This is a genomic window from Pseudomonas sp. Irchel 3E13, from assembly GCF_900187455.1.
GTDB lineage: Bacteria > Pseudomonadota > Gammaproteobacteria > Pseudomonadales > Pseudomonadaceae > Aquipseudomonas.
This window is the reverse complement of record NZ_FYDX01000005.1, coordinates 384,717-469,668: the sequence shown is the minus strand read 5'-3', so window position 1 is coordinate 469,668 and position 84,952 is coordinate 384,717. Positions and strand designations below refer to the sequence as shown.

General features: G+C 62.5%; 61 protein-coding genes. 29 read left to right on the top strand and 32 right to left on the bottom strand.

Features of this window, described 5'->3' with window-relative positions:
* The first annotated feature begins 392 nt into the window (after window positions 1-392).
* A complete protein-coding gene (locus tag CKW37_RS32395) occupies window positions 393-575 on the top strand; it encodes a hypothetical protein (RefSeq protein ID WP_143501972.1) in 183 nt (60 codons plus the stop codon).
* 746 nt (window positions 576-1,321) lie between these two features.
* Complete coding sequence (locus CKW37_RS32390) at window positions 1,322-2,317, top strand: hypothetical protein (RefSeq protein WP_143501970.1); 996 nt, start codon at window positions 1,322-1,324, stop codon at window positions 2,315-2,317.
* Between the two features lie 62 nt (window positions 2,318-2,379).
* Here the strand turns inward: CKW37_RS32390 and CKW37_RS11020 are convergent, their stop codons facing one another.
* Complete coding sequence (locus tag CKW37_RS11020) at window positions 2,380-4,035, bottom strand: hypothetical protein (RefSeq protein ID WP_143501968.1); 1,656 nt, start codon at window positions 4,033-4,035, stop codon at window positions 2,380-2,382.
* Between the two features lie 294 nt (window positions 4,036-4,329).
* Here CKW37_RS11020 and CKW37_RS11015 point away from each other — a divergent pair, with 294 nt between their 5' ends.
* Window positions 4,330-5,880, top strand: coding sequence for an EAL domain-containing protein (locus CKW37_RS11015; RefSeq protein ID WP_159985252.1), 1,551 nt, complete (start codon window positions 4,330-4,332; stop codon window positions 5,878-5,880).
* A 66-nt stretch (window positions 5,881-5,946) separates the two neighbouring features.
* Here CKW37_RS11015 and CKW37_RS11010 read toward each other — a convergent pair whose 3' ends face one another.
* The gene (locus CKW37_RS11010; protein WP_095155714.1) at window positions 5,947-7,542 is read right to left on the bottom strand and encodes a recombinase family protein; all 1,596 of its coding nucleotides are present in this window, start codon (window positions 7,540-7,542) and stop codon (window positions 5,947-5,949) included.
* Window positions 7,543-7,598: 56 nt separating this feature from the next.
* Between CKW37_RS11010 and CKW37_RS11005 the strand changes: the two genes are divergently transcribed.
* Window positions 7,599-9,086 (top strand): ATP-binding protein, encoded by a 1,488-nt coding sequence (locus CKW37_RS11005; RefSeq protein WP_095155713.1) that lies wholly within the window; start codon window positions 7,599-7,601, stop codon window positions 9,084-9,086.
* A gap of 39 nt (window positions 9,087-9,125) precedes the next feature.
* Here the strand turns inward: CKW37_RS11005 and CKW37_RS11000 are convergent, their stop codons facing one another.
* A complete protein-coding gene (locus CKW37_RS11000; RefSeq protein ID WP_095155712.1) occupies window positions 9,126-9,470 on the bottom strand; it encodes a YggL family protein in 345 nt (114 codons plus the stop codon).
* A gap of 214 nt (window positions 9,471-9,684) precedes the next feature.
* Between CKW37_RS11000 and dacB the strand changes: the two genes are divergently transcribed.
* Window positions 9,685-11,133, top strand: a complete 1,449-nt coding sequence (gene dacB, locus CKW37_RS10995; RefSeq protein ID WP_095155711.1) for a D-alanyl-D-alanine carboxypeptidase/D-alanyl-D-alanine-endopeptidase — start codon at window positions 9,685-9,687, stop codon at window positions 11,131-11,133.
* A gap of 11 nt (window positions 11,134-11,144) precedes the next feature.
* On the opposite strand, the gene CKW37_RS10990 is transcribed toward dacB, so the two are convergent.
* Together CKW37_RS10990 and rlmKL are read right to left on the bottom strand one after the other, a co-directional pair.
* Window positions 11,145-13,535, bottom strand: coding sequence for a diguanylate cyclase (locus CKW37_RS10990; protein WP_095155730.1), 2,391 nt, complete (start codon window positions 13,533-13,535; stop codon window positions 11,145-11,147).
* Window positions 13,536-13,633: 98 nt separating this feature from the next.
* A complete protein-coding gene (gene rlmKL / locus CKW37_RS10985) occupies window positions 13,634-15,826 on the bottom strand; it encodes a bifunctional 23S rRNA (guanine(2069)-N(7))-methyltransferase RlmK/23S rRNA (guanine(2445)-N(2))-methyltransferase RlmL (RefSeq protein WP_095155710.1) in 2,193 nt (730 codons plus the stop codon).
* A 537-nt stretch (window positions 15,827-16,363) separates the two neighbouring features.
* Between rlmKL and rmf the strand changes: the two genes are divergently transcribed.
* On the top strand, window positions 16,364-16,579 hold the full coding sequence (rmf, locus tag CKW37_RS10980; RefSeq protein ID WP_010223328.1) for a ribosome modulation factor: 216 nt from the start codon (window positions 16,364-16,366) through the stop codon (window positions 16,577-16,579).
* Between the two features lie 93 nt (window positions 16,580-16,672).
* Here the strand turns inward: rmf and CKW37_RS10975 are convergent, their stop codons facing one another.
* Window positions 16,673-17,698 (bottom strand): quinone-dependent dihydroorotate dehydrogenase, encoded by a 1,026-nt coding sequence (locus tag CKW37_RS10975; protein WP_095155709.1) that lies wholly within the window; start codon window positions 17,696-17,698, stop codon window positions 16,673-16,675.
* Window positions 17,699-17,854: 156 nt separating this feature from the next.
* Here CKW37_RS10975 and CKW37_RS10970 point away from each other — a divergent pair, with 156 nt between their 5' ends.
* The 5 genes from CKW37_RS10970 to cobA all read left to right on the top strand — a co-directional run bounded on the left by CKW37_RS10970 (window position 17,855) and on the right by cobA (window position 23,503).
* Entirely contained in the window at window positions 17,855-19,066 is a 1,212-nt protein-coding gene (locus CKW37_RS10970) for a CmpA/NrtA family ABC transporter substrate-binding protein (RefSeq protein WP_095155708.1), read from the top strand.
* Between the two features lie 13 nt (window positions 19,067-19,079).
* Complete coding sequence (locus CKW37_RS10965; protein ID WP_095155707.1) at window positions 19,080-19,655, top strand: ANTAR domain-containing response regulator; 576 nt, start codon at window positions 19,080-19,082, stop codon at window positions 19,653-19,655.
* Window positions 19,656-19,839: 184 nt separating this feature from the next.
* Window positions 19,840-21,051 (top strand): NarK/NasA family nitrate transporter, encoded by a 1,212-nt coding sequence (locus tag CKW37_RS10960; protein WP_095155706.1) that lies wholly within the window; start codon window positions 19,840-19,842, stop codon window positions 21,049-21,051.
* A gap of 9 nt (window positions 21,052-21,060) precedes the next feature.
* Window positions 21,061-22,731, top strand: a complete 1,671-nt coding sequence (locus CKW37_RS10955) for a bifunctional protein-serine/threonine kinase/phosphatase (RefSeq protein WP_095155705.1) — start codon at window positions 21,061-21,063, stop codon at window positions 22,729-22,731.
* A 28-nt stretch (window positions 22,732-22,759) separates the two neighbouring features.
* Window positions 22,760-23,503 carry a uroporphyrinogen-III C-methyltransferase gene (cobA, locus tag CKW37_RS10950; RefSeq protein WP_095155704.1) on the top strand — a complete coding sequence of 248 codons (744 nt, stop codon included), beginning with the start codon at window positions 22,760-22,762 and terminating at the stop codon, window positions 23,501-23,503.
* Between the two features lie 66 nt (window positions 23,504-23,569).
* Here cobA and CKW37_RS10945 read toward each other — a convergent pair whose 3' ends face one another.
* The 9 genes from CKW37_RS10945 to ppsA all read right to left on the bottom strand — a co-directional run bounded on the left by CKW37_RS10945 (window position 23,570) and on the right by ppsA (window position 32,097).
* Window positions 23,570-24,607, bottom strand: a complete 1,038-nt coding sequence (locus CKW37_RS10945; RefSeq protein WP_095155703.1) for an OmpA family protein — start codon at window positions 24,605-24,607, stop codon at window positions 23,570-23,572.
* A 108-nt stretch (window positions 24,608-24,715) separates the two neighbouring features.
* Window positions 24,716-25,306, bottom strand: coding sequence for an RNA polymerase sigma factor SigX (gene sigX / locus CKW37_RS10940; protein WP_175653824.1), 591 nt, complete (start codon window positions 25,304-25,306; stop codon window positions 24,716-24,718).
* Between the two features lie 88 nt (window positions 25,307-25,394).
* The gene (locus CKW37_RS10935) at window positions 25,395-26,219 is read right to left on the bottom strand and encodes a mechanosensitive ion channel domain-containing protein (protein ID WP_095155701.1); all 825 of its coding nucleotides are present in this window, start codon (window positions 26,217-26,219) and stop codon (window positions 25,395-25,397) included.
* 2 nt (window positions 26,220-26,221) lie between these two features.
* Window positions 26,222-26,470 (bottom strand): CrfX protein, encoded by a 249-nt coding sequence (locus tag CKW37_RS10930; RefSeq protein ID WP_095155700.1) that lies wholly within the window; start codon window positions 26,468-26,470, stop codon window positions 26,222-26,224.
* Window positions 26,471-26,571: 101 nt separating this feature from the next.
* A complete protein-coding gene (locus CKW37_RS10925) occupies window positions 26,572-27,567 on the bottom strand; it encodes a zinc transporter ZntB (protein WP_095155699.1) in 996 nt (331 codons plus the stop codon).
* A 28-nt stretch (window positions 27,568-27,595) separates the two neighbouring features.
* The gene (gene rraA / locus CKW37_RS10920) at window positions 27,596-28,084 is read right to left on the bottom strand and encodes a ribonuclease E activity regulator RraA (protein ID WP_095155698.1); all 489 of its coding nucleotides are present in this window, start codon (window positions 28,082-28,084) and stop codon (window positions 27,596-27,598) included.
* 183 nt (window positions 28,085-28,267) lie between these two features.
* Window positions 28,268-28,567 (bottom strand): Rieske (2Fe-2S) protein, encoded by a 300-nt coding sequence (locus CKW37_RS10915; protein WP_095155697.1) that lies wholly within the window; start codon window positions 28,565-28,567, stop codon window positions 28,268-28,270.
* 52 nt (window positions 28,568-28,619) lie between these two features.
* A complete protein-coding gene (locus CKW37_RS10910) occupies window positions 28,620-29,612 on the bottom strand; it encodes an alpha/beta fold hydrolase (RefSeq protein WP_095155696.1) in 993 nt (330 codons plus the stop codon).
* Between the two features lie 109 nt (window positions 29,613-29,721).
* On the bottom strand, window positions 29,722-32,097 hold the full coding sequence (gene ppsA, locus CKW37_RS10905; protein ID WP_095155695.1) for a phosphoenolpyruvate synthase: 2,376 nt from the start codon (window positions 32,095-32,097) through the stop codon (window positions 29,722-29,724).
* A 176-nt stretch (window positions 32,098-32,273) separates the two neighbouring features.
* Here ppsA and CKW37_RS10895 point away from each other — a divergent pair, with 176 nt between their 5' ends.
* A complete protein-coding gene (locus tag CKW37_RS10895; RefSeq protein WP_095155729.1) occupies window positions 32,274-33,092 on the top strand; it encodes a pyruvate, water dikinase regulatory protein in 819 nt (272 codons plus the stop codon).
* A gap of 145 nt (window positions 33,093-33,237) precedes the next feature.
* Here CKW37_RS10895 and CKW37_RS10890 read toward each other — a convergent pair whose 3' ends face one another.
* Window positions 33,238-38,103, bottom strand: coding sequence for an NAD-glutamate dehydrogenase (locus CKW37_RS10890; RefSeq protein WP_095155694.1), 4,866 nt, complete (start codon window positions 38,101-38,103; stop codon window positions 33,238-33,240).
* A gap of 341 nt (window positions 38,104-38,444) precedes the next feature.
* Here CKW37_RS10890 and CKW37_RS10885 point away from each other — a divergent pair, with 341 nt between their 5' ends.
* From CKW37_RS10885 to CKW37_RS10840, 10 genes are all read left to right on the top strand, one after another.
* On the top strand, window positions 38,445-38,795 hold the full coding sequence (locus CKW37_RS10885) for a hypothetical protein (protein WP_095155693.1): 351 nt from the start codon (window positions 38,445-38,447) through the stop codon (window positions 38,793-38,795).
* Between the two features lie 161 nt (window positions 38,796-38,956).
* Window positions 38,957-39,916 carry a MoxR family ATPase gene (locus CKW37_RS10880; protein ID WP_095155692.1) on the top strand — a complete coding sequence of 320 codons (960 nt, stop codon included), beginning with the start codon at window positions 38,957-38,959 and terminating at the stop codon, window positions 39,914-39,916.
* Window positions 39,917-39,920: 4 nt separating this feature from the next.
* Window positions 39,921-40,865 carry a DUF58 domain-containing protein gene (locus CKW37_RS10875; protein WP_095155691.1) on the top strand — a complete coding sequence of 315 codons (945 nt, stop codon included), beginning with the start codon at window positions 39,921-39,923 and terminating at the stop codon, window positions 40,863-40,865.
* Window positions 40,862-41,356 (top strand): DUF4381 domain-containing protein, encoded by a 495-nt coding sequence (locus CKW37_RS10870; RefSeq protein ID WP_095155690.1) that lies wholly within the window; start codon window positions 40,862-40,864, stop codon window positions 41,354-41,356. The genes CKW37_RS10875 and CKW37_RS10870 overlap by 4 nt, the downstream gene beginning before the upstream one ends.
* Window positions 41,349-42,437, top strand: coding sequence for a VWA domain-containing protein (locus CKW37_RS10865; RefSeq protein ID WP_095155689.1), 1,089 nt, complete (start codon window positions 41,349-41,351; stop codon window positions 42,435-42,437). The genes CKW37_RS10870 and CKW37_RS10865 overlap by 8 nt, the downstream gene beginning before the upstream one ends.
* Complete coding sequence (locus CKW37_RS10860; protein WP_095155688.1) at window positions 42,434-44,158, top strand: VWA domain-containing protein; 1,725 nt, start codon at window positions 42,434-42,436, stop codon at window positions 44,156-44,158. The genes CKW37_RS10865 and CKW37_RS10860 overlap by 4 nt, the downstream gene beginning before the upstream one ends.
* Complete coding sequence (locus tag CKW37_RS10855; RefSeq protein ID WP_095155687.1) at window positions 44,155-45,774, top strand: BatD family protein; 1,620 nt, start codon at window positions 44,155-44,157, stop codon at window positions 45,772-45,774. The genes CKW37_RS10860 and CKW37_RS10855 overlap by 4 nt, the downstream gene beginning before the upstream one ends.
* 149 nt (window positions 45,775-45,923) lie before the next feature.
* Window positions 45,924-47,165 (top strand): exonuclease SbcCD subunit D C-terminal domain-containing protein, encoded by a 1,242-nt coding sequence (locus CKW37_RS10850; RefSeq protein ID WP_095155686.1) that lies wholly within the window; start codon window positions 45,924-45,926, stop codon window positions 47,163-47,165.
* Complete coding sequence (locus tag CKW37_RS10845) at window positions 47,162-50,809, top strand: AAA family ATPase (protein ID WP_095155685.1); 3,648 nt, start codon at window positions 47,162-47,164, stop codon at window positions 50,807-50,809. The genes CKW37_RS10850 and CKW37_RS10845 overlap by 4 nt, the downstream gene beginning before the upstream one ends.
* A complete protein-coding gene (locus CKW37_RS10840) occupies window positions 50,806-51,393 on the top strand; it encodes a glutathione S-transferase (RefSeq protein WP_095155684.1) in 588 nt (195 codons plus the stop codon). Before CKW37_RS10845 ends, CKW37_RS10840 begins: the two co-directional genes overlap by 4 nt.
* Before the next feature lie 148 nt (window positions 51,394-51,541).
* Here CKW37_RS10840 and CKW37_RS10835 read toward each other — a convergent pair whose 3' ends face one another.
* The 11 genes from CKW37_RS10835 to CKW37_RS10785 form a co-directional block, all read right to left on the bottom strand.
* Complete coding sequence (locus tag CKW37_RS10835; protein WP_095155683.1) at window positions 51,542-51,721, bottom strand: hypothetical protein; 180 nt, start codon at window positions 51,719-51,721, stop codon at window positions 51,542-51,544.
* A gap of 121 nt (window positions 51,722-51,842) precedes the next feature.
* The gene (locus CKW37_RS10830) at window positions 51,843-52,961 is read right to left on the bottom strand and encodes a lactonase family protein (protein WP_256587725.1); all 1,119 of its coding nucleotides are present in this window, start codon (window positions 52,959-52,961) and stop codon (window positions 51,843-51,845) included.
* The gene (locus tag CKW37_RS10825) at window positions 52,930-53,241 is read right to left on the bottom strand and encodes a DUF5629 family protein (RefSeq protein ID WP_095155682.1); all 312 of its coding nucleotides are present in this window, start codon (window positions 53,239-53,241) and stop codon (window positions 52,930-52,932) included. The genes CKW37_RS10830 and CKW37_RS10825 overlap by 32 nt, the downstream gene beginning before the upstream one ends.
* A gap of 99 nt (window positions 53,242-53,340) precedes the next feature.
* On the bottom strand, window positions 53,341-55,716 hold the full coding sequence (locus CKW37_RS10820) for an RND family transporter (RefSeq protein WP_095155727.1): 2,376 nt from the start codon (window positions 55,714-55,716) through the stop codon (window positions 53,341-53,343).
* A 20-nt stretch (window positions 55,717-55,736) separates the two neighbouring features.
* Complete coding sequence (locus CKW37_RS10815) at window positions 55,737-56,783, bottom strand: YCF48-related protein (protein WP_095155681.1); 1,047 nt, start codon at window positions 56,781-56,783, stop codon at window positions 55,737-55,739.
* A 241-nt stretch (window positions 56,784-57,024) separates the two neighbouring features.
* Complete coding sequence (pepN, locus tag CKW37_RS10810; protein ID WP_095155680.1) at window positions 57,025-59,682, bottom strand: aminopeptidase N; 2,658 nt, start codon at window positions 59,680-59,682, stop codon at window positions 57,025-57,027.
* A gap of 13 nt (window positions 59,683-59,695) precedes the next feature.
* The gene (locus CKW37_RS10805; RefSeq protein ID WP_095155679.1) at window positions 59,696-60,526 is read right to left on the bottom strand and encodes a DUF2797 domain-containing protein; all 831 of its coding nucleotides are present in this window, start codon (window positions 60,524-60,526) and stop codon (window positions 59,696-59,698) included.
* Window positions 60,523-60,783: a YeaC family protein gene (locus CKW37_RS10800; RefSeq protein ID WP_095155678.1), complete on the bottom strand. Its 261-nt coding sequence runs from the start codon at window positions 60,781-60,783 to the stop codon at window positions 60,523-60,525. Before CKW37_RS10800 ends, CKW37_RS10805 begins: the two co-directional genes overlap by 4 nt.
* 13 nt (window positions 60,784-60,796) lie before the next feature.
* Complete coding sequence (locus CKW37_RS10795; protein WP_095155677.1) at window positions 60,797-61,687, bottom strand: rhomboid family intramembrane serine protease; 891 nt, start codon at window positions 61,685-61,687, stop codon at window positions 60,797-60,799.
* Window positions 61,684-62,655 (bottom strand): metallophosphoesterase, encoded by a 972-nt coding sequence (locus CKW37_RS10790; RefSeq protein WP_095155676.1) that lies wholly within the window; start codon window positions 62,653-62,655, stop codon window positions 61,684-61,686. The genes CKW37_RS10795 and CKW37_RS10790 overlap by 4 nt, the downstream gene beginning before the upstream one ends.
* Window positions 62,655-63,545, bottom strand: coding sequence for an NAD(+) kinase (locus CKW37_RS10785; protein WP_095155675.1), 891 nt, complete (start codon window positions 63,543-63,545; stop codon window positions 62,655-62,657). Before CKW37_RS10785 ends, CKW37_RS10790 begins: the two co-directional genes overlap by 1 nt.
* 102 nt (window positions 63,546-63,647) lie before the next feature.
* On the opposite strand from CKW37_RS10785, the gene CKW37_RS10780 reads away from it, so the two are divergent.
* A complete protein-coding gene (locus tag CKW37_RS10780; RefSeq protein ID WP_095155674.1) occupies window positions 63,648-64,610 on the top strand; it encodes a DUF1853 family protein in 963 nt (320 codons plus the stop codon).
* 105 nt (window positions 64,611-64,715) lie between these two features.
* Window positions 64,716-65,264 carry a cytochrome b gene (locus CKW37_RS10775; RefSeq protein WP_095155673.1) on the top strand — a complete coding sequence of 183 codons (549 nt, stop codon included), beginning with the start codon at window positions 64,716-64,718 and terminating at the stop codon, window positions 65,262-65,264.
* Here the strand turns inward: CKW37_RS10775 and CKW37_RS10770 are convergent.
* Together CKW37_RS10770 and CKW37_RS10765 are read right to left on the bottom strand one after the other, a co-directional pair.
* Window positions 65,261-66,151 (bottom strand): 1-aminocyclopropane-1-carboxylate deaminase/D-cysteine desulfhydrase, encoded by an 891-nt coding sequence (locus tag CKW37_RS10770; protein ID WP_095155672.1) that lies wholly within the window; start codon window positions 66,149-66,151, stop codon window positions 65,261-65,263. The genes CKW37_RS10775 and CKW37_RS10770 overlap by 4 nt on opposite strands.
* 290 nt (window positions 66,152-66,441) lie before the next feature.
* The gene (locus tag CKW37_RS10765) at window positions 66,442-68,478 is read right to left on the bottom strand and encodes an NADPH-dependent 2,4-dienoyl-CoA reductase (protein WP_095155671.1); all 2,037 of its coding nucleotides are present in this window, start codon (window positions 68,476-68,478) and stop codon (window positions 66,442-66,444) included.
* 191 nt (window positions 68,479-68,669) lie between these two features.
* Between CKW37_RS10765 and CKW37_RS10760 the strand changes: the two genes are divergently transcribed.
* Both CKW37_RS10760 and CKW37_RS10755 read left to right on the top strand, forming a co-directional pair.
* Entirely contained in the window at window positions 68,670-69,788 is a 1,119-nt protein-coding gene (locus tag CKW37_RS10760) for a carbon-nitrogen hydrolase family protein (RefSeq protein WP_095155670.1), read from the top strand.
* Between the two features lie 4 nt (window positions 69,789-69,792).
* Window positions 69,793-70,845, top strand: coding sequence for an AraC family transcriptional regulator (locus CKW37_RS10755; RefSeq protein ID WP_095155669.1), 1,053 nt, complete (start codon window positions 69,793-69,795; stop codon window positions 70,843-70,845).
* Window positions 70,846-71,695: 850 nt separating this feature from the next.
* On the opposite strand, the gene CKW37_RS10750 is transcribed toward CKW37_RS10755, so the two are convergent.
* The gene (locus CKW37_RS10750; RefSeq protein WP_095155668.1) at window positions 71,696-72,592 is read right to left on the bottom strand and encodes a DUF2242 domain-containing protein; all 897 of its coding nucleotides are present in this window, start codon (window positions 72,590-72,592) and stop codon (window positions 71,696-71,698) included.
* A 194-nt stretch (window positions 72,593-72,786) separates the two neighbouring features.
* Here CKW37_RS10750 and CKW37_RS10745 point away from each other — a divergent pair, with 194 nt between their 5' ends.
* The 3 genes from CKW37_RS10745 (at window position 72,787) to CKW37_RS10735 (ending at window position 79,796) form a co-directional block, all read left to right on the top strand.
* On the top strand, window positions 72,787-74,451 hold the full coding sequence (locus CKW37_RS10745) for a cyclic peptide export ABC transporter (protein WP_095155667.1): 1,665 nt from the start codon (window positions 72,787-72,789) through the stop codon (window positions 74,449-74,451).
* 75 nt (window positions 74,452-74,526) lie between these two features.
* Entirely contained in the window at window positions 74,527-77,007 is a 2,481-nt protein-coding gene (locus CKW37_RS10740; RefSeq protein WP_095155666.1) for a TonB-dependent siderophore receptor, read from the top strand.
* A gap of 326 nt (window positions 77,008-77,333) precedes the next feature.
* On the top strand, window positions 77,334-79,796 hold the full coding sequence (locus CKW37_RS10735; RefSeq protein ID WP_095155665.1) for a TonB-dependent siderophore receptor: 2,463 nt from the start codon (window positions 77,334-77,336) through the stop codon (window positions 79,794-79,796).
* A gap of 452 nt (window positions 79,797-80,248) precedes the next feature.
* Here the strand turns inward: CKW37_RS10735 and CKW37_RS10730 are convergent, their stop codons facing one another.
* Together CKW37_RS10730 and CKW37_RS10725 are read right to left on the bottom strand one after the other, a co-directional pair.
* Complete coding sequence (locus tag CKW37_RS10730) at window positions 80,249-84,376, bottom strand: non-ribosomal peptide synthetase (protein ID WP_095155664.1); 4,128 nt, start codon at window positions 84,374-84,376, stop codon at window positions 80,249-80,251.
* A 13-nt stretch (window positions 84,377-84,389) separates the two neighbouring features.
* Window positions 84,390-84,952, bottom strand: a 563-nt coding sequence (locus tag CKW37_RS10725; protein WP_143501976.1) for a phosphopantetheine-binding protein, incomplete at its 5' end; no start/stop codon positions are given.

Below are 84,952 nucleotides of genomic sequence, written 5' to 3'. Positions count from 1 at the left end.
GGAGAACCGGTCGAAAAAGCTCTCCGTACATGATTTTTCGGTCACTTTTCGTCCAATAACGCTGTAGGTGCCTGGAAAATTGCAACTTGCCGCGGCTGCACGACAAGTTGATCGGAGCATCCTTAACGGTGGGCAAGGCGTGTATCTGGACATACGACAGCGGCCAGGGTTTTCCAGTATTCAGGCCCAGCATTCCGGCGAAGTGCGAAAGAATAGCAGCGTGGGGCTGGTGCAAGTCTATTTGGTTCGTGATGGCCTGGACGATTTGAAAAACCCTGAATGGTTTTATAAAAAGCACTCCTATCTAACGGGGAAGGGATATAGCTACACAACATTTAAATAAATTTGCTTTTAATTATACAAAAGCTACGATAGTGAAAAAGGCATATACAATGAAACAAATTATTATAGCAGTATTGGCTGTGAGCGCTTTCGCCACCTCGGGAGCATTTGCTGAAAGTAATGGGAGCGGAAACCCCAACAATGCAGGTGGTAGCGATGTAAAAATAACCAAGCCTCCTTATTTTGTTTGGAAAGACGGGAGGTTGGTCAAAAACCCACAAGCTCAGAATTAACAAATCTCGATAAGAATTTTAGTTTAAAAGCGCCTCCTTCATAGATAGAGGCGCTTTTCTATTTGCGTGATACAATTTAATTATACGCAAATACTCTAATTATGAAAAATTCCAAGCTGCTTTATCCACTATCTCTGCTGATCCTTATAACTCAGGCTCACGCAGATGGCGGGAGTGGGTCAAACTCATCTGCAACCTGTTCTGGTGTAGTTGCTTGCCCAGCCGGTCAAACTGGCGAAATATCGTTCACGTATCGACTGGCATACTATGACAGAATAAACTGCCCAAGCATAACCAGTGAGGTTCAGAGCAGGCTCCGAAGTGGGCAGACTGACGAGGATGTTAGGTATTATCTTCATAAGCAGACTGGTTATTATGGCGAGAACATAACTATATCAAGAGGTTGTGTTGAGTCTGGTCCAACTTATCAATCGACGAACACAGAAACTCAAAACCTAAACTGTCCATTGACCCACCCAAGTGGCGTTTGGACTCAAAGTCGCACCTACCAATTATGGTCGGATGGTAGCCATAGAGATGTTTCGAACTGGAGTGACTTAACAAATACGTGCACCATAATTTCCGTTGGTAGGGAGGCTGAAACACAAAGCCTAACCTGCCCAGCATCACTGCCTAATGGCATCTGGACTCAGACAAGAACCTTCGACTTATGGTCAGACGGCACAAAGACAAACTTCACACCTTGGAGCGACACAGCAAACACCTGTGCAGCAGCTCTACAGAGCATGCAAAGTGAATATAGGATTGTTAGCTGCGCAATTGGTGAAATAGGGTCAGTTCGAGAGAAGCAAACATATGAAGCCTGGACTGATGGTTCAATGAGGAACTATTCCGGCTGGGTGGAGGTTTCCAGCACTTGTAAGCCTGTCCCTACTCAAACAACTGAAACCAAAGATGGCGTTCAAGAAGAAACGTGCGACTCGTATAATGGAACTACCCAAGGAACCTATTCAGGAACGGTCTATAAATACGGCACCTACACGACAACATACAGCGCCACTGCAAAAATAACAGATACTAAATTTGAGATCACATCCATAGACTTCACGTCCTGCGTTGCACAGATTACCGATATTATGCAAGAGATTGATGAGGTAGCATGTCCAGTTGGACAAATCGGAACAATTCAGCGCTATAGAGTGAAAGCACAAAATTCGTTGGGGCAAGCCAGTTATCCATACGGGGCAGAGTGGATGGTTAGCAATAATAACTGTGCTTCAACCCAAGCGGACACTCAGCCTGCTGCTAATGCGGACGCTATACCTGATGGACTATTAAGCAATATCTCTGTTACATCATCCAGCTTGCAAAATGGAGAAGAATTCTCGAAATATCTCAATAGCCTTTCTGCGACGAACTGGGCGACAAGTGAGCGCCACAAATTGATAGTAAATGTAGATGACCTGAGCAGCGGTAAGTATAGCGCCAGCAAAATTGGATCAGCTATTTCTAAATTTCAGTCTGTGGTTGGCGCTGGGAATTCTTATATTGAAATAGCCCTGCCCAAGACGATTGATAGGTATGTCGGTCATGGCGGCATAACTGCTAAGGCGGTAGAAGAAAAAACAGTAATATTGAAGGGTGTATCTTTTGATGGAGGGAATGCAACATTGAGGTATGTGGAGCTTGGCAACAAAATAATAGAAAAGCCTCAGCCAAAAGAAATTGTGATAAATGTAATTCCGAAGAGCCTTGGCTTAAATGGCGTTTTTTCCAATTGATATGCTATCCTGATATTGTCATATTTGACTTTAATTATTTATCGCCACCTCCGGGTGGCTTTTTATGGCCTGATAATTTTGCGTCTTATTTCCTTTGCTGGCGGTATGTCAAGAAGCTCATTATCATACAACTCCAACTCAGCGAGTTGAGTATCCACCTGTGCCTCTGCCTTCTTGGTAAAGCGACTATCCTCGGACTTATCATTCTCACGAACTCTCTCATAAGCCTTTCTTGCACGCTCCAAGCATTTCTCTTGAATGTCCTTGCGTCGAGCGGCGAAAGTCTCTTCAAGCCAGTTGGTAATCCCATCAATCAACTCTGACATATTGCTTCTGAATAATTTCAATTCAGCTTTTATCTTGGAGTGATCTGCTTCTGCTTTGGCTTGGTCAGCACGCATCTTTGAAATAGCCCCTTCATAATTTTCAGCTTTTCTTCGATACGCCTCTGCAAACTCTCTTTCTTCTGCTGTGGCTTGTTCTGCCAGCCTATGACGCTCTATAGCGTTCTCTGCTGCTGCTTCGGCCTTGATACGGTTTTGCTGTGCAAGCTGGGCCTTCTGCTCGGCTATCGCCTTTCGCTCCTGGGCGAGCGTGTAAAGGTTGAAGGCACGTTCGGATTTTGGCTTTTTTGCTTCTGCGTTGATATATCGAAGCATCTTCATGTGCCCCTCTGTTTTTTCGTGTTTCTTGGCTCGATATGGTGTTTCCTTCAACAGCGTATTGTTGGTGTAGGCGTAAAACATGTCTTGCAAATACCCGAACAGTAACTGTGACTCCAGAAAATCAGGTTTTTCGTCAATAGGATTTGTTCCTGGACGATACTTTGTCAAATAAGCATTAACCCTCTTTATCTGTGTGTCTCGCAAATCATAGAGCCCAGTCTTACTGTTTTTAGTGGATATAAAAATATGCGGATGGTCGCTATGCTCCGTCAGGTCGGCATCTTCATCACCATGCAATACAACGAAATGAATCGGATATTCCGGGAAAATATTCTTGTAGAAATTCTTTATTAGATCAATGCGTTTTTCTGGATCTAAATTTCTCACCTCATTCATGGCCGGAAATTTAAAAAATGCCTCTTGAATAACGGCCTGATTTTTCTTGATTAGCGGTTTTGGGCCACGCTCTATCTCGTTGTGGCATTCGAGAAACTGCCTTGCTGTATCGAGCTTCTGACTTTTGCGCTTTATGTCGAACTGATCAAGGTCGGATAAGAGCTGTTCAGTATCTGCGATGCCTTGAATATTAAGGATGTTTTGAAAAGCTAAAATACTGCCCTCGGCGGTTTCGTTTTTACTGGCATTTTTGACTTTGTTTTTGAGCTTTGTGCGTGCTTCCAATAATTCGGTTCTGTCGTTTTTAGCCAGTGTTGGCGCTTCCGCTTCATTGGTTATTTTCGCAAGAAGAGATTCCCTTTGCTCTTTCGGATAGTCGTTTAATTTTATCGTGCCAGTATCTGGCAACCAGATTAGATTTAAATGGGATTGTTCATCGAACCATTCCAGCTTCTTGGGCTGGCTTGCGGGAATGCGCAGAGAGTGGCGCAGGCTCTTGAACAACTGACGGCGACCGCCATGTCCATTTGTTGATTTTTTCTTGATTTCATTCGTGTAGTTCAAGGTTTTGAAAATCATCGAAGTTATTTTTCTATCATTCATTTTATCCTCATATTGAATATTATATTGGTGCGGCTTTGCTTTTGCTTCTGCCATTCCGGCGAGGAACCCGTGCTTACTACCGCAAGCGAAGCGTCTTAACGAAGTTAAGTGTGGTGGTAAGCCCAACGGGTTAAAAGGAGCCACACTTCAATATTAGCATTTGGATCAATGCTTTTGCTCTTAGCCGGATTTGTCCGGCTGGCCCTGACTTGTCAGGGCTGCTTTGGGCGCTGGATTTGTCCAGCGCCGCCACGCATAGCGTGATGGCGGAAAAATGCTTGTAGCGGCGCTATGCAACCCCACACAGATGTGGCATAAGACGGAAATAGGGATTCACTGGTGATGCGCATGAAAAAGCTTGAAAAAAGTATTCTGTGCTATTTGACTGGATGCATGACGATTGGGGTGCTGTTTTCGTTTGGCGTATCGCAGTTTCTATGGTTGGTTAGTGCGGATAATAGAATAGATTCCTATGCTAACGTTGTCCTCAACCATGCCGAGATGGTCGCAGGAAACCTGACGACTGCACTTGATGAGCTAAACACTACACCTCACGAGTCTTGCGGGCCGTCTGACCTGGATGCTTTAAAGAGAGTTACTTATGAATATCGTTTTGTAAAAGATGCTGGGCGGATAGAAAATAAAGCTATTAACTGCTCTGCTATGTGGGGGGTAATTCCAGATTTTCGATTGACTGGAGAAAGTAGAGTCACCCAAAACAATGTTCAACTTTGGGGAGGCGTTTCAAGCTATTTTCCCAGCGCTGTAAAAATTGACATTTCGGCAAAAGGTAATTCATTCGTTGTTACATCACCCACCGCATTTGCACCGTTTGAATCGCCACCAGTAGAGTTAAGTTCATCTGTTGTGTCTCGTGACGGCAAAACCATCATGCGCACATTCGGCGAATTTCATCAAGGCAATATGCTAACCAGCGCATTCGCAAAATTGTGTTCTGAAAAATATGACATATGTGTTGTTTCGAATATTGATGCGAATATTTTTACGACTAATAAGCCTGGCCTTCTCTTATTCATCGCTCTGATTGGTTGTTCTTTGGGTCTATTAGCTTTTTATGCTGCCCACCAATACCGTAGGGTCAGAGACTCACTTTCCCATCGTTTGAAATACGCCATTAAAAACGGGACAATATCAACTGCATATCAACCGATTGTTCATGGCATGACTGGTAAGGTCTCGGGTTTCGAGGTTTTGGCCCGTTGGCATGATAAAAAATTCGGATCAGTCCCCCCAAACGTCTTCATTGAAAAAGCAGAGGATCTTGGCCTGCAAGAAAAGCTGAATAAGCTCATTGTTAACAAAGCGCTGGAAGAGTGTTCGAAAGGCTTGGCCTGCAACCCCGAAGTATATTTGAGCTTTAACATTGAAACCAAAGATCTTCTGGGAGGCGGTCTTGTTCGGCACATATCAGATACAGCAAGAAAACACGGAATTTTAGCAGGTCAGATTGCAATCGAGATGCTCGAAGGTGCAACGGCTGACATTAGCAAAATTGAAGGGCGGATTGAATCTCTTAGAGCGTATGGCCATAAAGTATTGATTGATGATTTTGGCTCAGGCTACTCAAGTCTATCTTATCTGGCCAGGCTAAATGTTGACGTTATAAAAATTGACAAGTCATTCTCGCAAGCTGCTGGGACAGGCTCTCCGGCGGAAATAGTGCTGCAAAAGATCTATGAAATAGCAAAAGCAATGAATGCGCAGATAGTCTTTGAGGGCGTGGAGACGGAAGCACAAAAAATAGCAATTCTTGAATTTTGCCCTGATGCACTTATTCAAGGGTGGTTGTTTAGTAAGGCATTACCAATCACTGAGCTTATTGAGAGGGTCAAATCACAGACTGCTCGGGGCAAGGCAATGAATTTTGCCCACGACTGATGTTCATCATATAGCCCTAAAAGGTGCCCAATCTCTGATTGGGTGCGTTTTAGGGCTGATGGCGATTTAGAGTCGGACCTTATTTTCGGCGGTGTATCCGTCCGGTGTAACATTGATACGGTCAATGTGATTCCCTGAAAGATAAATATCTATAATAAAAAATTTCTTCTTTAATGGCGTTATGGAAAGTCTAACCGCTTGACTGGCGAGAAAATTGTTAATTTTAATTCGTCCGCTTTCAGTCAGCAGCAGCTTGTAAATATCCATCACGCTAATTGCTGACTTGGTTGCAAGGTGCATTGAACTGATTCTAAGGCCGACTTCATGCTGTTTAGCTTTGAGCTGGTCTAACTCCTCACTGACTTCCTCAATCCTACTCAAAACGTATTTTTGGGCCGTTTCTGAGGCTTTTTCAAGAATGGCAAAACTACTTGCCAACGCTTGTTCTTTTTGAATGAGAAGCCCCGTCAATTCTTCATGCTCTTTTTCGAGAGCTTTAATGTCGCTGGACTTGGCAATTATCTGATGGAATGGGATCAGGTTCTGATAGGCAAGAAATATCTCCTCAATCCTGGCATAACGGTATCGAACACCTTTTCCCGGCTCGGCATAGGAACAACGCCCAGCCAATGAGGCTGAACACACTAAATCAACATACTGACTTTTTTGTGCGTGATAACGGAATCCTGAACCACAAGCGCAAAAGACCAAGCCCCGAAGGATATTTTTAAATTCAGCAGCCTTCCGCCCTGCAAGTTTTGGATCTTGACGCTGACTTAGCTTTGCACCAATCCTATGGAAGTCTGATTCACTGATTACAGCGGGATAGTAATTCTTAATCTCTTTTTTAATCTGAACTGGCTTTCCTAAATCATCCCATTCCATGGCGATGAATGAGCCATAAATTGCAGGTTGGCGAAGAACCTTGCCTATAATGCTTTCGGTGTATTTTTTTGAAAAATTTAGCTTGTTAAGTTCTTGGGCGGTAGTTCTCGCACCCATTTCAAAACAAAGCTCTGTCGCTCGCTTGACGGCCTCTGCGTGCTCGTTCAACACAAACTCACCATCAACATAACTAATCCAGAACGGGCATCGTTTCGTGATAATTTGGCCGTTTTCACCCTTCAATAAATTTCTTTCCTTGGCATCGGAGACACGATCTGATTTTGAACGACTCTCATCATTAGCCCGTTCAAGGATGTTTTGGATCAGACTTATATCGGCGCTGCTATCGGTTTTGCGTCGAGAGTAAAGACGATTATCGAAAAGTGTGTAAATGGCGCAGTCGGCCTGGATGATGGATATGATGAGTTCAAGGGCATCATATCCGCCCATCCGGCTGATTCGGTCGAAGGATTCGACCAGTAGCAGAGCGTTGGGCTGGATCTCCTTGGCCTTGATCCTCTCTACGAACCGGGCCAACTGGCCGGATTTCAGGTTTTTGCCCTTAAAGGCGGAGACACCAAGGTCTTCATACCGCTCAACCTGTCGAGCCTGTGGGTATTGCTCGAAAAAGCGATTGAGCTGATCGATCTGCCTCATCTCACTGAATCCAAGTTTTTGGGCCTTGGATGAAAAGCGGATGTAGCTGTAAACGTTGATCCTGTCGTCGCCTTGGAAGACCTCTGAAAAGGCCCGAGGTAAAGGGGTTACGGTGGTCATGTGTGCGTTGATCCTTAGCCGATGAGGAATGGTAGCATTTTCTACTAAAACCTCTGATGATTGCCCTGATCGGCATGCTCGAACTGGCGCTCAAGCGCCCCGACGGGCAGCCCATGGATCGCCCGGCCATCGAAGTCGCCTACCATTCGGCGCGGGACCTGCTGTCGCTGATCGGCGATATCCTCGACATCGCCCGCATCGAATCCGGGCACCTGAACCTCAGCCCCGAACGGGCCGACCCGGCGGAGCTGGTGCAGTCCACCACCCAGGTCTTCGAAGGGATGGCGCGGCAGAAAGGCCTGGAACTGACCCTCGCCATCTCCCGCACCGCGCACCGCGACGTACTGCTCGACCCCATGCGCTTCAGGCAGATCCTCTCGAACCTGGTCAGCAACGCCATCAAGTTCACCACCTGGGGCCAGGTCAAGATCGACTTGGCCATCTCCAACCTGCCCACCACGGGCGACGCCAACCGCGACGACCTGCAACTGGAACTGTCGGTCTGCGACACCGGTGTCGGCATCGCCCTGGACGACCAGCAGCGGCTGTTCCAGCCGTTCGCCCAGATAGAACCCGACAGCTCGCAAGCACGGAGCGGCAGCGGCCTGGGCCTGGTCATCAGCCGCAGCCTGTGCGAGATGATGGGCGGCAAGCTGAGCCTGTTCAGCAAGCCCGGCGAAGGCACGGAAATCCGCGTCAGCCTGCCGCTGCGCAGCCTGCCGGAATGCCGCGAGCCCAAGCCCCAGGAGCTGGCGCCGCCGATGCCCGCTGCCGGCCTCAACGTGCTGGTGATCGACGACCACCCGGCCAACCTGCTGCTGGTGGCACAGCAACTGGAATTCCTAGGCGTGCAATACACCTGCGTCGACAACGGCGCTCAGGGCCTGGCAATGTGCGAGTCGGCTCACTACGACGTATTCATCGTCGACTGCAACATGCCACATATGGACGGCTACCAGTTCACCCGCGCGGTACGTGCGCAGGAACAGCAACAAGGCAGGACGCCCTCGACGATTCTCGGCTACACCGCCAACGCCCAGCCGGAAGTCCGCGAGCGCTGCGAACAGGCCGGGATGAGCGACTGCCTGCTCAAACCCATCGGCTTGCACACCCTTGGCCAGCGCCTCGCCAGCGTGTCAACGCAGCCAGCAGCCACCAGCCCTCCCGCGTTGTTTGATCTCAAGGGCCTCGAACCGATCATCGGCGACTGTCCCGCAGAACTGCGCCGTCTCTTGGAAACGCTGCTGCGCAGCAGCCCGGAAGACCAGCAACGGCTGCAGGAAATCGACACCCATGGCGACCCGCTACCGTTGCAGAATATCGCCCACCAGATTCTCGGGGTGGCACGCATCGTCCAGGCCGAAGCGCTGATGCTGGCCTGTGAAAAGCTTGAGGAAGTCTGTGAGCGGTTCGCACCGGAGCCGGTGCTGAGGCGCCGCAAGCGGCAAGTGCTGTATCAGATGAGACGGGTCGACGAGACCCTGCGGCAAACTCTGGCGAGCCTGCCAGAATCGACGGACGTCGATCAGGAAGGAAAAGACTGAAACGAACGCGGCAGCCACCAGGGCTGCCGCATTTGCTTGTCAGGCGACCGGGTGGACCGGTTTTTCCGGGTACCAGGCGTCCAGCAGCGGGCTGATTTCGATCTTGGTCAGCTCGCCACGGCCTTTCAGCCAGGCTTCAACGGTAGCGCGCTGCTCTTCGGTAGCCGAGCCACGCTTGGCCGAGCAGACCAGACCGAAGTCATCACCGCCGACATAGTCCAGACCGTTGGCATCCATAGCCTCTGTCAGGAAGGCGTCGAGGAAGGCGTCGATGGCTTCATCGCTCAGGTCTTCCTTGAATTCCAGGTTCAGTTCGAAACCCAGCTCCTGGAATTCATCCACACAGAGTTTTTTGCGCAGACGGCGGGAACGGTTGGTAGCCATGAAACAATCCTCTTGAGTATTAACGCGCGGCACTTTAACAGCTTCGCCCGTGCACTGCCCGATAAAACCCGACAATCCGCCACACGGACGCGCATTCGCGGCGCACGCGGCCGCAGGCTTGGGGCATAATGCGCGCTATCATTTTTTCATGCCGGGGCCATCATCCTGTTCAGCCCCGTTTTTTTCACCCCTCGCCCGCAGGGTTTCAGTGCTTATGACCCCATCCCTTCGCTCGCTGTTGTTCGCCGGTCTGCTCCTGCCACTCGCGCTGCCGGCCCATGCCGTCCCCGTCAGTAACACGCTGCCGCCCAAGGTCCAGCAAGCCCTCAAGAGCAACAAACTCCAGGATTCAGCCCTCTCGCTGGTGATGCTGCCGCTCAACGGCCCGGGCACCCCGACCATTTTCAACGCCGACGTCTCGGTCAACCCGGCCTCCACCATGAAGCTGGTGACCACCTACGCCGCCCTGGAAATGCTCGGCCCCACCTACCAGTGGAAAACCGAGTTCTACAGCGACGGCCCGCTGAGCAACGGTGTGCTCAACGGCAACCTGTACCTCAAGGGCGGTGGCGACCCCAAGCTGAACATGGAAAAGCTCTGGCTGCTGATGCGTGACCTGCGCGCCAATGGCGTGCAGACCATCACCGGCGACCTGGTGCTGGACCGCAGCCACTTCATCCAGCCGCAACTGCCGCAGTTCAACGACGATGGCGGCGATGAGAACAAGCCGTTCCTGGTCAAGCCCGACTCGCTGCTGGTCAATCTCAAGGCCTTGCGCTTCGTCGCCCGCAATGACGGTGGCCGAGTACTGGTCTCGGTCGAGCCGCCGATTGCCAGCATCCGCATCGACAACCAGGTCAAGGCCCTGCCGAGCAAGCAGTGCACCGGCGAAGTCCGCTACAACCCGGTGGTCCAGGCCGACGGCGTGACGGTAACGGTCACCGGCCAGCTGGGCGAAGGCTGCAACTCGCAGACCTACCTCTCGCTGCTCGATCACCCGACCTACGCCGCCGGCGCCGTACGGGCGATCTGGAACGAACTGGGCGGCACCATCCAGGGCCGCGACCGCGTCGAGGACGTGCCGAAAAGCGCACGCCTGCTGGCCCGCGCTTTCTCCCCTGATCTGGTGGAGATCATTCGCGACATCAACAAGTACAGCAACAACACCATGGCCCAGCAGTTGTTCCTGAGCCTTGGCGCGCGCTTCCGTACCGATGCCGACGGCGACGACGCCCGCGCCGCGCAGCGAGTCGTGCGCCAGTGGCTGGCGAAGAAAGGCATCACCGCTTCGCACCTGGTAATGGAGAACGGCTCCGGCCTGTCCCGTGCCGAACGGGTCAGCGCGCGGGAAATGGCCACGCTGCTGCAAGCCGCCTGGAAAAGTCCGTACGCCGCCGAGTTCATCAGCTCGTTGCCGCTGACCGGCATGGACGGCACCATGCGCAAGCGCCTCAAGCGCACCGCCATGGCTGGCGAAGCACACATCAAGACCGGCACCCTGAACACCGTGCGTGCCATCTCCGGCTTCAGCCGCGACAGCAACGGCACCACCTGGGCAGTCACGGCGATCCTCAACGATCCACGTCCGTGGGGCGCTTCAGCGGTGCTCGACCAGATCCTGCTGGACCTTTACAAGCAGCCGAAAGTGGCCGGCACCGAGTAAATACGCCGGGGTCAGAACTGTTCGGCTTCGACCCTGTCGCGGCCGCCCTGCTTGGCCAGGTAGACCCCGGAATCGGCACGCAGCAACAAGGCATCGGCGCCCTCACCGGGGCGCCAGCCCGCCACACCGAAGCTGGCGGTGACCCGGCCGACGCCGTCCACCGGCACGCTGCGCAGCCCCTGCCACAACTCCAGCGCCAGTGAGTGCGCCTGGGCGGCATTGCTGCCCGGGCAGAGCACCATGAACTCCTCCCCTCCCAGCCGACAGAACACGTCGGTACGCCGCAAACGGTGGCTGATGCGCTGACACAGGTTTTGCAGCACGTGATCGCCGATGGCATGGCCGTACTGGTCGTTGATGTGCTTGAAGTTGTCGATATCCAGCATGATCACCGCCAGGTCCTGGCCACCGCGCTGGGCCCGCTCCAGCTCGGTCTTCAGGCGTTCCTGGAAGTAGCGGCGGTTGTGGATGCCGGTCAGCGAGTCGGTGACCGACAACGCGCGCAGTTCTTCCTCGACCCGCTTCAGGTCGGAGATATCCGTGAGGTAGCCGTGCCACAAGGTGCCACCATCCGGCAGCGACTCCGGCGTCGCCTCACCGCGAACCCAGCGCAGTCCGGCCTTGGGCAACTGCACCCGGTACTCCTCGCGCCAAGGCGTCAGTTGCTCGGCGGATTCGCGAATGGAATCACGGACCCTGCCCAGGTCATCCGGGTGGACGCGCTCGAACACCGCAGTGGCGTCCTGACGCAGCAGCATCAGGTCGACTTCATAGATATCGCGCAAGCCTTCGCTGGCGTAACTGAAGCAGGAGCTGCCATCAGGATCGAGACGGAACTGGTAGATCCCGCCGGGAACCTGCGCGGTGAGGTTTTCCAGCAACTTGTCCCGAGCCTCGAGGGCTTCGTGCACGCGCTTGCGCTCGGTGATATCGATGCAGATCGCAAGATGGCCAACCCACAACCCGTATTCGTCCAGCACTGCGGTCACCAGCATGTTCGCCGACAAGTGCGTGCCGTCCTTGCGTCGCAACGTCCACTCGCCGGGTTCTTCGTCGATGTCCGGGACACTGTCCACCAGCATCGCCTGGCTGCTGCTGATCTCGCGTCCGAAGCGCAGGCTCATCAACCGCGCGCGCTCCTGCACCTCCTGCGGCAACAGCAGGTGTTCCAGGGTCAGTTTGCCCACCGCCTCTTCGCTGCTGTAGCCAAGCATGCGCTCGGCGCCGGCATTGAAGGTGCTGATCTGTCCATGCAGGTCAGTGGCGATGATCGCCACCTGGGTCGCGGCCTCCAGCACGCTGCGCAACTGGTTGTGGGTATTGCGCAGGCTCTCTTCGCTGATACGCAGTTCTGCGGTGCGCTGCTCCACCAGGGTCAGGGCGCGCTGGCGCTGACTGAACAGGCTGAACAACAGGGCGCTGAGCAACAGGCTCAACAAACCGCCGAGAAACGCCACCGCCGTGGCCGACGAGCGATCGCCGTCGAGGAACACCTTGCTGGGAAACATGTTGAGTTGGTAGGAACGGTCGCCCAGGTGCAGCACCTGGCGCATCTCCAGCGGCGAGTCGCCCACGGTATTGCCCGACTGGAACAACGCCTCGGGCTCACCCTCGGCGGAGAGGTCGAGGATCCGCACCACCAGGTTGTCGTCCTCGGCGCTGGGCAAGCCGTCGGCCATCAACTGGCGCATGCTCAGCACCGCCATTACATAACCCTTTGGCGCGGGGTCGGGCTGTTGCGGTGCGAACACCGGCGCCACCATGAGCATGCCGCGGGCGTAGGCCGGATCGACGCCAATCAGGTCGTACGGCGCCGACACCGCGATCGATCCGGGCGTCGAGGCGCGGATCAAGGCGTCGCGACGCACCGACTGCGACAGCAGGTCGAAACCCAAGGGCGGCGGCAGTTGGCTGAGGGTCTGACTGAACAGCACCGGGTAATACACCGGACGCACCTGAGAGGGTTGCAGCACGCCGCCCTCACCGAGTTCGCGGATGCTGAAATCGCGGCCGAGCAGCTCCCGGGTCTGCCGCTCGAAATCGGCGCGCTGCGCCTGGCTGACCCGCGGTGCCCAGGAATAGGCCTGGGAGCGGTGCAGCAAAGGCCTCACGTAACCGTCGAATTCGTCGCGGGTGATTTCCTGGGCGTAGACGAAGAAACGCCGCAGGCTGTCGAGGCGTTGCGTCTGGTCTTGCAGGCGCTCTTCGATGCGGCTGAAGCGTTCATTGGCGAGGAGTTCGAAGCGTTGCGCCAGTTGCTGCTGGTAGAGCTGCCAGGCGGCCAGCGCGAGCATGGCGGTCAACAGGCCGCCGACCACCAGCGCCACCACGGCGACCAGCCACGCGGACACCTCTTCGCTGATGAAGCCGAGCATCTTCGGGCGCAGGGTTGGGATCGACATGGTCATGACTCACAACATCGGCCCACGACGGCACTCAGGGCTCTCTTCAATAATAGCCAGTAGCCACGATCTTGAGAGTCCCGAATGCGTCATTTACTTCACCGTGCCTGGATGCGCCAGGCGCGGTGGATCTTGGTGTTGCGGGCGAAGTCTGGATCGATGGTCTGGGCGCTGATTTCCTCGATCGCGTAGCGCTCCTGCAGGTGCTCATCGAGCTGGAACTTGCGGAAGTTGTTCGAGAAGTACAGCACGCCGCCCGGCGCCAGGCGGGCTACCGCCAGGTCGAGCAGTTCGACGTGGTCACGCTGCACGTCGAACACTCCTTCCATGCGCTTGGAGTTGGAGAAGGTCGGCGGGTCGATGAAGATCAGGTCGTATTGCTCACGGTTGGCTTGCAGCCAGGCCATGACATCGCCCTGCTCCAGACGGTTCTTGTCCGAGTAGCCATTGAGCGACAGGTTGCGCCGTGCCCAGTCCAGGTAGGTTTTCGACAGGTCGACGCTGGTGGTGCTGCGCGCGCCGCCCTTGGCCGCGTGCACGCTGGCAGTAGCGGTGTAGCAGAACAGGTTGAGGAAGCGCTTGCCCGCAGCTTCGCGCTGGATACGCATGCGCATCGGACGGTGGTCGAGGAACAGACCGGTGTCCAGGTAGTCGGTGAGGTTCACCAGCAGTTTGACGCCGCCTTCACTGACCTCGGTGAACTGACCCTGGGTGTTCTGCCGTTCGTACTGGCGGGTGCCGCTCTGACGCTCGCGGCGCTTGAGGATCACCTTGCTCTGGTCAACGCCGAGGGTCTGCGGGATTGCCGCCAGCGCGTCGAACAGACGGGCCTGGGCCTTTTCCGGATCGACCGAACGCGGCGCGGCGTATTCCTGCACGTGGACCCAGCCCTGGTACAGGTCGACCGCCAGCGAGTACTCGGGCATGTCGGCGTCGTAGACGCGGTAGCAGGTGATGTGTTCGCGACGCGCCCACTTGCCCAGTTGCTTGAGGTTCTTCTGCAGGCGGTTGGCGAACATCTGCCCGCCTTCGCTCAGGCGTGCGGTCTCATTCGCCGGAGCCACCGCCGGACGCTCTTCATCCGGGTTGCGCTCGGCCGAACGGCGCTCGCCGGTCACGAACTGGTCGGGCTCGACCTTGATCAGCAGCAGCTTGCACGGCAAGGCGCCGTTCCAGAAGGCGTATTGCTTGTGGCTGCGGATGCCCATGCGCTTGCCCAGGTCCGGCGCGCCGGTGAACACCGCCGCTTCCCAGCCAAGGCAAGCCTGGCGCAGACGCTCGCCGAGGTTCTGGTAGAGGTAGAGCAGGCTGGCTTCGTCGCCCAGGCGTTCGCCGTAAGGCGGGTTGCTGATCACCAGGCCTTTCTGGTTCTGGTCCGGGCGCGGCTCGAAGGTGCCGACTTCGCCCTGGTAGATCTTCACCCAGTCGCTCAGGCCGGCGCGCTCGACGTTGTTGCGGCCCGGCTGGATCAGGCGCGGGTCGGCTTCGTAGCCGCGAATCCACAGCGGTGGACGGGCCAGACCGGCTTCGGCGCGGGCCTTGGCTTCGTCATGCACCTTGCGCCACAGCGCCGGGACGTGACCGAGCCAGGAGGTGAAGCCCCAGCGCTCGCGCTTGAGGTTGGGGGCGATATCCGCGGCGATCATCGCCGCTTCCACCAGGAACGTACCGACACCGCACATCGGGTCAGCCAGCGCGCCGCCTTCGGCAGCGATCCGCGGCCAGCCGGCGCGGATCAGTACCGCGGCGGCGAGGTTTTCCTTGAGCGGCGCGGCACCCTGCTGCAGGCGGTAACCGCGCTGGTGCAGGCTGTGGCCGGACAGGTCGAGGGAGAGGATCGCTTCACCGCGCTCAAGGCGCAGGTGGACGCGCAGATCGGGGTTGAGCTTGTCGATCGACGGCCGCTCGCCCTGGGCGTTGCGCAGTTTGTCGACGATGGCGTCCTTGACCTTCAAGGCGCCGAAGTGGGTGTTGTCGATGCCCGAGCCATGACCGCTGAACTCCACGGCCAGGGTGCCGGCGGCGTCCAGGTGCTCTTGCCAGTCCACTTCGTTGACACCGTCGTACAGGTCGTCGGCGTTCTTCATGTTGAAGCGCTTGAGCACCAGCAGGACGCGGTTGGCCAGGCGCGACCAGACGCACAGGCGGTAGGCGGTTTCCATGTCGGCCGAGCCGCGCAGCGCCGAGGTGTGCTCGCGCACATCTTCAAGGCCCAGGCCGCGTGCTTCATCGGCGAGCAGGCCTTCAAGGCCTTTGGGACAGGTAAGGTAAAGTTCGAAACGGTCCGACATGAGTCATCCAGCCTTGGGCATAGTGAAGGAGCGAGCGCATCGCCCTTCGAAGTTTGATCGGGCGCCTTCGGCAAGCACCCGAGTGGCACGCGTTGACGTACCGGGCCACCCGGCGAGCCCTTCTTGCGGAAGGCAAAAAGGCTTTGATCGCCGGGCAGAATGAAAAATTCGATGGCAAAAGGTTACAAAAGTGACCCTTCGTCGTTTTTACCCACCGGTGACGAGAATGGTTCCCGACGGTGGCAATTTGATCTACAGGTCAGGCAAACCCTGATGATAGCTGGCTTTGCCCCAACTCCCGCCTTGAATCAATTTTTTACTTATCCTCTCACCCATGGAAAAGTTACGTGCTTATGACAAATTGTTCGTTCACACGTCCATCCCCATTGGTTAGAACTCAACTCAGGTTGTCACCGCAACGGGACAACACTTCAAGCTCGCCACGCCGGCAGCGAGCGCAAAACCGGCAGAAAGAATCTGCCCGACCTCACACGAGGTCGACGGGACATTACAGTCAACAAATGAGGGCAGTACCCTATGAGAAGACTTAAGCGTGATCCGTTGGAAAGAGCATTTTCACGTGGCTACCAATACGGGGTCACCGGCAAATCCCGCGAGCTTTGCCCCTTTACCCTACCGTCCGTACGCCAGGCATGGATCAATGGCTGGCGTGAGGGACGAGGTGACAACTGGGATGGCATGACCGGCACCGCAGGTATCCATAGACTCAACGAACTTCACGCCGTTGGCTGAACGAGGAGCTGAACCGAGTTACCATGCGCGCCCCATCCGGGCGGCGGGCTGAGGCCCAGGGGCCCCTTGACGGGGCCCTTTTTTATGCCCGCTTCAGCGCCCCGGCATCGCGGCGATGGCGTCCACGGCCTCGCGAATCAGCGCCGGTCCCTTGTAGATGAAACCCGAATAGATCTGCACCAGGCTCGCACCCGCCGCGATCTTCTCCGCGGCATGACGGCCTTCGGTAATCCCACCCGCAGCAATGATCGGCATCTTGCCCGCCAGTTCACCGGCCAGCACCTGGACCGTGTGGGTGCTCTTGTCCCGCACCGGCGCGCCCGACAGGCCGCCCGCCTCGTCCGCATGCTGCAGACCTTCGACGCCTTCACGGCTGAGGGTGGTGTTGGTCGCGATTACCGCGTCCATGCCCGACTCCAGCAGGGCCGACGCCACCAGTGCGGTTTCTTCGTCAGTCATGTCCGGGGCGATCTTGATCGCCAGCGGCACACGCTTGCCATGGGTCAAGGCCAATTCTTCACGGCGCACAGCCAAAGCATCCAGCAACTGCTTGAGCGAATCGCCGAACTGCAGACTGCGCAGACCCGGGGTGTTGGGCGAGCTGACATTGACGGTGACGTAGCTGGAATGGTTGTAGACCTTGTCCAGGCAGATCAGGTAGTCGTCTACCGCGCGCTCGACCGGGGTGTCGAAGTTCTTGCCGATATTGATGCCGAGCACGCCGCGGTAATTGGACGCACGCACGCGGTTGAGCAGGTTGTCCACGCCGAGGTTGTTGAAGCCCATGCGGTTGATGATCGCCTCGGCCTCGGGCAGGCGGAACAGCCGTGGTTTCGGGTTGCCCGGTTGCGGACGCGGGGTCACGGTACCGATCTCGACGAAACCGAAGCCCAGTTGACCGAAGCCGTCGATGGCCGCGCCGTTCTTGTCCAGCCCCGCCGCCAGACCCACCGGGTTGGCGAACTCCAGGCCCAGGACCTTTACCGGCAAGCGCGCCGGCGCCTTGGTCAACAGCCCGTTGAGGCCCAGACGGCCACCGGCACCGATCAGGTCCAGCGACAGGTCGTGGGAGGTTTCCGGGGACAGTTTGAACAACAGCTGGCGGGCCAGGTTATACATGGGCGGGCTTGGCTCAAGGTGTGGAGAGGCGGCGATTATAGCCAGCCCCGGGTTGCGGCGACAGGGCCTTGGCATATGCGTTGCTTGACTCCACCCACAGGGCCGCCGCGCAACCCGCGCCGGCCGCCGCTTTATCTGCCGGGCGATCCCACCGCGATGAATGACATTCCCTCCTCCCCCCTGGCCTGGCTGCATGGCAGCGACGCCCCGGAAAAGACCAGCCTGAATATCGGCTTCATGGCCCTGAGCGACTGCGCTTCGCTGGTGGTCGCCGCGACCCAGGGCTTCGCCCAGCCCCACGGCCTGACCTTGAACCTCAAACGCCAAAGTTCCTGGGCCGGCCTGCGCGACGGCCTGCTCAGTGGCGAACTGGATGCCGCGCACTGCCTGTATGGCCTGACCTACGCCGTGCACCTGGGCATTGGCGGTGTCGGCGCCACACCGATGGCGGTGCTGATGGGCCTGAACCACAACGGCCAGAGCATCAACCTGTCGCCCGCCCTGCAAGCGCAAGGCGTGGGCAATCCCGAGGCACTCGAACGCCGCGTGCACCAAAGTCAGGCAAAACTCACCTTCGCGCAGACGTTTCCCACCGGCACGCACGCCATGTGGCTGTATTACTGGCTCGCCAGCCAGGGCATTCATCCATTGCATGACGTCAACAGCGTGGTAGTCCCGCCGGCGCAAATGCTCACCCACCTGCGCGCCGGGCGCATCGACGGTTTCTGCGTCGGCGAGCCGTGGTCGGCCAATGCGGTGAACCAGGGCATGGGCTTCACCCTGGCGACCAGCCAGTCGATCTGGCCCGATCACCCGGAAAAAGTCCTCGGCACCACCCGCGCGTTCGTCGAGCAGTACCCCAACACCGCGCGGGCGCTGGTGTCGTCGATCCTCGCGGCGAGCCGCTTTATCGAAGAAAGCCCGGAAAACCGCCACGCCACCGCGCAATTACTGAGCGCCGACAACTACCTCGACACCCCGCTGAGCGATATCGAACCGCGCATGCAGGGCGACTACGCGGACGGCCTCGGCAACAATTGGCACGACGCCCACGGCCTGAGCCTGCACAACAATGGCCTGGCCAACTTCCCGTACCTGTCCGACGCCATGTGGTTCATGACCCAGTTCCGCCGCTGGGGCCTGCTGCGCGAAGACCCGGACTACCTCGGCGTCGCCAGCCAAGTGCAGCAACTGAGCCTGTACCGTGATGCCGCCGCCAGCATGGGTGTCGAGTGTCCGTCGGCGTCGATGCGCAGCAGCCAGTTGATCGATGGAACGGTCTGGGACGGCTCCGACCCACGGGGCTATGCCCACGGATTCCGCCTGCACGCCCTGGCCGACCAGCCAGCGGCGCAGGCCGGTCGCTGAGAGGGCCGCCCAGATGCTGCGAATCCTGTTGATCGATGACACCGAAAAGAAAGTCGGCCGGCTCAAGGCCGCCCTTGTCGAAGCCGGCTTCGAGGTCATCGAAGAATCCGGCCTGACCATTGACCTGCCGGCACGCGTCGAAACGGTGCGGCCGGACGTGATCCTGATCGATACCGAGTCACCGGGGCGTGACGTCATGGACCAGGTGGTGCTGGTCAGCCGCGACCTGCCGCGGCCGATCGTGATGTTCACCGACGAGCACGACCCGAGCGTGATGCGCCAGGCGATCCAGGCTGGGGTCAGCGCCTACATCGTCGAAGGCATCCACGCCCGCCGCCTGCAGCCGATTCTCGACGTGGCCATGGCCCGCTTCGAGAGCGACCAGGCGCTCAAGGCCCAGCTTCACGCCCGCGACCAGCAACTGGCCGAGCGCAAACGCATCGAGCTGGCCAAAGGGCTGCTGATGAAAATGAAGGACTGCAACGAGGAAGAGGCCTACACCCTGATGCGGCGCCAAGCCATGAGCAAACAGCAGAAGCTGATTCAGGTGGCGGAGCAGATCATTGCGATGAATGACTTGCTGGGTTGACCTGTGGGCCTTGGGGTCCGCAGATCAACCCAAGCAGAAGAAACTGGCCCACCTCTTGCTTTGATCCACCCCGGTAGCCAACGGCGGTTGCCCCCAAACATTCGACAAAGACGTCGCTCTCCCCCTCGCCCCCAACGCGAGCCGGGAAGCGGCGTTTTTTTGTTTCAGCCCCGTGAGGTGTCCCATGAATACAAGCTTCTGGAAATCCGGGCATGTCCCGACCCTGTTTGCCGCGTTCCTGTATTTCGACCTGAGCTTCATGGTCTGGTACCTGCTCGGACCGCTGGCGGTGCAGATTGCCGCCGACCTGCAATTGACCACGCAACAGCGCGGGCTGATGGTCGCCACGCCGATTCTCGCCGGTGCAGTGTTGCGCTTCGTCATGGGCGTGCTGGTGGATCGCCTGTCGCCGAAGACCGCCGGGCTGATCGGCCAGGTGATCGTCATCGTCGCGCTGTTCTGCGCCTGGAAGCTGGGCATCCACAGCTACGGCGACGCCCTGCTGCTCGGGGTGTTCCTCGGGGTTGCCGGGGCCTCTTTCGCGGTGTCGCTGCCGCTGGCTTCGCAGTGGTATCCGCCACAGCACCAGGGCAAGGCCATGGGCATTGCCGGCGCGGGCAACTCCGGCACCGTGTTCGCCGCACTGCTGGCGCCGGTGCTGGCCGCCAGCTTCGGCTGGAACAACGTGTTCGGCTTCGCCGTGTTGCCACTGCTGTTGACCCTGGTGCTGTTCGCCCTGCTGGCGCGCAACGCTCCGCAACGGCCCAAGCCCAAGGCCGTGGCCGATTACCTCAAGGCCCTCGGCGACCGCGACAGCTGGTGGTTCATGTTCTTCTACAGCGTGACCTTCGGCGGCTTCATCGGCCTGGCCAGCGCCCTGCCCGGCTATTTCAACGACCAGTACGGGCTCGACCCGGTCAAGGCCGGTTACTACACCGCTGCCTGCGTCTTCGCCGGCAGCCTGATGCGCCCGCTGGGCGGCGCGCTGGCCGACCGTTTCGGCGGCATTCGCACCCTGCTGGCGATGTACAGCGTGGCGGCTGTCTGCATCGCGGCGGTGGGTTTCAACCTGCCCAGCTCGGTGGCGGCGCTGGCGTTGTTCGTTTCCGCCATGCTCGGTCTCGGTGCCGGCAACGGCGCGGTGTTCCAACTGGTGCCGCAGCGCTTCCGCCAGGAAATCGGCGTGATGACCGGGCTGATCGGCATGGCCGGCGGCATCGGCGGCTTCCTGCTGGCGGCGGGCCTGGGGACCATCAAGCAGTACAGCGGTGACTATCAGTTGGGCCTGTGGCTGTTCGCCAGCCTCGGCGTACTGGCGTGGTTCGGCCTGCATGGCGTGAAACGCCGCTGGCGCACCACCTGGGGCTCGGCCGCCGTCACCGCGGCGCGGGTCTGAGCCGAGGCCATGGCCCTGCAACTGAGCATCGCCCAGGCCAGCGCCAGCGGTCCGCGAGAGGAAAACCAGGACGCCACGCGACTGGTCACCCCCGCGGCAGAGCTGGCCGCCAGCAAGGGCTACCTGTTCGCCCTCGCCGACGGTGTCAGCCAGTGCGCCGACGGCGGGCTGGCGGCCCGGGCCAGCCTGCAATCGCTGGCGCTGGACTACTACGCCACGCCGCCCACCTGGGGCGTGGCACAAGCGCTGGACCGCCTGCTGCTGGCGCAGAACCGCTGGCTGCGCGCCAACGGTGGCGGCCAGCCACTGCTGACCACCCTGAGTGCGCTGGTGCTGCGCGGCCAGCGTTTCACCCTCGCCCATGTCGGCGACTGCCGGGTCTACCGCTGGCACGCCGACCACTTGCAGCGCATCAGCCAGGACCATGTCTGGGACCAGCCAGGCATGCAGCACGTGCTCAAGCGCGCGCTGGGACTGGATGAGCACCTGCTGGTGGACTACCTGGAAGGCGAACTGCGCTGCCACGAAAGTTTCGTGATGCTGAGCGACGGAGTCTGGAGCACGCTCAACGAACAGCAGATCGGCGCAGTGCTGCGTGAAGCAACTGACCTGGAGGAAGCCTGCAACACGCTGGTGCGCATGGCCCACCTGGCCGGCAGCCAGGACAACGCCAGCGCTGTGCTGGTGCGAGTTGAACAACTCGGCGCAAACAGCCTCGGCGACACCCTGGCGCAGTTGCAGCAATGGCCGCTGCCGCCCGCTTTACGCCCTGGCCAGACATTCGAAGGCTGGCAGGTGGAATGTGTGCTCGGCCGAAGCCGGCAGTCGCTGCTGTATAGGGTTCGCGACCGCCAGCAGCAACCCTGGCTACTCAAGACCCTGCCCGCCAACCGCGACCAGGATGTCGCGGCCCAGCAAGGCTTGTTGATGGAGGAATGGTTTCTGCGCCGGGTCGCCGGGCGCAGCTTTCCCGAGGTACACCCCGGCAGCCAGCGCCAGCACCTGTATTACCTGATGCGCGAATACCCCGGCCTGACTCTGGCGCAGCACGTCGAACAACAGGGGTTACTGGCCCTGCCGCAGTGGCTGGACATCGCCCGGCAAACCCTGCGCGCGGTGGGCATGCTGCACCGGCGCAATATTCTTCACCGCGACATCAAGCCGGAGAACCTGCACCTGGGCAATGACGGCCAGGTGCGCCTGCTGGATTTCGGTCTCGCATACTGCCCGGGGCTCTCCGAAGACGGTGCCCACGACCTGCCCGGAACCCCTTCATTCATAGCCCCGGAAGCTTTTCAGGGACACGGCCCCACCGTGCAGCAGGATCTCTATGCGGTAGGCGTGACCCTGTTTTACCTGCTCACCGGCCACTATCCCTACGGCGAGATCGAAGCCTTCCAGCACCCGCGTTTCGGCACACCGGCCAGCGCCGCACGGCTGCGCCCGGACCTGCCGGACTGGCTGGAGCGCAGCCTGGCGCAGGCGCTGAACAGCGACCCTCGGCAACGCTTCGAAACCGCCGAGCAATGGCTATTGCTGCTCGAACAAGGCGAACACCAACCCCAGGCCCTGCGCCCACGTCCGTTGCTGGAGCGCGAGCCGCTGAAAGTCTGGCGCGGCCTGGCGCTGCTGTCGTTGCTGCTCAACCTGATACTGCTGATCAGCCTGCTAAAGGCCTGACAACCCCTGACCTGACGAGGAACTGCTCATGAACGCAAAAATCTGGCTGGTGGGTGCCGGCCCCGGCGACCCGGAGTTGCTGACCCTCAAGGCCGTGCGTGCGCTGCGCGAGGCCGAGGTGGTCATGCTCGATGATCTGGTCAACCCGACAATCCTCGAGCACTGCCCGCAGGCGCGGGTGATCCGGGTCGGCAAACGCGGCGGCTGCCGCTCCACGCCGCAAGCGTTCATCCAGCGCCTGATGCTGCGTCACGCCCGCCAAGGGCGCTGCGTGGTCAGGCTCAAGGGTGGCGATCCCTGCGTCTTCGGTCGGGGCGGCGAAGAAGCCGCATGGCTGCAGGCCCGCGGTGTCGAGGTGGAACTGGTGAATGGCATTACCGCCGGTCTGGCTGGCGCAACCCACTGCGGTATTCCGCTGACCCTGCGCGGGGTCAGTCGCGGCGTTACGCTGGTGACCGCCCACACTCAGGACGACAGCAGCCTGAACTGGCAGGCACTGGCGCAAAGCGGCATGACCCTGGTGGTGTACATGGGCGTGGCCCGGCTGATCGATATCCAGCAAGGGCTGTTGGCGGGTGGTATGAGCAAGGAGACGCCGGTGGCGATGATCGAAAACGCTTCGCTACCGCAGCAACGGGAATGCCGCAGCCAGCTTCAGTGCATGGCAGTAGATGCCGCGGCCTTCGAGCTCAAGAGCCCGGCGATACTGGTCATCGGCGAGGTCGTGAGTGGCGCGATCGCCAGCCTGGAACTGGAGCGCGAGGCGGGCTGAGGGGGTAAATCGCAGGCAAAGAAAAGCCCGGCCTGAGCCGGGCTTTTCAGTAGTGCGTCAGACCAATTACTTGGCTTGAGCTTCTACTTGAGCTTCAACGCGACGGTTGACAGCGCGACCAGCTTCGGTGGCGTTGTCAGCTACCGGACGGGACTCACCGTAGCCAACCGATTGAACGCGGCTCGACTCAACACCGTACTGACCGGTCAGAACCTGCTTGACGGCGCTAGCGCGACGCTCGGACAGTTTCTGGTTGTAAGCGTCAGGACCGACGGAGTCAGTGTGACCTTCAACAGTGGTGGTGGTCGACGGGTACTGCTTCATGAAGTCAGCCAGGTTCTTGATGTCGCCGTAGCTGTTTGGCTTGACGACCGACTTGTCGAAGTCGAACTTGACGTCCAGCTCAACGCGAACGACTTCGGCAACAGCCGGGCAGCCATCAGCGTCAACGGTAACGTTGGCTGGGGTGTCAGGGCACTTGTCGACGTTGTCGCAAACGCCGTCGTTGTCGCTGTCGGAGCAGACGTCAGCAACTGGAGCAGGTGCTGGAGCAGCGGCTGGCTTGGAGCCGCCACCGAAGTTCAGGCCGATACCAACGCTTGGCGCCCACTCGGTGTCGCCTTGGTCGATGTTGTACTGAGCTTCAACACCAGCACGGGCGTAGAAGTTGTCGGTGAAGTACAGCTTGGCACCAGCGCCCAGGTTGGCGAAGGTGGAGCCGTTACGGCCACCGCGACCGGTCTGGCCGATGCTCTGGTCAGAGAAACCAGCGGATACGTATGGACGCACCAGGTCGCCTGGGTTGTTGAAGTGGTACAGAGCATCCAGGGCGGTGTTCGAACCCTTGATGTTCTTGCCATCTTCGCCACGGGCGTTATGAACTTCGTCATAGCCCAGACGCAGTTCAACGTCGTCGGTCAGGAAGTAACCGATCGAACCACCGAACAGGTTGCCGTCGTTTTTGAAGTCGCGCTGGCTGTCGAAGTATTCTTTCTTGTAGAAGCCTTCGACCTCGACCGCGCCTTGGCCTTGTGCCAGAGCGCCGAGCGAAGTTGCGGCAACAAGAGAACCAATGGCCAAGCCCAAGGTGTTTTTCAATTTCATCCGTTAAATCCCCATCTGGTGATAGTTAAGCAGTCCCACAACTCAGGGGGACAACTCGTCGGCAAGTCTAGCAGAACTCGCCAAACCGTTAGAGAATTTTCCGACAGACTAAGTTTCAACCTGCCCGGAAAATTTCTCTCGTAGCTTGTCCAGCGCACGCTTGTAGCGCATTTTCGTCGCGCTCAAGCCCATATGCATGATGTCGGCAATTTCCTGAAATTCGAGTTCTGCGACAAATCGTAGCACCAGAATTTCACGGTCAATGGGATTCACGTGAATCAACCATCTGTCCAGTCCGCCCTTCTCTTCTGGCTTCGGAGACTTCTCTTCAGAGGCCTCTTCAACCGGATCCAGACTCAAGGCATCCATCAACCGACGCTTACGCCGCTCCTTGCGATACTGGGTAATGCACTCGTTATAGGTAATGCTGTAGAGCCAGGTCTTGAACTTCGATTTACCTTCGAAGTTCTTCAAACCGTAGAGCACCTTCAGCATCACCTCCTGACAGACATCGTCGGCATCGCGATCGTTCCCGAGATAACGTGCACAGACGTTAAAAAGGGTTCGCTGATAGCGCCGCATGAGCTCTTCATAGGCGCGGGTAACATGAAATAGTTCCTCATGCGAACGCGCCACAAGCTCCTCATCGGTGAGCTCGCGGGGGTCGTAACGCATGGGCAACGAGTGGACTTTATTCAAAAAAAATCAGGCCGACAGTCAGGTATTCGTCGCCGCCAGCCCGGACGGGGCCATTTTGCGGCGGCATACAGTAGCAGGATTTGCCCGGTCAGCGGCTATTGACCCGCTGTTCCAGCAGCGTGCGGTTGGACAGCGAAACCAGCTCGCCGTCATCCGTCAGCACGACTGTCTTGACCGTCCCGATCTCTTCGATCTGCCCTTCGACGTCTCCAATCTGCACCTGCTGGCCCACCTGATAGAGCTCGCGCACGTAGATGCCGGCAAGAATCTGCCCGGCAATTTCACGGCTGCCCAGGCCCATTGCCAGCGCAACGGCCAGACCAACGGTAATCAGACCGATGACGATCACGTGGTTGAGCAGGTCGGTTTTCACTTCGAGCTGGCTGATGGCCACCGAAATGCTGATGACGATCACCAGGCCCTGGGCGATGCGCCCAACGCCCGTGGCGTACTCCAGGCCGATGCCTTCGGCGGCGCCACGCACCAGACCGTTGACCACCTGAGCCAGCAGTACGCCGACCAGCAGCACCAGCGCCCCGCCAAAGACTTTTGGCAGGTACAGGGCAAGCATGTCCAGGGTCGCCGAGACGCGCTCAAGGCCCAGGGACTCGGCAGCCGAGACCAGGAACACCAGCAGGATGAACCAATAGACGATCTTGCCGATCAGGGTCGAAATCGGCACCTGGATACCGACCCGGCTGAGCATCTTGGTCAGGCCGGTGCCGCCCATCAGGCGATCGAGGCCAATTTTGGCAAGCAGTTTGGACAGCAGGGTGTCGAGCAGCTTGGCGACAACGAAGCCAAGCAGAACGACAACCAGCGCGCCAAACAGATTCGGGATGAAGTTCGCGACTTTGGTCCACAACGCGGTCATCGCGGTGACCAGGCTCTGGGTCCAGAGATCAAGTTCCATATTCAATCGGCCTTATCAGCTTTACGGACGGAAGCGGTGCGGCGAACCGGCGCAACGTGCGCCGAGCCATTATTGATGGCGATCATCAGCGCCTGGCTCCAGCGGCCAAGCAGGCTGAACAGATCGCCGGCGCCGACCTGACGGTTGGCGGTTTTCAGGACACGCCCGAGGCAGGCATCGTCATCGCGGTCCTGACCGGACGGCGACGCGTTGAGCATGTCTCGCAGGGATTGTTCAAACGGATCGTGCATGGGCACCTCGCGCAATGTCAGTCAAAGACGAGACGCTCGTCCCATGGGTCACATGAACAATTCGTACAGAGGTCAGGGAGGAAATCGACACGTCAGCGCTCTCAGACCCAACGCAGGCGGCGGAACAGCCACCATTGGCCCAAGGCCAGCCCCAGCACCAGAAAACTGGCGAACAGGAAGCCATAGGGGCTCTCGGAGCCGGGAATGCCGCCAACGTTGATGCCCAGCAGCCCGGTGACGAAGCTCATGGGCAGGAAGATGCAGGTAATGATGCCGAAACGGTACATGGTGCGGTTCATCCGCTCGCTCAAGCGCCGGTCCTCGCTCTCCAGCACCAGCGCCACCCGCTCGCGGGTCAGCTCCAGCTCTTCCAGATAGCGGGTCAGGCTGTTGTTGAGCTCGTTCCAGTAGTCGGCGTCGTCTTCGACGAACCACGGCCACTTGTTGCGCGCCAGTTGCGCGTAGATTTCCCGCTGCGGCGCGAGGAACCGGCGCAAGCCTGCGGCGCGGCGGCGCATCTGCTGCAGGTCGCCATGTTCCGGGGCATAGCGGTCGTCGGCCTCGAGCTTTTCTTCCTCGATATCGACCTGTTCGGAAAGGTCGGACACCACCGCCTGCACCTTGTCGGTGAGCAACTGGGCAAGGGTCAGCAGCAACTCGGAGGCGGTCTTCGGACCGAGCCCTTCATCCAGTTGTTGCAGCAGTTCGTCGGTAGCCCGCAACGGCCGCAAACGCAGGGAAATCACCCGCTGGGCCTGGGCAAAGATACGCACCGAGACCATGTCTTCAGGCTCGGCGCCGGGATTGAGGTTGATACCGCGCAGGAACAACAGCATTTGCGCGTCGGGCAGCGGCAACAGCCGCGGTCGGGTGTTTTCTTCCAGCAGCAGGTCGCAGGCGAACTGATTCAGGCCGCTGTCCTGGCGCAGCCAGGTCTGGGTTTGCGGATGACCGCGGTCCCAGTGCAGCCAGAGACTCTGCTCCGGCTGCAGGACCAGATCGTCCAGTTCAGTCCGAGCGATGGAACGCGCACCGCCCCTGCCATCGAGAACCAGGGCATGAACCAGCCCCCACTGCGCGTTTTCTTCCTCGAACATCCTTACTCCATCGACCTGTTTTAAGTGGTTACTCGGGCATCTTCAGCGGACTTGGCGAAACGATCACGCCGTTGTTGTCGGCATAGATGTACTCGCCCGGGCGGAAGGTGACGCCGGCGAAGGTCACCGCGACGTTCAGGTCGCCGATGCCACGCTTGTCGGTCTTCATCGGGTGGCTGGCCAGCGCCTGCACGCCCACATCGGTCTGCGCCAGGACATCCACGTCACGCACGCAGCCGTAGATCACCAGCCCTTCCCAACCATTTTTGGCGGCCTTTTCGGCAAGCATGTCGCCCAACAGCGCGCGGCGCAGCGAACCGCCGCCGTCGACCACCAGGACCTTGCCCTTGCCGTCGAGATCGACCTGCTCCTTGACCAGCGAGTTGTCCTCGAAGCACTTGATGGTGACGATCTCACCGCCGAACGAATCGCGGCCGCCGAAGTTGCTGAACATCGGCTCCAGCACCTGGACCAGCTCAGGGTAGGCGTCGCACAAATCGGGCGTTACGTAATGCATGAGAAACTCCTGTCATTGATCAAGAAATGGATGTCGGAACTCACACGATCATTGAAACAGACGAAGCCTGGCAATACGGCTTTAGGCTCTGTATGAAAAGCCTTGAGACGAAGGTCAGGCAAGGCTGTTTTCAACGCAGCATCACCGAGTATCAAGGTTTTTCATACAGAGCCTAGACCCAGGCTACACGTCGATTCCAACGCGGTCACCCTCATACGCCAATGTGAACATGTTCAACCCCGGACACCCCGGCTGCACCGCTCGCCCCGAAGACAGGCTGAACGCCAGACCGTGACGCGGGCAGCGCAGTTGGTCGCCTTCCAGCGTCGCGGCACTGAGCGGCGCGCCCTGATGCGGGCAACGGTCCTCGATCAGCACCGGCCGATTGTCCACGACCAACAGCAGGAGCGTCTGGCCGTTGACCCTGAACGTCCTGCGATAACCTTCTTCGAGATTGATCAAACGCTCGAGCGGAACGAACATGGAAAACGCCCAGAAAACATAAAGTGACCAGAAATCCGACAAGCGTCACATCTTAGCCGCTAACCGGCTCCGGAGAAACGCCTGCTTCTTGCCCCGTCATCGCCAGCGGATCGCTCAACCAGCGCTCCACCAGCGGCCAGACTTGCGTCTGCGCGGGCTTGCTAACCAGCATATCCACATGTCCGAAGTTGTCGAACCCGTCTTCCTGGCCCAGCCGCAGAAAACGTTTGTGCTCGCTGCCGATCTGCTCGAACAGCTTGCGGCACGCCCACACCGGATCCTGATGATCACCCGCGCCTGCCACTGCCAGTACCGGCACCTGAACCTCGGCCAGACCAGCCCACCAGTTCCGCTCCTTGTCGCCGAAACGACCGAAAAGACCGAACCAGCGCATGCTTTCGATGGCCAGGCCGATCGGCTCGTCTTCCGGACCACGCTTGAGGCGCGAACCGGACAGATGGGCAAAGCGCTTGAGCAGCACGCGGCCGCCCCACTCCACCGGCGGAATCTTCAGCGGCCAATAGGTACGGCTGACCTGGGTGCCGAAAAACGCCGCGCTGGCGATCAGTTCTTCATTCAAATAGCGCCCACCGAGCGCCGCCGCCAGGGTCGTGCCGCCCAATGAGTGGCCGAGCCAGTGTGCGGGCCGGCCGGTTTGCTCGTTAACGAACGCGGCAATGGCCGGAAGGTCGTAGCTGGCGTAGTCGGCAACACGGTTGTAGCGGTAATCGCGGTTGCGTGGCGACAGGCCATGGCCGCGCATTTCCGGAATCCACACATCGAAACCCGCCCGCGCCAGATGAGCGCCCAGGCCGATGCCTTTGGGCGAAAACCAGAAACGCCGGTTGGAAAAACTGCCATGCAGAAGGATGACGGGCGCGCCGCGCACATCGTTCTGATCGGCCATGCCAAGGCGGGTCAACGCCAGCTCGACACTCCGGTCAGGGCTGTTGCCGGCCTTCAGGCGGTACACGTCCTCGCTCAGGTCGCCGCAACGTTCGGCCCTGAGCAAGGCCACGGGAAAAAGACTACTGCTGCTTTGCATAGGGGTTCTTGCACAAAAAAGGGCGCGTCCGTCAATGGACCCGCCCTGGATGAAACCGTTGAAGCGGTCGCTGCCGGACTTGCGCAGACGACCGCTCCAGTACCCGCGATCAGTTCGCGTTCTGACCTTCAGCCAGGAAGAACCAGGTTTCCAGTACCGAGTCCGGGTTCAGCGAGACGCTTTCGATGCCCTGCTCCATCAGCCATTTGGCCAGGTCAGGGTGGTCCGAAGGGCCCTGACCGCAGATGCCGATGTACTTGCCGGCCTTGTTACAGGCCTGGATGGCATTGGACAGCAGCTTCTTGACCGCCGGATTACGCTCGTCGAACAGGTGCGCGATGATGCCCGAGTCACGGTCCAGGCCCAGGGTGAGCTGGGTCAGGTCGTTGGAACCGATGGAGAAACCATCGAAGTACTCGAGGAATTCCTCGGCCAGGATGGCGTTGGACGGCAGTTCGCACATCATGATCACGCGCAGACCGTTGACACCACGGCCCAGGCCTTTCTCGGCGAGCAGGTCGACGACCTGGCTGGCTTCGCCCAGGGTACGCACGAACGGCACCATGATCTCGACGTTGGTCAGGCCCATGACATCGCGAACACGCTTGAGCGCACGGCATTCCAGGTCGAAGCAGTCACGGAACGACTCGCTGATGTAACGCGAGGCACCGCGGAAGCCCAGCATCGGGTTCTCTTCTTCCGGCTCGTACAGCTTGCCGCCGATCAGGTTGGCGTATTCGTTGGACTTGAAGTCGGACAGGCGAACGATGACCTTCTTCGGCCAGAACGCTGCGGCCAGGGTGCTGATGCCCTCGACCAGCTTCTCGACGTAGAACTCGACCGGGTCGTTGTAGCCGGCGATGCGCTTGTCGACGCTCTCTTTCAGCTCTTGCGGCAGGCCCGCGTAGTTCAGCAGCGCCTTGGGGTGCACGCCGATCATGCGGTTGATGATGAACTCCAGACGCGCCAGGCCGACACCGGCGTTGGGCAACTGGGCGAAGTCGAAGGCGCGGTCCGGGTTACCGACGTTCATCATGATCTTGAACGGCAGATCAGGCATGGCGTCGACCGAGTTCTGACGGATGTCGAAGCCCAGTTCACCTTCGAAGATGAAACCGGTATCGCCTTCGGCGCAGGAAACGGTGACGCCCTGGCCGTCTTTAAGAACCTGGGTGGCGTTGCCGCAACCGACCACGGCCGGGATACCCAGCTCACGGGCGATGATCGCCGCGTGGCAGGTACGACCACCGCGGTTGGTGACGATGGCGCTGGCGCGCTTCATGACCGGTTCCCAGTCCGGGTCGGTCATGTCGGAAACCAGCACGTCGCCCGGCTGGACCTTGTCCATCTCGGAAACGTCGTGGATCACGCGAACTTTGCCGGCGCCGATGCGCTGGCCAATGGCACGGCCTTCAACCAGAACGGTGCCCTTTTCCTTCAGCAGGTAGCGTTCCATGACGTTGGCGCTGGAGCGGCTCTTCACGGTTTCAGGACGGGCCTGAACGATGTACAGCTTGCCGTCGTCGCCGTCTTTGGCCCACTCGATGTCCATCGGACGCTGGTAGTGCTTCTCGATGATCATCGCCTGCTTGGCCAGTTCGGCCACTTCGGCGTCGCTCAGGCAGAAACGGGCGCGGTCGGCGCGGTCCACGTCGACCACCTTGACCGAACGACCGGCCTTGGCTTCGTCGCCGTAGATCATCTTGATCGCCTTGCTGCCCAGGTTGCGACGCAGGATGGCCGGGCGACCGGCTTCGAGGGTGTTCTTGTGAACGTAGAACTCGTCCGGGTTGACCGCGCCCTGGACCACGGTTTCACCCAGGCCGTAGGCGCCGGTGATGAAGACCACGTCACGGAAGCCCGATTCGGTGTCGAGGGTGAACATCACACCCGCCGTTCCGGTTTCCGAACGGACCATGCGCTGCACGCCGGCGGACAGGGCGACCAGTTTGTGATCGAAGCCCTGGTGCACGCGGTAGGAAATGGCACGGTCATTGAATAGGGAAGCGAACACTTCCTTGGCCGCGCGGATCACGTTGTCCACGCCGCGGATGTTCAGGAAGGTTTCTTGCTGGCCGGCGAAGGAAGCGTCCGGCAGGTCTTCGGCGGTGGCGGACGAACGCACGGCGACGGCCATGTTGTCGTTGCCCTGGGCCATTTCGGCGAAGGCGGTGCGGATTTCCGCATCGAGCCGCGCCGGGAACTCGGCATCCATGACCCACTGACGAATCTGCGCACCGGTCTTGGCCAGGGCGTTGACGTCATCCACGTCCAGCGCGTCGAGCGCGGCGTGGATCTGATCGTTCAAACCGCTCTGTTCGAGGAAATCACGGTACGCCTGAGACGTAGTGGCAAAGCCGCCAGGGACCGATACACCGGCGCCCGCGAGGTTACTGATCATCTCGCCGAGGGATGCGTTCTTGCCCCCCACGTGCTCCACATCATGGACGCCGAGCTTATCGAGGGAAACTACGTACTCTACCAAGGTGATCTCTCCACTAACTGTGTTGGAAAAGCTCAGGACGCCGGCGTACCCCTGTGGGATCGACCGGGCGCTTGTGGCCTGGACCTGGAAAATAAGTGAGAATGCCGACGATCTCGTTCGGCAAACCGAACCTATCATATCCAAGATTCGTCACCAGCTTAAGGCCCATGGCGCAAATGAAACGATCTGCTTTCTTCATTTCCGACGGCACCGGCATCACGGCGGAGACCCTCGGGCAAAGTCTTCTGGCTCAGTTCGAGAACATTCCGTTCAATAAATTCACGCGACCCTACATCGATAGCGTGGAAAAAGCGCGCGTCATGGTACAGCAAATCAACGCCGCCGCTGAGCGTGACGGCATGCGCCCGATCATCTTCGACACCATCGTCAACCAGGACATCCGCGAGATCCTGGCCACCTCGAACGGCTTCATGATCGACATCTTCTCGACCTTCCTGGCCCCGCTGGAGCAGGAGTTGACCGCCCATTCGTCGTACTCGGTAGGCAAATCCCACTCGATCGGCGGCAACTCCAACTACATGGAGCGCATCGAAGCGGTCAACTTCGCCCTCGACAACGACGACGGCGCTCGCACCCACTACTACGACAAGGCCGACCTGATCCTGGTTGGCGTGTCCCGCTGCGGCAAAACCCCGACTTGTCTGTACATGGCCATGCAATTCGGTATTCGCGCCGCGAACTATCCGCTGACCGAAGATGATATGGAGCGCCTGCAACTGCCGACGGCCTTGAAAAATCATCAGCACAAGCTGTTCGGCCTGACCATCGACCCGGACCGCCTGACCGCCATTCGTCACGAGCGCAAGCCCAACAGCCGCTACGCCAGCTTCGCCCAGTGCGAGTTCGAAGTGCGCGAAGTGGAGAATCTGTTCCGCCGGGAGAATATTCCGAATATCAATTCCACGCATTTCTCGGTGGAAGAGATTTCGGCGAAGATTCTGGTGGAGAAAGGGGTGGAGCGGCGGTTCAAGTAAAACGCTGATTTTGTTGGGATCTCAAGGTTGTCATCGCTGGCAAGCCAGCTTGCTCCCACAAGGTCCGGTGTATGCATTGCCAGCGAGACGGCCCACAAAAAAGCCCCGGCATCACTGCCGGGGCTTTTTCATTTCAGCTCACACCTCAGGAAGGCAATACCGTCGCCTGCCCGCTCAACGCCAGGTCCACCAACTCGCGGTTGGCGACCGCGTACATGGCGTAATCGGTGCCGGTCGCGGCGCGCAGGTCGTCGAGCATGGCGCGCCAGCGCTCGACCATCACCCGGTGCTGCTCCATCCACAGCGCCACGCGGGCGTCCATGTCGTCCGGGGCATCGGCCATTTGCAGCACGGAAATAGTGATCGCGCGCTGTTGCAGGTCGATATCGTCGCGGAACGCTTCGCGGGCCAGGGCCTGCCAGTTGTTTTCCACCGGCAGGTTGCTGATTTCCTGCAGGTACCAGGTCAGCTCCAACGCACTGCCCACGGCGAAGAACGCCTTGGCCACCTGTGCCGGGTCGTGGCCGGTGACGTCGGACGCCTCGATGATCGGCAGCAAGGTGTACAGGTGCGTGGTGCCTGCGACCATGCGGGCCAGCAATTCCGGCACGCCGGCTTCGACAAAGCTCTGGTAGCGGGTCTGCCAGCGGTCGCGGGTCGGGCCTTCGAGCAGTTCGTCGAGTTTCAGGCCCAGCGCGGCGATCTGTGGACCGAAGTGCGCGACGTCACGCCCGGCGTCCTGCTCGTTGCGGCGGCTGCGCAGGAACCAGCGGGTCGCGCGGCGGCCCAGGCGCATCAGTTCGTCCATCAGGGTCAGCTGGACTTCCGCCGGCACCTGGTAATCCAGCGCTTCGATCTGACGGAACCAGTGCGGCAGGTGGAAGATGTCACGCACGATCACATATGCCCCAGCCACGTTCGCCGGGCTCATGCCGGTGGACTCTTTCAGGCGCTGGACGAAGGTGATGCCCATGTTGTTGACCAGGTCGTTGGCGATCTGGGTGCTGACGATCTCGCGCTTCAGGCGGTGGCGGCGCATGGCGTCGGCGAACTTGTGCACCAGCGACGGCGGGAATGCGGTCTCCATGTCGCGGGTCAGGTAGTCGTCATCCGGCACCAGCGACTTGAGCAGGGCTTCCTTGAGGTCGATCTTGCTGTAGGAGATCAGCACCGACAGTTCGGCACGGCTCAGGCCCTGGTTGGCCGCCAGGCGTTCGGCCAGTTGCTCTTCCGACGGCAGGAACTCGATCGCCCGGTCCAGCTTGCCGCGGCTTTCCAGGTCGGCCATCAGGCGTTTGTACTCGGCAATGCGCTCTCTTGCCCGGCGCGCGGCCAGGGACAGGGCCTGGGTCTGTTTGTAGTTGTTGCCCAGCACCAGCGCGGCCACTTCGTCGGTCATGCTGCCGAGCAACTGGTTGCGCTGTTTCTCGGTCATGTCGCCGGCCTGCACCACTTCGTTGAGCAGGATCTTGATGTTGACCTCGTGGTCGGAGCAGTCCACGCCACCGGCGTTGTCGATGAAGTCGGTGTTGGTGGCGCCGCCATTCAGGCCGAACTCGACCCGGCCAAGCTGGGTCATGCCCAGGTTGCCGCCCTCGCCCACTACCTTGCAGCGCAGCTCGTTACCGTTGACCCGCAGCGCGTCGTTGGCCTTGTCGCCGACATCGGCGTGGCTTTCGCTGCTGGACTTGACGTAAGTGCCGATACCGCCGTTCCACAGCAGGTCCACCGGCGCTTTGAGCAGTGCGTTGAGCAGCTCGGTCGGGGTCAGCTTGTCGGCTTCGATGGCGAAGCGTTCCTTCATCTGCGGGGTGATGGCGATGCTCTTCGCGCTGCGCGTGAAGATGCCGCCACCCTCGGACATGATGCTGGTGTCGTAGTCGCTCCAGGCCGAACGCGGCAGGTCGAACAGGCGCTTGCGCTCGGCGAAGCTGGTGGCCGGGTCCGGATTAGGGTCGATAAAGATGTGCAGGTGGTTGAAGGCCGCCACCAGTTGCAGGGTCTCGGACATCAGCAAGCCGTTGCCGAACACGTCGCCGGCCATGTCGCCGACGCCGACCACGGTGATGCTGTCTTTTTGCACGTTGATGCCGCGTTCGCGGAAGTGGCGCTGCACGCCGACCCAGGCGCCACGGGCGGTGATGCCCATTTTCTTGTGGTCGTAGCCGGCCGAGCCGCCCGAGGCGAAGGCGTCGCCGAGCCAGAAGCCGTAGTCGATGGCGATGCCGTTGGCGATGTCGGAGAAGGTCGCGGTGCCTTTGTCGGCAGCCACCACCAGGTACGGATCGTCTTCGTCATGCCGCACCACGTTGGCCGGTGGCACCACGCCGCCGTCCTTGAGGTTGTCGGTGATGTCCAGCAGACCGGAGATGAAGATGCGGTAGCAGGCGATACCTTCGGCGGCGATGTCATCACGGCTGCCGCCCAGCGGCAGGCGACGCGGCAGGAAGCCGCCCTTGGCGCCCACCGGCACGATCACCGAGTTCTTCACCTGCTGGGCTTTTACCAGGCCCAGCACTTCGGTGCGGTAGTCTTCCTCGCGGTCCGACCAGCGCAGGCCGCCCCGCGCCACGTTGCCGAAGCGCAGGTGCACGCCTTCAACCCGCGGCGAGTAGACGAAGATCTCGAAGCGCGGCACCGGTTTTGGCAGTTCGGGGATGAGCTTGGGGTTGAACTTGAAGCTGAAGTAGGACTTGTTCTGACCGTTGGCATCCGGCTGATAGAAGTTGGTGCGCAGGGTCGCCTTGATCAGGTCCAGGTAGCGCCGCAGGATGCGGTCTTCGTTGAGCACCTGGACGTCGTCCAGTGCCGTGAGAATCGCCTGTTCCAGACGCTGCTGCTTGTCATCGAGGTCTTCGCTGGTGAGCTTGCGCGCCAGGTAGAAGCGGGTCTTGAACAGGCGGGTCAGCTCGCGGGCGATGTCGGTGTGGTTGTTCAGGGTGCTGGCGATGTAGCCGAGGTCGAAGCCCAGACGGATCTGCTTGAGGTAGCGGGCGTAGGCGCGCAGCAGCGCCACGTCGCGCCACGGCAGGCCGGCGGTCAGCACCAGGCGGTTGAAGGCGTCGTTTTCCGCATCGCCGTTGACGATGTGGACGAAGGCGTCCTGCAGGGTGTCGTTGAGTTGCTGGATATCCAGCTCGACGCCCTCGGCGGTGGTGAAGGCGAAGTCATGAATCCAGAACTCGCGGCCATTGCTGTGGCGCAGGCGATACGGGAACTCGCCCAGCACGCGCAGGCCGAGGTTTTCCAGGATCGGCAGCACGTCCGACAGGGCCAGCGGGGTATCGGCGTGGTACAGCTTGCAGTGCAGCAGCTGTTTACCGGTCTGGGTCAGCGGCTGGTAGAAGCTCATCACCAGCGGCTTGCCCTCGGACAGGTTGAGCAGGTGCTGCATGTCCACCACCGCCGAGTGCGCGGCGAAACGCTCGCGGTAGCCGGCCGGGAAGCCTTTCGGGAAGTCCGCCAGGACGTTGGTGCCCTGGGCTTCGCCGAAGTTCTCGACGGTCAGCGCGGCGTAGTCGTCCTGCCACGAACGGCAGGCCTGGATCACTTCGTTTTCCAGTTGTTTGGCGTCGATATCGATGCGGTTCTTCGGATCGACCCGCAGGATCAGTTGCACCCGCGCCAGCACCGATTCGGAGAAGAAGGTCCAGAACTCGCAGTCGCTGGCCTTCAGGCGCTCCATCAGGACCTGCTGGATCTTCTGCCGCACTTCGGTGGAGTAGATGTCACGCGGAACGTAGGCCAGGCAGTAGCAGAAGCGACCGTACGGGTCTTTGCGCAGGAACACGCGGATCTTGTTGCGCTCCTGGATCTGCACGATGGACATGACGGTGCTGAACAGCTCGTCCACCGGGGTCTGGAACAGGTCGTCGCGCGGCAGCACTTCGAGGACCTGGGCCAGTTCCTTGCCCAGGTGCGCCTTGGCGTCGAAGCCCGAACGGCGCTCGACTTCGGCGACCTTGCCGCGAATGTACGGGATCTGGTGCACGCTCTCGCCGTACACCGACGAGGTGTACAGACCCATGAAGCGGCATTCCTTGATGACCTTGCCGTCGGCGTCGAGCTGGCGGATCGACACGTAATCCGGGTAAGCCGGACGGTGCACGCGGCTCGGGTGAGCGGCCTTGGCGAAGGACAGCAGCAGCGGTTCGTTCAGGTAGTTGACCGCGTAGTCTTCGATACGCAGGTCTTCGGTGGTCAGGCCGGCGCGCAGCAGGCGGGTCAGGCCGAGGAACGACTGCTCGTCGTAGACCAGCTGGCCGCCCTGGGCATCGCCGTTGACCACGAATTCTTCATAGCCGAGGAAGGTGAAGTGGTTGCCCACCAGCCATTCCAGGAAGCTCTGGATCTCGGATTTCTCGGTTTGCGCCGGGGCATACGGGGTCTGCTCCACCAGCGCCAGCAAGTCGCGGACCTTGGCCTTCATCGGCTCGAAGTCGGCCACGGCGACGCGCACTTCGGCCAGCACCTGGGTCAACTCATGGGTCAGCACGCCGAGTTCGGTGTTGTTGGCGCAGCGGTCGATCTCCAGGTACATCAGCGACTCTTGCAGCACGTCCTCGCCGTGGGTGCCCTTGGGCAGGATTTCCAGCAGTTCGCCCTTGACCCCGCGACGCGTGCTCAGCACCGTAGTCTGCAGGGTGTGGATGCTGTAGCCGCGACGATTCAGCTCGGTACGCACCGAGTCGACCAGGAACGGCAGGTCATGGTGCAGAACTTCCACGGCGGTGTGGGTCGACTGCCAGCCATGACGCTCGTAATCGGGGTTGTAGACGTTGACCTGAGGTTGGCTGTGATCGAAGCGCTCGATCATGCGCCAGGCAGAGAGGGTGCAACCGACCAGGTCGGACAGGCGCCGCTGGGTCAGTTCGTCCAGAGAGATGATGCCGAAGAACTGCTCGGCGAACAGCGCCACTTGTGGCAGTGCCTGCTCGCTGATGTGCTGGGCCAGGGCCGCTTTCAGTTGATGCTGGAAGTCGGCTTTGCTGGCTGCGGTGAAGAACGCCATCTGTGGTACTCCGCTTGGGCTTTGTTATTGGGTGAAGCGTCGCGCGTGTCCGCTTTATCCCGCATCAACCATAGCCAATGACGGGCAAAGCGCAGAGGAAATCCGAAAGAGCGGGTGCCGGGATGACCGACTGGTCACACCGGGATGGACATCTGCAAAAACCACTGCCACTGAAGCCGGCTGCGTCTTTACGGGTGTCCATCGACAACGCAGCTTAACGACAGCCCACCCGGCCCTGCTTGCGGCGCTGCGACATATTCGGACAACGAGGAGCAACGGAAGATTTATCCCGTGGGCGAACACTGGCACACTCGCGTTTCAATTCCTTTATCGAGCCGCCCATGCAACTGACCGCCCAACTGGCCTTCGCCAACCCTTGCGATGATGAAGAAGACAACCTGGCCACCGTCGGCTGCCAAAGCGACAAGAACCAGTTGTTCATCATCAGCCGCTACCCGCACGAAGACAGAGTGGACCTCATGCTCGACGAAGAAGGCGCCACCGTCCGCGACCTGAAGGTGACACTCAGCGACACCCGCCTGCTGGTCGAGCTGGCGGCCGGGTCTACCGACCTGTTCGAAGACGATGTGCTGGAAATCCGCCTGGAGAGCGCCAGCATCGACGCGGATGAAATCGAACAGGCCCTGCGCGTGATCCTCGACGGCACCGGCACCTTCGTCAGCGAGCGCTGAGTGCAACAGGGCCGGGCAGCGCGCCCGGCCCCTTGCCGCGATCTGCCCCCGAAGAATTTCCCCCGGCACCGTTAGTCGGCGACCCCACGGATGGATTAAAGTATCAACCCCTGCCCGGGGCCGTTCGCCGGCCCCGCGCGTCATTCCAGGAACCGTCGACGATGGAACACCGTGAAGCGCTGGTCGCGCTGCGCACCTTTCTTTCAACCCAGATCCTTGGCCAGGAAAAACTGGTTGAACGCCTGCTGATCGTGCTCCTGGCCGACGGCCACATGCTGGTCGAAGGCGCACCGGGCCTTGCCAAGACCAAGGCCATCAAGCAACTGGCCGACGGGATCGAGGCGCAGTTCCATCGCATCCAGTTCACCCCCGACCTGCTCCCCGCCGACATCACCGGCACCGAAATCTATCGGCCGGAGACCGGCAGCTTCGTGTTCCAGCAGGGGCCGATCTTCCACAACCTGGTGCTCGCCGACGAAATCAACCGGGCCCCGGCCAAGGTGCAATCGGCGCTGCTCGAAGCCATGGCCGAGCGCCAGGTCAGCGTCGGCCGCAGCACCTACGAGCTGTCGCCGCTGTTCCTGGTGATGGCTACGCAAAACCCGATCGAGCAGGAAGGCACCTACCCGCTGCCCGAAGCCCAGCTCGACCGTTTCCTGATGCACGTGAAGATCGGCTTCCCGGACGCCTCGGTGGAGCGACGCATTCTGTCGCAAGCCCGCGGCGAAGCCCTCAACGGCGAAACCAAGCCGGAACGCCGGGTCACCCAGCAGGCGATCTTCGCCGCCCGCAAGGAAATCCTCGGCCTGTACATGGCCGACGCGGTGGAGGAGTACCTGGTGCAACTGGTCATGGCCACCCGCAACGGCGCCAAGTACGACGCCGAGCTGGGTGACTGGATCGCCTACGGCGCCAGCCCGCGCGGCTCGATCGCCCTTGACCGCTGCGCCCGGGCCCACGCCTGGCTGGCCGGGCGCGACTTCGTCAGCCCGGAAGATATCCAGGCGGTGCTGTTCGACGTGCTGCGTCACCGCGTCATTCTTTCTTTCGAAGCCGAGGCCGCCGGTATCGACCAGGACCGGGTGATCCAGCGCGTCCTCGACGTCGTCGCTGTCGCCTGACCCCATGCCCAGCCAACTGTTGAACGCGCCCGGCATCCGCATCAGCCTCGCCGAGCTGATCGAGATGCGTCACCGGGTGCGTGAAGTGCGCCTGTTCTCCGCCCCCGGCCAGCGCAGTCCGCTGGTCGGCCTGCACCACTCGCGCCTGCGCGGGCGCGGTGTGGACTTCGACCAGGTGCGGGTCTACCAGGCCGGCGACGACGTGCGCAACATCGACTGGCGCGTCACCGCCCGCACCCAGGAGCCGCACACCAAGCTGTTCCACGAAGAGCGCGAGCGGCCGATCTTCATCCTCGTCGAACAAAGCCGGCGGCTGTTCTTCAGCTCGGGCCTGATGTTCAAGTCGGTGCTCGCCGCCCAGGCTGCGGCGCTGTTCGGCTGGGCCGCGCTGGGCCACAACGACCGGATCGGCGGCCTGGTGTTCGGCGACAACGAGCACTACGAAATCAAACCGCGACGCAGCAAGCAGAGCCTGCTGCAACTGCTCAACCGCCTGGCCCGGGTCAATCAGTCGCTGCACACCGAAGCCGTGACCCAGGGCGACAACCTCGGCACCGCGCTGCGCCGCGCCCGCGAGGTGCTGCGTCCCGGCAGCCTGGCCATCATCATTTGCGACGAGCGGGCGCTGAACCCCAGCGTCGAACAGCAACTGGGCCTGCTGTCGCGGCATTGCGACCTGCTCCTGCTGCCGCTCTCCGACCCGCTCGACCACGCCCTGCCCGCCGCCGGCCTGCTGCGCTTCGCCCAGCGCGGCGCGCAACTGGAGTTGGACACCCTCGATGCCAACCTGCGCCAGAGCTACCGTCAACTGAGCGAAGCGCGGATCGCGCGCTGGGAACTGCTCGCGCAGAAACTGCGGGTGGTGTTGATGCCCTTGAGCACCCAGAGCGAAATGATCGAGCAATTGCGCGAATACCTCGACCCCCAACGCGCCGGCAAGCCGCGATGAACCCTCTGGCGCAACTGCAACCGCTGATCGCCCCCGAGCCGATCAGCGCCTGGCCCCCCGCCCCCGGCTGGTGGGCGCTGCTGCTGATCCTGCCGTTGCTGGGCTGGGGCCTCTGGCGGCTGCGCCACTGGCGACCGCGCAAAGCGCCGTTGCCACGCGCCGAGCAACCGCTGGACCCGATCCGCGTCGCCGCCCTGGCCGAACTGGCGCAGCTGCCCAAACCCTACGACGGCGCGCCGGCCGGCGCCTGGCTGCAGCAGATCAACGCGCTGCTCAAGCGCCTGTGCCGCAACCACTACCCGGAAAGCCACAGCCACACCCTCAATGGCCGGCAGTGGCTGGCATTTCTCGACAACCGTTGCCCGGCCGCCGGGCTGACGCGCTGGATGGTGCTGGTGGAAGGCGCCTACAAGCCCGAATGCCGGCTGGACGACAAAGCCATCGCCGGACTCAACCAGTCCGTCGAAACCTGGATTCGCAAGCATGTTTGAACTGGCCTGGCCCTGGGTCTTCGCCCTGCTCCCGCTGCCCTGGCTGGCACGCCTGGTGCTGCCGGCCGCGGACAGCGGCGAGCCGGTGCTCAAAGTCAGCTTCCTCGACGAGCTGGAAGGCCTGGCCGGTCGCCGCGCGCGGCTGAACCTGCCGACCTGGCGTCAGCAGGCGCCGTTCGTGCTGATCTGGCTGCTGCTGTTGCTGGCCGCCGCCCGCCCGCAATGGCTGGGCGAACCGCTGCCGGTGGCCGCCAGCGGGCGCGATTTGCTGGTGGCGGTGGATGTCTCTGGCTCCATGGACTTCCCCGACATGAGCTGGGAAGGCGAAGACGTCAGCCGCCTGGTGCTGGTCAAACAACTGCTCGGTGACTTTCTCGAACACCGCGAAGGCGACCGCGTCGGGCTGATCCTGTTCGGCAGCCAGGCCTACCTGCAGGCGCCGCTGACGTTCGACCGACGTACCGTGCGCAGCTTCCTCGACGAGGCGCAGATCGGCATCGCCGGCAAGAACACCGCCCTCGGCGACGCCATCGGCCTGGCCGTGAAACGCCTGCGGATGCGCCCGACCGACAGCCGCGTGCTGATCCTGGTCACCGACGGCGCCAACAACGGCGGGCAGATCCACCCGCTGACCGCGGCGCGGCTGGCGGCCCAGGAAAGCATCCGCATCTACACCATCGGCATCGGCGCCAGCGCCGAAGAAAACGGCACCGCTGGCCAACTGGGGCTCAACCCTAGCCTGGACCTGGACGAAGCCTCGCTGCGGGAAATCGCCCAGATCACCCATGGCGAATACTTCCGCGCCCGCGATGGCGCCGAACTCAAGACCATCGGCGAAACCCTCGACCTGCTGGAACCGGTGGAACAACAACCAACCCAGGCGCGGACCGCCGAAGCGCTGTATGCCTGGCCACTGGCGGCGGCGTTGCTGCTCAGCCTGGCGTTGGTGCTGCGCGAACGCTGGCCCGACCATCTGGTGCAAAAGCTGCTGCAACGCCTGTTACGTCGTCCGGACTTTCTCCAGCCGCACCCGGAATGGCGCGAACGGCTGAAACGCCTGCGCCTGCGGAGGCGCCGATGATCGACCTCTGGCCCTACTGGCTACGCCCACTCTGGCTGCTGTTATTGCCCGTGCTCGGCTGGCTGCTGTGGAAACTCTGGCACCGGCAGAAACGCGCCGGCCGCTGGCAGATGATCCTGCCGCCGGCCTTCCACGGCGTACTGCTCGGCGGCGGCAGCGGCCACGACAGCAAACTGCCGTGGATCGCCCTCGGCCTGGCCTGGTTGCTGGGCGTGCTGGCCCTGCTCGGGCCGAGTTGGCAGCGCCTGGAAGAAACCCGCCAGCGCCCCGCCGACCCGCTGGTGATCCTGCTGGAACTGACCCCGTCGATGCTCGCCGAAGACAGCCCACCCTCACGCCTTGAACAGGCGCGGCGGAAAGTCCTCGACCTGCTGAAACACCGCAGCGACAGCCAGACCGCCATCGTCGTCTATGCCGGTAGCGCGCACACGCTGGTGCCGCTGTCGGATGACCTGGGCACCAGCCGCAACCTGCTCGAAGCGCTGGAACCGGGCATCATGCCGCAACCCGGACAACGCGCCGACCTGGCGCTGCGCAAGGGCCTGGCACTGCTGGCCCAGGGCGCCCTCGGCCAGGGCCGGGTGCTGCTGATCGCCTCGTCCCTCAGTGAAGAAGAACGCCAGGGCATCGCCCAGGCGCTCGGGCGCAACGGCCCGGCCCTGCTGATGCTGGGCGTAGGCAGCGCCGAAGGCGCACCGGTGAAACAGGCCAGCGGCGAATTCATCAAGGACGCCGACGGTGCGATCCTCCTGCCGCGACTGGACAGCGCCAGCCTCAAGCCCTTCATCAACGACCTCGGTGGTCGCTACCGGCATGCGCGAATCGATGACCTCGACCTGCGCGGCCTGGGCCTGTTCGACAAGCCACGGGCCCTGAGCAGCAATGGCCAGACGGTGCAGCTCGACAACTGGGCGGATCAGGGTTACTGGCTATTGCTGCCGCTGTTGCTGCTGGCCGCCTGCGCCGGGCGGCGCGGCTGGCTGTTCTGCCTGCCGCTGTTGCTCTGCCTGCCGCAACCGGCCCACGCCTTCGAATTCAGTGAGCTGTGGCGCCGCCCCGATCAGCAGGGCCAGTACCTGCTGGAAAAAAAGCGCCCGGCCGAGGCCGCGAAGCACTTCAAAGACCCGCAATGGAAAGGCTGGGCCCTCTACGAAGCCGGTGACTACGCCGGCGCCGCCCGCCAGTTCGCCCTCGACGACAGCGCCAGCGGCCACTACAACCGTGGCAACGCCCTGGCCCGCGGCGGCGAGCTGGAAGCCGCGGTGGATGCCTACGAAGAAGCGCTGGAGCGTCAGCCCGATCTGCAACCGGCGCTGACCAACAAGGCCCTGGTGGAACAACTGCTGCAACAACGCCAGCAGGAACAGCCACCGGAGCAAAAGGAACCCGAGCCGGAAGACACGCAACAGTCCGGCCAGCAGATGCCCGGCGACAGCAACGAGAACAGCCAGCAAAACAGCAACCAGAGCGAAACCGGACAACCCGGCGACGAACCGGAAGAACACCAGGAGCCCGGCGAAAGCCAGACTCAGCAGAACAGCAGCGGCGATGACGACGAATCCGTGACCCAGCCGCCGCAGCGCCCCACCGGCAGCAACCTCGACGTCGAACAGCGCCAGGCGCTGGAACAATGGCTGCGGCAGATCCCGGACAACCCGGCGCAACTGCTGCGGCGCAAATTCTGGTACGAACAGCAACAACATCAGGAAACCCATCGATGAGCCGCGTCTGCGCCTTCGTGTTCTGCCTTCTTTTCGGCCCGCTGGTTCAGGCCGCGGAGCTCCATGCCAGCGTCGACCGCGCCCGGCTGAGCACCGCCGAGACCCTGGAACTGACCCTGGAAATCCAGGACGTGACCCAATTCGGCAAGCCGGACCTGACGCCCCTGCAGGCCGACTTCGAAGTCCGCGGCACCCGCCAGCTCAACAGCCTCAACACCCTCGACGGGCAGAACGAGGCCACCACCCGCTGGGTGGTCACGCTGATGCCACGGCGGGCCGGCACCCTGCAAATCCCGCCGCTGCACCTGGGCGAGTTGCACAGCGAAGCCATCGAATTGCAGGTCGAGGCCGCGCAGGACAGCCCGGCGACGATCCTCGCCCCGGTGTTCATCGAAGCCAGCCTCGACCAGAACGACATCTACGTGCAGGCCCAGGCGGTACTGACCCTGCGCATCTACCACTCGGTGTCGCTGTACGACGACAGCAGCCTCAGCCCGTTGCAGATCGACGGGGTGAAGATCGAACCGCTGGGCGAGTCGCGCACCTACGAAAAACTGATCAACGGTATCCGCCATGGCGTGATCGAGATGCGCTATGCGCTCTACCCGCAGCGCAGCGGCGAAGTCACGGTGCCGACCCTGACCTTCAGCGCCACCAGTGCCGGCAGCGACAGCGACAACCCGGGCAACCCCGGCAACAGCCAGGTGCGGGTCAGCTCGCGCGAGTTGCCGTTGCAGGTGCGCCCGATCCCCGCCGACTACCCGGCGGGCCTGGCCTGGTTGCCGGCGCGCAGCCTGACCCTGGAAGAACACTGGAGCCCGGACCCGAGCCAGGGGCCGACGCAGATTGGTGATTCGCTGACCCGAACCATCACGATCAAGGCCGAAGGGCTCTCCAGCACCCAATTGACGCCCCTGCCCGGCACCGAAGTGCCGGGGCTGCGGCGCTACCCGGACCAGCCACAACTGCGCAACCAGATCGACGAACGCGGCCTGATCGGCAGCCGCGAAGAACGCGAGGCCCTGGTGCCGACCCACAGCGGCGCACTGGAGTTGCCCAGCCTGGAACTGGTCTGGTGGAACACCCGCGAAAACCATCTGGAGCGCAGCAGCCTGCCCGCGCGCAGCCTCAACGTGCAGGACAACCCGGCGCTGAGCGCGGAAACCCCGAGCGCGACACCGGCAAGCGACGGCCAGCCGCTGTGGCCGTGGCAACTGAGCACGTTGGTGTTGGCGCTGACCACGTTGGCCGGTTTCGCCCTGTGGTGGCGCGCCCGTTCGCAGCCGGCGGTGCTGCGTGCTGCGCAGACCGGGCCGAGCCCGCGCACCCTGCTCGACGACCTCAAGCGCGCCTGCCAGGCCAACGACTCCCACGCCACCCGCCAGGCCCTCGACGCCTGGGCCCGGCAACAACCGCAGACCCTGGCGGACATGGCGGCGCGCTTCGTGCCGCTGTCCGATGCCCTCGACGGGCTGAACAGTGCGCTTTATAGCGAGGCAGGGCAGTACTGGCAGGGCGATGAACTGTGGCGCGCGATCAGCACCATCCCCACGGCGGAACAGGCGCAGCCGGCGCAGGGTGAGAATGGCGGGTTGCCGCCGTTGTATCCGAAGTAGGGAATCTGCAGCGCTCTCCAGATCGAGCGCCGCCTATGCGGCGATGAGGCCCTTCAAACATCACCCAAAACCCTGACCCAATCACCGGACCCATCCCACATTCGGGTACCATATCCGGCTTTTAGCCGGCTCCCGTCACAGGATTACCAATGCGTCTGTTTCACACCTCCGACTGGCATCTGGGACAAACCCTGCACGGCCAGGAGCGCGATTTCGAACATGCCTGCTTTCTCGACTGGCTGCTGGGCCAACTGAAGCTGCGCGAGCCCGATGCCCTGCTGATCGCCGGCGATGTCTTCGACACCGTCAACCCGCCGGTCAAGGCGCAGGAACGGCTCTACGACTTCATCGTCAAGGCCCACGAGCAACAGCCGGGGCTGACCATCGTGATGATCGCCGGTAACCACGACTCCGGCTCGCGCATCGAACTCCCCGCAGCCCTGATGCGCCGCCTGCGCACCCACGCGGTAGGCCGGGTGCAGTGGCTGGACGAAGGCCAACTCGACAGCGACCGTCTGCTGGTGCCGCTGACCAACGCCAAGGGCAAGGTCCTGGCCTGGTGCCTGGCGCTGCCGTTCCTGCGACCAGCAGAAGTCACCGGCCCGCACCTGGGCGAGGACTACCTGCGCGGCATCGGCCAGGTCCATGAAAAACTCATCGCCGCCGCCCTCGAACGCCGCGACCCGAAGCAGCCGCTGATCGCCATCAGCCACGCGCACATGGCCGGCGGATCGATTTCGGAAGACTCCGAGCGCAGCCTGATCATCGGCAACGCCGAAGCCCTGCCGGCCAGTCTGTTCGGCGCCGAGATCGGCTACGTCGCCCTCGGCCACCTGCACAAGCCGCAAAAGGTCAACGGCGAGGACCGCATCCGCTACTGCGGGTCGCCGCTGCCGCTGTCGTTCTCGGAAATCAAATACCCGCACCAGATCCTCGAAATCGAGTTCAAGGGCAACAAGTTGCTCAGCGTCGAAAGCCGTCACGTGCCCCGCGCAGTGGCCTTGCAGCGGCTCGGTCCGGCGCCGCTGGCGGAGCTTCTGACGCAACTGAACGAACTGCCGACAGTCGATCTGCTGGACGACCCGCAACGCCAGCCCTGGCTGGAAGTGCGGGTGCAACTGGACGAGCCGCAAGCGGACCTGCGCCAGCAGATCGAAACCGCTCTGCAAGGCAAGGCCGTGCGCTTGATCCGCATCGCCGCCGAATATGCCGGTCGCGCCGGAGCCGACGGCGACGACGACACCCGTCTGGTGGAACTGGGCCAGCTCAAGCCCGAAGACCTGTTCGCCCGCGCCTGGGAACAGGCCTATGGCAACGCCGCCGATGAACAGACCCTGGCCGACTTCGCCCTGCTTTTGCAGGACGTTCAGCAAGAGGAGGAGCAGCCATGAAGATTCTTGCCATTCGCCTGAAAAACCTCGCCTCGCTGGCCGGTCCGTTCGAAATCGACTTCACCGCCGACCCCCTGGCCAGCGCCGGCCTGTTCGCCATCACAGGGCCCACCGGCGCCGGCAAGAGCACCCTGCTCGACGCCCTGTGCCTGGCGCTGTTCGGCTCGGTGCCGCGGCTGGACAACATCGGCCGGGAAACCAAGGTCCCAGACGTCGACGGCGAAATCCTCACCAACGACCCGCGCACCCTGCTGCGCCGCGGCACCGGCAGCGGTTTCGCCGAGGTGGACTTCGTCGGCATCGACGGCCGCCGCTACCGTGCCCGCTGGGAAACCAACCGTGCCCGTGACAAGGCCACCGGCAAACTGCAAGGCAGCCGCCAGAGCCTGCACGACCTGGACAGCCAGCAACTGCTGAGCAACCAGAGCAAGCGCGAGTACGAACAACTGATCGAGTCCCGCCTGGGGCTCAACTTCGCCCAGTTCACCCGTGCGGTGATGCTGGCGCAGAGCGAGTTCAGTGCCTTCCTCAAGGCCGACGACAAGGAGCGCAGCGAGCTGCTGGAAAAGCTCACCAACACGGCGATCTACAGCCAGTTGGGGCGGCGCGCCTTTATCAAGGCCAAGGACGCGGCCGACAGCTATAAAGCCCTGGAACTCGAAGCCAGCGGCGTACTGCCGATGAACGCAGAAGAGCGCGCGGCTCTCGATGAACGCCTCGGCGAAGCACAACAGCAACTCAAGGCCGAACAGGCGCAACTGCGCCAGCTCGAACAGCAACGCACCTGGCTCAACGAGTTGCACGCCTTGCAGGCGCAGCAGGGCGCCGCGGCTGCCGACTTGAGCAACGCCCGCCAGGCGTGGGAACAACTGGCCGGCGAACGGCTGAACCTGAGGCGCCTTGAACAGCTCGCGCCGCAGCGTCATCAGTTCGCCCGACGCCAGGAGTTGCTCAACCAGCTCACGCCGTTGGCCAGCGCGCTGGAACAGCAGCGCCGGCAACAGGCCGAACTGGGCAATCGCCAGCAGCAACTGGAACAGGACCTGAACGGCGCCCGCGAAGCCCTCACCCGCGCCCTCGGCGAACAGACCGACAGCGCACCGCGCCTGCGCCAGGCCTTCGACACCCAGCACAACCTCGCCCGCCTGGAGCAGGAGCTGACCCGCGACCGCGCCCTGACGCTGCAAGCGCAGCAAGCGTGCGAAGAAGGCCGCAGCCAACTGGCGAGCCTGATCGAACACCAGCAACGCCACGAGCAGACCCTCGCCAGCATTGCCGGTCAGCTTGAACAAAGCGCCGCGCTGGCAAGCCTGGGCAGCGCCTGGAACGCCTACCGCAGCCAGTTGCAACAGGTGATGCTCACCGCCAACCGCCTGGGCAAGGGCCGCGAAGAACTGCCGACCCTGCGCCAGACCGCCGAAACCCGCGCCCGTCAGTGCGAGGAATTGCGCGCCGAACTGGCCGTGCTGTTCCAGGAAGCCGGCGCCGAACCACAGGCCCTGGCCGAACAGATCGGCCTGCTCGGCACCCTGCTGCAGGACAACCGCAAGCTGCAACGCGGCTTCGAGGAACTGGCGCGGCTGTGGGGTCGTCAGCAGGACGTCGAGCAGCGCCTGCTGGCCCTGCGCGAACGCCAGTCCGGCGCCCAGCAAGAGCGCGCGCAACTGATCGCCGCCGGCTTGCAGGGCAAGCAGGAACTGGAAGCCGCGCAGCAAGCGCTGACCCTCACCCGCCAGTTGCTGGAGCGCCAGCGCCTGGCTCGCAACGCCAGCGTTGAAGAACTGCGCACGCAGTTGCAGGACGAGCAACCCTGCCCGGTCTGCGGCAGCCTGGAACACCCCTACCATCAGCCGGAAGCGCTGCTGGAAAACCTCGCCCGCCACGACGAAAGCGAAGAGGCCAACGCCCAGAAGGCGGTCACCGAACTCACCCAGAAGCTGGACGAATTGCGCTCCCAGCTCGGCGGCGTCAACGGCCAGCTCAAGGAGTACCTGCACCAGCAGGAGCAACTGAACACCCAGCTCCAGGCCCTGGCCCCGGAACTCGAAGCCCAGCCGCTCTACCCGCAACTGGCGGAACAGAACAGCGCCTCCCGCAGCCAGTGGCTCGACCTGCAACTGCGCCGACTGAACGACGACATCGCCCGCGACGAACAGCGCCAGAGCGCCCTGCTGACCCTGCAACAGGACGCCGCCCGCCTGCAGCAACAGCTTCAGGCCGCCAACGACGCCAGTCAGCAGGCCACCCAGCAACTGAACCAGCAACAAGACGCCCTGCACGCCGACGAACAGCGCCTGCAACAGGAACTGGCCCACTTCGAACCGCTGCTGCCGGCGGATATCTTCGCCGCGCTGCGGGACAAGCCAGCGGAAACCTTCCTGACCCTCGACCAGCAACTGAACACCCGCCAGCAACTGCTCGACCAACAGAAAGACGAACAGCAGGAACTGAACGAGCGCCTCAAGCAGCGCGAAGCCCTTGAACTCAAGCAACAGGCCCGTCAGCAGGAACAGGACAAGCTGCAACAGCAGCTCGTCGCCAGCGAGGCCCAGCAACAACAGGCCCGCGAAGCCCTGACCGCGCTGATCGGCGAACATGCCGACGCCGAGGGCTGGCAGCGTCATCTGGAACAGGCCGTGGAACAGGCGCGCAACGCCGAAGCCGCAGCCAACCAGCAGTTGCAGGAAGCCCGCACCCAGGCCGCGGCCATCGCCAGCGAACTCAAGGCCCGCGAAGAGCAGCACGCTCACCTGGAGCAGGAGAAACAGCAACTCGATGCCGCCATCGCGCAATGGCGCCAAGCGCACCCGGAGCTGGACGAACAGGGCCTGGACGCCCTGCTCGGCATGGACGACGAACAGGTCGCCAGCCTGCGCCAGCGCCTGCAAACTGCGGAAAAAGCCATCGAACAGGCCGGCGTGCGGGTGCAGGAGCGTGACGCGCGCCTGCAACAGCATCAGGCGCTGAACCTGACCGAACAGCAGCCGGAAGAACTGGAACTGGCGCTGCAGGCCAGCCAGCAGCAACTGCACCAGCACGAACACCACTGCGCCGAACTTCGCGCGCAGCAGGCCGAAGACCAGCGCCGCCAGCAGGCCAGCCAGGCGCTTGCCGAGCGCATCGCCCAGGCCCGCGGGGAATGGCAGCGCTGGGCGCGGCTGAGCGAACTGATCGGCTCGGCCAGCGGCGACACCTTCCGCAAGATCGCCCAGGGCTACAACCTCGACCTGCTGGTGCACCACGCCAACCAGCAATTGCGCCAACTGGTCCGGCGCTACCGCCTCAAACGCGGCGGCAGCCAGCTCGGCCTGCTGGTGCAAGACACCGAAATGGGCGACGAGCTGCGCTCGGTGCATTCGCTGTCCGGCGGCGAGACCTTCCTGGTTTCGCTGGCCCTGGCGCTGGGCCTGGCGTCCATGGCCTCCAGCACCTTGCGCATCGAATCGCTGTTCATCGACGAAGGCTTCGGCAGCCTCGACCCGGAATCCCTGCAACTGGCCATGGACGCCCTCGACGGCTTGCAGGCCCAGGGCCGCAAGGTCGGGGTGATTTCCCATGTGCAGGAAATGCATGAGCGGATCGGCGTGCAGATCCAGGTCCGCCGCCAGGGCAACGGCCTGAGCACCCTGGAGGTGGACGGATGATCCTTTACTCGTTCCGCCGCTGCCCCTACGCCATGCGCGCGCGACTGGCGCTGCGCTACGCCGGGGTGGCGGTGCGCGTCGAGGAAGTCAGCCTGAAAGCCAAGCCCGCCGAAATGCTGGCGCTGTCGCCCAAAGGCACCGTGCCGGTGCTCAGCGTCGACGGGCGGGTACTGGAAGAAAGCCTCGACATCATGCGCTGGGCCTTGGCGCAGAACGATCCGCAGGACTGGCTGCTCAAGGACGGTCCCTCAGCGGCGATCGAACAGTTGATCGTCCGCAATGACAGCGAATTCAAGGTTCACCTGAACCACTACAAATACGCCGAGCGCTACCCGGAGCAATCCCGGGAGCACTATCGGCGGCAGGCGGAAGTGATTCTTGCGGATCTGGAACAGCGCTTGAGCGAGCGCGCTTACCTGCTGGCAAGCCACCCGAGCCTGGCGGATGCCGCCTTGCTGCCGTTTATCCGCCAGTTCGCCGGGGTCGAACCGCAGTGGTTCGCCGAGGCGCCCTACCCGCGCTTGCGCGCGTGGTTGCAGGGCTGGCTGGAATCGGAGCTGTTCAAGGCGGTCATGGCGCGGTGATGTTCAGGGCCTCATCGTTGCATGGGTATCTACGCATCTACACATCGCGCAAGCAATCGCAAAGCGTCGGTCACCTCAATCTGTGGGAGCGGATTCATCCGCTCCCACACTTACCTGCGAGATGAGGCCCTCAAGACCACCACAAACCTCAATGACTGACCTTGTGATCCAACGCCGCATAGAAATTGGCACTCTGACGCAGGTAGTCGGCGGTGTAGCTGGGCGTCGCTGATTGGCGCTGGTTGATTTCGACATGGGCCTGGGCAGCCTGGACGACGGACGCGGAAATAGCTGAAGCGGCAATCACAGGGAAAAGATTGAAATTCATGGCAAGGCTCTCGAAGTCGGTAGTGTGAAGAGGCCGTCTGGGGCCGTGGTTCAAAACTACGCCGCTACCGCCGCGAGAAAAAATTCATTGCGCCAGTAACCGATATCGATGCCATTGATAGTCAGTCGATGAACTTCAGGTCCGACGGCGCCGCCTGTTTGAACCGCTGCACCACCTCCCCCAGCAGTCCACTGACCGTATCGCGGCGGATCACCACGATGGTGTCGCTCTTCTGGTTGGCCACCAGTACAAAGCGCTGCCCCGGGTCGAGGCTGAACTCCCGCGGATGATCGCCTTCCACCGAACGCCGTTGCAGCAAGGTCAGCCGCCCACCATCGGGATCGATGGCAAACACCAGCAGTTCATTGACGCTGCCGCGGTTGCTGACATAGAGAAAACGCCCATCCGCCGAACCGTGCAGCGCGCCGCCGGCCTTTGCCGCGGGGTCATCGCTGTCGGTCAGCGCTGCGGTGTCGATCAGCCTGAGATGGCCGTCGTGATACTCGAACGTCGCCACCTGCGCGCTCATTTCCAGGGTCAGCCAGGCGTGCTTGCCATCTGCACTGAACAGCAGATGCCGCGGCCCGCTGCCGGGCGGCAGCGCCACCGAATCGAACGCGCTCAGCGGCTGCGCGGCATTGCCGTCATAGCGGTAGCTGAAGACCCGGTCCGCGCCGAGGTCGCTGGCGAACAGGTAGCGGCCGTCCGGCGATGACACCAGCGAATGAACATGGGGCGCAGCCTGGCGTTCGGGATTGACCTGGCTGGCGGCGTGACGCAGTCGCTGCACCGCCGCGCCCAGCCGGCCGTCCGCCTTGACCGGCAGGACACTCAGGCTGCCGCCTTCCGGGGTCGAGCCGCCGTAGTTGGCGACGAACAGAAAACGCCCGTCGTGACTGAGGCTGGAATGGGTCGGCTCACCGCCCTGGCTACCGACCTGATTGAGCGGCGCAAGGTGATGGGCCGAATCGAGGCTGAACGCCGACACCTTGCCCGTCGCCTGCTCGTTGACCGCAAACAGGTGGTGGCGGTCGGCGGACAGCGTCAGCCATGACGGGTTGCTCGCCGGCTGCACCTGCAGCGGCGTCGCGTCGAGCTGGCCGCTGGCGCCGTCGAAACGGTAGCGGTAGATACCTTCGCTGGCGCCGTCGGTGTAGCTGCCCACCAGCACTTCATGCCCGTGGGCCGTCGCGGTCAGCAACATGGCACTAGCGATCAGCCGGTTCAGCAGTGCTTTCATCGTCGCCCTCATCGGCTTCGTCGCCCTCGTCATCTTCCGAGGCCCGCAGCGCGCTCAGGCACACCAGGCGGTGCTCGCCGCTGTCACCGATGATCAGCCAGTCCTCGCCCTCGGCACGGGCGGCGGCGATCTGCTCGGGGGTGAAGGTCCAGCGCTTGAGTGCGCGGCCGTCCATGCACTCGATGCGCAGGCTGCTGTCGTCGTAGGTGAAGTCAAAGGCATGCAGGCCGTCGATCAGCAACATGTCGCAGGCTTGCAGGGCTTGGGAAAGGGTGGTCATTACGCAACTGCCATGAATGGGGAAAGGCGCAATGATAGCCCAAATGCACCGCGGGCCAGACGTTGTGGCGTCTGGCCCGCGGTTTCACTCAGGCGTGGATCAGTGAGCGAAGATCGATTTGCTCTGCTGTCCGGCCATTTTCTCCGGCTTGATCAGGAACCGCGCCAGCGCCGGCAGCAGCCACAGTGCGCCGAACATGTTCCACAGCAGCATGAAGGTCAGCATCAGGCCCATGTCGGCCTGGAACTTGATGGCCGAGAAGATCCAGGTGCACACGCCGATCGCCAGGCACAGGCCGGTGAACAGCACGGCCTTGCCGGTGGAACGCAGGGTCTGGTAGTACGCCTCCTGCAATGGCAGGCCCGCCCGCAGGAAACTTTCCAGGCGGCTGTAGATGTAGATCCCGTAGTCCACGCCGATACCCACGCCCAGCGCCACCACCGGCAGGGTGGCGACCTTGACGCCGATGCCCATGAAGGCCATCAGTGCGTTGCCCAGCACCGAGGTCAGCACCAGCGGCAGGACGATGCACAAGGTGGCGGCGAAGGAGCGGAAGGTGATCATGCACATCACCGCAACGCAGATGTACACCAGGATCAGGATGGTCAGTTCGGCGGACTTGATCACCTCGTTGGTGGCCGCTTCGATACCGGCGTTACCCGCCGCCAGGAGGAACTCCAGGCCTTCCTGGTTATGCGTGTCGGCGAAGGCCTTGACCGCCGCGACCACGCCATCAAGGGTTTCCGCCTTGTGGTCGTTGAGGAATACCAGCACCGGCGCCAGCGAGCAGTCGCCGTTGTACAGGCCATCGGCGCGGGATACCGAGGTGTTCAGCACTTCCGGGTTACGCGACAGGCTTTCCCATTTCAGGTTGCCCTCGTTCATGCCCTTGATCATCTGCTTGGACACGGTCACCAGGGAGATCGCCGACTGCACGCCCGGGGTGTTTTCCATGGTCCACATCAGCTCGTCGATCGGCGCCATGGTCTTGTACACCGAGCACTGCTCCGTCGGCGTCTTGACCATCACCACCAGCACGTCGGAGCTGGTCGAGTAGTTGTCGATGATGAAGGCGTTGTCTTTGTTGTAGCGCGAGTCCGGACGCAGTTCCGGCGCGCCCTGGTCGAGGTCGCCGATCTTCAGGTTCTGGCTGTACCAGAGGCCGCCGCCGAAGGCGACCAGCGCCAGGAGCACCGACACCCGCGCCACTTTCGGGCTGGCGAAGTTGGACAGCAGGCGCCAGAACGGGTGCTCGCAGGTCGCATCGCGCTTGCTGCGCTCGATGGCCTTCTTGCTGATGCCGACATAGGAAATCGCCACCGGCAGCAGGATCAGGTTGGTGAAGACGATCACCGCCACGCCGATGGACGCGCCGATGGCCAGCTCGCGGATCACCCCGATATCGATGATCAGCAGGGTGATGAAGCCCACGGCGTCGGCCAAAATGGCGATCATCCCCGGCAGGAACAGTTGCCGGAACGTGCGTCGCGCCGCGGTCAGGGCGTTGTCGGCGTCACTGGATTGCAGGGCGATGCCGTTGATCTTCTGCACCCCATGGGAGATACCGATGGCGAAGATCAGGAACGGCACCAGCATCGAATACGGATCGAGCCCGAAACCCACCACGTGCATCAATCCGAGCTGCCAGACCACCGCCACCAGGGTGGTGGTGAGCACGGCGATGGTGCTGCGGATACACCAGGTGAACCAGTACAGCAGGACCCAGGTGATGCCCAACGCGATGGCGAAGAACGCCGCGACCATCATCAGGCCATCGATCAGGTCGCCAACTTTCTTGGCGAAACCGACGATGTGAATCTTCACATTCGGGTTCTGCGCTTCGTACTTGTCGCGGATCTTCTCTTCCAGTTCGTGGGAGAACTTCTGGTAGTCCAGCTTGATCTGCCGCCCCTGGTCCTGCGGGTCGGGATAGGACTCTTGCAGCGGAATATCGACGATGCTGGATTTGAAGTTGTTCGCCACCAGACGGCCGATCTGGCCGGACTTGAGCACGTTGTTGCGCAGGGCGTCGAGGCTTTCCGGCGAGCCGTTGTAGGTGTTGGGGATCACTTCGCCGCCGGAGAAGCCTTCTTCGGTCACCTCGGTCCAGCGCACCGCGGGGCTCCACAGCGACTTCAGCGCCGAGCGGTCAACGCCGGGGATGTAGAAGACTTCGTCATGGATTTGCCGCAGCGTCTCCATGTAGTCCTTGTCGAAGATATCGCCGTTGACCGCCTCCACCGAGATACGCACGGTGTTGCCGAGGTTGGCCAGGTCATTGCGGTGCTCGAGCATGTTCTGGATGAACGGGTGCTCCAGCGGAATCATTTTTTCGAAGCTGGTGGACGGGCGGATCAGCGTGGCCTGCCAGAACAGGAAGATGCTGACCAGCAGGCAGATACCAATCACCACCGGACGGTTGTTGAAGATCAGGCGCTCGAGCAAGGTCGGCTTGTCCTGATGGTGTTGGCTCATGGTGAACGACTCCCGACTGGTCATGGTTGCGCCCTCTCGGCACCGGTGGCGGCGGCGAAGTGTGCGCCGCCCTGCCCCACCAGGATCAGATTGCCGTCAGGCAGGCCGCTGGCTCCTGCCAGCGCGAGGCGGTCGGCGCGGTTGAAGACGCTGAAGGTGACGCCATCGTCGCTGCTGCGCAGGACCGTCCCCCCATTGCCCACAAGTACCAGACTGCCATCATCGAGAAGCGTAGCGCTTGAGAGGCCGAATTCGAGCGTCCCGCGTGTGGCTTTCAAGCTGATCTGCTGCCAGGTGTCACCAAAATCGCTGGAGCGGTAAAGGTTTCCGCGCAAACCATAGGCCAGCAGGGTCTGCGGCTGAGCGGTGCCGATCACACCGAAGAACGAGCCCTCGTAGGGGCTTTCGACTTTCTGCCAGGTCTGCCCGACGTCGCCGGAGCGGAACATGGTGCCCTGCTCGCCGACGATGAACAGGCCGGCGTCCTTGATCTGGGCGATGCCGTTCAGGTGCAGGCCGTCGGGGTTGTCGAGGCGCTCGCTGATGTCCTGCCAGTGCTGGCCGCCGTCGGTGGTTTCGAGAATCGCGCCGTAGGCGCCAATGGCCACGCCGTGCTGGGTGTCCTGGAACCAGACGTCCAGCAGCGGGGCTTCGCGGGAAAGGTCTTCGAACTGCTTGGTCCAGGTCGCGCCGCCATCGGTGCTGGCGAGGATCTGCGCGTCATGGCCGACCGCCCAGCCGTGCTTGTCATCGACAAAGGTGACGGCGGTGAGCAATTGACGGGAAGGCACCTTGGCCTGGGTCCAGGTCGTGCCCTGGTCGTCGGAGAACAGAATGTGGCCGCGGTCGCCGACCATCACCAGCCGTGAACCGGCCTTGGCCACGTCCAGCAGCAGACTCTTGTCAGCCTTGGCCGAAACCGTGGACCAGACCTCAGCCTCTGGCGTTGCCGCCTCGACGCTGTTGGTCCACATGCCCACTGCCAGCAGCAATGCCGCACTGGCGGCCAGTGCCCATGGGCGCGCGCGGAGCGCGTTGCCAGTACCCGTCATCACAGGCTCTGTCATAGATCTGTCCCCCGATTATTGTTATTTGGGTCAATCCATTTGCAGGTACTGCGAAAAACCGTGTTCCAGAGCCCTGCAATAGCTGATGGCCATCCTATCGGGGATTGCGAAGGGCTGACAACGAACGGGACGTTATCTTTTGTTAAGCGCCTTATCGCGAGCAAGCTCGCTCCTACAGGGATTGACGCTGTCCTTGTAGGAGCGAGCTCGTCGGGACGCCGAACCGTCGCGATGGGTCGGATCAGGCCAGGCTCTTGCTCACCACTTCAAACACATCGCTGGACAACTGCCCGGAATCACGGATGCGCTCCAGCTCGCCCTTCATCAGCGCCTGACGCGCCGCGTCGTATTTGCGCCAGCGGGTCAGCGGCGCCAGTTGCCGCGAGGCGATCTGCGGGTTGAGGGCGTTGAGTTCGATGACGATGTCGGCCAGGAAGCGATAGCCGGAACCGTCCGCCGCATGGAAGTTCACCAGGTTCTGTCCGGCGAAGGCGCCGATCAGGGCGCGGACCTTGTTCGGGTTCTTCAGGGTGAACGCCGGGTGTTCCATCAGCGCACGCACCCGCGCCAGACCGCCGGGCAACATGCTGCCGGCCTGGACGCTGAACCACTGGTCCATGACCAGCGGATTGTCCTTGAAGTGCTCGGCGAAGGACGCCAGCGCCTTGGCCCGCTCGGCCTCGAACGGCGAGTTGACCAGCACCGCCAGCGCGGTCAGGCGCTCGGTCATGTTGTCGCAGGCGTCGAACTGTTCCAGGGTCGCTTCCAGCACCTGCGGCTTGCCGCTGAGCATCAGGTACGACAGGACGATGTTCTGCAGGCTGCGGCGGGCGAAGTGCTCGGCTTCGGCAACATACGGCGTCTCGCGGGAGACAGCGCGGTTGGCCTGGTAGCGCGACCACAGCGCCTCGAACAGGTGTTCGGCCAGTTGCTGACGAGCGAAATCGCGGGCGGCGTGGATTGCATCGACGTCGGCGACTTCGCTGATTTCGGTGAGGTAGGCCTCGCTCGGCAGCGAGAGCATCTCGGCGACCATGGCCTGGTCGAGCTGGTCATTGCCCAGCACGCTGCCCAGCGCGGTGACCAGACGCTGGTCGAGCACCAGCGCGGCGCCTTGCTGGTGCTGCGCGATCAGTTCCTGCAGGACTTGCACCGACAGTTGCTGGCCCGCTTCCCAGCGGTTGAAGCCGTCGCTGTCGTGCTGCATGAGGAACATCAACTGGTCGCGGTCGTAAGGGAAGCTCAGCTTGACCGGCGCGCTGAAACCGCGCAGCAGCGACGGCAGCGGCTTGGCCGCGATATCGACGAAGGTGAAGGTCTGCTCGGCGTCGGTCACCGACAACACGCGGGACGTGCCGACAGCGGCCGCCTCGCCGCTCAGGCGCAGCGGCAGGTCGTTGCCCTCGGCGTCGAGCAGGCCCAGTTCCACCGGGATCACGAACGGCTTTTTCTCGACCTTGTCCGGGGTTTCCGGGCAGCTCTGGCGGAAGGTCAGGCTGTAGGTCCGCGCGGCGGCGTCATACGATTCGCTGACTGCCAGGCGTGGCGTGCCGGCCTGGCTGTACCAGCGCTTGAACTGGGTCAGGTCGACGCCGTTGGCATCTTCCATGGCCTTGATGAAGTCGTCGCAGGTCACGGCCTGGCCGTCGTGGCGCTCGAAATACAGGTCGCTGCCCTTGCGGAAGCCCTCGGTGCCCAGCAGGGTGCGGACCATGCGCACCACTTCCGAACCCTTCTCGTAGACGGTCAGGGTGTAGAAGTTGGAAATCTCGATAAAGCTGTCCGGGCGCACGGCGTGGGCCATCGGGCCGGCGTCTTCGGCGAACTGGTGGGTACGCAGGTAGGCCACGTCTTCAATGCGCTTGACCGTGCGCGAGTTGACGTCGGCGCTGAACTCGGCGTCGCGGAATACCGTGAAGCCTTCCTTGAGCGAGAGCTGGAACCAGTCGCGGCAGGTCACGCGGTTGCCCGACCAGTTATGGAAGTATTCGTGGGCGACCACTGCTTCGACACGCTGGTGCGCGGCGTCGGTGGCGGTTTCGGCGCGCGCCAGCACGCAACTGGAGTTGAAGATGTTCAGGCCCTTGTTTTCCATGGCGCCCATGTTGAAGTCGTTGACCGCGACGATCATGAAGATATCCAGGTCGTACTCGCGACCGTACACCTCTTCATCCCAGCGCATGGACTTCTTCAGGCTGGTCATGGCGTGCTGGCACTTGTCGATGTTTTCCGGCTCGACATAAATGCGCAGGGTCACGTCACGCCCGGACTGGCGGGTGAACTTGTCTTCGACACACCACAAATCGCCCGCCACCAGGGCGAACAGGTACGCGGGTTTCTTGAACGGGTCTTCCCAGGTCGCCCAGTGCCGGCCGTCTTCCTGCGGGCCGCTGCCCACCGGGTTACCGTTGGACAGCAGGACCGGATAGCGGTGCTGCTCGGCGATCACCGTGGTGGTGAACACGCTCATCACATCCGGGCGGTCGAGGTAGTAGGTGATCTTGCGGAAGCCTTCGGCCTCGCACTGGGTGCAGAACATGCCGCTGGACTTGTACAGGCCTTCCAGCGCGGTGTTGCTTTCCGGGTGGATGCGCACGCTGGTGTCGAGGGTGAACTGTTCGGCGCCCGGTTGCAGGGTCAGGTGGCTGTCGCTGAGCTCATAGTCGGCGGCGGTCAGTTCGCGGTCATCGAGAACCACGCTCAGCAGCTCCAGTTGCTGGCCGTCCAGCACCAGCGGCGGCAGGCCCGCGCCACGCGCCGGGTTGCGGCGCATGACCAACTGCGCATGGACCAGCGTGTGGTCCTCGAACAGCTCGAAGGTCAGGTGGGTTTCGTCGATCAGGTACTCGGGCGCCTGATAGTCCTTGAGGTAGATCACTTGCGGCTGTTCGGTACGCATGTGGCGGTCCTTTTTACTGATGCACGGCCAGTTGATAGGCCGTGTACTTGCGAATGTTGATCACGCCGGTGTCAAAAATCAGGTACTGGCCCTTGATGCCCAGCAGCGTGCCTTCGGCCACCGGGTTCTTGTCCAGGTTGAAGCTGACGATCTTGCTCGGGTAGGCCTCGACCGGATAACGGATTTCCAGGGGCTGGCCGTCGTGCAGCGGCTGGATGGCGTGCAGGCCGAAGCGCTCCTGCAAGGCCTTGAGGCCGTCGGCGCAACTGGCGAAAATCTGCTCGCGCACGGCCACCAGGTCCACCGCCTCGGCGTCACCCTTGAGCAGCGCGCGCCAGTTGGTGCGGTCGGCCACCTGGCTGCGCAGCAGGTCTTCCACCAGGCCGGACTGCTGGCGCGTGGCGACCCGCAGGATCGGCAGCGCCTGGCTGGCGCCCTGGTCGAGCCAGCGGGTCGGCAGTTGGGTGGCGCGGGTGATACCGACCTTAATGCCCGACGAGTTGGCCAGGTACACCACGTGGTCGGTCATGCAGAACTGCTCGCCCCAGGACGGCTCGCGGCAGGTGCCGGCGTCGTAGTGGCAGCGCTCCGGGCTCATGATGCAGACGTCGCACTGCGCCAGTTTGGTCATGCATGGGTAGCAATAGCCCTGGCTGAAGCTGGTCTTGGTCTTGCGCCCGCAATGGCTGCAGTGGATGGCGCCCAGGTATTCGAGGCGCACGGTCTGGCCGAGCATGGGGTTGACCGGAACTTCCACGTCATCGAGGCGGAAAGCGTATTGCACGACCGGCGTCTCGAGACGCGCGGTCATTTTGCGAATGGAACCACGGCCGACTTCGATCAATGGATCGCATCCGACTTGAACAGGATGTTCGGCACGGTGATGGACTTCGACGCGCATTCCTGCGGGCCCATGTAGCCGGTGCGCTGCTCTTCGGGCAGGTTCTGGATTTCCCAGGCGATGACCGCCTGCAACGACAGCTCGCGCTGCTCGGCGGTGAGCTTGCGGCCATCGGACCATTTGCCGATTTCCACGGCCAGCTTCAGGCTCTCGTAGATTTCCGGGGTGATGTTTTCGATCATTTGCGCAAAAGTGGACATAGCGTCTCCCAAATCAAGCGGTCAGTTTACGCCGGGCCAGCGCCCCGCCCAAGAGCCCGCTCAGGCATCCGACCAACAACCCACCCACGTGGGCGGCGTTGGCGATCTGGCCGAAACCGAGCAGGGTAATGAATCCGGTAAGGCACAGCAGCAACCAGATCAGCATCATTGCCACCGTGCCCCGCGGCAGGCGGAACGTCGCGTCGGGGGCCAGCCACTGATACAGCCAGACATGCCCGAGCAAGCCATACAGCACGCCCGACAACCCGCCGAACAGGCTCGCGCCTTCGAACAGGTATTGCGCCGCGTTGGACACCAGGCCGAACAACAGGGTGAGGCCCAGCAAGACCCAACGCCCTTGTCGCTGCTCGACGCGCCGCCCCAGTTCCAGATACCAGAGACCGTTCATCGCCAGGTGGAGAATGCTGAAATGCACCAGCATCGGGGTAATCAGGCGCCACCACTGGCCGGCCTGAAGGCTGACGTCCAGCGGGGTGAAGTAGATGAAGTCGCCATTGACATGGAAGTCGAGGAAGGTCAGCCAGCGCAGGCTCGCGAGGTTGTCACCCAGCCCGGTGACGACCGCCACCACCACGCTCAGCAGCAACACGGCGGCGGTGGCCTTGCTGTTGCGCAGTTGTTCGACGAAGCCAGGGCGTGACGGCCTCGCGGGCGCGGGCGCCGGCGGCAACGGCTCGGCGCGCTGCACTTCGCCGTTGGGGTCGCCTTCGGGGTAGTGCTGGTACAGCGTGCGGATCTGCTCGGCCATGGGCTCCGCGACCCACAACACCTGCTCGTCGCCTTCGACGGAAACCCGGTGCCACACCTGAAGACGCTGCAGCATCTCGACGAAACCGCTCAGGTCGATGTTCAACGGCAGACGCAGCACCTGAACCACATTCATTGGCTGGCCTCCGGCCGTTCCACGTCGACCCAGACGAACTTGCGCGGGTCGATCCGGATTTCATCGTCCAGCCGGTACGCCACCAGCTTTCCGTACAACACGGCACTGTAGTCCAGGCAGGCCAGGTTGGCGCGGATCGGCGCCGGCTTGCCGCTGCGCCAGTAATGCCCGACGAACAGCATCGGCTCGTCCTCGGCATAGCGCAGCAGGGCGTTTTTCTGGCTGCGACTGAGCGGCGCGCTGGCCACCGCTTCCGGCAGCGCATCGGGCTGGAACACGATATCGCCGTAGGTTTGCGGGTCTTCTTCCCAGAACTTGGTGCGGAAGAACGCCCGCGTCAGGCCATCGCCACCGGTCAGGGTCAGGCCGTCCGGCAGGCGCATGTCGGTGCCGCGCAGCAGGCGGTTGCACACCAGGTGGGCGAAGCTGTCGGGCTCCGCCGAGGCCTGGACGAAGGCCTGGTCGATCACGCCCGCCGGGTGTTGCTGGCGCAGGGCGTCGATCAGGCGAGCGTCCCAGCACGCATGCACAAGGCGGAAACGCCCGGCATCGATGAACAGCGGCAACTGGTAGAACCAGCCGAGGAAGTCGTGCCAGTCACCGGGATGGTGGTCGAACTGCGTCAGGGTTTCATCGATCAGCCGGGCATGGCGCGGCGTGTGTTCGCGCACCCAGGTTTTGCCGGTGCCGGGCGCCGCCGGGGTGGTCCAGCCGAGGGCGTTGTATTCATGGTTGCCCATGATGCAATGGGCCTGCCCGGCCTCGACCATGTCGTGAACGATGTGCAGGGCTTCGCGGATTCGCGGGCCGCGGTCGATGATGTCGCCGAGAAACAGTGCCTGACGCTGAGCATGCCGCCACACGCCGCCCACCCGCTTGTAGCCAAGCGCGTCGAGCAAACGTTCGAGGGTGTGGGCACATCCGTGTACATCGCCGATCAGGTCGAAACTGCGCGCTGGATCGAGCATCAGTCGCCTCCACCACCCAGACGGCTGCCCCAGCCGAGCTTGGTCCGGCAGACCTCGTAATAATTGTGGTCCAGCGGATGGATCAGGCGCAGTTTCTGCGGTTTCTTGTTCACCGTGATGGTGTCGCCGGGGGCACAGGTGAAGTGGTTCTGGCCGTCACAGGAGACTTGCGGGTAGATCTGCAGGTCCTGGGAGACGACGATTTTCAGCTCGCTGTTGCCATCCACCACGATCGGCCGCCCGGACAGGGTGTGCGGGTACATCGGCACGATGACGATGGCGTCGAGCTTGGGGTGCATGATCGGCCCGCCCGCCGACAGCGCGTAGGCGGTAGAACCGGTGGGGGTGGCGACGATCAGGCCGTCGGCCTTCTGGCTGCAGACGAACTGGCCGTCGATGTAGATCTCGAATTCGATCATCCGGGTCGATTTACCCGGGTGCAGGACCACGTCGTTGAGCGCATCGCCCTGGCCGATGGCCTCGCCGTGACGGCGCACTTCGGCCTGGAGCAGGAAGCGGTTCTCGACCAGGTAATGACCGTCGAGGACTTCGGCGACCTTCACTTCCAGCTCATCGGGCCGGATATCGGTGAGGAAGCCCAGGCTGCCGCGGTTGATCCCCAGCACCGGAATATTGTGTCGCGCCAGAGCACGCGCGGCGCCGAGCAGGCTGCCGTCGCCGCCGACGACGATGACCAGGTCACAGACCTCGCCCAACAGCTTGCGCGAGGACGTCTGCAGGCCGTGGCCCGGCAGGACTTCGGCGATGGTGTCCTCGAGAATGACGTGCAGGTGCCGGTTCAGCAGGAATTTTTTCAGGCGGCGAATGGTATCGAGCACCTGGGAGCTGCCGAGGCGACCGATGATACCGATATTGCGAAATTGCTCCATGGGGCTCCTGCAAGGCTCTGCGGCGGTAAAAGGGCACGGCGGCCAAAGGCACGATTATGGGCGAAAGCGCCGGCCAGCGGCAAACGGGGCTATGCTCGCTGGATGAATCCGTTCGCCGCCCTGCACGACCTGCCCCGCCACCTGCGCCAGCCTGCGGTCCGCGACCTGGCCTGGGCGCTGCTGTCGCCGCCGCTGCTGGAAACCGCGCCCTGGCCGCAGCGCCATCCCCTCAGCGGCAGCGACTGGCGCGAAGACCCGGACGGCCTGCGCGACTGGCTGCTGCGCCTCGACCTCGATCCAGCGCCGCTGCTGGCCTGGCTGGCGCGCTCGGTCAGCCGGCGGCTGGGGCTGTATTACGAGCGGCTCTGGCAGTTCGCCCTGACCCAGGCGCCCGGCGTGGAGTTGCTGGCCGCCAACCTGCCGATCCGCCAGGGTGTGCACACCCTCGGTGAACTGGACATCCTGCTGCGCGACCGCGAAGGCGTGCATCACCTTGAACTGGCGATCAAGTTCTACCTCGGCCCCGGCAACGGCGACGGCGTCGACCCGGCGCACTGGCTCGGCCCCGGCAGCCACGACCGACTGGACCGCAAACTGAGCCATCTGGCCGAACACCAACTGCCGATCTCGGCCCGCGCGGAAAGCCGCGACGCCCTGGCGAGCCTTGGCCTGGATCAGGTGCAGGCGCGCTTGTGGCTGGGCGGTTACTTGCTCTATCCCTGGCCCGCCCACGCCGACTCTCCCCACGGCGCGCACCCGCAGCACCTGCGCGGACGCTGGCTGCATCAGCGTGACTGGCCGGCATTTCACGCCAGCCACGCCGACGGGCGCTGGCAACTGCTGCCCCGCCAGGCATGGCTGGGGCCGGCCCGGGTTGCGGCGGAAGAACTGTGGAGCGAGGAGCGCCTCCAGCTCTGGCTCGCGGCCCTTGACCCATTGGCCCAAGCCCAGTTGCTGGTGCGCCTGGAGCCGGGGGACGACGGTGACTGGCAGGAAGCCGAGCGTTTGTTCCTGGTTGCGGATCGCTGGCCCGACCTGCCCGAAACCTTGACCCAGACGCCTTGACCACGGCTTTATTTGCCGACTTCGCCTACCGCAATGCCGCGCAGCGATTAGAGTTGAAGATCAGCGCCAGCAAGAGCGCACTCCCTGACCTGACGAGGAATCCCCATGACCCTGACCAATACGCGAGAGCGCTACGGCAGCCTGTCCATCGCCCTGCACTGGCTGATGCTGGTGCTGCTGGCCGCGGTGTACGCCTGCATCGAATTACGCGGCCTGTTCCCCAAGGACAGCGCAGAGCGGGAACTGATGAAAACCCTGCACTTCATGCTCGGCCTGACCGTGTTCGTGCTGGTCTGGTTGCGGCTGGCCCTGCGGCTGATCCGCCCGACACCGCGCATCATCCCCGCCCCGCCCGCCTGGCAGACCGGCCTGGCGCACCTGCTGCACTGGGTGCTGTACGCGCTGATGATCGGCTTGCCGCTGGCCGGCTGGACCATCCTCAGCGCCGCCGACAAGCCGATCCCCTTCTATGGCCTCGACCTGCCCGCGCTGGTGGCGCCGGACAAGGACCTGGCGCGCTTCGTCAAAGGCTGGCATGAGTGGTTTGGCGCGCTGGGCTACTGGCTGGTGGGGCTGCACGCGGTGGCCGGGCTGTATCACCACTATGTGCGCAAGGACAATACGTTGCAGCGGATGCTGCCGGCCAAGGACTAGGCGAAACCGCGTCGGCCCTGCAACCCGCCAGTGTGGACAACGATCAACCGGGTGCCCGCGTCAAAGGCCCCGGTTTCCACCCGCTGCTTCAGCGCCAGCAGCGCTTTTCCGGTGTATACCGGCTCCAGCGGCACGCCAGACTCGGCCTCGCTTTGATCGATGAAGGCCAATAATTCATCGTCAACCTTGGCGAAGCCGCCGCGGCTGGCGTCGTGCAGGTGATAGCCGGCGAGGCTGCCGGTCAATGCCGGCACGCCCTCCTCCACGCCATATCCCGCTGGTACGGCCAGAGCGCCATGCACCGGATGAGCACCCTCTTCCGCCAGCACCAACCCGGCCAGGGTGGTGCCGGTACCGACCGCCAGCCACCAGGCGTCGTAGTCGCTCCAGCCGAGTGCCGGCAATTGCGCCCGTGCCTGCTCCACAATCAGCGCGCAGCCACTGGCGCCCACTACACCGCCGCCGCCCTCCGGCACACAATGCCAGCCGGGGTAGCGCGCTTGCCAGGGCTGCCAGAAGTCCGGTTCGTTGCGGGCGCGATAGCCGCCATAACCGAGCCAATGCAACTGCATGCCGAATGCTTCGAGGTCACGGGTGGTGGGGGTGTCTTGCGGGTGACCGCGCAGCAGACCGGCAGTGGCGAAGCCGAAACGCTGACCGGCTGCGGCCAGGGCGTGAAGGTGATTGGAGTGATTGCCGCCGAGGCTGATGATCCCCGGCGCGCCGCTGCTGCGGGCGATTCGCAGGTGTTCGAGCAGCTTGAACCACTTGTTGCCGCTGATCATGGGGTCGATCAGGTCGAGGCGCAGGACGGCGGCCTGGATACCGGCTGTGGTTATCCAGGGCAGAGAAAGAAGTTGTAGAGGAGCTTGGGGGAGATTGAGCATGCCGCCGATTCTACAGGCGGCATCTGCCGCGAGGGAGCAACTGTCTTGCTCGAAATCTGAACGTTTGCTCGCGCCCCTGTGGGAGTGGCTTCAGCCGCGAACGGCGGCGAAGCCGTCGTAAAACCTGAATCCCCGGGCAGGCTGATACACCTCGGATAGCGGTTTTGTGGCCGCTGCGCGGCCAATCGCGGCTCAAGCCGCTCCTACAAGGTCTTGTGTCAGGCAATAAGCCCGTGCATGACTGCGGATGGGAGCGGCACCCGGCCAACTCCCACAGGGCAAGCTACCCGTCAGAGCTCAGCGGCCAACCGCGAACCCTGGTTGATCGCGCGTTTGGCATCCAGCTCCGCCGCCACGTCCGCGCCGCCGATCAGGTGCACCGACTGCCCCGCTGCCACCAGGCCGTCATGCAGTTCCCGCAGCGGATCCTGCCCAGCGCAGATAACCACGTTATCCACCGGCAGCACCTGCGGCTCACCTTCGCCAATGCGGATGTGCAGGCCGGCATCATCGATCCCCAGATAATCAACGCTGTTGAGCATCTGCACCTGCTTGTTCTTCAACCCGGTACGGTGAATCCAGCCGGTGGTCTTGCCGAGGCCGTCGCCGACCTTGGTTTTCTTGCGTTGCAGCAGGTACACCTGGCGCGCCGGCGCATGCGGCGCGGGCTTGATTCCGGCGACACCGCCGCGGGCTTCCAGGCCGGTATCGATGCCCCATTCCTTCCAGAACGCTTCGCGGTCCTGGCTGGTGGCAACGCCCTCGTGAACGAGGAATTCGGAGACGTCGAAACCGATGCCGCCTGCGCCGATCACCGCTACGCGCTGCCCCACCGGTTTGCGCTCCAGCAGCACGTCGAGGTAGTTCATCACCTTGGGATGGTCAACGCCGGGAATGGCCGGCAGACGCGGGACGATGCCGGTGGCGAGGATGATTTCGTCGTAGCCGCCGGCCGCCAGTTGCGCCGCGTCGACCCGGGTGTTCAGGCACAGCTCGACGCCGGTGGTCTGCAACTTGCGACCGAAGTAGCGCAGGGTCTCGTAGAACTCTTCCTTGCCCGGCACGCGCTTGGCGACGTTGAACTGGCCGCCGATCTGGCCCGCGGCATCGAACAGCACCACCTGGTGGCCGCGCTCGGCCGCCACGGTCGCCGCCGCCAGGCCCGCCGGGCCGGCGCCGACCACGGCAATGCGCTTGACCTGGGTTACCTGCAGGTAGTTGAGCTCGGTTTCATGGCAGGCCCGCGGGTTGACCAGGCAACTGGTCAGCTTGCCGCCGAAGGTGTGGTCCAGGCAGGCCTGGTTGCAGCCGATGCAGGTGTTGATTTCATCGCCGCGGCCCGCCGCCGCCTTGTTGACGAACTCCGGGTCGGCCAGGAACGGCCGGGCCATCGAGACCATGTCGGCATCGCCCTCGGCCAGCACTTGCTCGGCAACTTCCGGGGTGTTGATGCGGTTGGTGGTGATCAGCGGAATCTTCACCGCGCCACGCAGCTTGGCGGTGACCTTGCTGAAGGCCGCGCGCGGCACCTTGGTGGCGATGGTCGGAATGCGTGCTTCGTGCCAGCCGATACCGGTGTTGATGATCGTGGCGCCGGCCTTTTCGACGGCCTGGGCCAGTTGCACGATTTCTTCCCAGTTGCTGCCGCCTTCCACCAGGTCGAGCATCGACAGGCGGAAGATGATGATGAAGTTCGGGCCTACCGCCTCGCGCACACGGCGGACAATCTCCACCGCCAGGCGCATGCGGTTCTCGTAGCTGCCACCCCAGCGGTCGGTGCGGTGGTTGGTGTGGGCGGCGAGGAACTGGTTGATGAAGTAGCCTTCCGATCCCATGATCTCGACGCCGTCGTAGCCGGCGCTCTGCGCCAGTTGCGCGCAGTTGACGAAGTCAGCGATCTGCTTCTCGATGCCCTCTTCATCCAGTTCCTTGGGCTTGAACGGGTTGATCGGCGCCTGGATGGCGCTCGGCGCGACCTGCTTGGGGCTGTAGGCGTAGCGGCCGGCGTGGAGGATCTGCAGGCAGATCTTGCCGCCCGCCTCGTGCACCGCCTCGGTGACGATGCGGTGCTTCTCGGCTTCTTCCGGGGTGCTCAGCTTGGCCGCACCGGAATACACGCCGCCTTCCACGTTAGGACCGATGCCGCCGGTCACCATCAGGCCGACGCCGCCACGGGCGCGCTCGGCGAAATAGGCGGCCATGCGCTCGAAACCATCGGGCTTTTCTTCAAGGCCGGTGTGCATCGAGCCCATCAGGGTGCGGTTACGCAGGGTGGTGAAGCCAAGGTCCAGAGGAGCGAGCAGGTGCGGGTAGTGAGCGGCGGTCATGGTGGTCTCCACAAGCGAATCACGGAATGCAGGGCCTCGTCGTGCGAACCGCGGGCCCTGTCGGTTTGTATGGAGCCGACATTAAAGGGCACCCCGTCGGCGCTCAATGACCGAAAGTGACAAGTTATTGATCCAACTGCACCGGGGCGACTAACCTAGTGTCCGAATTCTTACCCGGCCTTGTCCGCCACATGCGAAAACTTCTGTCAGGCGCCCTGGCGCTTGTTCTCCTCGCCGCCCTTGGCGGTTATCTGATCTGGGCCGAGCAGCGCCCGGAGGGTCATTACCTGTCCGATCTGCGGATCGAGCTGGCGCTGAGCGAAGGCATCCCCAGCGGCCAGGGCAACCTGCTCGGCATCGAGCCGCTGCTCTACCCCGGTGATTACCAGAACCTCACCCGCCTGCACCGCAAGCTCGCCGCCTACCTGGAGCAAGCGCGGGTCCAGGGCCTGGTCAATGAGCGCACCGTGGTGATCCTGCCCGAGCACATCGGCACCTGGCTCTGGGCCCGTGGCGAGAAAAAAGAGATGTACCAGGTCACCCACCTGCGCGAGGCGCGCCAGTGGCTGGAACTGAGCAACCCGCTGCGCTACGGCCTGGCAATGGTCGCGGCGCAAGGCGACGACCGCCGCGCCGACGCCCACCTGCGGATGAAGGCCGGGCAGATGGCCGCCGATTACCAGCAACTGTTCGGCGGGTTGGCCAAGGAATTCGGCGTGACACTGGTAGCCGGTTCCATCGTGCTACCCGAACCGTACCTGGACCACGGCATCCTGCGTGCCGGTTCCGGCGCCCTGTACAACAGCAGCCTGGTGTTTGCCGGCGACGGTTCCGTACTCGGCCAGCCGCAACGCCAGCAGTACCCGGACAGCAGTACCCGGCGCTTTATCCGGCCGGGCACCGCGTACCCACCGCAAGTCCTGGACACCCCGGCCGGGCGCCTCGGCGTACTGGTCGGCAGCGATGCCTGGTACCCATCCAACTACCAGCAACTGGCGGGCCAGCACGCGCAGATCATCGCCAACCCGGCGTTCGTCGATGGCAGGGGCGTTTGGGCCGGACCCTGGCGCGGCAACCGCCATCAACCGCTGGCCGCTGACCTGAGCCTCAAGCCGGGCGAAGTCAGCGAGGATCAGGCCTGGTATCGCCTGAGTTCCGACGGCGTACCGGCCGGAGTCGCCAGCCTGAGCGTGTTCCTCCGTGGCCAGTTCTGGGAAGTCCGTGGCGAAGGCCTGGGCTTCGCCAACCTCAATGGCCTTCACCACGCCAGCGCCAGCCATGGCGCGCGGCTGCTGAACCTGTGGCTGTAGGTCCGTGAGCCGGCCACGGGTACGTCTGGGTGACCTTTCGGTCGGCTTTATCCAGAACCTGGAACAGGCCCTGGCCGAACGCGGCCAGGACCCTGCGCCGTTGCTGGAGCGCTATGGCCTGACCCCGCAACGTCTGGCCGAACCCGGCGCACGGCTGTCGATTCCGCGCTACATGCACCTCGGCCACGCCGCCATCGAACAATCCCGCGAGCCGGCGCTGGGTCTGCACATGGGACGCCTGAGCCGGCTGGGCCAGGCGGGCCTGGCCGGCGTGACTGCGGCCCAGGCGCCCAACGTGGGCGAAGCGGCGCGCACATTGCTGCGCTTCGAACCGCTGTACGCGGCCAACTACCGCGGTCAGTCGAGTTTCGAGGAAGACCGTCATGGCGCCTGGCTGCGCTTCTATTCCATCAGCCCGTACAACGCCTACAACCGCTTTGTGGTGGATTCGCTGCTGTCCGGCTGGCTGGCGCAACTTTCGGGCCTGGCCGGCCAGCCGCTGCAGGCCGAGCGGATCGAAATCGAGTTTGATGCCCCGGCCTACGCCGAGAGCTATCAAGCACTCAGCCTGGCGCCGGTGCAGTTTGGCGCGCAGACCAACCAGTTGCGGTTGAGCCGCGCGGTTCTGGACCTGCGCAACCCCGCGCATTGCCCCAGCACCTGGCAGCACCTGCTGCAACTCTGCGAGCAGGAACTGCTGGAACGCACCCGCATCCGCAGCCTCGGCGAGCGCATCGCCCATTTGCTCGGGCCGCTGCTCAACGGCGGGCGGGAGCCGGACCTGGAAGAAGTGGCGCGGCGCCTGCAACTGCCAACCTGGACACTACGGCGCAAACTCGCCGAAGAAGGCACCCAGTTTCGCGCCATTCTCAACGACACCCGCCGTGACCTGGCCATGAGCTATATCCGTGACACCGAACTGGCGTTTGGCGAGATTGCTTATCTGCTGGGGTTTGCTTCGGCGGAGGCGTTTCAGCGGGCGTTCAAGCGCTGGAGCGGGGTGACACCGGGGGAGTTTCGGCGGAGTCAGCGGCGGTCGGAAAAGATCAGCGTCTGACGGTTTGGTTTGTGGACTTATCAGATCGAGCGCCGCCCGCGCGGCGCATCGCGACGGTTCGGCGCCCCGACAAGCTCGCTCCTACATCGGCTGCAACGCACCATGGCCTGTGGGATTGGCGTTGCCGCCCTTGGTGCATCGCTGGAAAGCGCGGGGGGCTAAGGCGTCAGCCTCGAAATCGAGCCGAACCACCAAGGCGGTCACCATGGCCTGACAGACATAGGCACGTTGCAACCTATTGTAGGAGCGAGCTTGTCGGGGCGCCGAACCGTCGCGATGCGCCGCGCGGGCGGCGCTCGATCTTGAGAGCGCTGAAAAACTGTCGACATGCGCCTGGTCGCCATTACTCGGCTTCCTGACTGGCGCTTCATGGTCTTCATACAGCCACAAGATATGTAGATACCGATACAGCGATGGTGGTGGTGAAATCGCCGACGTTATCGCTACGGTTCGCCCTCCCCCCGACAAGCTAACTCCCACAAGGCCCGCAGCCTCGCCCCATCGAATGGATCAGCTTGCTGTTCCCACCCCCAAGGCTCGCTCCACTACTCCGCGACACAAATAAAAAAAGGCCAGTGCAAAAACACTGGCCCTTTCATTTCAATCCCCGCGTCATACAACTCAGGACGCTGTTCAAAGCTCGGTAGCATCATCGGCTGGCTCTGGTGGATCCAGCTCCAATGCTTGGTATTCGAGAAGTTCTTCCTGGTAATCGTCCATTTTCACCTGCTCCGTTTCGGTCTGTTCATCTCTGATTCAAGGTTCACCCTAAAGTGCACCGGTGAAGGAAAAATGACAACATCGTGTAGGAAAATAAACGTAGCAGGTGTTACAGGATTTATCCCGCAGACTAGAGCGCCGCGGGCGTTTCGCCGCTGGTCGGGGTTTGTGGCGTTTCCGAGGTCGGTACGCTGCTGGCCGGCGCCGCAGGTTCGGTCACTGCTGGAGTGGCAACCGGCTCGGCGCTGATCGGCGCGGCTTCGGCGGGCGGTGCGATGGGCTGGGAGCCTTTGCTGTCATCGACCAGCGGCGCGGCCTGGGTTTCCACCACCGGCGCGGCGACCGGTACGGGCGCGGCTTCCGGCGTGGCGCTCACGGCGGCGGCCTGGGCGGCAGGCGCGGTAGCGGGCATTTCCGGCACGCCCAGCTCAACGGCCGGCTTGGTCGGGACAGCGGCTTCAGGCGCGACAGCTTCAGGCACCACGGCCTTCTTCTTCGTCGGCTTGGGCAGGAAGCTTTCCACCAGGGCGAAATAACGGTCGTAGAACTGGGTCGAGGTCACCGTCTCGCTGGCCACCTTGACCATGGAGTCGTCGGACGAGCCGATCGGCATCGATACCGAGCCGAGCACACCGACACCCAGGCTCGCCGAGGTGTTGGATTTCTTCAGCGCGTAGCGGTCCTGCAGGGCGTTGGCGAACATGGTCGAGCGCTGCGCGCCGCTCATGTCGTTGGCGCAGACCACGTTGAAGGTGATCTGCAGGTGGCTGTCGCCAGTCTGCTGGAAACTCTTGTTGCCGTTGACCTGGCCTTTGTCGCTGGAGGTGATGATGTAGCCCTGGCTCAGCAGCGCGCGACGGGCGGCTTCGCAGGAGCCGGACTCGCTGACCGGGAAGCTGCGGGAGAAAGTCCCGGAGTCATCGAAATTCTCGTGCTCATAGACAGCGGCTTTCTTCGAGGAACAGCCGGCGACACCCGCCAGCACAAGGGCCAGCCCGAGCGCACCGAGGACGGTTGACTTTGACATTGCAAATCCTGGAGGGGAGAAACGGCGCCTATTGTGCAACACATGGCGAGTCACTGAAACCGCCCGTCGGTGAATCAGCGACAGAATTCATCTGTCCGACAGATGGCAGGGCTTCCCGGCCCTTTAAATTTCCCCTGTTGCACCTCGTCCTCTCCCTGACGGCAAAAACCCTCAGCGACCCGAGAGACCACCGCATGACGCTCAAAACCGAAAACCTGACCGGGGAAACCCTGCGCATCCTCAAGCCGTACTGGTGGCTGGTGGTGCTCTCCACCGTGCTGGGGATCGTCAGCGGCCTGAGCGTCACCGGTCTGCTGGCCACCCTCAACAACGCCATGACCCAGGACGGCGGGCCGAACGTCAATTCAGCGCTGATGTTTGCCGGTCTGCTGGTGCTCACCCTCGCCTGCTCCACCCTGTCGAGCCTGTTGAGCAACAAGGTCGGCCAGCGGGTCGTGGCCAACCTGCGCCGCGAGCTGGCGGCCAAGGTGCTGGTGGCGCCGATCGAGCAACTGGAGCGCTATCGCTCGCACCGGCTGATTCCGGTGCTGCTCAATGACGTCACCACCCTGAGCAACTTCGCCCTGTCGGTGGCGCCGATGGTGATCGCCTTTACCGTGACCCTCGGCTGCCTGAGTTACCTGGCATTCCTCTCGTGGCAGATCCTGTTACTGACCCTGGTCACCGTGGCGATCGGCAGCGGCGCGCAGTACCTGGCGCACAAGGCCGGCATGCGCAGCATTGTCGCGGCCCGTGACGGCGAAGACGAGTTGCAGAAGCACTACCAGGCACTGTCGGCCGGCGCCAAGGAACTGCGTATCCAGCGCCGTCGCCGCCAGCACATGCTGGATGAAAAGATCTTCGCTACCACCGAACGCATCTGCACCTCGAACATCCGCGCGGCCAATATCTTCGTCAGTGCCGAAACCTTCGGTTCGATGCTGTTCTTCGCGGTCATCGGTATGGCTGTCGCCTTCCAGGCCCTGTGGCCGGCAGCGGAAAAAACCGTGCTGGGCGGTTTCGTGCTGGTGATGCTCTACATGAAAGGTCCGCTGGAGCGACTGGTCACCGCCATGCCGATCATCTCCCGGGCCAAAATCGCCTTGGGCCGGATCGCGGAACTGTCGTGGAAGTTCTCCTCGCCGGAGCCTCATCTGCTAGTCAGCGACCGTCCTTCTGCCCTGCCGAACATGCAGACCCTGGAACTGCGCCAGGTGCGCTACGACTACCCGCCGGTGGAAGGCGGCGAGTCGTTCCACCTCGGCCCGATCAACCTGAGCATCAAGCAGGGCGACATCGTGTTCATCGTCGGCGAGAACGGCGGCGGCAAGACCACCCTGATCAAGCTGCTGCTCGGCCTGTACACCCCGCAACAGGGCGAAATCCTGCTCAACGGCGAGGTGCTGCAACCGGAGGAACTGGACGACTACCGCCAGTTGTTCACCACTATCTTCGCCGACTACTACCTGTTCGACGATCCGCTGCCGGGAGATGCACCACTGACCGGCGATGCCGCGAAATACCTGGAGCGCCTGGATATCGCCCACAAAGTCAGCATCCGCGACGGCGCGTTCACCACCACCGACCTGTCCACCGGCCAGCGCAAGCGCCTGGCGCTGATCAGCGCCTGGCTCGACGAACGCCAGTTGCTGGTGTTCGACGAATGGGCCGCCGACCAGGACCCGGCCTTCCGCCGAGTGTTCTACACCGAGTTGCTGCCGGAACTGAAACAGCAGGGCAAAACCATCATCGTCATCTCCCACGATGACCGGTATTTCCCGGTTGCCGATCAACTGGTGCGGATGGAGGGCGGACGGATCAGGGTCGAGCAGGTGCAAGAGCAGGCAATGCCAGCCTGACAACTGCTGCTAACCTGCCGCACGCGCCTTTCAGACCGGTTGCCGGAGGGGGTGGTGGTAGGCAAGTGCCATCACATGCCAGAATGTGATACTCCACACAAATGGATATCATTTTCTTTGGCATCCCGACCCTCTTCATCCTCTTCCGCGTTACTGCTGAAGCTTGTCCTGCGGGTAAGGAAACCCGCCCTGACAGCCGCCGTTGCGCTCCTTGCCCTGTCGCAGAACAGTCAGGTTCGCGCTGCGGAAAAGGACTTCAACATTCCCGCGCAACCCTTGTGGAGTGCCCTGCAGGAGTGGGGCCGGCAAAGTGACCTACAAGTGCTGGTCAACCCGGAGCAGATCCAGGGTGACGTCAGCCCGGCGGTGCGCGGTCGCTATTCACCCGAACAGGCCGCCCGCCTGCTGCTGAAAAACAGCAACCTCGACTACAGCCTGCAGGGTGACACCCTGACCTTGGGCACGGTCGCAAGCCCCGCGGTGCTGGACATGGCGCCCACGTCAATCAGCGCCGAGCCGCTGGATGCCACCAGCGAATTCTCCGGGTCATATGCCGCCTCCGCGGTGACCATTGGCAAATCGACACAGACCCTGCGGGAAACCCCTCAGTCGGTGACCGTCATGACCCGCCAACTGATGGACGACCGCCACCTCACCAGCCTCGACCAAGTGCTGGCGCAGACACCGGGAATGACCTTCGGGCAGCGTAATTTCGGCTCTCACCTCTACCAATCACGCGGGTTCGTACTGGGGGACGAGAGTTACCTGATGGACGGGATTTCCGGCCAGGCCTACAACATCACCGCCTGGCTGCCGGTTGACATGGCCATCTATGACCGGGTGGAAGTGCTACGCGGCGCCTCGGGACTGCTTATCGGCCCCGGCAACCCGGGCGGCGCGGTGAACCTGGTGCGCAAGCGCCCCACCGCCGAACCACGGCTCACGGTCATGGCCCACGCCGGCTCATGGGATGACTACCGGCTCGACCTGGATGGCAGCGGCAAGCTCAACGAAGAAGGCACCCTGCGCGGGCGCTTCATCACCGCCTACGAGGACAAGGGCTCCTACATCGATGAGAAGAAATCCACGCAGCCGCTGCTGTACGGCATCGTTGACGCCGACCTGGACGACGACACCGTCCTGACCGGCAGCCTTCGCTACCAGTCCGGCCAATTCAAGGGCTACTCGATCTACGGACTGCCGCGCTACAAGGACGGCAGTTCCCTGGACATCTCCCGCTCCACCGCGCTGGTTCAGGACTGGAACGAGCATGAAGCCGAGGTCACCGAGGCCTTCACCGAACTCACCCATCGCTTCAACGACGACTGGAGCGCCACGACCTCGGTGATCCACTCCAAGGGCAGCTTCAACCTGGCAGTGGCATATGCCCGCGGTGCGGTGGACCCGGTCACGCAAAGCGGAACCGCGTTCAGGGGCGTTGAATTCCGCCACACCGACATCGACAGCACCGGCGTGGACAGCCATGTGGAAGGTCACTTCGAGTGGTTCGACCTGCCGCAGCAAATCACCCTCGGCGCCAACTGGTCCAGACAGGACGTGCTGGAAAAACGCGTACCGGTGGCCGTGAACGTTCCTGTGGATATCTTCGACGTCGATCACCAGGCCTTCGCCAGGCCGGCGCGCCCCGCCTGGACCTCGATCAACCAGTCGGTTGACCAGCGCAGCGGTGTCTACACCAACGCCCGCCTGCACCTCGCCGAACCCCTGACCCTGGTGCTGGGCGCGCGGCTCAGTTGGTACAAGTACGACTTCAACTACAAGCTTGCCAGCGGCGATTTCACCGCGCGCCAGGACCACCGGCTGACGCCCTTCGCGGGCCTGATCTACGACATTGACGAGCAGTGGTCCTGGTACGCCAGCTACGCCGACATCTACCAGCCGCAAAGCGTCTACCGCACCTCCAGCGGCTCGACCCTCGACCCGGCAGTGGGCACCAACTATGAAACCGGGATCAAGGGCGAACTGCTGGACAAGCGGCTGAACCTCTCCCTGGCGCTGTTCTATATCCACCAGGACGACGTGGCCGCCCTCGACACGACCAGCCTCGACAAGTGCCTGACCAACGACCCCACGGGCACCTGCTACGTCAATGGCACCACCCAACGCAGCCGCGGCGTCGACTTCGAAGTCAGCGGTGAAGTCCTGCCGGGGCTGCAGGTGCTGGCGGGCTACACGTTCAACACGACCCGCAGCAGTGCCGGCGGAGCGGTCTCCAACGAAACCCCGAAACACCTGGCACGGCTGACCACCCGCTACACCCTGCCCGGCGATTGGAACCGGCTGACCGTGGGTGCCGGCGTCTCGGCCCAGTCCGGTTACTCCTGGAACAACAGCCCGGGCCAGAACTACGGCTCACCAGGGCGGGCGATCTGGGATGCGCGGGTGTCATGGAAACTGGACGAGCACTGGACCATCGGCCTGAGCGGGGAAAACCTGCTGGACCGCAAGTACTACTACTCGGCCAATGCCCTCGACCGCGGCAATCTGTTCGGCGACCCACGCAGCTACATGGCCACCCTGCGCGGCGATTTCTGAGCCGCGCGACACCGCCCTCCCCCCGCTTCCAGACCTGTTGGCGCCCGCACACGGGCGCTTCCGCGCGCCAGTAAAAAAGCGCCATAAAAACGGCGAATCTCCGTAAACGCGCAGATTTGCCGCGATTTTTCGCGATCTGCGAGAAAGTGAAAATTCCGTTAAATCCGCGCAGGTGCAACTCGTTCTCTTCAACGACGAAACGCGCTCGACCTCTAGAAAAGTGCCAAGGCCTCGGCCTGCCTGCAGAGCACTTCCTGCCAACGAGCCGCTGCCGCGACGGCCGTCGCCCATCCCGACACACAACCATTAGAACGAGTTTTCCTTCCATGCACACACCGCCTCGACTTACGCCACTGAGCAAAGCCCTGCTGCTGAGCCGTGCCTTGCGCGCCAAGCCTTCGTTCGCCGCAATCGGCATGGCACTCACCCTGCCGATCGCCGCCCAGGTACAGGCTCAGGAAGTGGAGTTCAACATCCCTGCACAGCCATTGGCGGGTGCCTTGAGTGAGTTGGGGCGTCAAGCCAATCTGCAGGTGCTGTTCAGCCCTGAAGACGTGCGTGGCAAGACCGGCAGCGCGGTGCATGGCCGCCTGACCCCGCAACAGGCCGCCGGCAAACTGCTCGGTGGCTCGGGGCTGTCCTACAGCGTGCAGGGCGACACCCTGACCCTGGCCGCCAGTGATTCGTCGGCGTCGGTCAACCTGGCCCCGACCTCGATCAACTCCCACGCCCTGGGCACTACCACCGAGAACACCGGTTCCTACACCACCGGCGCCGTGACCATTGGCAAAGGCGCGCACTCGCTGCGGGAAACCCCGCAGTCGGTGTCGATCATCACCCGCAAACTGATGGACGACAAAAACCTCAACACCCTGGACCAGGTGCTCGCGAAGACCCCGGGCCTGTCGTTCACCCAGCGCAACTTCGGCTCGCACCAGTACCAGTCCCGCGGCTTCGTGCTGGGCGAAGAAGCCTTCATGATGGACGGCATTCCCGGCCAGACCTACAACCTGACCGGCTGGATGCCGCTGGACATGGCTTTCTACGACCGCGTCGAAGTCCTGCGCGGCGCCTCCGGCCTGCTGGTCGGCGCTGGCAGCCCGGGCGGTGCGATCAACCTGGTGCGCAAGCGTCCGACCTCGGAACCGCAGTTCTCCATCACCACCCGTGCCGGTTCCTGGGACAACTACCGCATGGACCTGGACGGCAGCGGCCGCCTCAACGACGAAGGCACCCTGCGCGGTCGCGTGGTCGCCGCCTACGAGGACCGCGGCACTTACCTGGATGGCCAGGAAACCCAGACGCCGCTGTTCTACGGCATCGTCGAAGGCGACCTGTCGGAAGACACCACCGTGGCGCTGAGCGTGCGTCGTCAGAAAAGCAATATGAACGGCTACTCCATCTACGACCTGCCGCGCTACAACAACGGCAACTCGCTGGACATCTCCCGCTCCACCACCCTCAGCCAGAACTGGGCCTACAAGGACAGCGAAACCGACGAAGCCTTCGCCGAACTCACCCACCGCTTCAACGACAACTGGACCAGCAAGACCACGCTGATCCATACCGAAGGTGATTTCGCCTCGGTCGTCCCTTATGCCCAGGCCTTGGGCTCACCGATCGGCATCAACCCGATCACCAATGCCGGCGCCACCTGGCGGGGCGTGGAATTCCGCGACGTCAGCATGAAGGGCAATGGCGTCGACAGCTTCGTGGAAGGCAACTTCGATGCCTTCGGCCTGACGCACCAGGTCACGGTGGGCGCCAGTTGGTCGAAGCAGACCGTCGGCACCAAACGCGGTGTGGTCACCGCTGGCATCGTCAACACCCCGGTCAACGTGTTTGACGTGAACCATAATGCGTTGATCAAACCGGCACGCCCGGCCTGGTCGCAAATCAACGAATCCACCGAAGAACGCAAAGGCATCTTCGCCAACACCCGCATCCACCTGAGCGAGCCGTTGAGCCTGATCCTGGGTACCCGTCTGAGCTGGTACAACTACGACTACAACGACAAGATCGGTACCGGTGACTACGAGAACAAACAGACCCGTGAGTTCACCCCGTTCGCCGGCCTGATCTATGACATCAACGAAAACTGGTCCTGGTATGCCAGCTACGCCGATATCTTCAAGCCCCAGGCCAACTACCGCAGCGTGAGTGGCTCGCCACTGGATCCGGCCGTCGGTACCAACTATGAAACCGGGATCAAGGGCGAACTGTTCGACAAGCAACTGAACGTGTCGATGGCGCTGTTCTACATCAAGCAGGAAGACGTGCTCGGCGAAGACGTCGCCAACCGCGGCCGCTGCCCGTCCAACGACGCGGCCGGTACCTGCTACTTCAACGTCACCACCCAGCGCAGCAAGGGCGTCGACCTTGAAGCCAGCGGTGAAGTCCTGCCGGGCCTGCAAGTCATGGGTGGCTACACCTACAACATGACCAGCAGCAGCTCCGCATCGCCGCTGACCACCGATACCCCCAAACACATCGCGCGCGTGAGCACGATGTACACCCTGCCCGCCGAGTGGAACCGCGTGTCCGCGGGTGTTGGCGTTTCCGCCCAGTCGGGCTTCAGCAACAAGACCAACGGCGTGGAATTCGGAGACGGTGGCCGGGCCATCTGGGACGCACGCGTCGCCTACAAGCTGGACGAGCACTGGAGCGTCGCGGTCAACGGCGAAAACCTGTTCGACCGCCGCTACTACATCTCCGCCCCGGCACTGGACCGCGGGAATATCTTCGGCGCACCGCGCAGCTACATGCTGACCCTGCGCGGAGATTTCTGATCGGTTACTGACTGACGCGTGACAAAGGAAAGGCCAGTCGGGTTACCGACTGGCCTTTTTTGGTTCTTCACGGAATACAGGGGAGCTTTGGGCTTGGGTGCTCTGAGCTTATCCGTTCGATGCGGCGAGGCCGCCGGCCCCTTTCGCCTTTACGGCGAGTCCATTTTGTCTTGGCAAAATAGACGAAAACCGCTGGCTCCTGCATCCGGCCCTACGCTGCGCTCCGGGTTCCCTCCCTCCGGTGCCTTTCGGGGGCCACGCGGCCTTCTGACGTCGCAATCTGTGGCGTCTGAACTTGCGTGCATCAACAGCAACAGCAAAAGCAAATCAGTGGCCCACAAAAACGGCTAGCACCGCGCCCCCTGTGGGAGCCGGCTTGCCGGCGATGCGCCGCATGGGCGGCGCTCGATCTTGAGAGCAGCGAAAAACTGTCGGCTGGTGCCTCACACCACTCACTCAACCCCCTCCAACCGCCGCATCAAGCTCTCCAGCAATGCCGGACTCAAGATCACGTCATCATGCTTCTGCCCCTGCAGCGTCTCGGACCACAGTCCACTCACCGCACAACCGCCACGCAACAAAGCCTCGTCGGCCTCGACCTGCCCGGCATTCCTGCTCGCCCCTGCCCACCAGCACTGCGGCACGACCTTCAGCGGCTTCAAGGCGAATGAGCGGGCCAGGGCCATGTTCACGCCGAGCAGTTGATAGCCACCGGCAATCTCGGCCTGTACGGCGATATCCCGGTGCACGGCGCGCAGCGCCTCGGGGGCCGCGCCGCTCTGTTCGGCGACCCGGTCAATCACCCAGTCGGCAGCCTCCGGCGAGTCGGAAAAACGCGCCGTCGCTTCGTCGATCAAGCCCAGCACCGTCTGTTCGCCAATGCCTGGAGCAAAGGCCAACAGGCTCTTCACCAGGCCATCCCACGGACCTTCAGGCTTCGCCTCGACCGGCGCTTCAACCTGCGCAACGGCTTCGCTCGCCTCCGTCGGCAGGAAACTATCGATCAGCCCGAGGAAGCCGACCGTCTCCCCCGCCGACTCCAGCGCGTGCGCCACATCCATCGCCAGCGCACCACCCAGAGACCACCCCAGCAAGTGATAAGGACCGCTGGGCCGGGCTTGCCTGATCTGCTCGACGTAGTACGCCACCATCCCGTCCCAGGAGGTTTCGAACCAGCCCGGCACCACATGGCTCTTGTTGACCACCCCCAGCACGCTGCGCTGACCGCTCAAATGCCCGGCCAGCGGGTAGTAGGCGTAGGTGCCGCCACCGCCCGGCGGCAGGCAGAACAGCGGGGCCTTGTCGCTGCCAGCGCTGTTCATGCTGATCACCGGCTTGCTCACCCGGCGCTCCCCCGCGTTGACGAAGTCCGCCAGTTCTTCGAAGGTTTCCAGCAGAAGAAAATCATGCAGGCTGATGCTGAGGGAGAACGCTTCGCGGATCCTGCCGACGACGCTGATCACCAACAACGAATGCCCGCCCAGGGCAAAGAAGTTGTCCTTGAGGCCGACCCGCTCGACCTTCAGCACATCAGTCCAGATCTGCGCCAGACGCCGCTCGCGCTCGGTGCGCGGCGCTTCATAAACGGCCTGGGCCTGACTGGCATCGGGTTTCGGCAGGGCCTTGCGGTCCAGCTTGCCGTTGGGGGTCTGCGGCATCTTGTCCAGCCACACCAGGTGGCTCGGCACCATGTAGTCCGGCAGGCTGGCCTTGAGATGGGCCTTGAGTTCGGCGCGCAACGCGTCGGTGCTGGCACTGCTGTCACTGGCGACCAGCCAGGCCGCCAGTTGCTTGATGCCGTCCACGTCGATATCGATCACCACCGCTTCGTGCACCGCCGGGTGCTCCAGCAGCCGCGCCTCGATCTCGCCCAGTTCGATACGGAAACCGCGAATCTTCACTTGATGGTCGAGACGCCCGGCGTACTCGATCACGCCATCGGCGTGGTAACGCGCCAGGTCGCCGGTGCGGTACAGGCGGCCGCCATTGCTGGAGAACGGATCAGGGATAAAGCGCTCCGCGGTCAGCGATGGGCGCTGGTGATAACCCCGGGCCAGGCCGTCGCCGCCGATCAGCAACTCGCCACGGGCACCCACCGGCAGCACGTCGATATCGTCGCTGATGATATGCAGCGTGGTGTTGGCCAGTGGTTTGCCCAACCACACGTCGTCACTTTCGGTGAGGTAATGGCGGGCCGACCAGATGGTGGTTTCGGTCGGACCGTAGACGTTCCATACATGCCCGGCCTGCTCGATCAGGCGCTGGGCCAGTTCCGCACTCAGCGCTTCGCCGCCGCAAAGGAGGGTCTTGCCGGCCAGTGCGCCAGTCGGTGCCACGTCGAGGATCATCCGCCAGCTCGATGGCGTGGCCTGGATCACCGTCACGTTCTGCCTGGCGATCACGTTCAGCAGCGCTTGTGGGTCCTTGTTCTGGTGCGTGCTCAGCAGCACCACCGCGGCGCCGCGAATCAGCGGCAGGTAGAGTTCCAGACCGGCGATATCGAAGGACAGCGAGGTCAGTTGCAGGACCCGATCTTCGCCCGTCATACCCGGTTGCCCGGCCATGCTGCACAGGAAGTTGACCAACGCCTGATGCTGGATGGTCACGCCTTTGGGCAGACCGGTGGAGCCGGAGGTGTAGATCGCGTAGGCCAGATTGTCCGGGCCAGCGAGCACCGGCAGGTTGTCCTGGCCGTAGCCATCCAGCCAGTCGCCGTCCTGGTCCAGGCACAGGTTGGCGATGCCGGCCGGGACCGGCAGTTGCGCCAGCAGCGCGGACTGGGTCAGCAGCAGTTTCAGGCCGCTGTCTTCCATCATGTAGGCCAGGCGATCCCGCGGGAAATCCGGGTCCAGCGGCACATAGGCGCCGCCCGCCTTGAGGATCGCCAGCAGGCCGACCACCATCTCCAGCGAACGCTCCAGCGCCACGCCCACCAGCACGTCCGGGCCCACGCCCAGTTCGCGCAGCTTGTGGGCCAGTTGATTGGCGCGGGTGTTCAGTTGTGCATACGTCAGCGATGCGTCACCGAGCACCAGCGCGGTAGCGTCCGGCGTCGCCAGCACCTGGGCTTCGAACAGCGCCGGCAGGCACTGCTCACGGGGATACTCGGCCTCGCTGCGGTTCCACTCGACGAGAATCTGCTGACGCTCGGCGGCATCCAGCAGCGGCAAGGCCGCGACCCGCTGACCGGCATCGACGCAGATGCCTTGCAGCAGATTGCGCCAGTGGCGGGCGAAGCGTTCGATGGTCGCGGCGTCGAACAGCGCGGTGGCATAAGTGATCGCCGCGCCGACACCGTTCTCGTGCTCCAGCGTCTCCAGGGTCAGGTCGAACTGCGCGGTCTGCGACGACGACGCCAGCTTCTCGACGCTCAACCCCGGCAAGGTGCGACCCTGTCCGGAATTGCGCGTCTGGTGGTTGAACATCACCTGGAACAGCGGGCTGCGGCCCAGGTCGCGCTCCGGCTGCAACGCCTGCACCAGTTGCTCGAACGGCAGGTCTTGATGAGCCTGGGCCTGCACGGCGGTGTGCTTCACCTGTTGCAGCAACTGATTGAAGGTGGTGTCGAAAGCGAACTCGGCCTTGAGCACCTGGGTGTTGACGAAGAGGCCGAGCAGCCCTTCGGTTTCCGCACGATTGCGGTTGGCAGTGGGCACGCCCACACGCACGTCCGCCTGGCCGCTGTAGCGATGCAGCAAGGTCTGGAACGACGCCAGCAACAGCATGAACAGCGTCACCCCGTGTTGCCGCGCCACCTCCTTCAAGGCCTGCGCCAGATCAGGCGCCAGCTCGATATCGAAGCGCGCACCGGCATGGCGCTGTACCAGCGGCCGCGGCCGGTCCGTCGGCAACTCCAGCACCGGCTGCTCGCCGCCCAGTTGCGCGGTCCAGTAGCCCAACTGGCGCTCCTGCTCGCCGGCTTCCATCCAGTTGCGTTGCCAGATCGCGTAGTCGGCGTACTGGATCGGCAACCCCGGCAAGTGCACGGGTTCGCCGCGGCTGTGACCGGCATACAGGCGCACCAGCTCATCGACCATGATCGGCATCGACCAGCCATCGGACACGATATGGTGCTGCACCAGGGTCAGGACATGCTCCTCCTCGCCGAGGCGCAGCAACCTGACCCGCAGCAATGGGCCTTGTTCGAGATCGAAAGGTCGGCGCAGTTCCTCGGTGACCCGTGCCTCCAGGTCGGTGGCGGCCAGCGGCTCCACCGCCAACAGGAAAGGCGACGCTGGATGCACGATCTGCACCGCGGTGTCGCAGTCCTGCCGGAAGCAGGTGCGCAGGGTTTCATGGCGGGCAATCAGGGCGCCGAACGCGGCTTCCAGCGCCTGGATATCCAGGTGCCCCTTGAGTCGCAGCGCCACCGGAATGTTGTAGGCGGCGCTGTGCGGCTCCAGTTGCCAGAGAAACCACTGACGCTGTTGAGCGTAGGAAAGTGCCGAGCTGGCTTCGACCTCCCGTTTGAAAATCGGGGTGACGCCATACAAATTCACCCCTTGCCGCTTGAGCAGCACCGCCAACGCTTTGCGTTCCCGGGCAGACAGCGATTTCACAGAGTCGAGCAGCTCTTGCACGTTGGGTCTCCTGCTAAGCGATCAAGTTATCGATTTCCTCTGCACTAAGACGTTTGAGTGCCTCCAGGGATTTAGTCAGTTCGTCCTGGGCGCTGCCCGCCTGGCCCTGTTTCTGTTCAACCACCTCGCAAAGATCGGCCAGGGTGCTCTTCTCGAACAGCTCGCGCAGGGCGATTTCGCACTGCAACTGATCGCGGATACGCGCCAGCACCTGAACCGCCAGCAACGAATGGCCACCAAGGTCGAAGAAGTCGTCGCTCATGCCGACCTTCTCGACTTTCAGCACGTCGGCCCAGATCGCCGCCAGTTGCCGCTCCCGTTCGGTGACCGGTGCGACATGCGCGGTCTGCGCCTGAGTGCTATCCGGCTGTGGCAGGGCCTTGCGGTCGAGCTTGCCGTTCGGGGTCAGCGGTAATTGATCGAGGAACAGCCACTGCGCCGGCACCATGAAGGCCGGTAGATCCTGCGCCAGCAGCGCCTTGAGATCGGCCACGGCAGGCTGATCCTGATCGGCGACGAGGTACGCCACCAACTGCGTACCGGTGCCATTTTCCTTCGCCAGCACCACCGCCTCGC

Bases quoted from the DNA above. Each gene is read 5' to 3' on its own strand.
- CKW37_RS32395 (WP_143501972.1), top strand. From the start codon at position 393: ATGAAACAAATTATTATAGCAGTATTGGCTGTGAGCGCTTTCGCCACC.
- CKW37_RS32390 (WP_143501970.1), top strand. From the start codon at position 1,322: ATGCAAAGTGAATATAGGATTGTTAGCTGCGCAATTGGTGAAATAGGG.
- CKW37_RS11020 (WP_143501968.1), bottom strand. From the start codon at position 4,035: ATGGCAGAAGCAAAAGCAAAGCCGCACCAATATAATATTCAATATGAG.
- CKW37_RS11015 (WP_159985252.1), top strand. From the start codon at position 4,330: ATGAAAAAGCTTGAAAAAAGTATTCTGTGCTATTTGACTGGATGCATG.
- CKW37_RS11010 (WP_095155714.1), bottom strand. From the start codon at position 7,542: ATGACCACCGTAACCCCTTTACCTCGGGCCTTTTCAGAGGTCTTCCAA.
- CKW37_RS11005 (WP_095155713.1), top strand. From the start codon at position 7,599: ATGATTGCCCTGATCGGCATGCTCGAACTGGCGCTCAAGCGCCCCGAC.
- CKW37_RS11000 (WP_095155712.1), bottom strand. From the start codon at position 9,470: ATGGCTACCAACCGTTCCCGCCGTCTGCGCAAAAAACTCTGTGTGGAT.
- dacB (WP_095155711.1), top strand. From the start codon at position 9,685: ATGACCCCATCCCTTCGCTCGCTGTTGTTCGCCGGTCTGCTCCTGCCA.
- CKW37_RS10990 (WP_095155730.1), bottom strand. From the start codon at position 13,535: ATGTCGATCCCAACCCTGCGCCCGAAGATGCTCGGCTTCATCAGCGAA.
- rlmKL (WP_095155710.1), bottom strand. From the start codon at position 15,826: ATGTCGGACCGTTTCGAACTTTACCTTACCTGTCCCAAAGGCCTTGAA.
- rmf (WP_010223328.1), top strand. From the start codon at position 16,364: ATGAGAAGACTTAAGCGTGATCCGTTGGAAAGAGCATTTTCACGTGGC.
- CKW37_RS10975 (WP_095155709.1), bottom strand. From the start codon at position 17,698: ATGTATAACCTGGCCCGCCAGCTGTTGTTCAAACTGTCCCCGGAAACC.
- CKW37_RS10970 (WP_095155708.1), top strand. From the start codon at position 17,855: ATGAATGACATTCCCTCCTCCCCCCTGGCCTGGCTGCATGGCAGCGAC.
- CKW37_RS10965 (WP_095155707.1), top strand. From the start codon at position 19,080: ATGCTGCGAATCCTGTTGATCGATGACACCGAAAAGAAAGTCGGCCGG.
- CKW37_RS10960 (WP_095155706.1), top strand. From the start codon at position 19,840: ATGAATACAAGCTTCTGGAAATCCGGGCATGTCCCGACCCTGTTTGCC.
- CKW37_RS10955 (WP_095155705.1), top strand. From the start codon at position 21,061: ATGGCCCTGCAACTGAGCATCGCCCAGGCCAGCGCCAGCGGTCCGCGA.
- cobA (WP_095155704.1), top strand. From the start codon at position 22,760: ATGAACGCAAAAATCTGGCTGGTGGGTGCCGGCCCCGGCGACCCGGAG.
- CKW37_RS10945 (WP_095155703.1), bottom strand. From the start codon at position 24,607: ATGAAATTGAAAAACACCTTGGGCTTGGCCATTGGTTCTCTTGTTGCC.
- CKW37_RS10935 (WP_095155701.1), bottom strand. From the start codon at position 26,219: ATGGAACTTGATCTCTGGACCCAGAGCCTGGTCACCGCGATGACCGCG.
- CKW37_RS10930 (WP_095155700.1), bottom strand. From the start codon at position 26,470: ATGCACGATCCGTTTGAACAATCCCTGCGAGACATGCTCAACGCGTCG.
- CKW37_RS10925 (WP_095155699.1), bottom strand. From the start codon at position 27,567: ATGTTCGAGGAAGAAAACGCGCAGTGGGGGCTGGTTCATGCCCTGGTT.
- rraA (WP_095155698.1), bottom strand. From the start codon at position 28,084: ATGCATTACGTAACGCCCGATTTGTGCGACGCCTACCCTGAGCTGGTC.
- CKW37_RS10915 (WP_095155697.1), bottom strand. From the start codon at position 28,567: ATGTTCGTTCCGCTCGAGCGTTTGATCAATCTCGAAGAAGGTTATCGC.
- CKW37_RS10910 (WP_095155696.1), bottom strand. From the start codon at position 29,612: ATGCAAAGCAGCAGTAGTCTTTTTCCCGTGGCCTTGCTCAGGGCCGAA.
- CKW37_RS10895 (WP_095155729.1), top strand. From the start codon at position 32,274: ATGAAACGATCTGCTTTCTTCATTTCCGACGGCACCGGCATCACGGCG.
- CKW37_RS10890 (WP_095155694.1), bottom strand. From the start codon at position 38,103: ATGGCGTTCTTCACCGCAGCCAGCAAAGCCGACTTCCAGCATCAACTG.
- CKW37_RS10885 (WP_095155693.1), top strand. From the start codon at position 38,445: ATGCAACTGACCGCCCAACTGGCCTTCGCCAACCCTTGCGATGATGAA.
- CKW37_RS10880 (WP_095155692.1), top strand. From the start codon at position 38,957: ATGGAACACCGTGAAGCGCTGGTCGCGCTGCGCACCTTTCTTTCAACC.
- CKW37_RS10875 (WP_095155691.1), top strand. From the start codon at position 39,921: ATGCCCAGCCAACTGTTGAACGCGCCCGGCATCCGCATCAGCCTCGCC.
- CKW37_RS10870 (WP_095155690.1), top strand. From the start codon at position 40,862: ATGAACCCTCTGGCGCAACTGCAACCGCTGATCGCCCCCGAGCCGATC.
- CKW37_RS10865 (WP_095155689.1), top strand. From the start codon at position 41,349: ATGTTTGAACTGGCCTGGCCCTGGGTCTTCGCCCTGCTCCCGCTGCCC.
- CKW37_RS10860 (WP_095155688.1), top strand. From the start codon at position 42,434: ATGATCGACCTCTGGCCCTACTGGCTACGCCCACTCTGGCTGCTGTTA.
- CKW37_RS10855 (WP_095155687.1), top strand. From the start codon at position 44,155: ATGAGCCGCGTCTGCGCCTTCGTGTTCTGCCTTCTTTTCGGCCCGCTG.
- CKW37_RS10850 (WP_095155686.1), top strand. From the start codon at position 45,924: ATGCGTCTGTTTCACACCTCCGACTGGCATCTGGGACAAACCCTGCAC.
- CKW37_RS10845 (WP_095155685.1), top strand. From the start codon at position 47,162: ATGAAGATTCTTGCCATTCGCCTGAAAAACCTCGCCTCGCTGGCCGGT.
- CKW37_RS10840 (WP_095155684.1), top strand. From the start codon at position 50,806: ATGATCCTTTACTCGTTCCGCCGCTGCCCCTACGCCATGCGCGCGCGA.
- CKW37_RS10835 (WP_095155683.1), bottom strand. From the start codon at position 51,721: ATGAATTTCAATCTTTTCCCTGTGATTGCCGCTTCAGCTATTTCCGCG.
- CKW37_RS10830 (WP_256587725.1), bottom strand. From the start codon at position 52,961: ATGAAAGCACTGCTGAACCGGCTGATCGCTAGTGCCATGTTGCTGACC.
- CKW37_RS10825 (WP_095155682.1), bottom strand. From the start codon at position 53,241: ATGACCACCCTTTCCCAAGCCCTGCAAGCCTGCGACATGTTGCTGATC.
- CKW37_RS10820 (WP_095155727.1), bottom strand. From the start codon at position 55,716: ATGAGCCAACACCATCAGGACAAGCCGACCTTGCTCGAGCGCCTGATC.
- CKW37_RS10815 (WP_095155681.1), bottom strand. From the start codon at position 56,783: ATGACAGAGCCTGTGATGACGGGTACTGGCAACGCGCTCCGCGCGCGC.
- pepN (WP_095155680.1), bottom strand. From the start codon at position 59,682: ATGCGTACCGAACAGCCGCAAGTGATCTACCTCAAGGACTATCAGGCG.
- CKW37_RS10800 (WP_095155678.1), bottom strand. From the start codon at position 60,783: ATGTCCACTTTTGCGCAAATGATCGAAAACATCACCCCGGAAATCTAC.
- CKW37_RS10795 (WP_095155677.1), bottom strand. From the start codon at position 61,687: ATGAATGTGGTTCAGGTGCTGCGTCTGCCGTTGAACATCGACCTGAGC.
- CKW37_RS10790 (WP_095155676.1), bottom strand. From the start codon at position 62,655: ATGCTCGATCCAGCGCGCAGTTTCGACCTGATCGGCGATGTACACGGA.
- CKW37_RS10785 (WP_095155675.1), bottom strand. From the start codon at position 63,545: ATGGAGCAATTTCGCAATATCGGTATCATCGGTCGCCTCGGCAGCTCC.
- CKW37_RS10780 (WP_095155674.1), top strand. From the start codon at position 63,648: ATGAATCCGTTCGCCGCCCTGCACGACCTGCCCCGCCACCTGCGCCAG.
- CKW37_RS10775 (WP_095155673.1), top strand. From the start codon at position 64,716: ATGACCCTGACCAATACGCGAGAGCGCTACGGCAGCCTGTCCATCGCC.
- CKW37_RS10770 (WP_095155672.1), bottom strand. From the start codon at position 66,151: ATGCTCAATCTCCCCCAAGCTCCTCTACAACTTCTTTCTCTGCCCTGG.
- CKW37_RS10765 (WP_095155671.1), bottom strand. From the start codon at position 68,478: ATGACCGCCGCTCACTACCCGCACCTGCTCGCTCCTCTGGACCTTGGC.
- CKW37_RS10760 (WP_095155670.1), top strand. From the start codon at position 68,670: ATGCGAAAACTTCTGTCAGGCGCCCTGGCGCTTGTTCTCCTCGCCGCC.
- CKW37_RS10750 (WP_095155668.1), bottom strand. From the start codon at position 72,592: ATGTCAAAGTCAACCGTCCTCGGTGCGCTCGGGCTGGCCCTTGTGCTG.
- CKW37_RS10745 (WP_095155667.1), top strand. From the start codon at position 72,787: ATGACGCTCAAAACCGAAAACCTGACCGGGGAAACCCTGCGCATCCTC.
- CKW37_RS10740 (WP_095155666.1), top strand. From the start codon at position 74,527: ATGCCAGAATGTGATACTCCACACAAATGGATATCATTTTCTTTGGCA.
- CKW37_RS10735 (WP_095155665.1), top strand. From the start codon at position 77,334: ATGCACACACCGCCTCGACTTACGCCACTGAGCAAAGCCCTGCTGCTG.